This is a genomic window from Streptomyces sp. NPDC006385 (assembly GCF_040612485.1).
GTDB lineage: Bacteria > Actinomycetota > Actinomycetes > Streptomycetales > Streptomycetaceae > Streptomyces.
In genome coordinates this window covers 56,385-171,727 of sequence record NZ_JBEXQG010000012.1, presented here as the reverse complement: position 1 = coordinate 171,727, position 115,343 = coordinate 56,385, and the positions used below count along the sequence as shown (strand labels likewise).

The following is a 115,343-nucleotide window of genomic DNA, read 5'->3' as shown; positions in this document are numbered from 1 at the left end:
GCCATCGACGTCACCCAGCCGCTGCTCGCGCGCGTGGCGGGCGTCGCGAAGCTCAAACTCGACGTCATAGGCACCGACAAGAAGGACGAGCTCGCCTTCCTGGGCGCGGAGGAGGCGCGTGCGCTCCGCGCGGAACTCCTCGCACGCGCCGCCGGTTTCGCGCCCGAGACGGCGCACGAGGTGGGCGAGGCGCCCGCCCAGCAGCTCCTGCGCGTGCCACCGGGTGTCCTGGCCGTCTCGCTCGTCCTGACCGGCGCCACCTGGGGAACGCTGGCCGCCGCCGTCGTCGTCCCGACGATCCTCTGGCTGGTCACCGGGAGCGCGTGGACGGTCCTGGCGGCCGCGGTGCCGCTGATCGGCGCCGCGGGGGCGAGCAGCGTGGGACGGTTCGTCACCGAGTACGACTGGACGGTGGGCGAGTCCCAGGACGGGCTGCGCCTCGACCACGGTCTGCTCGACCGCGCGCACGAGACGGTGCCGCCCGGCCGCGTGCAGACCGTACGGATCGTCGAGCCGCTGCTGTGGCGGCGGCGCGGCTGGGTCCGGGTGGAACTGGACGTGGCCGGCTCCTCGAACTCGCTCCTGCTTCCCGTCGCCCCGCGCGAGGTCGCCGAATCGATCGTCGCGCGCGTGCTGCCCGGAGCGACGGTGCCGGCGCGCGCGTCCCTCTCCCGCCCTCCGCGGCGGGCGGGTCGCTGTGTGCCGCTGTGGTGGCGCGGGTACGGCCTGGCCGTCACGGACGCGGTGTTCGCCGCCCGGACCGGCCTCTTCCGGCGCAGCCTGGCGCTCGTACCGCACGCGAAGGTGCAGAGCGTACGGCTGGTTCAGGGGCCGTGGGAGCGGGTGTGGGGCGTCGCGGACGTGCGCGTGGACACCGGGGCCAACAAGACGGTGACCGCCCGGCTGCGGGACGCCGAGGAGGCGGCGGAGCTGCTGCGGGAGCAGGCGGAGAGGTCGCGTACGGGACGGAGGGGTGCGCGGCCGGACCGGTGGATGGCGTGAGGGCCCGGACCGGTGGATGGCGTGAGGGCGGCTGCGCGGATGCCCGCGGCCGCCAGGGAACCCTCACGCCAACCCCCGTCAGGAAACCGCGCTCCGCAGCCCCTGCACGTCGATCTGTTCCGTCTCGTCGTGCGCCGTCAGGTCGATGACCTGACCGATCCCCCGGGACTCCTCGTCCGCCGGCTTGAACTCGGCCTCGGCCTCGGCCTTGTGCAGGGCGAGGGCCTCCTGGCCGACGACGTCGGCGAGGTCCTCGTTCTGGACGGACTCGAGCGCGGAGGGCTCCGCCCCCGTCTTGGTGCCGAAGAAGTCGAAGCCGCCCTCGATCGCCTGACGCCGTACGGGCGTCGCCGGTACGACGGCCACGGCGGTCGGCGCGATGAAGTGCCCCGCAGGCTGCTGGGCCGCGGGCTGCTGGGCCGCGGGCAGAGCCGGCGTGGCCTTGGCGAGCGCGCCTGCCGTGGTGGTGGCGGCCGCGCGCTCATGCCCGTCGGCCGCCTCGGGCTTCCCCTGGGCCTCGTCCTCCAGCGCGGGTTCCGTCTCGGTTCCGCCGGTGACGCTCGTCTCCGTGACGCCCGTCTCCGTTGCGCCCGTCTCCGTTGCGCCCGTCTCCGGGGCTTCCGAGTCGCCGGCCTTGGCATCGGTGCCGACCGAACCGGCCTTCAGCGACTCGCCGTTGGAGGGGCCGTCACCCTTCGGGGGCACGTTCTTGAGAGGCTCGTCCGTCGGAGACCCGTCCATCGGAGACTCGTCCGTCGGGGAGTCGCTCTCCGGAGAGACGTTCTTGCCGGAATCACCCTTCGGGGACTCGCTGTCCTCCACCGAGTCGTCCCCGGCCTCGACCGAGCCCTCCTCCGCCTTCGCCGAGCCGTCCTCCTCCGACACCCCGGCGTCTTCCGCACCGTCGAACCGCGCCAACGCCGCCTTCGCCCGCAGGAACAGCCCGGATCCCTCCGGCGAGAACACCGCCGGAACCACCGGCGCTTCCTCGACCGACTCCGGCTCGGCACCCTCCGCCTTCGCGCCTTCGGCCTCGGCGGGAGCAGCCACAGCCCCGGCCTCCCCCGCGGCAGCGGAAGCAGACGCAAAGCCCGCGGCGGCAACCGGCACCGGCGGCAGCGCACGCGCGGGTGTGGCCGCCTCTATCTCCAGCACCCGGCGCTCCTCCAGGACGCTGGCCCGGTCGGCCTCGGCGGTGGCGTACCGACGCAGCAGCGCCGCGTGCTCGTTGCGCAGCCCCGCGAGCTCCGCCCGCTTGGCCCGCAGCCGCTGCTCCAGCTTGACGCGCAGCTCGCGCGACTCCTCGAGGTCGGTCTCCAACTCGGCGACCCGCTCCTCGTACCGCCACTCGTCGCTCGCACGCGCGCGCGTGAGGTCGGCGACCCTCTTGCCCGCCTGGGTGTCCCAGCGACGCATGACGACCGCGCCGACCACCGCCGTCGCCGCGGCGGCCGCCGCGAGTCCGCGCAACACCATGGGTTCGGTGAACACCCAGGGGGCAAGGGCCCAGACGACGGAGACGCCTGCGATCGCCGACGGGGGCAGCAGCCTGTGCAAGGGCGGGGAATGACGGTGACGTCCACGTGGCATGGCCAGAAACTTACCGCGCGTAGGCGAATCTTGTTGCCCCGGCCCGTAAAAACACAGCCACCGCGAGTCGTTCATACGGCATCGGGAATCAGATCCGTACCGAATTGGCCAAGAACCAAGATCGCAAACCCCGGACCGGTCACGTCACCTGCCGCTCAACCGCCCGCTCATCCACTCCAGCGTCCCCGGGATCTCCCGCCGCCAGGTGTTGAAGTTGTGCCCTCCGCTTTCGAGGATGATCGACGAGATCCGCGTCAGCTTCGTGGCCTTCACCCGCTCAATGAACTTCAACGTGTCCCTGTAGTTGGATTCTCCAACTTTGCTGCTGCTGACGAGCAGTGAAGTGTCCGGCGCGGGCATGTGCTTGAGGTACCACCACAGGTTCGCGCGATTGCGCAGTTCCTCGTCACCGTGGAAGAGATCGCCCGTCGTGGCGTCGACAGGCGCCTTGTAGTACGCGGAAAGCCCGGCCCCCGCGGCGTACACCTCGGGATGGTGCATGGCGAGCTTCAGCGCGCAGTAGCCGCCCGTGGAGTCACCGATGATGCCCCAACTGCCGGGATTCCCACCGACCCTGTAGTGACCGCCGACGGCATCGGGCAGGTCCTTGCCGAAGAACGTCTCGGTCTGCGGGCCCCCGGGAATGTCCACGCACTCCGTGTCCCGCGGCGGCGCCACCGTCGGCCGCATCATCACCAGGATCATCGGCTCCATACGGCCGTCCGCGACGAGCCTCGCGGCCGTACGGGGATAGTCCAGCTTGTCCACGAGCGCCTGCGCCGTACCCGGATAGCCGGTCAGGACGACGGACGCCGGGAACGTACGCGTGCGGTATTCCGGCTGAAAGTATTCGGGTGGCAGGTAGACGAACGCGGGCGTGGCGATGCGGGTCGTTCGGCCCACGATGTCGACCTTCTGGATCTGACCGCCCAGCCGGGGACTGGCGCTCGCCGCCCCCGGCACGCGCCGGGTGTCGACCACCCGCAGCGGCCCGCGCCCCGGCGTGTGGTCCACGACCACGCCCTGACCCTTCTCCTGACCGAACAGGTCGGCCCAGCCGGCGTAGAACCCGAAGGTCTGGTTGGCGGCGAGGCCGACCGCCGCGAAGATCATCAGTTGGGTCGAGAGCAGCAGGCCGACACGTCCGCTCACGGACCGCCAGCCGCGCCGCGCCAGCCGTGGCCACAGCCACACCGTGCCGACGAACAGCCCTACGGCGGCCAGGACCGCCGACGCCAGCACCTTGTCGCTCGTCAGACCCATCGATGGTTACCTGTCCACGCTTTCCGTCCGGATCGCGCGGACACATCGCCCCCGCACTGCCCCCCTCGCTCCTTCGCAAGGGCTTGCCCCGGACTTTCCTTGGCCTTTGAAACGGTTTTGGGAAGCCGAGTGAACCTCTCCCCTCAAGACACCGTCCTAGAGGGCGCAATGTCGCCGGATGCCCGAATCGGCACCGGATCCAAGGTCTCTCGCAGAACTATGGGATGCGATGTCTGTCAGGACAGATGTGGAAATGTCGGGCGGGGTTCCGCGACGATCGAGCGGGATACGGCATCTGTCGGGCCGGGTACGGCATCTGCTCCGCGGCCCGCGCCCGGAGGCCGTTCCCGTTCTCGTCGGCCGGGCCTGCGCCCTGGTCGGCCTGCTGAACGTCGCCGCGGGCGTCTTCCCGCGCTTCCGGCACAGCCGTATGCACGCCATCGCCGAGGTGCTGCCGGGCGCCTTCGGCCCGTTCGCGGCGGCGCTGTCGCTCAGCGCCGGCGTGCTGTTGCTGCTGCTCGCCCACGGGCTCAAGCGCGGCAAGCGGCGGGCGTGGCGCGCCGCCGTCGTCCTGCTGCCCGCCGGAGCCGTGGCGCAGTTCACATACCGCCACTCCCTGGTGGGCGTCCTCATCTCCGTCGCGCTGCTCGTGGCCCTGCTGCGCCACCGTGACCAGTTCGCGGCGCTGCCCGACCCGCGCAGCAGGTGGCGCGCGCTGGCCAACTTCGTCCTCATGGGCGCCGGCTCCCTCGCCCTCGGGCTGGTCATCGTCAGCGCCCACCCGCACACCCTGGTCGGCGACCCGAGCCTGGCCGACCGCATCACCCACGTCCTGTACGGCCTGTTCGGCTTCGAGGGCCCGGTCGACTACCAGGGCAACACCTCCTGGACGGTCGCCTTCTCCCTGGGCGCCCTCGGCTGGATCACCGCGGTCACCACGATCTACCTCGCCTTCCGCCCCGAACACCCCGCCGCCCGCCTCACCGAGGACGACGAGGCACGCCTGCGCGCCCTGCTGGCCAAGCACGGCGGCCGCGACTCCCTCGGCCACTTCGCGCTGCGCCGCGACAAGGCCGTCGTCTTCTCCCCCAGCGGCAAGGCCGCGGTGACCTACCGCGTCGTCTCCGGCGTGATGCTCGCCAGCGGCGACCCGATCGGCGACGTCGAGGCATGGCCGGGCGCCATCGAGCGCTTCATGGACGAGGCCAGGGCGCACTCCTGGACCCCGGCCGTCATGGGCTGCTCCGAGACCGGCGCCGAGGTGTGGACCCGTGAGACCGGGCTCGACGCCCTCGAACTGGGCGACGAGGCGGTGGTGGACGTCCCGGATTTCTCGCTCGCCGGCCGCGCGATGCGCAATGTGCGCCAGATGGTCAAGCGCATCGAGCGCGCCGGTTACGAGACCCGGGTACGTCGTGTCCGTGACCTCGGCGACGCCGAGCTGGAGCGCATCCGCCGCGCCGCCGACGACTGGCGCGGCACCGACACCGAGCGCGGCTTCTCCATGGCGCTCGGCCGCGTCGGCGACCCGTCCGACGGCGACTGTCTCATCGCCACCGCCCACAAGGCGGACGCCGAGCCGGGCCCGTACGGCGACCTCAAGGCGATCCTCCATTTCGTGCCGTGGGGCACGGACGGGGTCTCGCTGGACCTGATGCGCCGCGACCGCTCGGCCGACCCCGGCATGAACGAGCTGCTGATCGTGGCCGCCCTCCAGGCCGCCCCGAAGTTCGGCATCGCGCGCGTGTCGCTCAACTTCGCCATGTTCCGCTCGGCACTGGCACGCGGCGAGAAGATCGGCGCGGGCCCGGTGCTGCGCGCCTGGCGCGGTCTGCTGGTCTTCCTCTCCCGCTGGTTCCAGATCGAGTCCCTGTACAAGTTCAACGCCAAGTTCCAGCCCCGCTGGGAGCCCCGCTTCGTCGTCTACCGGGCCTCCGGCGACCTGCCCCGCCTCGGTTTCGCCGCCATGCAGGCGGAGGGCTTCGTGAACCTGGCCCTGCCGCTGCCGCGCTTCCTGCGCCGCCGTACGACCACGCGGCGCCCGTGCCCGCACTCGGTGGCCGAGCGGGACGTGCGCGCCGCCTGACCGGGGCTGCCGAGGACCGGCCCGAGCGGGAGCCCCACCCCCCTGCCCCGGAGGCTCCCGCTCGGGCCGCGGCACGTCACGGCACTGCCTTGGGCCTAGGCTGAACGTATGAGCAAGCAGAGCGGACGCGGGCGCGTCGGGGGCCTTCCGGAGTGGGACCGGTGCGCGGTCATGGGAGTCGTCAACGTGACCCCCGATTCCTTCTCCGACGGCGGCCGCTGGTTCGACACCACGTCCGCCGTGAAGCACGGCCTCGCCCTGGTCGAGGAGGGCGCCGACCTGGTCGACGTCGGCGGCGAGTCCACCCGCCCGGGCGCCACCCGGGTCGACGAGGACGAGGAACTGCGCCGCGTCATCCCTGTCGTCCGCGGCCTGGTCTGCGAGGGCGTCGCGGTCTCCGTCGACACCATGCGCGCCTCCGTCGCCGAGCAGGCCCTGGCCGCCGGCGCCGCCCTCGTCAACGACGTCAGCGGCGGCCTCGCCGACCCCGCGATGATCCCGGTCGTCGCCGACGCCGGCGCCCCCTTCGTCGTCATGCACTGGCGCGGCTTCCTCCAGGGCGGCAACGTCAAGGGCGTCTACGACGACGTCGTCACCGAGGTCGTCGACGAGCTCCACGCGCGCGTGGAGGCCGTTCTGGAGGGCGGCATCGCCCCGGACCGCATCGTCGTCGACCCCGGTCTCGGATTCTCCAAGGACGCCGCGCACGACCTCGTCCTGCTCGCCCACCTCGACCGCCTGCTCGCCCTCGGCCACCCCCTCCTCGTCGCCGCCTCCCGCAAGCGGTTCCTCGGCCGCGTCCTCGCCGGGCCTCAGGCCGCGCCGCCGCCCGCCCGCGAGCGCGACGCCGCCACGGCCGCGGTCTCGGCGCTCGCGGCGCACGCCGGCGCGTGGGCCGTCCGCGTGCACGAGGTACGCGCCACGGCGGACGCGGTACGCGTCGCACGCGCCATCGAGGAGGCGCGCACGACCGGAAACGCGCCCGGCGAGATGGCCGAGCGCCCAGGCACGCCCAGCTCCGAAGGAGCCCGGTGAGCGCCCCCCACACCGACGTCGAACAAGTGGAGGCCGCCAACACCGCCTTCTACGAGGCGATGGAGCGCGGCGACTTCGAGGAGCTGTCCTCGCTCTGGCTCACCCCGTCCGACCTGGGCGTCGACGAGACCTACCACGACCCGGCCGACGCCGGCGTGGTCTCCTGCGTGCACCCCGGCTGGCCGGTGCTCACCGGGCGCGGCGAGGTCCTCAGGTCGTACGCGCTGATCATGGCGAACACCGACTACATCCAGTTCTTCCTCACCGACGTGCATGTCTCCGTGACCGGCGACACCGCCCTGGTGACCTGTACCGAGAACATCCTCAGCGGCGGTCCCGCCCCCGAGGGCGACGAGGAGCTCGGCCCGCTCGTGGGCCAGCTCGTGGTCGCCACGAACGTGTTCCGGCGCACACCCGACGGCTGGAAGATCTGGTCGCACCACGCCTCGCCGGTTCTGGCCGAAAACGACGAGGAAGAAGGCGACAGCACCCCCTCGTGACTGGGTAGTCGCCCTACGAGGGCAGCCTCGAGGACGATCGCGAGAACCACCACCAGGACCACCGCAACGACGACCACGGGCGACTCGCGGGGCGACCCGCGACAGCCACCCGCAAGAGGGCCCGCGCGGGCCCGCCGGGACCAGGGAGTGGTTGGAATCACGCCTCCGCGGGTAGGCGCGGCTACCAGCCCGTGAGCCGCCGGGTTCCCCAGGGGAAACACACGATGAATCCTCCCGGGCCCGGCGCGGGCCCAGGCCCCCGTGGCCCGGCCCTGTCAGTGCCCGCAGGTAGATTCGTTCGAGGCCGGTGTGCCGCCCGCACGTGGCACCGACCGGCCGTCACCGACGATTGCAGGAGTGATTCGCGTGGATCGTGTCGCGCTGCGCGGCCTCAAGGCCCGCGGGTACCACGGTGTGTTCCCCAAGGAACGCGAGGAGGGCCAGACCTTCATCGTGGACCTCGTCCTTGGCCTGGACACCCGACCGGCCGCCGCCGACGACGACCTGGCGAAGACCGTGCACTACGGCATCGTGGCGGAGGAGGTCGTGGCCGTCGTCGAGGGCGAGCCGGTCAACCTCATCGAGACGCTCGCCGAGCGCATCGCCCAGGCCTGTCTGAAGCACGAAGGCGTCCAGGAGGTCGAGGCCACCGTCCACAAACCGGACGCGCCGATCACGGTCCCCTTCGACGACGTGACCATCACCATCACCCGGAGCCGAGTATGACCGCACCCTTCACCAAGGGCCCCGGCGACCCGACCGTACAGCCGGTGCCCGCCTCCGTCGTCGAGAAGGTCGACGCCGCCGACACGACCCTCCACAACCCCAAACGGGCCGTGATCTCCCTCGGCTCCAACCTGGGCAACCGCCTGGAGACCCTCCAGGGCGCCATCGACGCGCTGGAGGACACCCCGGGCGTCCGCGTCAAAGGGGTCTCCCCGGTGTACGAGACCGAGCCGTGGGGCGTGGAGCCGGGAAGCCAGCCCTCGTACTTCAACGCGGTCGTGGTCCTCAAGACCACGCTCCCCCCGTCCTCCCTCCTGGAGCGGGCACACGCGGTCGAGGAGGCCTTCCACCGCGTACGGGACGAGCGCTGGGGCGCGCGCACCCTCGACGTCGACATCGTCGCCTACGCCGACCTCGTCTCCGACGACCCGCACCTCACCCTCCCCCACCCGCGCGCCCACGAGCGCGCCTTCGTCCTCGCCCCCTGGCACGATGTGGAGCCCGAGGCCCAGCTGCCGGGCCGCGGCGCGGTGGCCGACCTGCTGGGCACCGTCACCCGCGAGGGCGTCGCGCCGCGCGAGGATCTGGAACTCCGGCTGCCCGAATAGTCGTTAAGGTCAAGACGACACAGTCCGTCGGGACCGGGGGAGCTGAAGGGACACCGTGAGAGAGCTGCGCATCAGGATGCTGGTCGGCGTGTTCGTCGTCGCCGGAGTCCTGTCCTGGGCTGGCGCCCGCCTGTGGAACTCCATCGGGACCCTGCCCAGCGTCCCTCTGGCCGCCCCCATCGTCCTCGCCCTGATCGCCGTGGTCCTGCTCGCCACGGCGATCTCGATCCGCGCCCGCCTCAGGGCGCAACGGGAACGCCGCCCCGAGGCCAAGGGCGTCGACCCCCTGATGGCCGCCCGCGCGGTCGTTTTCGGCCAGGCCAGCGCCCTGGTCGCCGCCCTGGTCGCCGGCATGTACGGCGGCACGGGCGTCTTCCTCCTGGAGTCCCTGGACATCCCCGCCCGCCGCGACCAGGCCATCTACGCCGGCTTCTCGGTCCTGGCCGGAATCGGCGTCATAGCGGCAGCCATCTTCCTGGAGCGCATCTGCAAGCTCCCGGAGGACGACGAACACAACGGCGCGGGCACGGCGCCGACGGTGTGACAGCGCCGGGCCTACCAGGGCTGGTAGGCAGGGCCGGCTGTCGGCCCCGACCAGACGCGAGGCCAGTCCGCTGCTCCGCGGTGTGGACTTCGCACCGACTCCTTGGGCCGACTCGGACAGGATCGCCGTCGGGTCAGCGCGCCAGTATCAGGCTCATCGCCTCGGCCCGGGTCGTAGCGTCCCGAAGCTGACCGCGCACCGCCGACGTCGTGGTCTTGGCACCAGGCTTACGGATCCCGCGCACCGACATGCACATGTGCTCGGCCTCGATGACGACGATCACGCCCCGGGCCTCCAGGATCTTCATGAGGGAGTCGGCGACCTGCGTGGTGAGTCGTTCCTGCACCTGCAGACGACGGGCAAACACCTCAACCAGCCGGGCCAGCTTCGACAGGCCCGTGATCTTTCCGCTTTCTGCCGGGATGTACCCAATGTGAGCTACGCCATGGAACGGCAACATATGATGCTCGCACAAAGATACGATTTCGATGTCCTTGACCAGGACCATCTCGTCATGCCCGATATCGAACGTGGTCGTCAGAACGTCCTCGGGCTGCTGCGTATGCCCAGCCAAAAGCTCCCGATAAGCCCGAGCAACCCGCGCCGGCGTCTCCTTCAGCCCCTCCCGATCGGGATCCTCGCCGACCGCGATCAGCAGTTCGCGTACGGCGTTCTCGGCGCGCTTCTCGTCGAACTCACCGATGCGGCCCTCGCCGTCCAGCGTCACGGGGTCGGTCATGTGGTGCCTCGTTCCTTTGCGGGTGGCGCGTGTGGGTCACGCGTCTGAACTGCGGGCATACGCAAATGCCGCGCCCCCCAGGCTAGAACCAGGGGGACGCGGCATCCATTCCGGGCCCGGTGGCGTCACCGGGTACGGCCCATCAGCTCTCCGGACGCTCCTCGGGAGCCGGCTCGGTCGCCGGGGCGGGCTCCGCCACCGTCGACTTCGCGGTGGTGATCGCCGGCGTCGCGCCGTTGGCCCCGTTCGTCAGTGCGAGCTCCTTCGGGGAGAGCACCGGCGGACGGGTGGACGGCGTGCGGCGGGAGGAGCCGGTCCAGGCGGGCCGCGGCGGACGCTTGACGATCGGGGCGAAGATCTCGGCGATCTCCTCCTTGCCCAGCGTCTCCTTCTCCAGCAGCTGAAGCACCAGGTTGTCGAGGACGTCGCGGTTCTCGACCAGGATCTCCCAGGCTTCGTTGTGCGCGTTCTCGATGAGCTTCTTGACTTCCTCGTCCACCAGCGCGGCGACCTCTTCCGAGTAGTCGCGCTGGTGAGCCATCTCACGTCCGAGGAACGGCTCGGTGTTGTCGCCGCCGAACTTGATGGCGCCGAGACGCTCGGTCATCCCGTACTGGGTGACCATCGCGCGGGCCGTGGCCGTGGCCTTCTCGATGTCGTTCGCCGCGCCCGTGGTCGGGTCGTGGAAGACGAGCTCCTCGGCCGCGCGGCCGCCCAGCATGTAGGCGAGCTGGTCCAGCATCTCGTTGCGGGTCGTGGAGTACTTGTCCTCGTCCGGCAGGACCATCGTGTAGCCGAGGGCGCGGCCTCTCGACAAGATCGTGATCTTGTGGACCGGGTCGGAGTTCGGGGAGGCCGCCGCGACCAGGGCGTGTCCGCCCTCGTGGTACGCGGTGATCTTCTTTTCCTTGTCCGACATGATCCGGGTCCGCTTCTGCGGGCCCGCCACGACGCGGTCGATGGCCTCGTCCAGCATCTGGTTGTCGATCAGCTTCCTGTCCGAGCGGGCCGTGAGCAGCGCCGCCTCGTTCAGGACGTTCGACAGATCCGCGCCCGTGAAGCCGGGGGTGCGGCGGGCGACCGCCGACAGGTCGACGTCCGGGGCGACCGGCTTGCCCTTCTGGTGGACCTTGAGGATCTCCAGACGGCCCTGCATGTCCGGGCGGTCGACCGCGATCTGGCGGTCGAAGCGGCCGGGGCGCAGGAGGGCCGGGTCGAGGATGTCGGGACGGTTCGTCGCGGCGATGAGGATCACGCCGCCCTTGACGTCGAAACCGTCCATCTCGACGAGCAGCTGGTTCAGGGTCTGCTCGCGCTCGTCGTGACCACCGCCGAGGCCGGCGCCGCGGTGACGGCCGACCGCGTCGATCTCGTCGACGAAGACGATCGCCGGGGCGTTCGCCTTGGCCTGCTCGAACAGGTCACGGACTCGGGAGGCACCGACACCGACGAACATCTCGACGAAGTCGGAACCGGAGATCGAGTAGAAGGGGACGCCCGCCTCGCCGGCGACAGCACGCGCGAGGAGCGTCTTACCGGTACCAGGAGGCCCGTAGAGCAGCACGCCCTTGGGGATCTTGGCGCCCACGGCCTGGAACTTCGCCGGTTCCTGGAGGAACTCCTTGATCTCCTGGAGCTCCTCGACGGCCTCGTCCGAGCCGGCGACGTCCGAGAACGTCGTCTTCGGGGTGTCCTTGGTGATGAGCTTCGCCTTGGACTTGCCGAAGTTCATGACTCGGGAGCCGCCACCCTGCATCTGATTCATCAGGAACAGGAAGACGACCACGATGAGGACGAAGGGAAGCAGGGAGAGCAGGATGCCGACGAACGGGTTCTGCTTGGACGGCGAGACCGTGTAGCCGTCCGGGATCTGCTTGTCCTGGTACTTGTTCTGCAGCGTGCCGGCGATGGTCACGCCCTGGTCGCCGATGTAGCTCGCCTGGATCTTGGTGGCGCCCTCGACCTTTTCGCCGTCCTTGAGCTGGACCTTGATGATCGACTCGTCGCCGGTGGTCAGCTTGGCCGACTCGACCTTGTTGTCATTGATCGCCTGGACGACCTGGCCGGTGTCCACCGTCTTGTAGCCGCCGGACGAGCCGACGACTTGCATCAACACGACCACGGCAAGGACGGCCAGCACGATCCACATGACCGGCCCACGGAAGTATCGCTTCACGTCCATCCATACGGAGCGGTGCCGCCCCGTCCCTCCTGCCATAGTGAGTTTGATAAGACAGTTCTTCTGACGGTACCCCAGCTTTGGCGGCCCTAGCCGCACGGGACGGCTGGCAAGCCCGTCTGCATGCTCCAACGCCGCGGAGCCCGCCGGGGTTCCCGATCTTCGTCCGGGGCTTGGGCCCTTCGGGTCGGGTTCCCCGGACCGCCGGACTCAGCCGCCGTAGACGTGGGGCGCGAGCGTACCGACGAACGGGAGATTGCGGTACTTCTCGGCGTAGTCGAGGCCGTAGCCGACGACGAACTCGTTGGGGATGTCGAAGCCGACCCACTCCACGTCGATGGCGACCTTCGCGGCGTCCGGCTTGCGCAGCAGCGTGCACACCTTCAGCGTGGCGGGCTCGCGGGAGCCGAGGTTGTTGATCAGCCAGGACAGGGTCAGACCGGAGTCGATGATGTCCTCGACGATCAGGACGTGCTTGCCCTTGATGTCGGTGTCGAGGTCCTTGAGGATCCGCACGACACCGGAGGACTGGGTGCCGGCGCCGTACGACGACACCGCCATCCAGTCCATGGTGACGGGGGTGGACAGCGCCCGGGCGAGGTCGGCCATGACCATCACCGCGCCCTTGAGGACGCCGACGATGAGCAGGTCCTTGCCCTCGTACTCCGCGTCGATCTTCGCGGCCAGCTCGGCCAGCTTCGCGTCGATCTCTTCCTTGGTGATGAGTACCTGCTTGAGGTCGGCACCCATGTCTTTCGCGTCCACCCGCATCACTTTCGGTCGGTCGTCCCGCACTGATCGGCTCGCCGGCCCCTCCGACAGGCGCGCGGAGGGGTCGGGATTCAGCCTTGCCGAATCACCAGTCTGCCACCCTGGCGCCGGGCGACGACTTTGCCGGGGAGATTGATGGCCCCCTGGCCGCGCCAGCCGGTGATCAGGCGGTCGACTTCCTCGATGTGGCGGGCGAACAGCGCGCCGGCGGGCGACCCGGCCTCGATGGCGGCGCGGCGCAGGACGCGGCGGCGTACGGCGGGCGGCAGCGCGTACAGCTTGGCGCACTCCAGGAGGCCGGACGCGTCGCGTACGGCCTCCGACGCCTGGCCGGCCCAGGCGTCGAGGGCGTCGGCGTCGTCACGGGAGAGCTGGGCGGTGCGGGCCAGGGCCTCCACGACGCCCTTGCCGAGCGCCTTCTCCAGGGCGGGCAGGCCCTCGTGACGCAGACGGGAGCGGGTGTAGGCCGGATCCGCGTTGTGGGGGTCGTCCCAGACCGGGAGGGACTGGACCATGCATGCCTTGCGGGCGGTCTGGCGGTCGAGCCCGAGGAAGGGGCGGCGGTAACGGCCGCCGGCCCCCGAGACCGCGGCCATTCCGGACAGGGAGCGGATGCCGGACCCGCGGGCGAGGCCGAGCAGGACGGTCTCGGCCTGGTCGTCGCGGGTGTGGCCGAGGAGGACGGCGACGGCGCCGTTGCGTACGGCCGCCTCGTCGAGGGCTGCGTAGCGGGCGTCGCGGGCGGCGGCTTCGGGGCCACCCGCGCGGCCGACGGTGACGGCGACGGACTCGACCGGGTCGAGGCCGAGTTCGCGCATGCGCAGGACGACCTCTTCGGCGCGCAGGTCGGAGCCGGGCTGAAGGCCGTGGTCGACGGTGATGCCGCCGGCGCGGATGCCGAGTTTGGGGGCTTCGAAGGCGAGCGCGGAGGCGAGAGCCATGGAGTCGGCGCCGCCGGAGCACGCGACGAGCACGAGCGGGGAGGGGGTTCGCTCGTGCGGGGCGGCGCTCTGAGGCTCCTGGGCGGGGGCAGGGCGCAGGTCGTACGACGGCTCGTGTGCCGTGTTGTCGGGCGCCGTGTTGTCGGGCGGGACCGCGGCGCGCGTGCCGGAGGGCGCGGACGCGTCGGTGATGCGACTGTGTTCGGTGAGGATGTCGTGGAGGACGCGGCGGACCGCCAGGCGTATCGCCGCGACCGCAGGATGGGGACCCATGTCCGGTTCCCTTCATGAAGTTTTCGGGGGGTGAGCCCGAGCTCGGTCACTCAGAGTGTGTAGATGGTGACAGAACCGGGCCGTTCCCCGAGCATTGCACGCCTACCCATGGCTCACGGTCCCTCGGACGGGTGATTGAAGGGGCGTTCGCCTGCCGTCGGCCGGATTCGGTTCACGACCTTCGTATGAGATGCACAACTCTCGACGGAATTCACGACTCCGCCTTGCGGTGCACCCGCGCGATCCAGTCCGCCGGTTTGGAGATCTCCGCCTTGGTCGGGAGGGTGTTCGGTGACGTCCAGACACGGTTGAAGCCGTCCATGCCGACCTGGTCCACGACGGCCCGTACGAAGCGTTCGCCGTCGCGGTACTGCCTGAGCTTGGCGTCCAGGCCCAGCAGTTTGCGCAGGGCCATGTCCAGCCGGGACGCGCCCTTGGCACGCCGCTGCTGGAACTTCTCGCGGATCTCCGCGACGCTCGGCACGACCTGGGGTCCGACGCCGTCCATCACGAAGTCGGCGTGGCCCTCCAGGAGCGACATCACGGCGGTGAGGCGGCCGAGGATCTCGCGCTGGGCCGGGGTCTGCACCAGTTCCACGAAGGACCGCCCGCCGTCGTCCTCCTCGGCCTCGGGCCGGCCGCCGGCGAGGGACTGGGCTGCCTCGCGGATGCGTTCGAGGACGGTCATGGGGTCGACGTCGGTCTCCCCCAAGAAAGACTGGATTTCGCCTTCGAGGTGATCGCGCAGCCAGGGCACCGCGCTGAACTGCGTGCGGTGGGTCTCCTCGTGCAGACACACCCACAGGCGGAAGTCGTGGGGGTGTACGTCGAGTTCGCGCTCCACGTGCACGATGTTCGGGGCGACGAGCAGGAGCCGGCCGCCGCCGTTCTCGCCCGCCGGGAGCTCGCGGGTGGCGGGGGCGAAGGTCTCGTACTGGCCGAGGACACGGGAGGCGAGGAAGGACAGCAGCATCCCGAGTTCGACGCCGGTGACCTTGCCGCCGACGGCACCGAGGACCGCGCCGCCGGGGCCGCCGCCGCGCCGCTCCTGCATCTTGCCGAGCAGGGGCTTGAGGATCTCGCGGAACCCGGCGACGTTCGCCCGCACCCAGCCGGGGCGGTCGACGACGAGGACGGGGGTGTCGTGGATGTCCTCCGTGCCCATACGAGTGAAGCCCCGGACGTGCTCCTCCGAGGCTTTGGCATGTCGGCGCAGTTCGGCGACGACGGCCCGGGCCTCGTCGCGGCTCACCTCGGGGCCCGGCCGTACGAGCCGGGTCGCGGTCGCCACCGCGAGATTCCAGTCGACCATCTCGGCACCACCGATGCTCGTCATGCGTCAACCGTACGTGAGCGTTCCCACTTGGGGCAGGCCGTGGGGTCGGCGCCGCTTTCGCGACAGGCCCTAGCGGCAGCCGCAGGCCGCCAGTGCCGTCACCGCCCGGTCCAGGGCCCGCTGTGCCGCGCCGGGGTCCGTCGTGTTCGTGGCCAGGAAGGCGAAGGACAGCAGGCGGCCGTCCTGGTCGACCACCGTGCCGGCCAGGGAGTTCACGCCTGTCAGGGTGCCCGTCTTGGCTCGTACGACGCCTGCCGGGCCGTCCGTGTAGCGGCTGGTCAGGGTGCCGGTGAAGCCCGCCACGGGGAGGCCCGTGAGGAGGGGGCGGAGTTCGGGGTGGGCCGGGTCGGCGGCCTTGGCGAGGAGGGTCGCGAGGAGGCCCGCCGTGAGCCTGTCGGCGCGGTCGAGGCCACTGCCGTCCTTGACGTCGACGCCGGACATCGGCAGTCCCAGTTTCCTCAGCCGGGCCTCGATCGCCTCGCCGGCGCCGTCGAAGTCGGCGCGCTTCCCGCTCGCCAGGGCCGTCTGGCGGGCCAGAGCCTCGCCGATGTCGTTGTCGCTGTGGGTGAGCATGCGCTCGACCAGGGCGGAGAGCGGGGGCGAGGCGACCTCGGCGAGGGACTCGGCGCGGTCGGTCGCCTTGGACGGGCCGGGGGACGTCGTCCTGATGCCGTGGTCCGCGAGGAAGGACGCGAACCTGGTCGCCGCGTCCTTCGCCGGGTCCGCCACGCGCGGTGCCGGGCCGCTCCCGGAGCCGTCCGTGCGGGCCTCGTCGGCCATCAGGGCGGTGACCGGTGCGAGGTTGCCGTTCACCCCGATGGGGTGCAGTGCGGGGCCCGCGTAGAGCGTGGTGTCGTAGGAGAGGGTGACCTCGCGCAGGTCGCGCTTCTTCAGCGCCTCGGCGGTCTCGGCGGCGAGCTCGCGCAGGCTCGCCCGGCCCTTCGCCTCCTTGCGGGCCGTCAGCGTGGGGTCGCCGCCGCCGACGAGGACCAGTTCGTTCGTGTCGGGTTCCAGGGCGGTGCGGGTGGTGAGGCGGTGGTCGGGGCCCAGCGCGGCCAGGGCCGCCGCCGCGGTGGCGAGCTTCGTGGTCGAGGCGGGCGTGAGGGAGTCGGCGGCTCCCACCCCGTAGAGGTGCTTGCCGGTGGCGACGTCCACGACCGCCGCCGCCCCGCGGGTGCCGAGCTGGGGCACGTCCAGGAGCGGGCCCAGGACGTCGGCGAGGGCCTTGCCGTTCGGGGCCGACTTCACGGTCCCGACGCCGCCGCCCAGGCCGGTGAGGACGGCGGCCGCGCTGGGGGCGGGGCGGGGCGCCTCGGCCGCCGTGCCGGACGGGTCGGAACCACGACCGTGATCTGCGCCACCCGTGTGCTCCCGGGCGGCCGCCCGGTCCCGCTCGGCCGTACGCTGACCGGTGGAGTCCCAGGGGCCGACGGCGGTCACCACTCCGGCGGCCAGCGCCAGTCCGGCGGTGGCGGCGCCCGCGGTGTACTGCCAGGTCTTCGGCTTGCGGGTCCGCGCGCCCTGCGGGACGACGGCTCGCGTGAGCCGTGCGACCCGCGGTTTCGCGGCCGTCGCGGCGCGTGCGAGACGTGGGCGTACGGCCTCCGCGGCCCGTGCCAGACGCGGTCGTACGGCGCTCGCGACCCGCGTCACATGCGGTCTCGCGGCTCGCCAAGGCCCCAGCTCTGGCACTACCACCAGCCCCTTTCGCGATCACACACCTGCGTGAGGGACACTTAACCACCAGAACTATGTGCTGATCATGGAGGAGCCACCGGTGGAGTTCGACGTCACGATCGAGATTCCGAAGGGTTCGCGGAACAAGTACGAGGTGGACCACGAGACCGGTCGGATCCGCCTGGACCGTCGACTCTTCACCTCGACCGCCTACCCGACCGACTACGGCTTCGTCGAGAACACCCTCGGCGAGGACGGCGACCCGCTGGACGCGCTGGTCATCCTGGACGAGCCGACGTTCCCGGGCTGCCTCATCAAGTGCCGCGCGATCGGCATGTTCCGCATGACGGACGAGGCCGGCGGCGACGACAAGCTGCTGTGCGTGCCGGCGACGGACCCGCGTGTGGAGCACCTGCGTGACATCCACCACGTGTCCGAGTTCGACCGTCTGGAGATCCAGCACTTCTTCGAGGTCTACAAGGACCTGGAGCCCGGCAAGTCGGTCGAGGGCGCCGACTGGGTCGGCCGCACCGAGGCCGAGGCCGAGATCGAGCGGTCGTACAAGCGCTTCAAGGACCAGGGCGGCCACTGAGGCGCCAGGTGCTTCCAGCCGTGTGAACGGGCCGCACGCGCACGCGTGCGGCCCGTTCGTGTGTCTGTGCGCATACTGAGTGCGGCAGGAGGTGTCGTACAGGGAGCGCTACGCACGTGACGGACGCGGAAGACCGCAAGCCGCAGTCGGACGAGGCAAGGATGGCCTTCACCGCGCCGGTCGGCGTCGAGGTGGGGGACAGCGAGTCGGAGACGACGTCCGAGTTCGCCCTCCCCAAGGGGCTGGACGTACCGCAGGCGCCGCTCTCGGAGCCCGAGGGATCGGCGTTCAGCACCCCGAGCCAGTACAGCGTCGAGGACGCCCCGGCCGCGTTCACGCCGCCGACGGGCATACCGCTGGTCCGGCTGACCAAGGACCTGCCGTGGCAGGACCGGATGCGCACGATGCTGCGCATGCCGGTGGCCGAGCGGCCGGCGCCGGAGCGGATGCCGAAGGCGGAGGAGGAGGGTCCGGCCGTCCCCCGCGTGCTCGACCTGACCCTGCGTATCGGGGAGCTGCTGCTGGCGGGCGGTGAGGGCGCCGAGGACGTGGAGGCGGCGATGTTCGCGGTCTGCCGGTCCTACGGCCTGGACCGCTGCGAGCCGAACGTCACCTTCACGCTGCTGTCGATCACGTACCAGCCGTCGCTGGTGGACGATCCGGTCTCGGCGGCGCGTACGGTGCGGCGGCGTGGCACCGACTACACGCGTCTGGCCGCCGTGTACCAGCTCGTGGACGACCTCAGCGACCCGGAGAGCACCATCTCCCTGGAGGAGGCCTACGGGCGGCTGGCGGAGATCCGCCGCAACCGGCACCCGTACCCGACCTGGGTGCTGACGTCGGCGAGCGGGCTGCTCGCGGGCGCGGCGTCCGTGCTGGTCGGCGGTGACCTGATCGTGTTCATCGCGGCCATGCTGGGCGCGATGCTCGGCGACCGGCTGGCATGGCTGTGCGCGGGGCGCGGGCTGCCGGAGTTCTACCAGTTCACGGTGGCCGCGATGCCGCCGGCCGCGATCGGGATCGCGCTGACACTGGCGCACGTCGACGTGAAGGCGTCCGCGGTCATCACCGGTGGGCTGTTCGCGCTGCTGCCCGGACGGGCGCTCGTCGCCGGCGTGCAGGACGGGTTGACCGGGTTCTACATCACCGCGTCCGCGCGGCTGCTGGAGGTCATGTACTTCTTCGTCGGCATCGTCGTCGGCGTGCTGGTGATCCTGTACTTCGGCGTGAACCTGGGCGCCAAGCTCAACCCGGACGCGGCGCTGCACATCTCCGAGCGGCCGTACTGGCAGATCGCCGCGTCGATGCTGCTGTCGCTGACCTTCGCGGTACTGCTCCAGCAGGAACGGTCCACCGTGCTCGCCGTGACGCTCAACGGCGGTGTCGCGTGGGTGGTGTACGGCGCGATGCACTATGCCGGTGAGCTGTCGCCGGTTGCGTCCACGGCTGCCGCGGCCGGGTTGGTGGGGCTGTTCGGGCAGCTGATGGCTCGGTATCGGTTCGCGTCGGCGTTGCCGTACACGACCGCCGCGATCGGGCCCCTGCTGCCGGGGTCGGCCACGTATTTCGGGCTGCTGGCGATCGCTCAGAACGATGTCGACGAGGGGCTGGTCTCGTTGGCCACGGCTGCGTCGTTGGCCATGGCCATCGCCATCGGGGTGAACCTCGGGGCGGAGATCTCGCGGATGTTCTTGCGGATCGGGTCGCCGGAGAAGCGGCGGGCGGCCAAGCGGACGCGGGGATTCTGAGCGCCGGGTGCGATACCCGCCGACGCCGGGTTCCAGTAGCTCCCCGCGCCCCTCAGGGCGTTTCAGTACCCCTGGTCGGGCGGGTACTGCTGGTTCTGCCGGCCGTAACCCTGCGGGTACTGCTGGGCGTACGGCTGCTGCTGGGGCTGCTGGTCGTAGTACTGCTGGTCGTAGCCGTACTGCTGCGGGCCCTGGTTGCCGTACTGGTGGCCCGGGTTGCCGTGCTGCTGGGGCTGGTCGTCGGACGGGATGCGGCGGAGCTGGGTCGTCGCGTCGTCCATGCGGGGCGCCTGCTGGGGCTGGGGGGCCGGAGCCTGTGCCGCCGCGCGCTTGTTCTTGGCGCGCTCCCGCAGGTACTCGATGATGATCGGGACCACCGAGACGAAGACGATCAGGACGAGGATCGCCTCGACGTTCTTGTTGATGAACTCGATCTGCCCGAGCCAGTAGCCCGCGAGGGTGACGCCGCAGCCCCAGGCGATGCCGCCGATCACGTTGTACGTGACGAACGTGCGGTACTTCATACGGCCGGCGCCCGCGACGATGGGGGCGAAGGTGCGCACGATCGGCACGAAGCGGGCGAGGACGATCGCCTTGGGGCCGTACTTCTCCATGAACTCGTGGGCCTTCTCCAGGTTCTCCTGTTTGAAGAGCTTGGAGTTGGGGCGGTTGAACAGCTTCGGGCCGAGGAACTTGCCGATCATGTAGCCGACCTGGTCACCGATGACGGCGGCCAGGACGATGAGCGTGCAGACCAGCCACAGGGGCTGGGTGATGTACTGCCCCTGCGCCACGAAGAGGCCCGCCGTGAACAGCAGCGAGTCGCCGGGCAGGAACGCGAAGAGACCGGACTCGGCGAAGACGATCAGCAGGATGCCGGGGAGGCTGAAGGTCTCGATCAGATAGTTCGGGTCGAGCCACTCGGGGCCGAGCGCAAGCGTGGTCACGGGATTGTGGCTCCTGCTGGGTGGGGGCGGCGGGGTGCAACGGGCTGCTCAATTATCAACGCTGGACCGGCCGCCCAGGTTCCATGGACCCCCTCAGGATGCACTGTGCCCCGGCTGCGACAAAGCTGTGGTTCATGGGCCTCGACGAGTACGGCGGCGGGCAGGGACCCCAGCCCGACGTCCTTGAAGGCGCCGAGGTGTGCGCCTACGGGACCGCCGTGGTCCTGGCCCGGGAGTGACCCGTACGGGGTCCCGGGCCAGGGGTCACGAGGTGTGCCGGGCGGCGTTGGCGAGGATCGCGTCCTTCAGGTAGGCCGCGAGACCCGCCTTGGCCTTGTCGATGTTGCGCGTGAACCGCTCGTCGGCGACGTACATCTCACCGAGACAGGTGTGCATCTCGTAGCCGCAGTCGTAGTGGCTGCGGGCGATCCACCGGCGGTGTTCCTCGGCGGCGTCCATCGCCGCCTCGGAGTCCGCCGGCTCGCCGGCCTCCATCAGCGCGACGAACCGCTGGTTGATCTCGTCGTACTCGCGCTGGATCCGCAGCCAGTCCTCCTTGGTGTAGGAGGCCGCGCGCCGCTGTGACTGCCGGTAGGCGTCGGTGTCGCCCCAGCGTCCGCGCACCTCGTCCTCGTACTGGTCCGGGTCGAAGTCCCCGAACACCTCGAACTTCTCGTCCGGCGTGAGGTTGATTCCCATCTTGCGTGCCTCCATGGCGTGCTCCACGGCCTCCGCCATCTTCTGCAGCTTCTCGATCCGGGCGGTCAGCAGTTCGTGCTGCCGGCGCAGGTGTGCGCGCGGGTCCGCGTCCGGGTCGTCGAGCAGGGCGGCGACCTCTTCGAGCGGGAAGCCGAGCTCGCGGTAGAACAGGATCTGCTGCAGCCGGTCGAGGTCGGCGTCGCTGTAGCGCCGGTGACCCGCGTGGCTGCGCTCGCTGGGCGCGAGCAGGCCGATGTCGTCGTAGTGGTGCAGCGTGCGCACCGTCACTCCGGCGAAGCCCGCCACCTGTCCCACGGAGTAGCTCACTTCCGCTCCCTTCTCGGTACGCACTCCACGGTGAGCCCTCACGTGGCGTGAGGTGCAAGCCCGACGGTACGGACCTACCGTCGTATCCATGCCACTGCATCGTGGGGACAGCGAAGCACCGGACGACAGGGGCGGCGCGGGCAGGCTCGCCGTCAACCCCTTCCACGGCGAGGCGAACCCGGCCGCCGGCATGACCGAGGCCCCGCCCAGGCACCGGCTGCCCGACGCTCCCCTGCCGCCGTCGACGGCGTATCAGCTGGTCCACGACGAGCTGATGCTGGACGGCAACTCCCGGCTCAACCTGGCCACGTTCGTCACCACCTGGATGGAGCCGCAGGCCGGGGTGCTGATGGCGGAGTGCCGGGACAAGAACATGATCGACAAGGACGAGTACCCGCGCACCGCCGAGCTGGAGCGGCGCTGTGTGGCGATGCTCGCCGACCTGTGGCACGCGCCCGATCCCGCGGCGGCGGTGGGCTGCTCCACCACCGGGTCCAGCGAGGCGTGCATGCTCGCCGGGATGGCGCTCAAACGGCGCTGGGCGCGGCGCAACGCCGATCGGTATCCCGGCGCGCGCCCCAACCTCGTGATGGGTGTCAACGTCCAGGTCTGCTGGGAGAAGTTCTGCGCCTTCTGGGAGGTGGACGCCCGGCAGGTGCCCATGGAGGGCGAGCGGTTCCATCTCGATCCGCAGGCGGCGGCCGAGCTGTGCGACGAGAACACCATCGGGGCCGTCGGGATCCTCGGCTCCACCTTCGACGGGTCCTACGAGCCCGTCGAGGAACTGTGCGCCGCCCTCGACGCGCTCCAGGAGCGGACCGGCCTCGACGTCCCGGTGCATGTCGACGGGGCGTCCGGCGCCATGGTCGCGCCCTTCCTGGACGAGGACCTGGTGTGGGACTTCCGGCTGCCGAGGGTCGTCTCCATCAACACCTCGGGGCACAAGTACGGGCTCGTGTACCCGGGTGTGGGCTGGGCGCTGTGGCGGGACCAGGAGGCCCTGCCCGAGGAACTGGTGTTCCACGTCGACTACCTGGGCGGTGACATGCCCACCTTCGCCCTCAACTTCTCCCGGCCGGGCGCGCAGGTGGTGGCGCAGTACTACTCGTTCCTGCGGTTGGGCCGGGAGGGGTACCGGGCCGTTCAGCAGGCCGCGCGGGACGTCGCCGGGAAGGTCGCCGGCGCGGTGGCGGAGTTCGGTGACTTCCGGCTGCTGACCAGGGGTGACGAACTGCCCGTCTTCGCCTTCACGACGGCGCCGGACGTGCGGGCGTACGACGTCTTCGACGTCTCGCGGCGGCTGCGCGAGAAGGGTTGGCTGGTGCCGGCGTACACCTTCCCGCCGAACCGTGAGGACCTGTCCGTCCTGAGGGTCGTCTGCCGCAACGGCTTCTCAGCCGATCTCGCCGAGTTGTTCGTGGAGGACCTGGGCCGGCTGCTGCCGGAGCTGCGCCGGCAGCCGCACCCCCTGACGCGGGACAGGGGGGCGGCCACCGGCTTCCACCACTAGAGGGCCGCCGTCAGCGGCTCAGACGCGCGAACCGCCGTACCGCGAGCGGGAAGAACACCGCCAGGAGCACCAGCGGCCACAGGACCGCCGCCCCGACGTGGTCCGTGCCCGTACCGCCGAACAGGTCGCGTACGGCCGTCGCCGTATGGGACATCGGGTTCCACTCGACGACCGTGCCGAGCCAGTCGGGCATGGTCCCCGGCAGGGCGATCGCGTTGGACAGGAAGCCGATCGGCCAGACCAGGATCTGCACCGCCTGCACCATCTCCGGCTTTCCGGCCACCAGGGCCAGGTGGATGCCGATCCACAGCATGGCGAAGCGGAACAGCAGGAGGAGCCCCACGGCGCCCAGGAAGGCCCCCGGTCCGCCGTCCGCTCGCCAGCCGAGGGCGTGTCCGACGCCCATGAGGACGAGCAGGGCGAGCGCCGACTGGAGCATGTCGGCCGCGGAACGGCCCACCAGGACCGCCCCGTCGGCCATCGGCATGGACCGGAAGCGGTCGACCACGCCCTTGTTGAGGTCCTGGGTGACCGCGATCATCGTGCCCTCCAGCCCGAAGGCCATGGTGAGCGCGAGCATGCCCGGGACGAGATAGTCGACGTAGGAGCCCTGGACGCCCCGGCCGCCGCCGATGAGGTAGCCGAACATCAGCAGCAGCATCACGGGGAAGACGAGGTTGACCACGACCTGCACCGGTTGCCGCGCCCAGTGCGCGAGTTCGCGGCGGGTCATGGTCCAGGAGTCGGTCAGCGCGTGGGCGCTCATGCTCATGCGGGCTCCTTCACTCGGTGGTCGTCTCCCGTGAGGTGCAGGAACACCTCGTCCAGCGTCGGCCGGCGCAGGGCGACGTCCTCCGCCTCGATCCCGGCCTCCTCCAGGGCCCGTACGACGCCGGAGAGCGCCGCCATCCGGTCGGCGACCGGGGCGCTGAGCAGGCGGCGGTCGGCGTCGACGCGCACGTCGTCCTTCGGTACGGGCAACAGGGCGACCGCCGCGCCCAGTTGGCCCGCGTCGCGCAGGACGACGTCGATGCGGTCGCCGCCGGTCAGCGCCTTGAGCTGGTCGGCCGTGCCGTCGGCGATGACGCGGCCGGCGTCGACGACCGAGATGCGGTCGGCGAGTTGGTCGGCCTCCTCCAGGTACTGCGTGGTGAGCAGGACCGTCGTGCCGCCGCCGACGAGGGAGCGGACCGCGGACCAGACCTCGGCGCGGCCGCGCGGGTCGAGACCGGTGGTGGGCTCGTCCAGGAAGAGCACCTCCGGGTCGGTGATGAGTGAGGCCGCCAGGTCCAGTCGGCGGCGCATGCCGCCGCTGTACTGCTTGACCGGCTTGCGGCCGGTGTCGGCGAGCCCGAAGCGCTCCAGGAGCTCGCCGGCCCGCACGCGCGCGTGGCGGGCGCCCAGGTGGTGGAGGCGGCCGAACATCTCCAGGTTCTGGTGGCCGCCCAACTCCTCGTCCACCGCCGCGTGCTGGCCGAGGAGGCCGATGCGCAGACGTACCTCGTACGCCTGGCGCAGCACGTCGTGCCCGGCCACCTCGACGCGGCCGCTGTCCGGCCGCAGGAGCGTGGCGAGGACCCGGACCAGGGTCGTCTTGCCCGCGCCGTTCGGGCCGAGCACTCCGTGCACCGTGCCGCGGGCGACGGTGAGGTCGAGCCCGTCCAGTGCGTGTCTGCCGTTCTTGCCGCCGTACTTCTTGCGTGCCCCTTCGACGGTGATCGCCGCGTCGGCCACTGAGACTCCCTCGCTAGTCAAACTTGACTACATGCTCGAAGCTAATGCCCCGCAGCCGGTTAGTCAAACTTGATTAGCGAGGATCCCCGGGGTGCCGCTCCCCCTTCGCGTACGGGTTCTCCTGGCCCTCGGCGAGGATGCCGACGAACGGCTCGCCCTCACCGGCGAAGGTGTAGGCGCCGCCCCGGATGCGGGCGATGAGGCCTCGGGTCCACTCGGCGCCGGTGTCGGCGGAGTGGACCCAGAAGTTCATGATCTCGCCGATGTGGCCGAGCTGACCCGGGCCGTCCTCGGGCGTGTAGTACTCGGTCACGCCCTTGCGCCATTCCTCGATGCGGCGCACCCGCTCCTCCAGGAGGGCGAGGGCCTCTTCCCGGTCCAGGTCGACCATGAAGCCGAGCGCGGCGGTGAGCACGTCCGGCCGCTGGTCGTAGGCCGTGAGGTACTCGCGCACCAGCCCGAGGTACTCCTCGGTGCCCTTCTCGGTGATCTCGTACTCCGTGCGCGGCGGCCCGCCGGCCGTGGACGGCGCGATCTCGTGGGCGAGCAGCAGCCCCTGCTTCGCCATCTGCTTCAGGGCGTGGTAGATCGAGCCGGGCTTGGCGTTGGACCACTCGTGCGCGCCCCAGTACTCCAGGTCGTTGCGCACCTGGTAGCCGTGGGCCCGCCCGTGCTGCCGGACGGCACCGAGCACGAGGAGACGGATCGCTGACATGCGGTCCAGATTAGGACCGGGTCGGCCCGGGGCCGAGGTCAGCCCCGGGAGACGCCCTGCGGTCAGACGCATGTCCGCTGAGCGTTGCTTCACGTACCCCCGCTCAGAACGGGAACCCGCTCCGGCCGTGCTGCACCGAGATCCACTTGATCGTCGTGAACGCGTCCAGCATCGTCTCGCCGTTCAGGCGGCCGAGGCCGGAGTGCTTCTCGCCGCCGAAGGGGACGATCGGCTCGTCGTGGACCGTGCCGTCGTTCACGTGGAACATGCCCGTGTCGATCCGCTTGGCGAAGGCCACGCCCCGCTCGACGTCACCCGTGTGGACGGCACCGCTCAGGCCGTACGGGGTGTCGTTGACGAGGCGTACGGCCTCCTCCTCGCCGTCGAACGGGACGAGGAAGGCGACCGGGCCGAAGACCTCCTGCTGGAGCAGCGCGGAGTCGGCGGGAACGTCCGTGAGGACCGACGGCTCGACCAGGTTGTCCGTCGTCGTGCCGTGCACCAGGGCGGTCGCACCCTCGGCGATCGCCTGCTGGACGGCGGCCGAGATCGCCTCGGCCTGGGAGGAGTTGATGACCGGGCCGATGACCGTCTCCGGGTCGCGCGGGTCGCCGGTCTTCAGCGACTTCACCTTGGCGACGAACTTCTCGGTGAACGCGTCCGCGATCGAGCGGTCCACGAGGATGCGGTTCGCGGCCATGCAGACCTGGCCCTGGTGGACGTACCGGCTGAAGACCGCCGCGTCGACCGCGTAGTCGATGTCGGCGTCGTCGAGGACGACCAGCGCGCTGTTGCCGCCGAGTTCGAGGATCGAACGCTTGAACTGCGAGGCGCAGACGGTGGCGACGTGGCGGCCCACCTTGTCGGAGCCGGTGAAGGAGATGACCTTCGGGACCGGGTGCTCGATGAAGGCGTCGCCGATCTCGGCGATGTCCGTGATGACGACGTTGAGGAGACCGGCGGGCAGGCCGGCGTCCTCGAAGATCTTCGCCACCAGGGAGCCGCCGCAGATCGGGGTGTTCTGGTGGGGCTTGAGGACCACGGCGTTGCCGAGCGCGAGGGCCGGGGCGACCGACTTGAGGGAGAGCAGGAAGGGGAAGTTGAAGGGGCTGATGACGCCCACGACGCCGACCGGCACGCGGTAGACGCGGTTCTCCTTGCCGTCCGTCGGCGACGGGATGATCCTGCCCTCGGGGCGCAGCGCCAGGTGGATCGCCTCGCGCAGGAACTCCTTGGCGAGGTGGAGTTCGAAGGCCGCCTTCAGTCGGGTGCCGCCGAGCTCGGCGGTGATCATCTCGGCGATCTCCTGCTCGCGGTCCTCTATCAGGCGCAGCGCCTTCTCGAAGACGCCGCGACGGGCGTACGGATTGGTCGTGCCCCACTGCTTCTGGGCGCGGGCGGCCGCCTGGTACGCCTGGTCCACCTCGTCGACCGTGGCTATGGTGATCGACGCCAGCTTCTCACCGTCGTACGGGTTGAAGTCGATGATGTCCCAGGAGCCGGTGCCCGGGCGCCACTCACCGTCGATGTACTGCTGAGCCAGGTCGGTGAAGTAGGACGACATGTGATCCCTCAATCCCTAGCAGACACCTGATCGACTTGATCGCCGTCATGATCGTCTTCACGGTCTGATCACACGTCATCGTACTTGTGTTTCAAGAGAGTTGAAGGAGACCGCGGAGAAGATCCCGGCTCTCGTCCGGACCCGGGCTGTCCTGCTGGAGCTCCTTCAGCGCCGTCTCGTACTGGGTGACGTCCTCGTGCTTGTCGAGGTAGAGCGCGCTGGTGAGCTGCTCCAGGTAGACGACGTCCGACAGGTCGGACTCGGGGAAGCTGAGGATCGTGAACGCGCCGGACTCGCCGGAGTGGCCGCCGAAGCTGAACGGCATGACCTGCAACCGCACGTTCGGATGCTCGGAGACCTCGATCAGGTGCTGGAGCTGGCCGCGCATGACCTCGCGGTCGCCGTACGGGCGGCGCAGGGCGGCCTCGTCCAGGACGATGTGGAACTCGGGGGCGTTCTCGGCGACGAGGTACTTCTGCCGCTCCAGCCGCAGGGCCACGCGGCGCTCGACGTCCGCCTCGCTCGCGCCCTTCATGCCGCGCCGGACCACCGCGCGCGCGTACTGCTCGGTCTGCAGCAGGCCGTGCACGAACTGCACCTCGTACGCGCGGATGAGGCTGGCCGCGCCCTCCAGGCCGACATAGGTGGGGAACCAGCTCGGCAGGACGTCGGAGTAACTGTGCCACCAGCCCGCGACGTTGGCCTCGCGGGCGAGGGAGAGCAGGGAGTTGCGCTCCGCCTCGTCCGTGATGCCGTACAGGGTCAACAGGTCTTCGACATCGCGTGTTTTGAAGCTCACCCGGCCCAACTCCATCCGGCTGATCTTCGACTCGGAGGCGCGGATCGAGTAACCCGCCGCCTCGCGCGTGATCCCGCGCGCTTCCCGCAGTCGCCTCAGTTGCGAGCCGAGCAGCATGCGCCGCACCACCGATCCGGGCTCTCCCGCGCTCACGTTCGCCAGCCTCCCCAACCGTCTTCAGGGCCCGCAGTCTGCCACTAAATCACTTCGAGCAGTACTCGTCCGATTACAGAGAAGGAAAGAAGCCAGGGATTCCACCTGGAAAGGAGACAACGTAGGGCAAGGAGAAGGCGTGAAGTTGGCGGAAAAAATGGCCAACAAGCGGTACGGGAGCGTCCAATTCGGTCGCGTGCACGTGCATCTGCCCTTGCATCTGCTCTGCGCATCCGAAACCATGGTCCCGCGCAACCGCTGCATCGCAACGACCGCGAACTCCCGGGAGTGCCTCGCATGGGGACGAATGGATCGACCATGCTCGAGCCGTTACGGCAGGGCCTTCCGCCGCTGGATCCCGCAGCCGTCTCCAACGCCGCCTCCTGTGCGCTGCCCGCCCGCTACGAAGCGGTGCGTGAGGCGCGGAAGTTCACCCGCCGCACCCTTGACCAGTGGGAACTGGGCGACCGGTTCGACGACGTCTGTCTCGTCGTCTCGGAGCTGGTGACCAACGCGCTGCGGCATGCCCTGCCGGCGGGTGCGCAGCGGATGCCGGAGCAGACGCCGCCCGTGCGGTTGCATCTGATGCGGTGGACCGAGCGGCTGGTGTGCGCGGTGCGCGACCCCAGCCATGACAGTCCTGTCGCCCGCGACTCCGACGACTTCTCGGCGGAGTCCGGCCGGGGGCTGTTCCTCGTCGACTCCTTCAGCGACGGCTGGGGATGGCATCCGCTGGCGGGGACGCTCAGCGGCAAGGTGGTGTGGGCGCTGTTCCGCCTCCAGCCTCCGGCGCAGCCCGCCCCGGCCTCGACTCGGGGGGACTGACGAACGACGGCGGTCGCTGGCGCCCGGTTTCTACGCGCGTCATGGCGGGTGGCAACGGTCGCCACCGTCCGGAAGGTGCCGATTGCCCCGACTTGTCAGCCCGCGATCAGGTGGTCGAACTCGCCGTCCTTGACCCCGAGGAGCATCGCCTCGATCTCGGCTCGGGTGTAGACGAGGGCCGGGCCCTCGGGGAAGCGGGAGTTGCGTACGGCCACCTCGCCGCCGGGCAGTCGGGCGAACTCCACGCAGGAACCCTGGGAGTTGCTGTGCCTGCTCTTCTGCCAGGCCACCCCGTTCAGATCCGTGGCTGCCATGCCGTTGTACACGTCGTGGTCCACAGGTCGCTCCCCGGTGGTGCGGTGGCTACGAGGCCATTGATGCGAGAGGTGGTGCGGTGGTGATGCACCGGTCAACTGCCCTCGGATCATAGCCGTGTTTCACGTGCGCCTGCATGAGCAGATGCACGTGCACGCGGGGTGTTGCTGCGGTTACTCCTGTGACGTGCGCGGCGCGGTGCGGGTTCCACCGGGTTGCCGCTGGGACCGCACCGCATGCCCTTGAATTCCCCGCGTCCTAGGGAGAGACGTGTTCCGCGGCCTTCTTGTTCCCCATCGAGTGGTCGGGGTGGGTCGGGGCGGCGCCGCGGGACACGCCGCCTCGACGACCGGTCGGCGTCCTGCGACGCCGGCCCGCATCACTCAGCGAGTCGCGTACGGGAGCAGCGCCATCTCGCGGGCGTTCTTGATGGCCTTCGCCAGCTGGCGTTGCTGTTGGACCGTCACCCGGGTGACCCGGCGGCTGCGGATCTTGCCCCGGTCGGAGATGAACTTCCGGAGCAGGTCGGTGTCCTTGTAGTCGATGTAGGTGATGCCGGCCTGGTCCAGCGGGTTGGGGCGGTTCTTGGCGGGCTTGCGGTCGGGCTTGCGGGGCATGGGGGTCAGACCTCCAGAAGGGTGTCGAAGGCGGGCGGGAGTTGTTGCCAGGCGTCGCGGCCGGCGGCGTACTCGGCGTCGGTGAGGAGGCAGGACTCCAGGAGCTGTTCGAGGCCGTCGCGGTCGAGGGCGGGGGACGTGAAGACCAGGTGCTGGCAGCAGTCGCCGTGCTCGGGGTGCCAGTCCAGCGCGGCGGCGGCCCGGCGGACCGGCGGGACCATGTCCCAGGCCGCGTCGGGCAGGGAGGCGAGCCAGGGGCCCACGCTCTCCACGCACAGCGCGCCGCCCGCCGCGTCCCAGTGGAGCAGGACATCCGGTTTGTCGGCCAGCCAGAAGCGGCCCCGGCTGCGGGCCGCCGCACAGGTCAGGTCCTCCAGGGCCGCGTAGAGCCGCTCCGGGTGGAAGGGGCGGCGGCGGTGCCAGACCAGGGTGGAGACGCCGTGCGCGTCCGCCTCGGCGGGGAGCAGGGCGCACGCCGGATGCTGGGCCGCGTCCGCCGCCTCGACGTCGAAGCCGGCCAGGGCCGCCTGCGCGAGCGGGGAGAGCGGGCCACGGCGCGGGGTCGGCACCGTCAGATCGTCGGGGGCGGGCGTGCCCGGAGTCCCGGTGCCCGCCAGGTCACCGTGGCCGATCGGGACCTGGCGGGCCGTCGGGTGGAGTTGGGCGAGCAGCTCGCGGTCCTCCTCGTCGGCCTCCGGGGAGTCGGCCACGGCGAGGACGGGGGCGTACTCCAACTGGCGCGCGAAGGTGTCGGCCACCGTGCGCTGGTCGGTCGCCGCGGCCGCGAGGCCCCGCTCGGCCAGGTCGTCGCCGTTGCCCAGATACGGCAGCACCAGCGCCGGGTCGACCGCGGTGATCACGCCGGTGACCGTGAGCCCACCGGCCGTGACCACCTCGGCCATGGCCTTCGGCTCGACCGAGTCCCACAGTTCGACGACCGCCATACGCGTGCCGCCGGCGTCCCGGATCCTCAGCAGCTCCGGCACCAGGTCCTCGCGCAGGGCGCAGCAGGCGCAGTCGTTGACGAGGGGCGTCTCGCCGGCGTCGATGACGCCGGTGGCGTCCCTGACCGTCCGTACGACCGTGCCCGCGGTGGCCGTGGCCAGGTCGTGGTGGACGACGACGCTGCCGGGGACGTCGGCGAGCAACTGCGCCACGGCCGCCTTGCGGGCGTCGTCGTGCAGGCCGCCGACGATCACGACGGAGAGCTCGGGCACCTCAGCCCTTCTTTCCGTACCGGCGCTCGAAGCGCTCCACGCGGCCGGCGGTGTCCAGGACGCGGGCCGTGCCGGTGTAGAAGGGGTGGCTGACGTTCGAGATCTCGACGTCGACGACGGGGTAGGTGTTGCCGTCCTCCCACTCGATCGTCTTGCCGGTCGGCACTCCGGCGAGCGTGGAGCGGGTCAGGAAGGCGTGGTTCGCGGCTCGGTCGCGGAAGACGACGGGGCCGTAGTCGGGGTGGATTCCCTTGCGCATGGCGGTGGTTCAGCGCTCCTCTCGGAAGTCGACGTGGCGACCGACGACCGGGTCGTACTTGCGCAGGGTCATGCGGTCCGGGTCGTTGCGGCGGTTCTTTCGGGTCACGTAGGTGTAGCCGGTGCCGGCGGTGGACCGGAGTTTGATGACCGGGCGGAGTTCGTTGCGTGCCATGCTGCTATCTTACTGAAAATGAATTCCATTAACAGTCGCGCATGAGGAGAGGTTCGTCACCGTGTCCGCCCACTGCATGCTGACCGGCGCCCAGCCCGGCTTCGGCAACACCATTTCCCACTCCCATCGGCGGACGTCCCGCCGTTTCGACCCCAACATCCAGACCAAGCGCTACTGGCTGCCGAGCGAGGGCCGGTACGTGCGGCTGAAGCTCAGCGCCAGGGCGATCAAGACCGTTGACGCGATCGGCGTCGAGGCCGCCGTCGCCCGCATCCGCGCCCGGGGAGTGAAGGTCTGATGGCCAAGAAGAGCAAGATCGCGAAGAACGAGAAGCGGCAGGAGATCGTCGCGCGGTACGCCGAGCGGCGGGCGGAGCTGAAGGAGATCATCCGCCGACCGTCGTCCACGGACGCCGAACGGCTCGCCGCCCAGCGCGAGTTGGGGCGGCAGCCGAGGGACGCCAGCGCCACGCGCGTACGCAACCGCGACCAGGTGGACGGGCGGCCGCGGGGCTACTTCCGTACCTTCGGGCTGTCCCGGGTGAGCCTGCGGGAGCAGGCGCACGCCGGGTATCTGCCGGGGGTGCGCAAGTCGTCCTGGTAGGTCCGGGAGGTGTCGAGCGGGTTCCGGGGCCCCGGCTGCGACTCCCTGGTAGCTTGCTGCGGTCGTTCCGGCCCGCTGGGCCGGCTCGGCCGTAAGCCGACCGCTACAGCTTGGGGGCTTCCCGTGACCTCGGCGACTTTCTCACGCAAGCGCACCCCGTCGGGCCGTCGGATGCGGGTCGCGGCGGTGGCCGCGGCCCTGGCGGGCGCGCTCGCGCTGACCGCGTGCAGCGGCGACTCCGGTGCCGAGGACGACTCCTCGGCCGGTCCCAGCGCCTCGGCGACCGGACGTGCCGACACAGGCGGCGATGCGGGCACGGGCGGCGATGCCGAGACGGGCGGCGGGAGCGGAGGGGCGGCGCCGGCGGCCGGTGACCTGGAGGGCAGTTGGCTCGCCACGGCCGACGGCAAGGCCGTGGTGCTCATGGTCGACGGCAAGAAGGCCGGCCTCTTCGCGACCGGCGGGACCGTGTGCGGCGGGACCGCCGCCGAGAAGGACGGGACGCGGACGATCCGTCTGAAGTGCTCCGGCGGCGGCGCGGACCGGACCGTGGGGGTCGTCGACTCCGTCGGGAAGACGCACCTGAAGGTCACCTGGGAGAAGGGCCCCGGCGCGGAGACGTACACCAGGGCGGACGGCGGCAAGCTCCCGACGGGACTGCCCACGGCCGGTCTGGGATCGTGATCTCGGATCGGTGCACCCCGCCCGATCACTGACATCACTCCAGAGGTCCCCATGCGCGCCACTTCCGTCACCGTCGCCGCCCTCGTCGCGGCCCTCCTGCTGACCGCCTGCGACGACGGCGGGGCCGGGGGCGACAGCCAGGACAAGGACAGCAAGGCCGGTTCCGCCTGCGAGGTCGGGGAGGTGGCCGTGCGGGTCGGCCCCGCCAACGCCGCTCCCGCCGCCGGGGACACCGGCAACGTGCCCGTCACCCTCACCAACGGCGGCGACTCCACGTGCGTCTTGGACGGGATGCCCGGCGTCGACCTCCACACCGGCGCCGGCGCGGCCGCCGTCGAACCCGACAAGGGCGCCGTCGCGAGGAAGACGACCCTCGCGAAGGGGGCCTCCACGTCCTTCACGCTCACCTACGTCCGGGGCGAGGAGGGCGGCGGCAGGAGTCTCGCCGTGGAGACGGCGAAGATGCGTCTGCCCGGGTCCACCAAGACGCACAGCTTCACGTGGTCGTACGGCGCTGTCGCGCTGCGGAGCGACGGGAAAACCCCAGACGCCTCGGTGAGCGGCTTCCAGCAGAGCGGCGACTGACGCGGTTCGGGCCACTGACGCGGTTCAGTCGGCTGACGCGGTTCAGTCGCCTGACGCCGTTCAGTCGCCTGATGCCGTTCAGTCGCCTGACGCCGTTCAGCGGAGCGGTCGGCGGGGATCCACCTGCGCCCTGTCGGCCGCCTCCGAGCCCTCCACCCAGCCCGCCTCGTCGCTGACGCCGCGCAGGCGGGTGGTCGTCGTCTCCGGGAACATGCGGTCCAGGCGGTCGGTGACCGCCACCTCGCGGGAGGCGAGGACCGGGAGCAGCTCCCGGGTCACCGGCGTCCGCGCCGCCGCGGCCAGCCGGGAGCCGACACGGTGGGCGTAGGCCGCCAGGAACGACTGCCGGAAGGTCTTGGTCCGCTTGCGGCCGCCCGCGCGCTGGGCCGCCTCCGCCCTGGTCATCGCGGTCTGGGCCTGCACGAGGAGCGAGGTGTAGAGGAGCTCGACCGCCTCCAGGTCGGCTTCGAAGCCGACGACGGTGGAGAAGCCGAACGGTTCGTTCCACACGGCGCGGCAGTGGTTGGCGGTCGCCACCGCGTCCAGCAGGACGGCCTTGGCCTGCTCGTAAGGCGGCTCCACGCCGATCCGGCAGGCGCCGGGGGCGTCCTTCCTGACGTGGTCGCGGGCCGCGAGCAGTGCCTCGTCGATGCTGTGCCGGGCCATCAGTTCCTGCGCCTTGGCGCTGAGCGCCTCCGCCTCCTGGGGGAACCCGGTCGCCTCCGCCTTCGCCAGCAGCGCGCGGATGCGGGTGAGCATGCGGGACTCGGACCCGGAAGTCCCGGTGGGCGGCTCGGCCGGGTCGTCCAAGGGCTCCAGCGCGGGCAGGCGCAGCAGGAGGCGGTACAGCTCCAGGACGGCGGTCGCGTGGGTGAAGCGGTCGGTGCGGGATGGTTCTTCGGTGGGCAGGTCGTCGAGCTGGGCGTTCCAGCGTCGGCCGCGGGGCCGGTCGTGCGGTTGCTGCGCGCGTATCAGCGCCGCGAGCAGTCGTACGTGCGCGTCGTCCAGGTCCCGCCGCACGAGCCGTACGACGTCCGCCGGCTGCCAGCCGCGCCGCCAGGCCGCCGCGAGGAACTCCTGGCCGCGCCGGGTGAGTTCGGCGTCCGCGCCGGGGTCGGCGGCGAGGAGGGACGCGCCGGTGTCGAGGGCGGCGTCGGTGTCGGTGTAGAGGGCGTGCTGGAAGGCGCGGTCGACGGGGCCGGGCGTGCCGCTCGAACTGTTCGTACTGCTCACCCGGCGATGGTGCCATGGGGCGGGCGGCGACCGGCTGTGGCGGCTGGGAAAACCCGTTTGTGGGGCGGGGTGGAGCACGCCTAGCTTCCGCTCCATGGAGTTCCCGGAGGAGATTCGCCCCGTACGTTTCGACCATCCCGACGCCGTGAAGCTCTCCGACCTCGTCCAGGCCGAGTACCTGCGGCGCTACGGCTACGACGACATGACCCCGCTGCACCCGGCCCACTTCGACCCGCCGGACGGCCTCTTCCTCGTCGCGTACCGCGACGACAAGCCCGCGGGCTGCGGCGGCTGGCGTGCGCAGGAGGCCAATGAGGAGGGGTACGCGGACGGCGACGCCGAGATCAAGCGCATGTTCGTGGTGCCCGAGGCGCGGGGGCGCGGGCTCGCCCGGCGCATTCTTCGGGCGCTGGAGGACAGCGCGCGGGCCGCCGGTCGGGTCCGCGTGGTGCTGGAGACGGGCACGCCGCTGCACGAGGCCATGGCGCTGTACACGGCGAGCGGCTACGAACCGACGGCCAACTTCGGGCCGTACCGCGACTATTCCGACAGCCGCTGCTTCGCCAAGCCACTCTGAGACTCTGATGTCAACCGCGGGTTGACACCCCCGGTGCGTCAACCTACGGTTGACACATGTCGACGAACCCGAGCATCACGTCATCCGTACGTCTCGACGAACTCATCGCGGCCATCAAGAAGGTCCACGAGGAACCCCTCGAACAGCTCCAGGACGCGGTGATCGCCGCCGATCACCTCGGCGAGGTCGCCGACCACCTGATCGGCCACTTCGTGGACCAGGCCCGGCGGTCGGGCGCCTCCTGGACCGACATCGGCAAGAGCATGGGGGTCACCCGGCAGGCCGCGCAGAAGCGGTTCGTACCCAAGGAGTCGATCGACCTCGACCCCCAGCAGGGGTTCGGCCGCTACACGCCGCGCGCCCGCAGCGCCGTGATGGCCGCCCACAACGAGGCCATCGCGGCCCGCAACCCCGAGGGCCGCCCCGAGCACCTGGTCCTCGGCCTGCTGGCCGAGCCGGACGGCCTGGCCGCCAAGGCGATCGCGGCCCAGGGCCTCCTCCTGGACTCCGTACGCCAGGCCGCCACCGCGGCGCTGCCCCCGGCCACCGACGAGGTCCCCGAACTCGTCCCCTACGGCTCCGACGCCAAGAAGGCCCTGGAGCTCACCTTCCGCGAGGCCCTGCGCCTCGGCCACAACTACATCGGCACCGAGCACATCCTGCTGGCGCTGCTGGAGTTCGAGAACGGCGAGGGCGTCCTGTCCGGGCTCGGCCTCACCAAGGAGGCGGTGGAGGAGTACGTCGTCGAGGCGCTCGCCCGGTTCCTGCGGAGCGGTGAGCAGACGGCCACGAAGGCGGCCGGCGAACAGGACGAGGCGCGGGACTGAGGGCGTTGTCAGACCCGGGTGCCACACTCGCGGCATGACCGACCGCTGGGCGCTCGCTCCGGCCGAGGACGGTGGCGTGGAGATCGCCCCCCTCGGCCCGGACGGGCTGCTCGCCGGGCCGGTGCGGCGGGAGGCGGACCTGGCGGAGGCCGTGCGCGGACGGCCCGAGGTCGCGCGGTGGGTGTGGCGGTCCACCGCCGAGGTCTATCCGCGGCTGCTCGCCACAGGGGTGCGAGTGGAGCGGTGCTACGACATCGAGGACGCCGAGACGCTCCTGCTCGGCCACGAGGGGCGGTACGGGGAGCCGAGATCGGCCGCCGCCGCCCTCGCCCGGCTGCGTGGCGGCCCCGTGCCGCCGGATCCGCCCCAGCGCGCGGCCGAACCCGGCTCGCAGTCCTTCCTCTTCGAGCCGCAGTCGGTGCACGTCCCGCTGGCCGACCTCGTCGAGGTGTACGCCGACCAGCAGCGCCGGCACGACAAGACCGCGCACCCGGAGCGGATGCGGCTGCTGACCGCGGCCGAGTCGGCGGGGATGCTCGTCGCCGCCGAGATGAACCGCGCCGGGCTGCCCTGGAGCGCCGAGCTGCACCGCCGGACGCTGCGCGAACTGCTCGGCGAGCGGTATGCCGGCGGCGGGGAGCCGCGGCGGCTGGCCGAGCTGGCGGACGAGGTGTCGGCGGCGTTCGGGCGGCGGGTGCGGCCCGATCTGCCGGCCGATGTGATCAAGGCGTTCGCGCAGGCCGGGATCAGGATCAGATCGACCCGTCGCTGGGAGATCGAGTCCCTCGACCATCCGGCGGTGCGGCCACTGATCGAGTACAAGAAGCTGTACCGGATCTGGGTGGCGCACGGCTGGTCCTGGCTCCAGGACTGGGTGCGCGACGGGCGGTTCCGGCCGGAGTTCCTCGCGGGCGGGACGGTCACCGGGCGGTGGGTGACCAATGGCGGGGGCGCGCTCCAGATCCCCAAGGTGATCCGGCGTGCGGTGGTCGCCGACCCCGGCTGGCGGCTCGTCGTCGCCGACGCCGACCAGATGGAGCCCCGGGTGCTCGCCGCGATCTCCCGCGACCCCGGACTGATGGAGGTGGCCGGGCGGGAGAGCGACCTCTACCAGTCCGTCTCCGACCGCGCCTTCTCCGGCGACCGCGCCCAAGCCAAGCTCGCCGTGCTCGGTGCCGTCTACGGCCAGACCTCCGGCGACGGCCTCAAGAACCTCGCCGCGCTCAGACGCCGCTTCCCCAAGGCGGTGGCGTACGTCGACGAGGCGGCGCGGGCCGGCGAGGAGGGGCGGCTCGTGCGGACGTGGCTGGGGCGGACGTGCCCGCCGGCGGCCGGGGCGACGGACGACGCCGCCGAGGAGGCGGGGATCCCGATGGCGGACGCACAGGACGAGCCGGCCGAGGGCTCCGGGCCGCAGGAGTGGGTGCCGGGCCACGCCTCCAGCAACGCCCGCGCCCGGGGCCGCTTCGCCCGCAACTTCGTCGTCCAGGGCAGCGCCGCCGACTGGACCCTGCTGCTGCTCGCCGCACTGCGGCGGACCTGCGCGGACATGGCGGCCGAACTGGTGTTCTTCCAGCACGACGAGGTGATCGTGCACTGTCCCGAGGAGGAGGCCGAGGCGGTCGTGACGGCGATCCGCGAGGCCGCCGACCTGGCCGGGCGGCTGACGTTCGGGGAGACGCCGGTGCGGTTTCCGTTCACGACGGCGGTGGTGGAGTGCTATGCCGATGCGAAGTGACCGAGTGACCGAGTGACCGAGTGACCGAGTGACCAAGTGGTCGAGCGGTCGAGCGGTCGAGCGGTCGAGCGGTCACCGTGCGTCGGCCGCGCCCAGCAGCTCCCTGAGTTCCTGGACGACCGCCTTCTCGTCCGTTCCGTCCAGCGCCTCCAGAGCCGTGCGCCACTCTGCGTACGCCTCCCGGACGCGGCTGTCCTCCCGCAGCAGCAGACCGTGCTGGTGGCGGGCCAGTCCGCCCATGAAGCGGTCGGCCCGGGCATCGGCGCGGGCCAGGAGCTCGGCGCACTCCTCGGTGGCGCGGTCGGTCTCGCCGAGGAGACGCAGGGCGCGGACCAGGCCGAGGCGGGTCTGGGACTCCCCGTGCCAGTCGCCGTGGCCGCCGAGGATGCGCCGGCTCTCCTCGAAGTGCGCGGCGGCCTCCGCCGGTTCACCGAGGGTGAGATGGGCGTAGCCGATGTTGCAGTGGGCGGAGTGCTGCACGATGACGTTGCCGATCTCGTCGCCGATCGCGAGCGAGCGGCGGTGCTGCTCGATGGCGGCCCGCGGGTCGGTGTGCTCGTACAGGTTGCCGAGATGGCTGTAGGTCACGGCCTCGCCGTACGGGTCGTTCAACTGCCGTGAGTACTCAAGGCTCCGGCGCAGCGCCTGACCGGACTCGGCGTGACGGCCGAGCCATTCGAGCAGCAGGCCCCGGTTGTTGAGGCAACGGCGCATCCAGGAGACCACGCCGAGCCGCCGCCAGATCGTCAGGGCACGGTCGTTGAGATGGAGGGCCTCGGTCTGGCGTCCGGTCAGGAAGTGCAGGGCTGCGAGGTCGCCCAGCGCGTACGCCTCGGCCGCCTCGTCCCCGAGCCGCCGCGCGAGTCGGAGCGCGGCGCGGCCCAGCACCTCCATCTCGGCGACTCGGCCGCCACGCTGGAGGTAGGGGAAGAAGAGGCGGATGAGGGTGGCGAGGCGGGCGGCGGTTCGATGGCCGTCGAGGTCGCTTTCGGCATCGGTCTGGCTTTCGCCAGGGGTGTCGCTCTCGGCTTCGGTCTGGCTTTCGCCATGGGTGTCGCTCTCGGCTTCGGCATCGCCTTCGATGTCGCCGTCGACGTCGCTATCGCCTTCGTCTTCGCCTTGGACGTCGACGCCGTCGTCACCGCTGTATTGCTCCACGAGCGCGACGATGTTCTCCAGCTCCACGTCGCCCCAGGCGAAGGCTGATTCCGGGCTCTCGAAGGGGGGCACGGTGGCGACGGCCGTCGCGTGGTCCGACGGTTGTGTGGGGGTCGGGTGGCGGCGGTCGTCCCGGTCGAGTCCGGGTTCGACGATGGCGGTGAGGGCGCGTTCGGCCACGGCGGCGTACCAGCGCAGGGCGGTGTCGGTGAAGTCGCCCTCGGCCTCGGCCAGTTCGCGGGCGAAGTCGCGCACCAGGTCGTGGGGGGCGTAGCGGCCGTATGCCGTCTCCTCCAGGAGGGCCACGTCGACGAGACGGTCCAGGGCGGCCTCGGCGCGGCGCTCGTCGGTGCCGGTGAGGCGGGCCAGCAGCGGCGCACCGTAGGCGGGCAGGTCGAGGGCGCCGATGCGACGCAGGGCGAGGGCCGCGTCCCGGTCGGCCTCGCGGTCGGAGGCGGCGAGGGCGTCGTGGGCGACGGCTAGGGAGCGGCGGACGCTCAGGTCGTCGTACTCCAGGTGGTGCAACCGGCTCTCGGTGGCGGCCAGTTGCCGGGCGAGCGCCTCGGGGGTGAGGGCGCTGCGGGCGGCCAGCCTGGCGGCTACGACGCGGAGCGCGAGCGGGAGCCCGCCGGTGAGCCGGACGAGCGGGTGGACGGCGTCGATGCCGTCGCCGGCGGTTCGGGCTGTGCTGCCGACGGCGTGGGCATCGGCGTCATGGGCCTCGCGTCCGGCTACGCCGTCAAGGGTGGAACGGCTGTCGTCGCGGCCGTCGCGTCCCGATGCCGCGCGCAGCAGTGCCGCGCTGTCCTCGGCGGACAGGGGCGTGAGGGGGAAGCGGTGGACGCCGTCCAGGGCCGTGAGCGGGGAGCGGCTGGTGACGATCACCGCGCAGCCAGGGCCGGCGGGGAGCAGCGGCCGTACCTGGGCGGCGTTCGCGGCGTCGTCCAGGACCATGAGCGTGCGGGTCGGCGCCAGCAGCGAGCGCAGCAAGGCGCCTGCCGCGTCGGGGTGTTCGGGGATGGAGCGGGGGTCGGCACCGAGGTCGCGGAGCAGGGCGGTGAGTGCCTGGCCGGGGGTGAGCGGGGGCATGCCGGGGGTGGCGCCGTGCAGGTTGACGTAGAGCTGACCGTCGGGGAAACGATTCGCCAGGGCATGGGCGGCGTACAGCGCGAGCGCGCTCTTGCCGACGCCCGCCATGCCACTGATCACGGCGACCGTGACGGAGGGCCTCTGGGTGCGGGGAGGGGCGAGGGTGCGGCGCAGGTTGTTCAGTACGGCAGTTCGGGCGGTGAAGTGGGCCGGGGGCGGGGGGAGTTGGGCGGGGCGGGGTGGCCGGGGTGGAGGGGGCTGGGGCGTAGTGGGCTGAGGTGGCGTGGGCGGTGCCTGGTGGCGTGCGGCGGCGGGCGTCTCCGAGTCGGCAAGGGTCGAGGGCTCGGGCTCGGGCTCGGCTTCCTCCCGGAGGGCCGGAACAGCTCGCGCCGCGGCGTCGCGGGGTGCCGGAGCGACCGATGCCCCCGCGCCACGGGCTGCCGAAGCGACCGACGCCCCCGCATCACGGGCCGCCGAAGCGACCGACGCCCCCGCCACATCACGGGCTGCCGAACCAGCCGGCGCCTCCGCACCGCGGGCTACCGCTTCACCCGGCGCACGGTCGGCTGCTTCCTCCGACGCTTCTGTCAGCTCACCATCGGCTGCTTCCGCCGTCACTCCCCTCGCCGCACGACCGACCCCGCCCTCCGAAGCCCCCCTCTGTCCGTTCCCGGCGTCACCGGCACCCCCCGGCCCCCGCAACACCTCCACATGCGCCTCCCGCACCCCTGCCCCCGGCTCCACGCCGAGTTCCTCGATCAGGCGTGTGCGCAGGTCGCGGTGGACGGCCAGGGCCTCCGCGCGGCGGCCGGTTCGGTGCAGGGCGAGCATCAGCTGGCGGTGGAAGGCCTCGCGCAGGGGATACTCGGCGGCCAGCGCCGCCAGTTCCGGCACGAAGGCGTCGAGGCGCGGGCCACCCACGGCCAGCTCGGCGTCGTAGCGCCACTCCAGGATCAGCAGCCGCGCCTCCGCCAGGCGCTGGACGAGCGCGTAACCGCCCACCTCGGCGGGCAGGCCGGACAGGGGCGTACCCCGCCACAGGGCGAGCGCCGCCGTGCACTCGCGCACCGTGCGTTCCCAGTCCCGTGCGGCGTGCGCGGCGCGGGCCGCGGTGACGCGGCTCACGAAGACGTCGACGTCCAGCTCGCCCTCGTCGACGCGCAGCACATAGCCGGGCGGCACCGCTCGCAGCCGCTCGGGGTCGTCGAGCAGCCGCCGCAGCCGGGCCACGTGGTTGTGCAGCGAGGCACGCGCGGACGCGGGCGGCGCCCCGCCCCACAGCGCGTCCGTGAGCGACTCCACGGAGACGACCCGCCCGCCTTCGAGCAGCAGCGCGGCGAGCAGGGCCCGCACCTTGGGGCTGCTGACGGTCCGGACAGCGCACTCGGGCACGCCCGCGGAGTCGGCGTAGGGGTCCCGGCCGTCGGAGGAAACACTCCCGACCGTCCGGCCGGTCTGCGCCGCCCCAACCGCCGGGACCGCCCGGACCGCCCGGACCGCCTGCTCAGTCCGAGCCCCATACAGAACCGGCGGTCCCAGCAGTCCGAACCGCAGCCCGCACCGCTTCACGCCGCCCACTGCCTTTCCACGCCACGGGCCCACGCCCGTTCCTGCGCTCCACGGCGAACCCCGCACAACCTCACACGACCTGACCTCACACGACCTGACCTCGCGCGACGAGAACCACCGCGCTTGGCGGAGATCCGCCCCTCGTCCGGCGGTTTCCCGCCACCTCTAGTTGATGCCTGTGAGGCGGAAACCGTTCCCGTACGGGCCGTCTTCCCGTACCGTCCGTCGACTTCACGCCAACCGAACGCAGCCGAAACGGAGCACCGTTGGCCATATGTTAGCGATCCGTTGGCACCACCTGATGTGATCACTACATCGGATCTGGCCCGACGGCGCGCGCGTAGAACGCGCAACTCGGGGGAGTGTCGCCGCCGCGGTCGGGTCCGGGGACGCATGTGGGTCCCGGTCGACGGAGGTGACCGACCGGGGCCCGCGTCCCCTCCCTTCCCCCTCCCCCCCTTCCCCTCCGCCCTCCCCCACGGCCGGGCTCGGCTCGGTCAGATGACCGGCGGTCGTCCCAGCCGGCACAGCCGCCACACGGTGCGCCACCGCATGGGCCGCCGCTCACCGGCCGGCTCCCGAAGGCCCTCCAGGAAGCCGCCGAACCAGGCGCGCAGCCCGGCCGGCGACGACCGGTTGCGTACGAGGGTGAGAAGCACCCACACCCCGAGATGCACGGGGATGAGCGCGAGCGGCAGTCGGCGGCGGGGCAGCCAGACGCGGTTGCGGGCGTTCACCCGGTAGTAGATGGCGTGCCGCGCGGGCGAGGTCTTCGGGTGCTGGAGGAGGAGTTCGGGCGCGTAGAGGATCCGCCAGCCCGCGTCGGCGGCCCGCCAGGCCAGGTCCGTCTCCTCATGAGCGAAGAAGAACTCGGCGGGCCAGTCCCCGGTCTCGGCCAGCATCGCCATGCGCAGCGCGTGTCCGCCGCCGAGGAAGCCTGTGACGTACCCGCCCCGCAACGGATCCGACCCGCCGATCCTCGGCACGTGCCGCTGCTGGGTCTCGCCGTGCTCGTCGGCGATGCGGAAGCCGACGATGCCGAGCCGGTCGTCGGCGGCGTACAGGTCGCGTACGCGGCGCAGGACGTCGGCGTCGACGAGGAGCCCGTCGTCGTCCAGTTCGACCACGACGTCGACGTCCCCGAACTCCCGGAGGCGGGCGAGGGCGACGTTCCGTCCACCCGGGCAGCCCAGGTTCTCGTCCAGCTCGATCGGGGTGACCTCGCCGGGCAGGCCCAGTCGTTCGGCGAACTCGGGCAGCGGGCAGCCGTTGCCGACGACGACGATCCGGGCGGGGGCGAGATCCTGCTTGGCCACGGACCGGAGCAGCGCGTCGACCTCGTCGGGGCGGTTGCCCATGGTCACCACGGCGACGGCGATCGTCGGTTCCGCCATGCCCTGCCCTCACTTCGTCCCGGCTGCAACTACCGGCGGATGCTAGCCGTTCACGGCGAGGACGTCTCAAGTACGCCGTCTGTAAGGCGAGTCGACGACGCAGAGCGGGAGGAGAGGAGAGGAGAGGAGAGGGTCGCGCAGGGCGTTTCTCGGCGATATCGCCGACATCGCCTTCTCAGATGTTCTCCGACTCCAGCTCGAACGTGAAATAGATGCTCAGTGTGACCGTCCGCCCGGCGCCCACTCGGCGCCGGGCGGCACCTGCGCACCATCCTCATCGCCGCCCACCGCACCGTGACCGAGGCGCGGTGGGCGCAGCGGGCTGACACCCCGCACTCATGCCTGCAACGGGTTGAAACGCGCCCCAGCCATCAAGTACCAGGCCGTCGCCCCCACATGCCGGTACGGGTAGTACCCGAACCCGAACCCGGTGTCGAGCGGGCTGCTCGCCGCCACCACCCCGGACCGCTCGGGAAGCGCCCGCCCACCCACGCTCTGGCCGCCGCCGAGCAGGTCCTGCGCCCGCTCGACGGAGTCGATCAGCCGCCTGGCACGCGCCTCGTCACCCCGCCGGTTCCGCTCCCGCAGGGCGAGCGCGAGATGAGCGGTCCCCTCGAACCACACGCCGTTGCGGTCGGGCTTGGGCTGGCCCTCGGCGATCGGGGCGTCCTCGTTCGCGAGGAGACTGACGGAGCTGAAGGTGACACCGTCGTACGACTGCCCCGCCGGCACCGTGCTGTTGCGCCGACCGGCGTGGTCGAGGACGGCCAGCTCGCGCGCGGCCCAGTCGAGCGAACGGGCGTGCGCGCGGGAGCCGAGGGCGAGGTACGTCCAGGTCTGGGTGTCCTCGGGGATCGGCGACGTGTTGACGCTCACCCCGTCATTGGTCCCGGTGTAGAAGAAGCCCCCGTCCGCGTCCCACATCTTCTCCAGGAACGCCCGGGCGCGAGCCCGCCGCTCCAGCCACACCCGGTCCCCGGTGAGCCGGGCGAGGCGTCCGAAGAGGCAGACGAGGTCGGTGTTGTGCTCGGTGGAGGTGAAGGGCAGCTTCTCACCGGCCCCGTTCACCCCGAACTTGTATCCGCCGAGAGGCTCGTCGGTACGGCCGTTCCGCTCGATCCACTCCCCGATCAGCACCGCACCGGCGAGGAACCGCCGCTCCCCCGTCCGCCGGGCGAGCGCGCTGAGCGCGATCCCGGCCCAGGCCATGTCCCCGACGGCCGTCCCCGTGAACCCGAACTGCGTCCCGACATTGGCGGTGCCGTCCGCCCGGACGAACCCGTCCGGCTGCCGCGAACCGTCGTAGAAGGTGTACGGCCCGACGTTGTAGGCCTGCCGCAGCCGGCCGTCGTCGTGGTCCGGGTCATGCTGCTGGGCGTACAGCAGCGCGTCCCCCAGCGAGACGGCCCTGGCCCGTCCGTCGTCGGTGCCGGTGGCGAGGAGGGCGAGGATCGCGAGGCCGTTGTCGTAGGTGAAGGCGGTACTGAACAGGCCGGCCTGGTCGGCGTAGCTCTGGGCGAGGCGGATGGTGCCGTGGTCGGGGTAGGCGTCCATGGCGGCGGCGAGGAAGGCGTGGCCGCGGCGCCGGGCGGAGGGCACGCCGGAGTACGCGGTACGCGTCCCGGCCTGGGCCGTGCCCGTGCCGGCCGCGGTGAGCAGCGCGGCACCGAGGCCGGCACCGAGGCCGGCACCGATGAGTGTGCGACGGCTGGGCGCCGGCCCTTGTCCACCGATCCTGCGGATCATGCCGTTCATGGGTCTCCCTCGCCGGGTCTTGAGAGCGCTCTCACGCGATGCGCGCTCATTCTGCTGGTGCGGTGGGAGCCGGTCAACGCCCTTGCGGCGGCGAGGCATTGAGGTGACGGCGACCGGGGACCTGTGTGCCGTCCGGCGCAAGCGGAAGCCGAGCGAGCCAGACAAGACAAGGGGGCCGACGAGCTGGACTCCGTCGCGTGTCCTTGCTCAGCTGTCGACGACAGTGAGGTGGTACGTCGTGTCCACCCAGAAACCACCGGTGGTGCGCGCCTTGATCTCGATCACGTAGTGACCGACGGGCAACGGATCGAACGCACACCAGAGCCCCCAGGCGATGCGCCGCCGCAGCGCCGCACGGAAGGGCTTCGACGTGAACTCCTCCATCGGCAGGGGAGCTCCGTTCAGGAACGCCTTGGCCTCGGCGACCTCCATCACCATGGGCTCGCGAGATGTCAGCGTCTGCGGCCGCTGTGTGTTGAACACCGGGAAGAAGACCGGCCGCCCCGAAGGCATCGAACAGCGCCGCACCACGCGACCACCGTAGGTACCGGCCAGGAACCAGACGTCGTCGGGCTGGTTCCACCCCGCGAACTCCCCCGTCCGGTCCCTGACAGGGCTACGGTCGTCGGGCGCGGACAGCGCCCACTGCCACCAGCGGGCAGCCAGCTCACCACCACGTTCGGGCCCCAGCTCGGTGAAACCGCCTCCGACCGACACCGACTCGCTCACGACTCCCCCACCCCTTCATTCGCTCAGACATGCGATCACATCGGCGCGACCCTATCCGGCAGGATCGATGCAGCAGAGGCAGTGCGGTGGCTCGGTGGGTGTCGCGGTACCGGACCGGCATGGACGTCACGCAGGCCCTCGGAGCCGATCTTGCGGAGCGCCGGTACGCCGGCGGCCCCGAAGCTGTTCGTGTCACCGGGACCGGCAGCACTCCTGGGCCACCGAGACGAAGGCCAGCTTCGCCTGTTTCAGTTCGTGCGGCCTCTCATGGCGTCGCAGACAGTCGACGAGGTGCTGTGCCGCCGCGGCGGCCTCGGCCGGGCCTTCCAGAAGCACCCCGCCCAAGGCGCGTTGCAGCAGGACGTCGTCCTCGGCCTGCCCCCGCCCGCCGCGTTCGGCGAGAATCCTGGCCTCTGCGGCTCCGAGGAACTCGGCGTAGGTCTGACGGCGCAGGGCGAACTCGCGGTGGCCGGACTCAGCGCGCAGCGTCATCCGAACCGATTCGAGCAGCGCGTCCGCCTGGCGGTCGCCCGCGTGGCGTGCCGCGGCGGCCTGCCGGATGCCGGCGCTGCGGGCGTACCAGCCGGTCACCACGCTGCCCGCGATCGCCGATCCCGCGGCGATCAGTGCGATTCCCCAGTCACTCATGCCGCCATCCTCGCGATCAGGCACGGCATGCCACACCACCCTTGCCCGATGTGCGGTATGGATCACTCTCAGCGCCTTTCGAACAGCGCGCGATAGGATCGCATCATGTCGCCCGCCGACGCCAACGAACCTGCCCCGACCTGCGAAAACAGCAGTTTCCGCCCGCCGGTTACCGGTAGGATGGACACTTACGGGCGACGGGCGACGGGCGACGGGCGACGGGCGACGGGCGACGGGCGACGGGCGACGGGCGACGGGCGACGGGCGACGGGCGAGCGGTTCTGTTCGCGGCTCGATCGGCGGTAGCCCTGTATCGCCTGCTCGACGTCCTCCCCATCTTCTCCGGTGACGACCGGATCACCCGTCTGTTCACCCTCGTCCCCGGCTCGGACTTCGGAGCCGACGCGATCTCCGCGATCGACGCCGTCGGAGGCCGTACGGTGCCGTGGAGCGAAGCGTGCGACCGCACCCACGACCTGGTCGTCGCCGCGAGCCCCAAGGGCGACCTGAGGCTGCTGCGCGGCCCCCACGTCCTCCTGCCGCACGGCGCGGGCTTCAACAAGGCACTCCCCGGTGAAGGCTCGGCCGACTCGGCGTCCGGGCTGGACCCGGCCTATCTGCACCGAACCGACCAGGACGCTCCGATAGCGCTGCACGCCTTGGCCCACCCCGACCAGGTCGCCCGGCTCGCCGCCACGAATCCGCAGGCGGCCCGGTGCGCGAAGGTGATCGGCGATCTCACTCTGGAACGCGTCCTCGCCTCGGTGCCCCTGCGCGACCGCTACCGGGCGGCTCTGGGCACCGGGGCCCGCAGGCTGCTGGTCCTGGTCTCCACGTGGGGACCCGACTCCCTCATCCGACAGCGCCCGGGTCTGCCCGCCAGGCTCGCGGCCCAACTGCCCCACGACGAATACCAGTTGGCGCTCGTGGTCCACCCCAACGAGCGCAGCCTGCTCGGAAGGTACGAGCTGGCCGAACGCCTGGCGCCGGCCCTGGACGCGGGGATGGTCCTCCCCGATCCCCACGAGGAATGGGCCTCCGTCCTGATCGCCGCCGATGCCTTGGTCACCGACCACGGATCAGCGGCCCTGTACTACTGCGCCGTCCAGGACCGCCCCGTCGTGAGCGTCCACCCAGGCGGCGGCGAGCTGATCCCCGGCAGCCCCATGGACGTACTCCTGGGCCGAATACCGCGGCTGGAACACGGCCAGGACGTCACCGACGCCCTGCGGGCGTACCGGCCGGGCCCCGGGCACGCCGCCGCTCAGGCCGCGTTCGCGACCCCCGGTGACGCCGTGGACCGCCTGCGAACCGAGGTCTACGCCCTGCTCGGTCTCGCGCCGCCCACTCACGGCCTCACCCCCCGGCTGCTGCCCGCGCCCGCACCTGCCACGCGTGTGCCCGCGGCGTTCGACGTCCATGTCGAGACCACCGAGGCCGGTGTCCGGATCGCCCGGCACCCGGCCGGCACCGGACCGCCCGGCCACCATCTGGCTGTGGAGCACGGCGCCGCGGACGAGCGACTCACCCGCTCCGCGGGCCTGTTGTACCGTCGTCCGCTGCCGCCGTCCCAAGCCCCCGTGGACCTCGCCTGGACCTCCGACGGGTGGACTCGGCACGCGCTGTCCGCTTACCCGGGCTGCCGTTCGGCCGCGGCGCTGCTGCCGTCCGGCGGGTGTTTGATCAGAATCAGCGGCCATGAGCACCCGTACGCCGTCCAGATCGAACCTCTCTCCCAGGCAGGCCGGGTAGCGCGCATCGACCCGGCCATCGCACTGTCGGCCGCGTACGCCCGGCTCCTCTCCCCTCAGCCCGCACCGGACAGCCGCACTGTGCTGAACTGCCTCATCGGAGACCGGACCTTCCGCATCACTCTCCGCCCGGCCACGGAGGCCGAAGCAGCGCGGGTGATCTAGACCAGGCCGTTGCGCCGCCGGAGGGTACGGGCCGCCGTACGGTGTTCCTCGGCTTCCACCAAGTGCCCTTCGGCCGTGTCCAGTTCGGCGAGAGCCTCATGGACGCGTGCCCGGTCGAAGCCCGAGCGGCGCCTGTCGGCACGCTCCAGCGACTGCTCGTACAGCTCCCTGGCCTCGACCGTACGACCGAGCTGGTGCAGGACGCCGGCGAGGGCGAACGCCGAGCGTCCGATCAGCCTCTCGCGCCGCTGTGCCACGAAGCCGGTGTGCGCCTCGGACAGCAGACGATGCGCTGTCTCGAGATCACCCAGCTTCGCACTCGCCTCTCCCATCCGATAGGTCTGGAGCAGGACGCCGTAGCGGTTGGGGATCGCCTGATGCATGTCGCGGGATCTGGCGAAATCGGCCAGGGCCGCGCTCCACTCACCCTGTGCGCCCTTGAGCATGCCTCGGTGCTCCAAGGACGACGCGGCGAGCTTGCGGTCGCGTGCGGAGTCTCCCAGCAGTTCACAAGCCGACGTCGCGCTGTCGAGCTGGGTCCCGGCCTCGCCGAACTCTCCCGACTCCCAGAGCGGCCTGGCCAGCTGGCAGCGCGTGCGCACCAACCATCCGGCGTTCCCCCCGTGCCGGACCGCCGAGTCGACGGCGAGCCGGAAGACCTCGATGACCTCGGACTGGTGGGGGTGGTCCAGGGCATGCGTCCACACCGGCTCGGACAGGGCCACGACCTCGGTGTCCATCTCACGGCCGTGGGCCAGTCGCGCGCACGCGAACAGCACGTGGCGTTCCTCGTCCAGCCAGCGGGCCGCGCGTTCGGCACGCTGAGCGCGGGCTTCGTCGCTCGCGGCCGCTTCCGGATCCTCCAGCGGACCATCCGGCACGCCAGGCACGGGTTCGAGAAGATCCACGACGGTCAGCCGACGGCCGGCGGCGAACCGGTCGGCCAGCTGAGCCTGCCGGACGAGCCAGCGCACCACCCTCACCTGCGCCTCGGCCACCTCCCCGTCCGTCCCCTCCCGGCGGGACCGACGCAGGGCGTGTGCGCGCAGCGGTCCCGGCAGCCTCATCTGGCCGGCCTCCGTCAGCGACAGCAGGCGCAGGTCGAGTAATCCGGCCCGGTCCAGCTCCTCCAGGGCGTCCTGGCAGGACTCCGGCCCCAGTCCTGACAGAGCGGTGGCGGAGTGGAGCGTGAACGTCTCGCCGGGGTGGTGCGGCAGCAGCCGGTAGAGCAGGGCCGCCGGGCGGGACAGGTCGGCGTAGGCCGTGTCCCAGATGTGCTCCACACCGGACACCCCCTTCTCGTCCAACTCGGCCTGCAGATCCGCGAGAAGACGGGAGAGCGGACGCAGCCGGTGGGTACGCACCCACCGGGCTGCCACATGCAGCGCCGCGGGAAGGCCGTCGCACAACCGGATCACCGCCCGCGCCGCCTCCGGGTCCGCGGCCAGCCGGTGGTCGCTGACGATCAGCTCCAGCAGTTCCGTCGCGGCCCGTTCCTGCAGGGGCGGCAGGGCCAGATCCACCGCGGCACCGGCCTCGAGTTCGCGGAGGGGACCGTGGCTCGTGACGATCACGACGCTGTCGCCCGACGCCGGAAGCAGGGGAACGACCTCGGAGGCGTAGCGCGCGTTGTCCAGCAGGAGAACCAGTTTCGCCTCGGAGGTCCTGTTCCAGTACTGCCTGCACCGGGCCGCGTACGAGGCGAGCACCTGGTCCGGGTCCACATCGAGCGAACTCAGCAACTGGGTGAGCACATCGCCGGGATCCAGCACGTCGCCGTCCCGGAAGTCGTCGAGGTCGACGGACAGCACACCATCGGTCATGGGGTAGCGGTCGAGCAGAGAACGGGCGATCAGGCCGGCCAGCTCCGTCTTTCCCAGGCCGCCCGGTCCGCTCAGCGCGAGAACCAGCGGACGGGAACGGCTGCGCCATTCCGCCACAGCGCGCAAGGCACGCTCCAGCTCCTCGTCACGGTTGACGAAGTACACCGGCTCCGGCGGAAGTTCAACCCTCACAACAGCCCCTTCGACGACCCGCAGCGCACTGCGCACACTGCCCGACGATCACGCACTCTAGAGACTTTCACCGTCGGGCGTCCGGTGCAGCCGAAGACACTCCCCGGCGACCGGAGGCGGTACGACTCCAAGTCGCCCGGCCTGTGCGTACTCGAAGGGGACGCACGGGATCCTCGCCTCGGCGAGGGAACGCCGCCGTGTGCGGAAGTCCAGGTGCGTCACATACGGCACGGCTTCGTAGGCGTCCAGGGTCAGCCGTTGGGCCTCGATCCGCTGCCGCTGTGTGTCGACGTCGATCCCGCCCAAGCGCTGTTCCTCGTCGCGGAGTCGGGCCGTGAGGAATCGGAGGCACGGGTCGGGGCATGCGGCTGTATTTCTGCGGGGTCCACCGGTCACCACTCGACCAGCGCCAGCCCCGCAGCCATGCCGCCGCCGAAGCCGGCCAGAAGGACCAGGTCACCAGGGCGGAAGGCGTCGGCACGGGCTGCGCTGTCGAGGGTGATCGGGAGGGACGCTGCGCCGGTGTTGCCATAGCGGGTGAGCGTCCGGTGGGTGACGGCGTGTGGCAGGCCGAGATGCGGGAGCAACTCGTCCAGCAGGACGCCGTTGGCCTGGTGCGGGACGACATGGCTGATGTCACCCTGTGTGACGGCGGCATCGTGGAGGAACTGCTTGACCAACCCGGGCAGTCGGTCAGCCACGAACTCACGCACCCCCCGTCCGTCCATCGCGAAGTGATGCAGTCCCGCGCCGAACGTCTGTGTGTCGGCGGGCAGTCGACTGCCGCCCGCGGGCACTCGGATCAGTTCCGCGTACTCGCCGAACGTGTGCAGCGAGCAGTGCCGTATCCCGCTGCCGCGCGGTGACCGTCCGAGCACCATCGCCCCGGCGCCGTCACCGAACAGGACGACCGTCCGGCGGTCGGCCGGGGCAAGGATCCGCGAGTAGACGTCCGCGCCGATGACCAGCCCGTATCCGCCGGACCGCGCGAGCATGGCCTCGGCCGTGGCAAGGGCGAACACCGAACCGGAGCACACGGCGTTGACGTCGAACGCCGCCGCGTCGCACGCGCCGAGCGCGTGCTGGACGTGGACGGCGGTGGGCGGCTGCGGCCGGTCCGGTGTGGACGTCGCCACCACGATCACGGACAGCCGGTCGGCGTTGACGCCGGCCGAGTCCAGGGCCGCGCGGGCCGCCGCGGTGGCCAGGTCCGAGGTCGCCTGGTCCGGGGCGGCCCACCGCCGTTCGAGGATCGCCGTCTTACGGGTGATCCAGGCGTCGTCGACACCCGCCGCCCAGCCCACCTCGTCGTTGGAGACGACGCGCTCCGGAAGGTACGCGCCGGTGCCGAGGATCGCCACGGCGGTCATGGAGGCTCCTTCCGGGGGCTGGGCGGTGACCGTGCGAGTCGAGGTCAGGGGCGTGCCTGGACGGCCCCCGGCTCCGCCGTCTTCCCGGTGGCCGGCGGCGGCGCCTCGTCCTCCGTGAGGCCGATGCGGGCGTGCAGGCGCCTCAAGAGGGCCGGGGCCCACCAGTTGAAGCGGCCCATGAGACGCATCATGGCCGGGGCGAGCAGGCACCGTACGATCACGGCGTCCACCAGGACGGTCAGCGCCAGTCCCAGGCCGAAAAGCTGCATGAAGGACACCTTGGACACGCCCATGCCGGTCAGCACGATGGCCATGAGGACGGCGGCGGCGGTGAAGACACGGCCGGTGCGGGCGACGCCCATCGCCACGGCGTGTGTGTTGTCCTCCGTGGTGGTGCGGCCCGAGGCAAGCCACTCCTCGCGGATGCGGGAGAGCAGGAACACCTCGTAGTCCATGGAGAGACCGAAGGCGAGGCAGAACATCAGGACGGGAACGTTGGCGACGAGGTAGCCGGTCGCCGTGAAGCCCAGGACGCCGGAGAGATGGCCCTCCTGGAACACCCACACCATCGCGCCGAACGCGGCGGCGAGCGACAGCGTGTTCATCACCAGCGCCTTCACAGGCAGCACCAGGCTGCCCGTGAAGAGGAACAGCAGCACGAACATGGTGAGCGCGATCAACCCGGCCGCGTACGGCAGCGGCTCGGCCAGGGCATCGATGACATCCTGGTTCTCCGCGGCCGCGCCCGCGAACAGGGTCTCGCCCGGTGCGTCCACAGCGCGCAGCCGATCCAGCAACTGCTTGCCCTCCTCGGCATACGGGTCGACGCCGGTACCGACGCTCAGGACCGCGCCCGCCTTGTCGGTCAGCCCGGCGTTCGCCGGGCCGACCTGTGTGCCGTCGGCGAAGACACCGGTCCCGCCGGCCACCTCCTGAACACCGTCGATGCGGGACAACTCGGTGGCGTATGCGGTGAGTTCGCCGTCGCCGCCGTCGTAGTCGGGCAGCACGATCGTCGTCGAGGCGGCGGCGTCCTCCGCGAAGTCCTTGCGCAGGAGGTCGCCGACCTGGCGGCTCTCGGAGGCACTGGCGGTGATGACCCGGTCGTCGGGGTATCCCCACTTCGAGTTGAGGAAGGGGGCGCCGAGGAGAAGCAGTACGGCGGTGGTGAGCACCGCAATCGGCACGGCACGCCGGGTGACGGCGACCACCATGCGGTACCAGCGGCTGTCCTGCGGCTCGATCTGGCGGGGCGGCTTCAGCCGGAACCAGCGGCGCAGCGGGACACGGATGTCGTACTTGTCGACCCGGTCGCCCAGCAGGATGAGGGCCGCCGGCAGGACGAGTACGGCGGTCAGGACGCCGACCAGGACGACGGCGACCCCCACGTAGGCGAAGGACTTGAGGAAGAACACCGGGAAGACGAACAGGGCCGCAAGCGCGAGCGCGACGGTCACTCCGGAGAACACGACGGTGCGGCCGGCGGTCTGCACGGTGCGCAGCACGGCGTCCCTCGCGTCGAGGCCGGCGCGAAGCTCCTCGCGGTACCGGCTGACCATCAGCAGGCTGTAGTCGATGCCGAGGGCGAGACCGAGCACGGTCGTCATGTTCAGCGCGTAGATGTTGACATCGGCGAACATGGTGACCAGCCGCAGGACCGCGAGCGTCGTCACGATGGAGATGGCACCGATCAGCAGGGGCAGTCCGGCCGCGATGAGACTACCGAAGACGATCATCAGCACGATGAGCGTGATCGGGAAGGCGACGGCCTCGCCGATCGTGGCGTCCTTGGCGACCACCGAGTTCATCTCCGCCGTCAGCGGGCCGTAGCCGCCGACCCGGACCTGTACGCCGTCCGGCCGGGGCGCCTTCGCCAGCAACTCGTCGGAAACCTTGGGGAGTTCGGTCTCGCTGGCGTCGATGTGGGCGGTGATGAGCCCGGTGTCGCCGTCCTTGCTGCGCAGTGCGGCTCCGGCCTTTTCGCCGAGGCTCCAGTACGACTGGATGCCGTCGATGTCGTCGCGCTTGCCGAGCCACTCCGCGACGGCGCCGGCCGCGTCAGTCGCCCGCGTGCTGTCCACACCCTCGCCGGACGTCACCGCGATGATCAGATTCGGCTGTACGCCGTTGAAGTGCTCATTGACGATGGTGGTGGCACGCGCCGACTCGGAGTCCGGCGAGGTGTATCCGCCAGCTTTCAGATGGTTCATGACAGATGCGCCGAAAATCCCGCACACTATCACCACCAATAGCGCGCCGATGAGCACCGGCTTGGGTCGGTTGATTGCAAGTCGAACTACTCGGGTCAGCATTCCTGCACCCCTGCCACGGGCCACCTCTGGTCTGTTGCCAGTGTTTTCGCGTCGAGCGTAGGCAGCCGCCGGGCTGATCTCTACGGCTGGGTTGCCGCACACAAAATGCGCGTGCGAATTCAGCCAGAACCACGAAATCGTGGGCTGCGGGGTCCGGGTTGTCGATCTGGGCCGTCCCGCATTCGACGAATGGAGCGAGCGGCCTCACGGGGAGGCCGACGACCATGGGGGAACTGCGATGGAAACGGCCGGTGCCGGGGTGCGGCTCGATACATGGATCGACACCAGGAGGACGCTCGAACCCGAACGCACGGTGGCCAGGACGCTCGCCGAGCGCAAGGCGCTGACCAATGCCGTGGCCACCCGTTACGCGCAGGCGGGCAAGCAGGAGAAGTCGGAGATCCTCGACCGGGTCTGCGCCGTGACCGGCTGGCACCGCAGCCACGCCCGCAAGGCGCTGCTCAGGGCGGCGCGGCCACAGCCGACCAGGACGCCGCGCAGTGGCCACACCAAGTACGACGCCGGGGTCGTCGCCGCGCTGACGTTCTGCTGGACGGTGCTGGACCGGCCCGCCGGCAAGCGGCTGGCGCCGGTGCTGCCCGAACTGGTGCCGGTGCTGCGCCGCCACGGCGAGCTGGACATCAGCGAGGAGACCGCCGAGTTGCTGATGGGCATGTCGGCGGCGACGATCGACCGCCGGCTGGCGGCGCAACGGCGGACCACCGCCGCACCCCGGCACATCAGGGCCGGTTCGCTGCTGCGGGGCGAACTGCCCGTGCTCAGCTGGGCGGAGTGGGACCACACCAAGCCGGGGTTCATGGAGATCACGGTGGTCCGGCACGACGGAGGCGGACCGAACCACGACTGTCTGCTCACGGTGACGGCCACCGACATCGCGACCGGCTGGACGGAGAACCGCACGGTGCGCACCGTGAACTGGGTGCCTTTCGCGCTGGACGAGATCGCCCGGCTGCTGCCCTTCCCCATTCTCGGACTCGACTCGGGCAACTCCGGCTCGGAAGCCGAGGAGATCCTGCTGCGCTGGTGCCGGCAGCGCCGGGTGACCTTCACTCACGCCCGGCCCACGAGTGGTGGCAACTACCATGTCGGCCAGAAGAACTGGAGCCTGCTGCACACCATCACCGACGGCCGCCGCTACGACACCACCACCGAGCTCGTCCAGCTCAACCGGATCTGGGCTGCCCTGTCCAGGCTCACCAACTACTTCTACCCGCAACAGCACTCGGTGCCCGCCGGCCCGCGCCGCAAGGAGTACGACACGGCCACGCCCTACCGCCGCACCGTGCGCCACCCTCGGGTCACCGCCCATGACAAGGCGATCCTCGCCGACACCTACGTATGTCTCAATCCGGCCGATCTGCACCGCCGGATCACCGCCATGACCGACCGGTTGCACCTGTTGGCGTCGAGCGCGGCCCCGTCACCGCACCACGCCCGTCACCGGACGCAGGGCGCCACGGCCTGACATACGAGTCCGCCCTTACGACCGGGAGTGCCGTAAGGGCGGAGTCTTCCGTGCAAGTGCCGATGCCGGCCCTAGCAGGGCGCGTACAGGCGCTTGTGGCCGCTGATGCCTGCCAGCCGGTACGGTCCCTCCGTCTGAGCCGGGAGCATGTGGTCGCCGCCGTCGGTGGGGAGGGAGTTGTCGCGCAGTTCGCGGTAGGCGGGGTAGTCGACGGTCTGTCGGCGGTCCACGGCCTCGCGGTGCGCGGCGGTGCGCAGATGCGCGCGGTAGCCGGGTACGACCGTCCCTGCGAAGAACTCCGCGACGCTGCCGGAGCCGTAGCTGAGGAACCCGATCGGCCGACCGGTCAGGTCTTCGTCGGTCTGGTCGAGCAGCGCAGCGAGGCCGAGGTACACGGAAGCGGTGTAGCTGTTGCCGACGACGGCGTTGTACGCCGTCGTCGGCCCCAGCACCCGCTCCACCACCGCTTCGTCGGTGTCCTCGCCGCAGCAGTGCAGCAGGTGCCGGTGCGCCTTGTGGGCCATCTTCGTGAACGGCTGGTGATAGCAGATGGCGTGGAACTCACCGAGCGCCCGGCCACCCTGCTCACCGTAGTCCTTCCACGCCCCCTCGACCGCCTGGAGGTAGGCGGAGATGGACTCCTGTCCGTCGACCAGTGCGGTTTCCCGGTAATTGGGCCGCCAGAAGTCCATGACATCGGCGGTGAACAGCCCCGACGGCTCCTCGATACGAAGGAGGGCCGGGTCCGCCGAGACCAGCATGGCGACCGCGGCGGCCCCCTGGGTGGCCTCGCCGGGGCTGTCCGCGTCGTACTTCGACACGTCACTGGCGATGACGAGGACCCGCTGGCCGGGGTCGCGGTGGACGAGGCCGACGGCGAACTGGAGTGCTGCCGTTCCGGCATAGCAGGCCTGCTTGAGTTCCACGACCCTGGTGGACGACGGCAGTGCCAGCAACGAGTGGAGGTAAACGCCTGCCGCCTTCGCCTGGTCGATGGAGGACTCGGTGGCGAACACGACCGTGCGGATACCGTCGGTGCCGTGCCGGGCGATGACGGGCGCTGCGGCCGCCGCGGCCATGGTCACGATGTCCTCGTCGACGGCGGGCACGCTCATCGCCCGCTGGCCGATGCCGATGTGGTACTTGCCTATGTCGGTGCCGTTGTGGCGGGCCAGTTCCGTGTGCGGCAGGACGAACTGTGTCGTCGCGAACGACAGGTCGTCAATGCCGATGGGCCCGGCGGCCGCGTCGATGCCGTCGTGGGTCATGTCCTACACCCCGATTCGGGTTGTCTCGTTGTTGCGTTCCAGGTGCACGTGCGCGCGCATGAGTTCGCCCGGGTTCGTCTGGGCCGCGAGGAGCGAGAGTTCGCCGCACAGGACCGTCGCGGCCGCGATGACGGCGAGCCGGCGCGCGTTCTCGCCGGCGGCGCGCCCGGCCCGGCAGCCGAGGCGGGTGAGGTTGGTTTCCACGAAACCGAGCCCCTTGCCGTTGCCCACCGTGCCGACGATCAGATTCGGCAGGGTGCAGGAGAAGTACAGGTCGCCGTCCCGGTCCTCGGCGACGGTCACGCCCTGTGAACCCTCGACGATATTGGCCGCGTCCTGGCCGGTGGCCAGGTAGAACGCCAGCAGCATGTTGGCGTAATGGGCGTTCGCTGAGCGGATGCCGCCGGCGAGCAAGGTGCCGATGAGGTTTTTGCGTACGTTCAGCTGGGCTATTTTCGCGGCTGTCGTGTGCAGTTTCTCGGTGACCACGGAGCGTGGCACCAGGAGTTCCGTGACGACGTTCTTGCCGCGTCCCAGAATTCCGTTGATCGCGGTCGCTTTCTTGTCCGTGCAGTAGTTCCCGGATATGGACCCGTACGCGATGTCCGGAATGGTCCGCAGCATGTGCGTCAGCAGTGCGTCGGACGCCAGCGTGACCATGTTGTGCCCGGACGCGTCGCCGGTGCTGAACTCGAAGCGGACGAACAGCAGGTCGGCGGTGATCTCGGTGCGGACGGCGAGCAGTTCGGCGTATCGGCTGCAACCGCGCACGACCTCGCGCAGTTCGTCGATCCGCGCGTCGAGGAGGCGGGCGGCGGCGTACGCGCTCTGCGCGTCCTTCGCCTCGACGAGCACCGAGCGCGTCATCCGCTCGTCGACCAGGGTGGCCACGATGCCCCGCTCGGTCAGCCGGGAGATCCTCGCGCCACGTCGCACCGAGGGCCACAGCGGCGACTCGTAGGTGGCCAGCGGGACTTCGGTCTCGGTGGTCGCGATGTTGCCGGAGATCCGCAGGGGGCCGACCCACTGCATGGGGACCCCTGCGACAGTGTGCGGATCGTTCGTCGTGTGTGTGTCGCTCATCGCGTGTTTCCCGTCGTCCATCACAAGCTCGCGGTCGTCCGGTGGGTGGTGCGGGGGGAGCCGGACCGGGTGGCGGTCCGGCGGGTATCGATACCGCGGTCGGCGCAGAAGTCCCGCAGGCCGCCGTGGACCAGCACGTCGCAGCGGGCCAGTTCGGCCGGTGTGCGCGCGCCGAGGGCGGTCATCAGTGCCGTCACCTGGTCGAGCCAGGTGGTGATCCGGGCGACCAGCGCGGGCACGCCGCCGTCCAGCAGGGTCCGCAGGAACTCTCCCGAACCGCCGACGGCGACGGCGCCGAGGGCCAGCGAGCGTGCCACGTCGAGCGGATGGCGGACGCCGCCGGAGGCGAGTAGCGGGATGCCTGAGTCCTGCGCGTCCAGCAGACAGGCCGGGGTGCTCTGCCCCCAGTCGTCGAGGTAGGCGTAGTCGGCGACAGCGCGCCTGCCGTTCTCGATGCGGGCGAAGTTGGTGCCGCCGCGGCCGCCCACGTCGGCCACCGCCACACCCAGCTTCTGGAGGGTGGCCACAGTCTCGCGGCTCAGCCCGAACCCGACCTCCTTCACGATCACCGGGACGTCCACGCCGGCCGCGATGTCCTCGATCCGCGGACCCCACGACGCGAACGACCGGTCGCCCTCCGGCATCACCGTCTCCTGGACGGTGTTGAGGTGGATCTGCAGCGCGTCAGCACGGAGCAGCCCGACGGCCCGCCGTGCCTGCTCGACGGTGGCATTGGCATTGACGTTGGCCATGATGAACCCGTCCGGGTTCTCCCGGCGCATCACGTCGAACGTGTCTGCCGAGGACGGGTCCTTGAAGTAGGCGCTCATGGAGCCCGTCGCGATCGGTACGCCGGTCTCGCGGGCGGCGATCGCCAGGTCCCGGTTGATGACGCCGGTCCTGGCGCTGCCACCGGTCATCGCGTTGATGTACAGCGGTACCGGCCATTCGATGCCCGCGAACCGGGTTCGCAGGGACACGTCGGCGCGGTCGATGCCGGCCAGCGCGTGGTGCACGAAGGACACCTCGTCGAACTGACTGGGTCCGCTGTGCCCACGCTGCTGCTCGACGGCGAGCCGTACATGGTCGTCCTTGCGTTCAGCGATCACTGCGCACGTCCTTCGGTCGGCGGTCGGCGATGGTGAGGGGCAGCGGCGTGATTCCGGCGGTCTGCCAGCGGGCCCGCAGCCGGTCGAGTGCGGCCGGTTCGCCGTCGGGCAGCAGGGCGATGCCGCAGTCGCCGCCGCCGGCCCCCGAGGGCTTGGCCGCGCCGCCGGCGGCCTCGGCGGTGTCGCACAGCGTGTGCAGGGCCGGGGTGAACACACCGAGGCCGGTCTCCTCGTCCAGCCGGGCCAGGATCTGCCGGGCGGCGCCGATCTGCCGCAACAGCCCGTCGCGGTCGCTGTGTTCGAGCGCCCGGGCGGCGGCTTCCACGCATGCGGTGCTACGGGCCAGGAAGTCCCGGTGCGCCGGGCCGCCCCGCCAGTCCCGGCGTGCGCCCAGATCGGCCACGAGAGTCGCGGTGGAGGCCGGTCGCCCGGTCCAGCCGACCAGCAGTGCGAGCCCCCGTGGCGGCGGCAGCGGCCGCGCCTCGAAGCCCGGCCAGGAGACGCGCAACGCCTCTTCGACGCCCCGCTGCCGGGCCATGTCCCGTACGGCGGCCCGGTCGGGTGCCCGGTAGAGGATCCAGCCGCCCCAGCTGCTGGCGGCGAGGTCACCACCGGAGGGGCCGGCGTCGACCCGGGCTCCGGCCAGCAACGCCAGCCGAAACCGCTCCTCGGACGACAGCTCCGTCCCGTGGTACGCCGCCATGGCATCGACGGTCGCCACGGACACCGCGCCGCTGGAACCCAGTCCGAACTTCGTGCCGTTGTCGTGCAGCCGGCTGCGGATCGAGACATGCAGCGGCACCCCCGGTGCCGGCAGCCCACGCCCGATCCGGAGCCGGTCCACCACCTCGACGGCCGACACCACATGTGCCAGGTGCTCCCGGACCCGCCGCTCGTCGTCGGAGCCGATCCCGGCCAGCCGTCCCCGCCGCCACCGCAGCCGTACTTCCCGGGAGAGCAGATCGGAGGCGACCACGACCTCGGCGGCACAGGAGGCGGATGGCACGGCCGGTGCGGCGCGGGCCGCAGGCGACACGTCTGCGGTGGCGCCAGGGACCGCCGGGGCGGCATCGCCGTCACCGGGGGCGGCCGTCACCGTGACGGAGACCTGGCGATCGACCGCCGCCAGGACGGCCGGGGTGCCGGGCTCCACCACGGCGTACTCGCCTGCGACGAACAGCTTGCCCGGGGCGTGTCGGGTGACCGTGTGGTGGGGCATGGTCACCGGTCCCCGGTCTGCAGACGGGCGCCGGGGCCGCAGTGGGCGACGGCCACCGGGCAGGACGCGGCGGCGCGGACGGCCGCTGACACCTGGTCCGCGTCCGAACTGCGGCACAGGACCTTGACGTTGGGGCCCGCGTCGATCGTGGCGTAGGCGGGCACGCCGTCCCGCCGCAACCGCAGGACCGTGTCGAGCACGGTGACGGAGGTCGGTGACAGGTATCGCACGGCCGGGCGTGCGGCCAGCATCGTGGCGTGCATACCGAGGGCGTTCCGCTCAGCGACCTCACCGACCGCGGCCAGGTCCCCGTGCCGCAGTGCCTCCCGCATCTCGACGAGGTCGGCCCGGCTCGACGCGGCCCACGCCCGGTAGAGCGGGGAGGTCTCGACGGTCCGCCGCATGGCCTCCCGGCTGGACACGGCCTTGGGACCGGTGTCGAGGAGGGCGATCACGAGGGCGGGGGCGAGGTCACCGACGGGCACGGGCTCGGCATGGGAGGCCAGGTCCATGACCGTCTCCGCATCCCGGTCCGTGTCCGTTCCCGCGTCCGTTCCCGCCCGCCACACCGCGAACCCGCCGAAGATCGACCGCGAGGCCGAGCCCGAGCCCCGCCGGGCCAGGCGGGACAGGCCGGTGGCGTCCAGTCGGAGGCCGTACGCGGCGGCCGAGGCGACGGCCAGTGCGGCGAACCCGCTCGCCGAAGAGGCCAGACCCGCCCCGGTGGGCACGGTGTTGGAGGTGCACACGACGGCCCGTTCGGCTCGTCCGGCCCGCTCCCGGACCAGGTCGAGGAAGGCGGTGATCCGCCGGCCGGCCTCCCCCTCGGCGAGGACGCCGTTGAGTGTCACCTCGTCCGTTGTCGCCCCCGGGCTCAGCCGTACGGAGGTGGTCGTGGGGAAGACGTCCAGAGTCATCGACAGGCTGTCGGTGTACGGCAGTACGAGCCGCTCGTCGCGCTTGCCCCAGTACTTGACCAGGGCGATGTTCGGGTGGGCGACCGCGGTGGCGCCGCCGTCCCGGGACCGTCCGTCCAACAGCTGTGCATCGGGGAGCTTTCCTGCGTCAACGGGCATGGCCGGAGGACCTCTCCATCGGCACGATCCAGGTCCGGGCGGCCCCGGCTTCACACAGCCGCCGCTCGACCCGCCGGGCCTGCTCCGGCCCTTGGGCCAGGGCGATCACGCAACCGCCCAGCCCACCACCGCTGATCTTGGCGCCGAGCGCGCCCGCCGCGAGGGCCGCGTCGACGAGGGCGTCGATACGGTCCATGCTGATTCCCACCTCGCCGAGCAGTTCATGACAGGCGGTCAGCCGACTGCCGAAGGCGGCGGCCCGGCCGTCGGCGAGGTCGCGCACGGCGGCGCGGGTCAGCTCGGCTGCCCGAGCCACGAAGTCGGCCCGTGCCCGTGGGTCGCGTTCGAACCCGCGGCGCAGCAGCTCGACGGCGTCCTTGGTCCGGCCGGCGACACCACTGTCCGCGACGACGATCCGGCCGTCGAACCCGATCCGCGGTTCGCGGGCGACACCGCCGGAGAGCAGCACGGGATACGGCGAGCCGGTGGCGAGGGTGTCGATGCCGCTCGCCCTGCCGTGCGCCACGTTCTCGGCGATCTGTACGAGGTCGAACACGGTCCCGGTGTCGAGTGTGACGCCGAAGAGGTCGGCCAGGGCGAGGGCCACGGCCCGTGCGCAGGCCGCGCTGGAGCCGAGCCCCCGGCCGGTCGGGATCGCACAGTCGATGAGGACGTCCACATGAGGGGCGCGGTCGACGCCTGCCACCCGCTTGAACTCGGCCACCAGCCCCCGCAGTCCGTCGGACGCCTCCATGCTCACCGGCGCGGACGCCCCCGTGAGGGTGAAGGTGACGTCACCCTCGGCCGCGGGCGTGTGCGGGGACTGCGCGGCGTTCGCCGTGACCATCAGCTCCGCGACCGGAAGAGCGAGCGCCGGGGCCCCGTAGACGACAGCGTGCTCGCCCAGCAGAATCACTTTCCCGTGGGCGCATCCGATACCGAGTTCACGGATCTTCGAGTTTCCTGGCGCTCCCTGTGCCGAGGTCGGCAGAGTCAACGCGCTCAACTCCCCTTGTCATTTACCTTGTCCGATTGCTTTGACCATCGGATCACTAGAACGAGAATTACCTACGGAATTACTCCGGACAACAGCTCGATGGAATCGCCGAAAATGCACGCGCCTTTCGGTGGGATCAGCGGATCCGTTGCGTCGCACTGACCGCCATCGCCGCGAGTCGCTCCCTCGCGTGCTCGTCGGCCCCGCTTGTCCGCAGTGCAGCAAGGGCCCGTTCCGTACGCCGGGCGATGTCCTGCTCGACGAGGTCGACCGCACCCGTGTCGACGAGCACACGGCGGATGGTGACGAGTTCGGCCTCGTCGATGTCGGTGCCGATCTTCGCCCTGAGGAATCCGGCTCCGGCCGGGTCGCACTCGTCCGCGCGACGCAGTGCCGTGGCGAGCAGTACCGTCCGCTTGCCCTCGCGGAGGTCGTCGCCGGAGGGTTTGCCCGTGACGACCGGGTCGCCGAAGACGCCCAGCAGGTCGTCGCGGAGCTGGAAGGCGATGCCGATGTCCGCGCCGAACGCGCGGTAGGCGGCGATCAGTCGCTCGTCCGCGCCGGCGATCGCGGCGCCGAGGTGCAACGGACGTTCCACGGTGTACGAGGCCGTCTTGTACTGGTCGACCCGCAGCGCCGACGCGATGTCCTCGGCGCCGCTCGCCTCGGCGGTGAGGTCGAGCAGTTGACCGCACAGCACCTCTGTGCGCATCGCGGACCACACCGGACCGAGCCGCGCCTGCGCCCGCTCCGGCAGTCCGGAGGTACGGATCAGGTCGTCGGCCCAGGCCTGGGCCAGGTCGCCGACGAGGATCGCGGTGCCGGTGCCGTAGTCGACCGGGTCGCCCGACCAGCCGTGTTCACGGTGCTGTTCGGCGAACGTCACATGTGCGGCGGGGAAGCCGCGGCGGGTCGAGGAGGCATCGATGATGTCGTCGTGGATCAGGGCGGAGGCGTGCAGCAGCTCCAGTGCCGCGCAGGCGCGGGCGACCGCCGGGGCGGTCGGTCCCGCGGGATCGCCGCCTGCACCGAGCCAGCCCAGCCAGGCGAACGTCGGCCGTACCCGCTTGCCGCCCCGCAGCACATAGCTCTCCAGCTCCTCGACCGCGCGGACCACGCCGGCCCCGATCGCGTCGGCCTCGCCGCGGCGGGCGGTGAAGAACTCCCGCAGTGCGGTGGTGAAGAGTTCCGTGGCCGCGACCGTCTCGGGATGTCCCACGGCCATGGTGTCAGCGTCCCCCGAGGACGAAGAGTGCCAGCGCCACGTTGGTGAAGCCCAGCGCGACCCCGTGGTACGGCAGGGACAGCGCGTGCTTGCGCACCGTGGCGAGCGCGGTGTCGAAGGAGTCGCGGGTACCGCTGGTGACCATCCAGATGAAGCGCTGGCTCACCAGCCAGACCACCGCGTACAGCGCCAGCCCCCAGGTGAACCCGAAGCCGAGCAGGACCGCGCCCAGGACCAGCAGTGCGCCGAGGGCCAGCATCAGGGACTGCACCTGCATCGCCCTGCGAATTCCGAGCGCGATGACATAGGTACGGATGCCGAACTGCTGGTCCTCCAGGTAGTCCTCGGCGTGGTTGGTGACGAATGTGCCTGTCAGCGTCAGCGACAGACCGACGACGACCACGACACTGGCCCACTCCAGCGGGTGCTCGTAGGCCCGCAGGGCGAACATCCCGGGGATGAACACACAACCGAACTGCAGGGTCGGAAGCTGCCAGAGACCGGCGCTCTTGAGGTGCAGCGGCGGCAGCGAGTACTGCACGCCCATCAGCCAGCCGGCCAACGCGATCGGCACCAGGTCCCAGTGCCCGGTGCGCACGGCGAGGAAGACCGACGCGCCGAAGTACAGGGCGGACGTGACGGCGAAGTGGGCGACCACCTTGCGCACCCCGAGGCCGTAGACGGCTTTCGGCTGGCGGGACTTGTACGTGGCGTCCAGCTCACGGTCGGCCAACGCGTTCAGCATGTCGGCCATCTGCATGTGGGTGACGCAGAACAGGAACGCCACGATCGCGTTCACGGAGGCGAGTTCGCTCCAGGAGCGCGCGCCCAGCACCGTCGGTACGAGGCCGATGACCATGTGGATGGGCAGGAACTCGATACGGCGGATGACCAGGGCGTACTTGAGGCGTGTGCCGAGCGGGGCACGTTCGGTCGGCACGCCGCGCGAGTCGGAGAATACCTGGGCGATGGTCATGCCGGATGTGGTGGCGCTCGTGCTGGGCACGGGAGCGGACCCTTCTCTCGTGGGAACTTCGGGAAAACGGTGGGCGGAACAGGCGCCTGTGCGCGGGCCGCGCGACGCCGACCGCGGCGGTCGTTCGGCTACGACCGTTCGACGGCAGCCCGGTAGTCGCGGGTGATGGTTCGCAGTTCGCCGGAGACGTCACCGTCCAGGCGGTCGGCAAGGGCGCGTTCGGAGCGGTCCATCTTCCGGTTGGCGTGCACGATCGTGGTGGTGGCCGGCCGACGGACCGCCTCGTACCGGCGCAGCGCGGCGGCGGTCTCGTCGCCTCCGGAGAGCCCCGACGGACCCGAGGCTGCGGCCAGTTCGGTGGCCAGGACGACCGAGTCGAGGATCGCCTGGCTCGCACCGTTCGCGCCGATCGGGTACATCGGGTGCGCCGCGTCACCGAGGAGGGTGACCAGGTGCTCGCCCCAGGAGGCGAGCGGATCGCGGTCCACCATCGGGTAGTGCAGGATCCGGGGGCTCGCTGCGAGCGCTGCGCGGATGTCGAGCCAGTCGAACTCCCAGTCCGCGAAGTGCGGGAGCAGATCGGCCGTCCGGCCCGGTCCGACGTCGAAGGAGCCGGCGTCGTCGCCCGGCACAGCGGCCAGGCACACCCAGTTGAGCAGGACCGTGCCGCGTTCGGCGTGCCGTCGGGAGCAGGGGTAGGCGACGATCCGGTTGGCCCGGTCGTCGGCCGCGATGATCATCGTCCGCCCGTCGAGGAACTCGGGCAGTTCGGTCAGTCCCCGCCACATTCGTACGGCCGTCGTCCGCAACGGCGGCTCGTCGGGGTGCAGTCGGGCTCGTACCGCCGAGTGCAGCCCGTCCGCGCCGATCAGCGCGTCGGCCACGACGGCCGTCGCCCCGCCCGTCGGCGTGTGTATGTGTACGGCCACCCGTTCGCCGTCCTGGTCGAACCCGCGCACCTCGGCCCCGGTGCGGATCGCGTCCGCGCCGAGCCGTTCGCGTACGGCGTCGAGGAGCAGGGTCTGCAGCTCGCCGCGGTGGATGGAGTACTGCGGAGCCGGGTGGCCCGCCGCCGCGCCCCGTGGTTCGCTCCACAGGGTGGCACCCTTGTGGTTGAGGTATCGGTGTTCGCGGGTGGCGATGCCGGTGGCGGCGAGCGCGTCGCCGAGGCCGAGGCCGATGAGTTCGGCGACCGCGACGGGCTGGATGTTGATGCCGACGCCGAGCGGCCGGATCTCGGGTGCGCTCTCCAGGACCGTGGCGGCCAATCCGCGGGCGTGCAGTGCCAGCGCGGCCGTGAGGCCCCCTATGCCTGCGCCGGTGATCACGATGCCGGATCGGGCCGGATTGGTCATGGCGGCTGTCACCCTTCTGCGGAGCGGAGTGTGGAAGAGACCGGAGGCGCGCTAGGAAGCGGTGGTCGCTGAGACCACCGAGTACAGGGCGGGGGCGGGTTTGCCGAGCTCGGCCGTGCGGCGCGCGTACTCCTGGGCGGCGGGATCGGCGAGGGTGGCCTGGATGTCCTGCGGACTGCGCCACTGGGCGTAGTTCACGACCCGGCCGCCGTCCTTGCTGACGAGGATGTGCGCCGAGACGAAACCGGGGCGGTGCCGGAAGACCTTGTCGAGTCCTTCGTTCAGCAGTGCGACGAGTTCCTGCTGTTTCGCCGGGTCCACTTCGAAGACATTGATCAAGGTGACGAGATTACCGTCCGGTCGAATTGTCATCTCACTCATGGAGTCGAAGCTATCGACGTCCAAATCGCCCTGACAATACGTGCGTTGACTCACAGGGAATGCGCGCCGAATGCATGCCGAATGTATTTGAATTACGTGGGCGACGGCCGGGAAAGCAGAGCTTCCGCCGGCCGTCGCCCGGTGCCCCCGAAGGGGAGTGACGGGATCCGGCGGGTCAGGCCGAGGCGAGGGACGGCCGGCCGTCCAGGGTGAAGCCCTCGTAGTCGGCGGCGACGATCTCGCGCAGTCGCTGCCGGTAGGCACCGATCCCGCCGAAGTAGAACAGCGTGCGCCGCTTGCGGCCGGGGATGTTCGTGCCGAAGATCCACGACTCGGTCTGGGCGAACAGGCTGTGCTCGGCCATCTCCCGGCAGAGCGTGGTCCAGCCCTCCTCCGCGGCGGCGGTCGCCTCGACCGTGGCGATACCGCGCCGCTCCGCCGCGCCGACCGCCTCGGCGATCCACTCGACCTGGGTCTCCAGGCCCGGCGGCAGGTTGCAGAACACGCTGTTGGGGCCGAAGACCATGAACAGGTTGGGGAACCCGTTCATGGCCATGCCGAGGTAGCTGCTCGGGGCGTCACCCCAGTGCTCCCCCAGCTCGACGCCCCCGCGCCCGCGGATGTCGATGTGGCGGTAGCCGCCCTCCATGGCGTCGAAGCCGGTCGCGAAGACGAGCACATCGAGTTCGTGCGCCGTGCCGTCCTCGGTGACCACGCCGGTCGGGGTGATCCGCGCGATCGGGTTCTCCTTGGTGGACACCAGGGTGACATTGTCGCGGTTGTACGTCTCGTAATAACCGGAGTTGCAGATGGGCCGCTTGGCGTAGAAGTCGCTCGGCATGAGTGTGCGGGCGGTCTCGGGGTCCTGCACGATCTGCGCGATCTTCGTCCGTATGAACGATGCGGCGGCCTCGTTCGCTGCCGGGTCGAAGGCCAGGTCGGCGAAGGTGCCGAACATGAAACGGAAGCCGTTGCCCGCCTGCCACGCCTCCTCGAAGACGCGCTCGCGCTCGGCCTCGGAGACACTCATCGCGGGCGTCTCGCTCTCCTTGAAGCCGCAGCCGACCCGGGAGTTGAAGACCTGCTCCCAGATCTCGTCGTACTTCTCCCGGACCTCGGCCAGGTACTCGTCGCTGAGCGGCCCGTCGCCGGAGGGCACGACGTACTGCGCGGAGCGCTGGAACACCGTGAGGTGCCCGGCCGTCTTCGCGGCGGCGCAGATGAACTGGGTTCCAGTGGACCCGGTGCCGACGACCCCGACGCGCTTGCCCGCGATGTCGAGGTCCGCGGGCCAGGACCCGGTGTGCACGATCGGCCCAGCGAAGCTGTCCCGGCCCTCGATGTCGGGGAGGTTCGCGGACGACAGCGGTCCGAGCGCGCTGACCACGTACCGGGCGGTGAACTCCGCGCCGCCGTCGGTCCGCGCGGTCCACAGGTTGCTTGCCTCGTCGTATGCCAGCGACGTGATCGCGGTGTCGAACTGGATGTCCTTGCGCAGGTCGTGCCGGTCGACGACCGCCTCCAGGTACGCAAGGATCTCCGGCTGGGTGGCGTAGCGGGTCTTCCACTGCCACTCGCGCAGCATCTCCTTGTCGAAGGAGTAGCGGTACACGATGCTGTCGACGTCCGCGGCGGCGCCCGGGTACCGGTTCCAGTACCAGGTGCCGCCGACACCGCCGGCCTTGTCGAAGGCCCGGACGCTGAGGCCGGCCTCGTCGCGCAGCTTGTGCAGCATGTAGATGCCGGCGATTCCGGCGCCGATGACGAGGGCGTCGAAGTGGGTCGGCCGGTCCTTCGTGACAACGGCGTCGGCTGCGTCGGTGACTGCGTTCATGACTGCCTTTCGAAGCTTCGATGGGTGCGGGTGGGCGCCGGCGGTCACGGCTGGAGCCTGGCGACGTGCCATCCGGTGGCCGTCCGCTCGTAGCGCAGCCGCCGGTGCAGCCGGCTCCGCGCGGCGGACCAGAACTCCACGGAGTGCGGCTGCAGCCGGTAGCCGACGAAGCGCTCCGGGCGCGGCAGCGAGGTGCCCTCGGCTGCGTGGCGCTCGGCCTCGTCGTGCAGCCGGTGCGGATCGTCGAGCGGCTCGCTCTGCCGGGAGGCGGTGGTCATCGGGTGCAGACCTGGCGCGCGGCTGTGCCAGAGCCGGTCGTTCTCGTGGTCGTCCAGTCGTACGACGGGGCCCGAGACGCACAGCTGCCGTGCGGTCTCCCGCCAGTAGAAGAGGCCCGACGCCCAGCCGGTCTCGGCGATCTCGCGGCCCTTGCGGCTGCTGCTGTGCGTGGTGAACAGCAGCCCCTCGCCGGACACGTCGATGACGGCGACGATCCGGTTGGAGGGACGGCCGCTTGCGTCGGCGGTGGCCAGGGCCAGGGCGTACGGTTCTCGCACTCCGCTCTCGACGGCCGCCTTCAGCCAGGCGACGGCCGGTTTCATGGGTTCGGGCGGCGGGGCGTCGTACTCGGGAAAGTCGAGGTCGACGACGCCGGTGAGACTCTCCAGTTCGCTGCTCAATGCTCCCCCGTCAGACGTGGATGGTGCCCTCGGCGGCGACGGCGCCGTGGCCGCTGACCCGTACCCGGACGATCTCGCCGCCGGAGTCGAGGTCCGCCTCGGCGAACATGACCGAGCGCCTGCCGAGTCGGACGCCCTGGTGGATCTCGACGGTCTTGCCGTACTCGGCGAGACCGTGCCGGGCCAGATGGATGGCGAGCGGACCGGCCGCGGAGCCGGTGGCCGCGTCCTCGACCACGCCGTAGGCGGGCGAGAACATCCGGGTCTGCCAGCGCAGGCCGTCCGGCGCGAAGCAGTTGGCCGCCATGTCCTCGAAAGCGGCCAGCGCCCGGTGGTCGGGGTGCAGCGCGTTCAGCGCGGCCACGTCCGGGAGCCCGACGAACACATGCCGGGGCCCGTTGCGGTAGATCTCCACCGGCAGGGTCGAGGAGTCGACGCCGAGAGCGGTGAGCAGCGCCTCGGCGTGCTCGTAGGGCTGCCAGTCGGGGATCGGCTGCTCCATGGTGGCGTGTGCCACCTGGCCGCCCGGTGCGCGTACGACGGCGAACGGCACGACGCCCATCGCGGTCTCGAATCGCAGTCGGTCGGCCCCGGCGTCCAGCGCGACCGCGACGGCCGTGCCGAGCAACGGGTGCCCGGCGAACGGCAGTTCGTTGACCGGCGTGAAGATCCTGACCCTCAGGTCCGCGTCACCGGCCGTGGGCGGCAGCAGGAACGTCACCTCGGAGAGGTTCATCTCGCGTGCGATGCGCTGCATCTGATTGCCGGTCAGGTCATCGGCGTCGAAGAACACCGCGACCGGGTTGCCCAGGAGTGGTTCGTTCGCGAAGGCGTCCACGACGACGTAGCGGTGTCGGGCGCCCCGGCCGGAACCGGGGCCCCGGACGGCTGCCTGCACCTCGAACCGCTCCCGGTGCGTCACCGATCCGCCGATCAGCCCGGCGGCCCGGTTCTCCGGCAATACGGCGGGACGCCCGCCCTCCCAGACCATGACCGCGCCCCAGCGGTTGCCGGCCCGGTCGGCGATCCAGAACTTCTCGTGCAGGCCGGTGACGTACCGCCAGTCATCGACGACACCGTCGTGGTCCAGGTGCCGTTCGAGGTCGTCCACCGTGACGGCGCTGTCGCCGTCGAGATTCCACCAGGCGATCTCCAGGGTCGTCGGCCCTGTCCGCTTGCTCTCGCTCATTCGCACAGCACCCATTCGGTCATGTCGGTGAGGATTCGTGGTCCGTCGACGGTGAGCAGCGACTCCGGATGGAACTGCAGCGACGCGAACCGGTGTCCACGCAGCGCGTGCACCTCCCCGGTGTCCGGGTCGCGGCTGATCTCCACCGGTCCGCCGAGGCCGGTGTCCCGGCGGTCGGCGGTGGCGCGGGCCTCGAAAGTGTTGTAGAAGCCCACGCGTTCGGGCGAGCCGAAGAGGTCGATGCGCCGCTGTACGCCCTGGTTGGGGCTGGTCCGCCGCACCACGGGCAGACCGAGCCGTCGGGCCAGCACCTGATGGCTCAGGCACACGGCCAGCATCGGGCGCCGCTCGGCCAGCAGCTTGTCGGTGATCCGTTCCAGGGCGACGATCTTCGGATCGCCGGTGTCGCAGGGGTCGCCGGGCCCGGGGCCGATGACGACCATGTCGTGGTCGTGGGTCTCGTACGGCTCGTCGAAGCGCCGTACGGTGACCGCGAGCCCGAGGGCACGCAACTGGTGTTCGAGCATCGAGGTGAAGGTGTCCTCGGCGTCGATCACGAGCACCTTGTGCCCGTCCAGCCGCTTGGAGCGCGCATAGCGGACCGCGCCGGTCGTGGTCCAGAAGCCGGCGATGCCCTCGTTGCGCCGGCTCAGCGAGGACAGCACCTCGGGGTGGCCGGCGAACTGCCGGCGGGACTCCGTCTCCCCGAACGCCGCCAGGAGCGCGGCGGCCTTCGCACGGGTCTCGGCGACCTCGGCCATCGGGTCGGAGTGCCGCACCAGGGTGGAACCGACCGAGAGGGACAGGCGCCCGGCGGGGTCGATCGCGGCGCTGCGGATGAGGATCGCGGAATCGAGCGTTCGCTCGCCCGTCTCGTCGCTGCCGACCAGCCCCATGATGCCGCTGTAGTAGCCGCGGCCGCCCGGTTCGTAGCGTTCGATCACTCGCGCCGCGCTCTCGACCGGGCTTCCGGTGACGGTGGGCGCGAACATGGTCTCGCGCAGCACCTCGGTCACACCCCGGTCCGTGCGCCCCTGGATGTGGTACTCGGTGTGGGCGACCCGGGCCATCTCCTTCAGGTGCGGGCCGCTCACCGTCACCGTGCCCGGCAGACAGAGCCGGCACATCATCTTCAGTTCCTCGTCGACCACCATGTACAGCTCCTCGGCCTCCTTGCGGTCGGCGAGGAACTCGGTGACGCCGCTCAGCGTGGGGCCGCCGACGGGGTACCGGTAGGTACCGCTGATCGGGTTCATCCGGACGATGTCCCCGGTCAGGCCGACATGACGTTCCGGCGAGGCGCCGACGAGGGTCACCGACCCGGTGCGCACCAGGAACGTCCAGTACGCCCCGCGTTCGGCCGCAAGCAGCTCCCGGAACGCCGCCAGGGCGGCATCCGGACCGTGGTCGATGATGTCCGCCACGTAGGTTCGCTTGATGACGAAGTTGGCGCCCTGGCCGGTGCCGATCTCGTTCGCGAGAACCGCCTCGACGGTCCTGGCGTACTCGGTGTCGTCGGCGTCGAAGTGCCCGTCGGCCAGCCGCACCTGACGGCGCGGCAGCCTGGACAGCACCGAGGGGACGGAGTGGTACTCCGCGCCGGTCACCGTCATCGCGATCAGTGGTGTGCCGTCCTCGGGCGCGGGGTGGCCGCGCTCGACGAGTTGGCGGTACGGCACCACGATCAGCGTGTCACTGCTCGCACTGCCGGAGGCCGGGCGCCGGGCGAGGTCGATCGCGTCGAGCGAGACGGGGTGGCTGGTCTCACCGGTGATGACCTGTACCCGGCAGCCGTGTTCGTCCGTCCGGCAGATCAGCGCGTAGTCGCCGGCGTCGCCCTTCAGTACGGCGTCGAGAAGGTCCCGCGTCATGGCACGAGCTCCTCTGCCGTGGCGACCCGGGCACAGCAACTCGCCGTGTACTGAAGGGTCTGACGGTGCTTGTCGGCGGAGAAGTCTCCGATGGCGTCCCCGGCCAGGAAGACCTGTATGTCGTTGCTGTAGGCCTCCAACGCGGTGGCGAGGATGCCGACGTGGCCGTAGACCCCGCACACCACGAGCTGGTCGCGGCTCTCGGCGCGCATCCGGGCCAGCAGGTCGGTACGGAAGAACGCGCTGTAGCGCCACTTCGTGAACGTCCAGTCGGCGGCGTCCGGGGCCAGTGCGGCGGCGATCGCCCGGTCCGCGTCGGAGCTGGTCATGCCCGCTCCCCAGAAGTCCCGGAGCAGCCCGCGGTCCTGCGCCGTCATCCGGCCCGGCTGGGCCGTGTAGGCGACCCGGACACCACGGTCCGCGCACCGCTTGCGCAGTGCCGCCGCGTTGTCGACCAGCCGGGCTCGCATCTGCGGCTCGAACGCCGCGAGGAAGTAGTTCTGCATGTCGTGGACGAGCAGTACGGCCCGCTCCGGCCGGACGGTCCAGTCGACGACGCCGACCGGCATGTCCCGCCGCGTGGGCAGCTCGTACGGCACGACCGTGACTTTCAGGCTCATGACAACCCCCGTTGTGTCAGGACAGACTGGCCGCGTGGCTCACCGAGCGGTTCACCGGCACCCGGCCACGCCGAGACGACCTCCGCCGCCTGGGCCGGATCGAGCCTCGGATCGCACAGGCTCGGCGTGCCCACGGCGGGCTGGACCCCACCGGGCGCGAGTGCGCCCGGGGAGCCCCCGGCGCACTCGCCGACCGCATACGGGCTGGCCTCCAGATGGAGCCCGTGGCCACGCACGCCTGCCTCGTCCAGGGCCGCCGCGAACCGGCGGACCTCGTCGACGGCCGTACCGACGTACCGCGTCTTCGTCCCGTCCGGCCGTTTGACGGTGTTGGCGTGGAGCGGATCGCACAACCAGAGCACCGGATGGCCCGCGTCCCGGACCGCGCGGGCGAGGCCGGGCAACCGTTCTGCGACGGCGTCCGGACCCATCCGCACGATCAGTGCAAGACGGCCGGGATCGCGGTACGGGTCCAGACGGGCGCACAGTTCGAGCAGCTCGCCGGCCGTGATGTCCGGTCCGACCTTGCAGGCGACCGGGTTGACGACTCCGGCCAGCAGGTCGACATGGGCGCCGTCCAGCTGCCGGGTGCGCTCGCCGATCCACGGCCAGTGGGTCGAGCCGAGCAGCGTCCGGTCCTCGTCGAGCGGGCGCAGCTGCGGCCGCTCGTAGTCCAGCAACAGCGCCTCGTGGCTGGTCCACAGCGCACGGTCGGCGTCCCGCGCCGCCCAGTCGCTGTCGGCCCGCCACCCGAGGTGCCTCATCGCCTCGCGAGCCGTCATGAAGCACATCAGCAGCCGCAGCGGATCGGCCCGTCTGCTGTGCGCGTCGGGTTCGGGCAGGTTGACCATGTGGCCCCGGTAAACCGGCAGCGGAGCCGGGCCGTCGACGTCCTCGTAGGGACTGGAGCGGGGCTTGGCGAACTGCCCCGCGATCCGGCCGACCCGCACGACCGGCAGCCCGGAGCGGGCACTCAGCAGGTCGGCGAGCCTGTTCACCAGATCGGACTTGGTTTCGATGTGCGCTCTACTGCTTTCATCCGGATGTTCGGCGCAGTCACCGGCCTGCAGAATCAGGGCCTTGCCGCGCGCCACCGCCGCGAGTCTCTCGCGGAGTGCGAGGACCTGCTCGGCGTCGACAAGGGAATCGGTGGCCGCCAGCACATTGCGCACCTGGGCGGCTTGATGCGGATCGCTCCATTCTGGCTGTTGTGCGGCCGGCAATACGTGCTTGACGGAGCCTTGGCCCTTCACGTTCGAACCCACCCCCGCGGGGTTACTTGAGAACGAGATGCAGACAGCGCTTACCGTTCAGGTGGGGATTCCCTCCCGCACGATGAGCGGAACCTCGATGCCGAGTGAACGGAACTGCTGGACCGGGTTCATGAATTCCCGCTGCTGCTTGATCTTCCCGTTCTCGAAGCGGAAGTAGTGCAGGAAGTGGTTCTCGTAGTGCCCCTCCGGATAGCCGGGGAACAGAATCTTCCCGGTACCGTTGCACTCGACCCAGAACTGGTCCGGATCCTGCGTATCGAAGATCTCGATGTCGGTCCACTGCCAGTCCGGGAAGCACTTGAGTGACCACACCGCGTGCTCAGCCAGCCGGTCACGGCCTCGAATGATGATGGGCTCACCCGTGTCCGTGGTCCACAGACCACCCTGTCCGTCCTCGGTGAAAAGCTCATGACGCCGCAGCCGGTCCTGTCCGCGCGTATTCATGTACTGCGCAACGACCCGGCGATTCTGCTCGCGGTCACCGGCGTTTTCTTCGGATATTACAGGAGTGCTCGTTTCAGGCATTCTTCCCCCGGTCCGATGCGATGTTCTGCGGCGCATTTCGCGAGCGCTCGATGATGCGTCCGAGATGGATGCGCCTTCGATGTTGACGGACGGTACCAACGCCCACTCCGCGCCTGCAATTTTCGGCTGCCTCACGAGAATGCGCGCCTTCCGCTTGCGCCTGTCGCACCCGATCGGAATGACAGATACCGCCTAAACGGCGGCACTGACAGCACTGGTTGAAACCGAACCGATCGATGCCTCAGGGTTCTTTACACAAAATCCCCGAGCTCTTCGAGACGTGACCGGAGGAACTCCCGCTCCACGGCGTTCTCAGTCCTCGCGAGCGCTTCCCGATAGGCGGCCCGGGCCTCGTCCATACGGTCCAGCCGGCGTAGGAAGTCGGCCCGGGCAGCCGCGAAGTACTGGTAGCCGGTCAGCTGCGGTTCGGCGGACAGTTCCCCGAGTGCCTCAAGACCGGCGGCCGGCCCGTAGGCCTGTCCGACCGCGATGGCCCGGTTCAGTGCCACCACCGGTGACGGCCAGACCTCCAGCATGGTGTCGTACAGACCGATGATGCCGGGCCAGTCGGTGGCCTCCCAGCTCGGCGCCCGGGCGTGCTCGGCCGCGATCGCCGCCATCAACGCATACCGGGTCGGCGGACGGTGCCGCAGGGCAGACCTGACCAGCCGCAGCCCTTCCTGGATCTCCTGGGCGTGCCACAGCGTCCGGTCCTGCTCGGACAGCAACGCCAGCGAACCATCGGGCCGCGTACGGGCACGGCGCCGCGCGTCGGTGAGCACGATGAGCGCGAGCAGCCCCGTGGTCCCGGACTGCGCGGGCAGCAACTCATGGAGAACCCGTGCCAGATGTGACGCCCGCTCGATCAGATCACGCCGCTGCAACCGCTCACCCGACGGCGCGGTGTGTCCCGTACTGAACACCAGATGCACGACATCCAGGACGGCGTCCAGCCGGGCCGGCAGTTCCTCGGGCGACGGCTCCCGGTACGGAATCCCGGCGACCTTGATCTTCTTCTTGCCCCGGGTGATCCGGGCCGCCATCGTCGACTCCGAGACGAGCAACGCCCGGGCGACCTCGGCGGTGGACAGACCGCACACCAGGCGCAGCGTGAGCCCCACCCGGGTGTCGACGTGCAACGAAGGATGACAGCACGTGAAGATCAACCGCAGCCGGTCATCCGGAATGTCCTGGTCGGCGATGTCCCGGTCGGCGGGCGGCGCGACGTCCTCACCTACAAGCAACGGCAGCTTCCCCCGGAAGGTGTCGTGCCGACGCAACGCGTCCAGCGCCCGCCGCCGCGCGACCGTGGTCAGCCACGCTCCCGGCCGGCTCGGCACTCCGTCCTCAGCCCACTGCTGCAACGCCTGGGCGTAGGCATCCTGGACGCACTCCTCAGCGAGGTCGAGGTCCCGGGTGACCCGCGCCGTCGCCGCGAGCACGAAGCCCCACTGCAGGCGGTGCGCCTCGGCGACGGCGGCGGCGACAGTCGTGTTCATCGCGGTACGCGTGTCCCGGGTCGAGTGGTCGGTCGACGGGGCTCAGCAGCCCGGCACGGACCGGATCGGCCGTACCTCGACCCCGCCGTTGGGCACCGGAACCTGCTGGGCCACAGCGAGCGCCTCATCCAGGTCTTCGGCCTCGATCAGGAAGTACCCGGCGACGACCTCCTTCGACTCCACGAAGGCCCCGTCGCTGATCCGCACCCCGCCGTCGACGTCCCGCCGTACCGAGGTGGCCGTCGACGTCGGATGCAGCCGCTGCCCGCGCCGCACGTTCCCCTCGTTGCGCCGCATGAAGTCCTGGAACCGCCCCACCAGAGCCGCGTCCTCGGCCGGCTCCAGCTCGCGGGTCTCGTCCTCGCTCTCATAGACCAACAACAAGTAGTCAGCCACGATTCGCGCCTCCCCGTTGATGCGACATCGGCCCGCTCACGCTACCCCATCGATCTTTCCCGACACGGTGAGTCGCCGTGACGCCGCCCCGAAGACAGGACACGAGGGGCACATCCGTGCGCACCCCGTGAAGGCTTGGGGAAGATCGGGAGACGCCTTGGCCGGGCCGGGCTCCGAGGGGCCCAGCCACTCATCGCCAGGCCCGCTGTGGGCCCTTGGTGATCGCACAGCGTGGCCCTCTTCATTCCCGGCAGGGTGAATCCCTTCCGGCGCCGTGGCTGCGGAGATTCCGCCAAGCCTCGCGGACAGCCGCTTCTGACGCCCGTCCGCCTCCCCTCCCCTCGCATTCGCGCTCCGCGCCCTTCCCCAGGGACCGGACGCATTGCCGACATCCGCGCGACCCAAGCGCGGGGCAGAAGCTCTGACAACCATGCGGGTCCGCTCCGACCTGTCCTCCACGGTGAACGAGTCTGGAACCGCTGGAAGTCCTTATGAACGGTGTAACCAGGGTGGTTGGGTTACTGGCGGGCGGCTGAGAGTCGGCCGTCGAAGGTGATGTCGAAGGCGTTCAGCGCGGTCTTCCAGCGCATGGTCCAGCGGGCCTGGCCCTTGCCGGTGGGATCGGGAGACATGATCGCCATGTAGACGCACTTCAGCGCGGCCTGCTCGTTGGGGAAGTGGCCGCGGGCCTTGACCGCCCGCCGGATGCGGGCGTTGACCGACTCGATCGCGTGGGTGGTGCAGACGATGCGGCGGATCTCGGTGTCGAAACGCACGAACGGAGTGAACTCCTCCCAGGCGTTCTCCCACAGCTTCACGATCGCCGGATACTTCCTGCCCCACGCGTCGACGAACTCGGCGAACCGCTCCAGGGCGGCCTCCTCGGCCGGTGCGGTGCAGACGGGCTTGAGAAGCTTGGCGATCTTGTCCCCGGCTGCGCCATTCGGCCATGCCCTCAAGGACTTTGTCGGTCATGGTGGAGACGGTCTGCCGGGAGACCTCGGCGCCATAGACCTCCGCCGGTGGGCCTGGACCTCTCCGGTGGTCAAGCCCTTGGCGGCCAGCGAGATGACCATCTCGTCGACGCCGGTCAGGCGCTTCTGCCGCTTCTTGACGATCTCCGGTTCGAAGGAGCCGTCCCGGTCACGGGGCACGGCTGTCTCCACCGGCCCCACGTCGGTCAGCACGGTCTTGGAGCGTTTGCCGTTGCGGGAGTTGCCACCGTCCTTGCCCGCCGGATCGTGCTTGTCATAGCCGAGGTGATCGGTGATCTCGCCATCGAGGGCGGACTCCAGCAGCCGCTTCATCGACGCATCTTCCATGATCAGGAGCTACACCGAACGATTTACAGTCCCCGTGGAGGTGCTCGTCGGCTAAGGATGGTGCCCTACGTGCGGTTTACCGGCTTGGTTATCGTGACTGCTCATACGAGTGGTGGCGCCGCAATGCGGATTACAAGGAGGCAGGGTGAGCGAGGGGCGGACCGGATGGCTCCGCGTGCCAGTAGGACATGGATCGACCGGCTGGGCAACTCGCGGGCATTGCCGGAAAGTGCTGCTGATCGTCCACAACGTCACCTCGGCTACCCGCTTGCTGGACGTGCTGCCGTTGTTCCGTGACGACCTGCGAGTGCAACTCCTCGCGACCTGCACTGGCTCATCGCCGTTCCAGGCAGGGGTGAGCGAGTTGCTGGCGCGTGTGGGTGTGCCAGTGCTGCCCTGGGATCAGGCATTGCGAACCCCGGTGGATCTGGCTTTGGCAGCCAGTTTCGGCGGCGAAATCCACGCCATTCAGGGTGATTTGATCATAATTTCCCATGGCGTGGGCTACAATAAGAGACTCCGGAGACCGGAGACCGGAGACCGGAGACCGGAGACCGGAGACCGGAGACCGGAGACCGGACCCGTCTTCGGCCTTTCCTCGGAGTGGCTGTTGGCGGATGGCACCCCGGTCGCGGACGTGCTGGTGCTGTCGCACCCCGAACAGGTCGAGCGACTGCGTAACGCCTGCCCGGAAGCGGCCCCGACAGCGGTACTCGCGGGAGATCCCTGCTTCGACCGCATGCTCGCAGCGCGCCCGTATCGGGAGCGCTTCCGTAGGGCGTTGGGGGTGAAACGCGGGCAGCGGCTCGTGTTGCTGAATTCGACGTGGAACCCGGAGTCACTGTTCGGGGACGGCGGCGACGAGGACGTACTGCCGCTTCTGCTGCCGAAGCTGAGCGCCGAACTCGCTGCGGACGAGCACCGGATCGCAGCCGTACTCCACCCCAATATTTGGCATGGCCATGGCCCTGGACAAATCCGAACATGGCTGGACAGGGCACAACGCAGCGGCCTTGCGCTGGTGGATCCGCTGGAGGGGTGGCAGCAGGCATTGCTGGCAGCGGACGTCGTTGTGGGGGACTTCGGATCGGTCTCGTACTATGCCGCCGCCCTCGGCACCCCCACAGTGCTCGGGGCCTCACCACTGGCAGGTCTGGCCGCCGATTCGCCGGTAGCCGACTTCGTACGAAGGGCACCACGACTGGACCCGCACGCGCCGTTGCGACCACAGTTGGAAGCGGTGCTGGCCACGCACCGACCCATGAGCGGCCCTGCCGAGTTCACGACCTCCGCTCCGGGTGAGGCGGCCGCCCGTTTGCGCCGCGTCTTCTACGACGTCATGGGGATACCCGAGCCCACGGCGCCGGCGCTGCTCGACCCACTGCCGCTGCCCTCGTACGACCCGCCGGTGCGCACTTCTCCGCTGCGGGTGCTGACGAACGTGCTGGGTGCAACCGAGGTATCGGTCACCCGCTACGCCGATCCGCGCTATGAACCGCAGGGCCCGGGCGAAGCTCACACGGCGGTGCACGAAGACACCCTGGACCCCGGTCTCCTTGCCATCGCCGATGTGATCTTCAGGTACGGCTCACCCGACGACCCGAGGCTCGGCCCGCCCGAGTACTGGACCGCCGAGGTGCTGGAACGCCATCCGGGCTGCGCACTCGCCGTATACGTCACGGCCGCCGGCTGTTGTGTGGTGCGGACCAGGGACGGAGCGCTCCTGCGCCTCGACGCCGACCCGCAGGCAGCCGACCCGGCCGCATACGCCTCGGCGTTGCATGCCTGGCTGGCTCTCGGCAAGGACCCCGCAGACCTGAAGGGCGGTCTGACCGTATGGACCGGGCAGACCGCACATCAGGTGTCGGTCACTCAGGCAGGGCCCGGCCCTCTGACGCACAGCGATCACGCAAGGCCCGAAGGTGGTTGACGTGGTAGTGGGCGTTCTCGCCCGCGAGCGCGTCGATCGCCTCGTCGATCAGCGGCAGCGCCTCTGACTGCCGTCCGGCACGCATGTACGTGTCGGCCAGATCGGTGAGCGTACGGGCGGTGTTGTAGGGCTCCTTCTCGCGGAAGAACCCGAGAGCTTCCACCAGCAACTCCTCGGCCTCGTCCAGGAGATGGAGACCGTTCAGCGCGCGCCCCCGGTGACGCTTCAGAAGGGCACGGGCACGGGGCTTGTCACCGTAGCCGTCGTCTCCGGGACCGATACGCTCCCAGATGTCGTCCGCTTCGACGAACAGGTCTTGGGCATCGGGGAAGTTCCACTGCCCCAGCCGTACAAGGCCCAGCGTCTCGATGGCGGTGGCCAGACCACGCAGGTGCCCCGCCTGCCGCTCGGCCGCCGCAGCCGCCTCCGCCTGGATCATCGCCTCGTCGAACTGCCGCGCCTCGATCAGGGCCATCGCCTGCAGGGTGTGCATGCGCCCCGCCATCCGGGTGCCAGGACAGATGTCGTCAGCGACCTTCGTGCCCACCCGAAGCGCCGGCAGGATCTCTTCATGGCGTCCGTCCTTGAGCTGCAAGGCCCACAGAGCCTCACACAGCTGACACGCGGTGTCGCCGAGACGGTACTCCTCAGCAGCGAACACCGCCTGAACGAGATTGCCCAGCTCGGCGCCGAGGGCGGCGATGGCCTCGCCCTTGGACGCGTAGGCGCCAGGAGGCAGCACGGTGAACAGAGGGCCCACGTGCCAGCGTTCCGGCAGGGCGGCGCGGTCGGCCTGCACCGCGAACGACAACAGCGACTCCACCGCGCGCGCCACGGCCCGGGAGGAGGCGGGGATGCCGTCCTCCCGTACTGCGGCCTGCTCGGCGTGACGACGTACTGCGGGACGGAAGCGGTAGCGGCCGGTGCCCGTTTCCTCCAGCAGCCCCTTTTCCGCAAGTTCGGCGAGCAGACGGGCCGCCTCGGCCTCCTCGACCTCGGCCATGATCCCTGCCACGGCCGGGCTGAGCGCCGGCCACGGCCACAGTGCCGAAAGCCGGTACAGCCGGGCAGCAGCCGGCCCGAGCGTGCGGTACTGCTCCTGCGCGGCGGCGTAGGCGGGTTCGTTCCCGGGCATGGTGGGGATCCCTTCCTCTCCCAGGCGCGCCTCCAGCAGCGACGCGAACGTCCTCAACGCGTACGGAGATCCGCCGCATTGGTCGAGCACCTGCGGCAATATGGCGCGGGCGCGGGCTTCCTGGACGGTCCGCTTGCCCGCGACTTCGGTGAGCAATTCGACGGCGTACCTCTCGGGCAGCGGCACCACCTCGATCGGTTCGGCGTCCGCCTGGGGAAGACGGCGGTGGGCGACGATGATGGTGAAGACTTCTGGCGCCGAGGTGAGCAGAGGCGTCGCCTGCGCGGCTGTCTGGACGTGGTCGAGAACAATGAGCAGCCGCCGGTCCGCGACAAGCCGACGGAACAGATCCATCCGCTCCTCCAGACCCGGCGGGATGTCCTCCGAGTCCAGTCCGAGGCTGCGAAGGGCTTGTCGGAGAGCCATGGCGGGGTCCGGCACCCGGGCCAGGTCTACGTACAGTTGCCCGTCCGGATACCGCTGCAGCTCGCGCCAACCCCACCGCAGAGCGAGGGATGTGCCGCCCATCCCCTCAGGCCCGTACAGATGAACCCGTCGAGCACGTCCGTCGAACTTGCGGGACGCCTCTCGCGTAAGCTGCCGCATCTGCTTGTCGCGATCAACGAAGCCCCTGAGGCCGTCGGGCAGTTGCGGAGAAGTACGGATGCGCACCTGGACCAACGCCCTGCTGATCACCGCTTCCACCTCGGCCAGCCCCCGGGCGTGCTCCGGATTGCGCAACGCTCCTTCGTACAACAGCCGGGCCAGTCCCTCCCATTCGGCGGGCCGCTCGGGGGCCGGAACCTCCCGCCCCGCGATCCGACGTGCCAACCCGCCGATCATCAGGTACGCGTTCTTTCCCGCCTCGTTACCCATCCCCGCACCCACGGTCCCCAGCATTGCCGTGACCGTCGCCAGCGATATGAGCTCCAGCATCCTGCGCTTCCCCGTTCCCACGCGTCACCCACCGGGCGACCGCACGCCCCGGCCTGGAAACCAACCGTAGCGGGGGGACCATGCTCGGCGCGCGCATCGCCTCGATCAAGGCCGTGTCCTATGAGGTGAGTTGGACAAGGGAGCAAATGTGAGTAGACACCGCAGTTGGATCCTTCAGGACGGATCACGGGAGCCCGTGCGGCCTCTCCTTCGGCCGACACGAGTGAGTTCGCAGGGCAGCGGGACACAGGACACAGGACCCCGTCTCAGCGAGGGCCGCCCCTGTGTGCGAGACGGCCTTGCTCATCCAACCCACCGATTGGTACGGGTCGTGTCATCCAGCCCCCGGACGACGCGGCAGCCTCCGGGCTTGGGCTCCTCCGCAACCGCAGGTGGCTGACGCCTCGACGTCGCGCCGGCCGAGCGGGCCCGCACCCGCCGCACCGTCGCCGGTGGGCACGCCCGCCAGACCGCATGGTCTCGCGCAGGTGTCGACCCTGACCGCCGCCTACCGGCCGCGCAAGGCGGAGTACGTCACGGCCGCCGCGCGGATCGCCGCGTTCGCCTCCGCCGCGTAGCCCCGTAAACCGCCGTCCGGGCGCGGGTGGGGAGACCCGCCTCGGACGGCACCCCGCCAGACGAAAAGGCGCATTCTACGCGCCGCCCGCCAGGCAGTAACCGGCATCCGGGGTGACACCGCCCTAACGGGGACGGCCCGCCTCGACGACTCCCACCAGCGCGACTACTTCGAAGCGACAACGAAGCGAACTACCCAAAGGAGTACGCACCATGTCCATCGAAAACATCGAGCCCATCAACGACACCACCAGCACCCCGGGAACCGCCCGGCTCCGCGTCGCCCCGGTCACTGAGACCCGCGAGCGCGAGACCGGGCACGGCTCCCAGCTCGCCGCCCTGTCCGTCGTGACCGCCCTCGTCAACGGGGTCCAGGTCCCCATCGCCTGCCCGACATCGTGGTGCGTCGAGGACCACGCCGGCGAGAACACGACGCACCTTGAGGACGTCGTCCACTCGGGCGAACACGTCGACCTGTACGCGCACCCCTTCAACAGCGGCGACGACGTGCTCTTCGCCTACGCGCGCCTCGGCCAGGACCTGTTCTCCGTGGACCCGAAGGAACGCGCCCCGTACGTATGCGTCGAGGACGGCAGTGGCGAGGAAAGGTTCTTCACGCCCGACCAGGCCGACGTCTTCGCCGAGAACCTCGACGTGTTCGGACGACGAATCCGCGACTTGGCCCAGGTCGCCCGCAGCTCGCGCGGCGGCACCCCGGCCCAGCGGCCCACCGCCGAACCTGACATGCCCAGCTTCGCCAAGGTCATCGGCGCCCTGCCCGCCGCCGTCGCGGAGTCCATGGAGAAGACCCTGCCCGAGCAGTACACGCCCGAATACGCCGCCACCTTAGCCACAACGATGATCGCCGAACTCATCCAGGGCCGTCGGGTCGCCGCCGCGAAGCGGTCACTCACCCCGGCCCAGCAGACTCTCACCCCTGATGACGGGCTCGGCGGATGGATGACCGCTCCCGTCGAGACCGCACACCGCGACATCGACGACAACGCCCTCCCCGCGGAGAACGAGCAGATTCCCTTCCTCGCCGCCAAGGCCGTGGTGCTCGGCTACCGGTCGCAGGCGTACGGCCGTCGTACCCAGGTCTGTTTGGACTACGGCGGTTCGTGCGGCTCGCTCACTCCCCCGCAGGCCCGCGAGGTGCTGGCAGCGATGCGCGCCTTCACCGATCAGTTCGAGGCCGTGATCGAGATCGCTGCGGAGTCGGCGGCCGGCGACTTCGAGGGTGACCCGGAGATCGCGGCGGCCGACGAGGAGGCGGAGAAGCGCCGCACGCGCCGGATCTCCGAGGGTCACGGCAAGGGAGTCACCCCGCCCAAGGTCGCCTGAGCGACACCTCATAGACGGCCCCGGGCCAGGCGACCTCACCGCCGGCCCGGGGCCTGGGACCAACCCCTGATCAGAAATGATCATCTGGCTGGTTCGCGGAGCCAGAGGATGAGGGACGCCAGGACGATTCCGGCTCGGTAGCGCTTGGCGACGCCCGGATGTAGTGGCGATCGCGGTGGGTGCCGGTGGCCCGAACCGGATCGGCACCGGGGCGCAAGCGTGGCAGGGAGGCCAACGGCGCAGCACCGACTCCGCCACAGGATCTCCGCAGAGCAGATCGCGGCTTCGGCGGGGCCTTTGACCGGGCCACTATTGCCTACTCACTGCCATGGCCCGCAGACGGTCCACCCCGAGATGCCAGGCAGTGGCGCATGTGGAGACAGGTACGCGGTGGTGGCTGAGGACCGGGCCGCCGACTTCAGCCCAACGGCCGACAGCACGTCAGCCTCGACGCCCAGGCCGCAGAGCAGGTCCGCCAGAACCAGTGCCTACTGGCCGAGGCGCACACGGGCTCGGAAGCCCATCCATCCGATCCAAGTCGACCACCCTCGACTCCGGAGGGGGTTGCCCTGAAGGCGATCCCGGCCCGCGAGGCACACGACGCCCACTGTCGGGATGCCACAACCAGCGCTCCCTCGTGAACCACCAATTTCGCGGTGAACCGGAAGCCGGTTTGCACGCTCGGCCACCACACGGCCACCACGCCAATCCGAACGGCCCGAAGAAGAGTGACCACAGGCGTCCGCGCTCCCCTGGCGCTCCCCACCCCTCGGCGAAGCGCTGAACCGGCCTGCACAGCTCGGGGGGGGCGACACCATGGTCGCATGTCTTGTCGGGGTCGCACATTCGAGACGACACCATCGCCTGACGCGCCGGGGGCGATTGCGCATCAGTGGGCCCGCAGTCACGGTCGTCACACTGCGGGGGAGAGGCAATCCGCTCACCACCCACCGCCCGAGGGGCTGTGTTGTCGAGCAGCCACAAGAGCGAGGAGACCCTGTCAGCACCCGCCGACCTCCCGTCAGCCCACTCCATACGCCAACGCAGCACCGACGGCCACCCCATGACCACCCCGCATCTCGCCCGTACTGACTCCCCCATCAGTAAGTTCCAAGAATCGCAGGTCAGCGCCAGTAAATGACGCGAGATGCGCACTCCTGAATCCAAAGAGTGAACCTCTGACCTACGCATTCCATGCACAGGTGATCAACACGTATCGTGCGCACATTCCAAGGCCAGCACAAGAAAGAAACCGCAGGTCAGAGGTCTGACCTGCGGTTCACCTTGGAGCCGCCTTCGGGATTCGAACCCGAGACCTACGCATTACGAGTGCGTTGCTCTGGCCATCTGAGCTAAGGCGGCACGCCGTCCGCACTATGGTGCGATCGGCAACGTCGGTAAGTCTACACAGTTTCCGAGGTGCTCCGTACCAGCCCCTGCCACAGCCGTGATCAAGTCGATGAGCAGCGCTTTCCGTCCCTCGGCGGCGTCCCCCGGAGGAGATATGCGTTGATCGTGTCGTCGATGCACGCGCTGCCCCGCCCGTACGCCGTGTGGCCGTCACCGTCGTAGGTGAGGAGGCGGGCCGAGGAGAGTTGGCGGGTCAGGGCCTGGGCCCAGCGGTAGGGGGTCGCCGGGTCGCGGGTGGTCCCGACCACGACGATCGGGGACGCGCCCTCCGCCACGATGCGGCGCGGCTCGCCGGTCGGGGCCACCGGCCAGTAGGCGCAGTTCAGGGTGGCCCAGGCGAGGCCCTCGCCGAAGACGGGGGACGCCTTTTCGAAGGCGGGGAGGGACTTGCGGACGTCGTCGGGGGTGGCGAAGGCGGCCGGGAGGTCGAGGCAGTTCACGGCCGCGTTGGCGAACATCAGGTTCGTGTAACGGCCGTCGGCGTCGCGCTCGAAGTAGCTGTCGGAGAGGCCGAGCAGGCCCGCGCCGTCGTTCTCCCGCATCGCCGCGGACAGGGCGTCGCGCAGTTGGGACCAGGCCCCCTCGTCGTACATCGCCGCGATCACGCCGGTGGTGGCGAGGGACTCGCCGAGCTTGCGGCCGTCCGCGTCGCCGGTCGGGATCGGTCGCGCGTCGAGCTTGCGGAAGAAGGCCTTGAGTTTCTTGCCGACGTCCGCGGCCTTCGTGCCCAGCGGACAGTCCGGCTGCCGAACGCAGTCCCGCGCGAACGCCTGGAACGCCGTCTCGAAGCCGGCCGTCTGGTCGAGGTTCATCCTGAGGGCGGGCAGGGAGGGGTCCATCGCACCGTCCAGGACCAGCCGGCCCACCCGGTCCGGGAACAGCCCTGCGTACGTCGCCCCGAGGAAGGTGCCGTACGACGCCCCCACGAACGTCAGTCTCTCGTCCCCCAGCGCCGCCCGCACGACGTCCATGTCCCGGGCCGCCTCGGTCGTGGAGACATGGCGGAGCAGGCCGGGCGCGTCCGCTCCGCAGCCTTCCGCGAACCTCTTGTACGCGGCGACGAGCTCGCCGGTCTCCTTCTCGTCGTCAGGCGTGAAGTCGGTCTGCGTGTACCTGTCCATCTCGCGTCCGTCGAGGCATTCGACGGGCTGGCTGCGGGCGACTCCACGCGGGTCCACGGCGACCATGTCGTAGCGGGCGCGCACGTCGGCCGGATAGCCGATGCCCGCGTACTGCTGGAGGTAGCCGATCGCCGAGCCGCCGGGGCCGCCCGGGTTCACGAGCAGCGACCCGAGCCGCCGGCCCGGGCCCGTCGCCTTCTTGCGGGCCACGGCGAGCCGGATGCTCCCGGCGTCCGGCTTCGCGTAGTCCAGCGGCGCGCGCATCGTGGCGCACTGGAAGCCGGGCGCGCCGCAGTTGCGCCAGGTCAGCTTCTGCCCGTAGTACGGCGCGAGCGGGGCCGGCGTCGACCGCGGCAGCGCGGCCAGCGCCGCCGCCCCGGCCGCCGGGCTCCTCGGCTTTGTCGCCTTCGTCGGCTCGCCGGAAGTGCAGGCGGACACGAGCAACGCGGCGACGGTGAGGAGAGCACCGACCGCGCCCGCTCGCCGAGGGGTGGAGCGGTGGCTGCGCGGGTCCTGCCCGCGTGGGCTCGGGTCGGGGCTGAGTGCGGGGCTGCGCCTGGTGTACATCAGGCGAGAGTAACTCTGTGCAGCGGGTTGGGTGCTGTGTGTGCACAGCACGGCTCGTACGAGTTACATGGTCAACCTCGTGTTGATCACCTGCGGGAGAGGAGAGGAGAGGAGAGGATAAGAGGGATGGGACGGTCCATGGATCCGGCCAGGTCCGTGGACTCGGCCGCAACCATGCATTCAGGCTGGCCCGTGGACTCGGCCGGCACCCATGGACTCGGCCTGGTCAGCCCGCTCTGAGCGCCATGGTCATCGCCTCCACCGCCAGCAGCGGCGCCACATTGCGGTCGAGGGCGTCGCGGCAGGCGGCGATCGCCTCGATGCGGCGCAGCGTGGACTCCGGGGCGCTGTCGCGGGCGAGGCGCTGCAGGGCGTCCTCGGCGTCGGTGTTGGCGAGGGCGACGCGGGAGCCGAGCTGGAGGGCGAGGACGTCGCGGTAGAAGGCGGTGAGGTCGGTCAGGGCGAGGTCGAGGCTGTCGCGCTGCGTCCGCGTCCGGCGCCGCTTCTGCTTGTCCTCCAGCTCCTTCATCACGCCCGCCGTGCCGCGCGGCATCCGGCCGCCCTGGACCGCGCCCAGCGCCGCCTTCAGCTCCTCGGTCTCCTTGACATCGGTCTCCTCCGCGAGCTGCTTGGCGTCCTCGGCGGCGGCGTCGACGAGTTCCTGGGCGGCCTTGAGGCAGGCACCGACCTCACCCAGCCGCAGGGGCAGCTTGAGGACGGCGGCCCGGCGTTCACGGGCGGCCGGGTCGGTGGCCAGGCGGCGGGCCCGGTCGACGTGCCCCTGCGTGGCGCGGGCCACCGCTGCGGCGACGTCGGGCTCGATGCCTTCCCGCCGTACGAGCATGTCGGCGACCGCGTCGACCGAGGGCGTGCTCAGGTTCAGGTGGCGGCAGCGGGAGCGGATCGTGGGCAGGACGTCCTCGACCGAGGGGGCGCAGAGCAGCCAGACCGTACGGGGGGCGGGCTCCTCCACGGCTTTCAGGACGGCGTTGGCCGACTTCTCGTTCAGCCGCTCGGCGTCCTCGACGAGGATGATCTGCCAGCGGCCGTTCGCCGGTGAGGTGAACGACTTGCGGACGGTGTCCCGCATGTCGTCGGCGAGGATCTGGGTGCCGACGGCGGCGACGGTGGTGACGTCGGCGTGCGTGCCGACGAGCGCCGTATGACACCCGTCGCAGAAACCGCAGCCGGGGGATCCCCCGAGCGCCCGGTCGGGGCTGACGCACTGCAGCGCGGCGGCGAAGGCCCGCGCCGCCTGGTTCCGGCCCGCCCCGGGCGGACCCGTGAACAACCAGGCGTGCGTCATCTTGGACGCCTCGGGGAGCGGCGTGTCGGCGGCGACGGCGGTGACGAGCGCGTCGGCGTCCCGAGCGGCAGCGTCCAGCTGTTCGCTCACCCTCTCCTGCCCCACCAGGTCGTCCCACACGCTCATGGGTCACGCCCGCCTTTCGTCACACTTCGCACTTCGCGTCGCCAGATCCATTGTGCGGGGCGGCACTGACAACGGGGGCCGGGGCGGGCGGCACGTACATCGTGCGACTGCGGCCCGAATCGTGCACCTGCGGTGCCGCAGAGCGCGACACCTCCCAAACCTCCCAAGCGGGCGGGCCGGCGGCCACAGCCCGGCGTCGGCCACAGCCCGGCGTCGGCCGCCGCGCAGCTCAGCCGAGCAGCCGAGCAACCGACCCCAGAGCCAGCCGACCTCAGCGTCGCCGACCGCGCCCCCGGCCCCCGTCCTCGTCGTACTCGTCCTCATGCGGCCCCAGCAGCTCGTCCGCGAGCGTCGGCAGATCGTCCAGCGGTGTCTCCTCGGCCCAGTCGGACCGAGCCCTGTGCCGAGGTACCCCCGACTCGTCGACCTGGGGCATCTCCCGCGTGCGGTCCTCGGACCCGTCCGGCTGTCCCGTCCGCTCGTCGCGGAAGTAGTCCGGCGGAACGCGGTCCGCGGGCCCCTGCCCCGACACCGGCGGCAGCACCGCCGTCTCATCGGCCGCGCCGGGCACCACGGGAGGCAGCACCGCCGTCTCGTCCGCCGCGCCGGGCACCACGGGAGGCAGCACCGCCGTCTCGTCCGCAGCCCCCGGAGGAACCGGCGGCTGCGGCAGCTTCGTCGTCACCTCCGAGTCGGACTCACCGGCGGCGCGGTCTTCGGAGGGCGGCTCCGCGTCCGGCTTGCGCCGCTGCTCGTCGCGCACGGGCCGCAGCACAGTCGTCTCGTCCGACGCCCCGCCCGGTGCCTGTTCCCGTGCCTGCCCCGGCGTCACCACCGGCGTGGGCACGGTTGCCGCGTCCGCCGGGGCGACACCGGCTCCAGGACCCGTCGGCCTCGGCCCCGCCTGTGCCTGGGCCGCCGCCTGCTCCGCCTGCCGCCGTGCCTCCTCGGCCCGCAGCAGAGCCTCCTCGGCCTTGCGCTGCTTCTCCAGGCGCAGTGCCTCGGCCTCGGCACGAATGCGCGCCTCTTCCTCGGCCTGCTTGCGGCGCCGCTCCTCCTCGGCCTTGCGACGCGCTTCCTCCTCGGCGCGCGCCTTCTCCTCCGCGAGGAGCCGCTGCCGCTCCTCCTCGGCCTTGCGGCGCGCTTCCTCGGCCCGCTGCCGGGCCTCCTCCGCCTGCCGTTCGGCCTCGCGCCGCTGCGCCTCCTCCAGCTCGCGCCGCTTGCGCTCCTCCTCCTCGGCACGCAGCCGGGCGAGCTGCTCCTGGCGCTCACGCTCCAGGCGCTCCTCCTCGGCCTTGCGGGCGGCCTCTTCCTCGGCCTTGCGGCGGGCCTCCTCCTCGGCCTTGCGCCGCGCTTCCTCCTGCGCCTGGATCTCCGCCTCGGACAGCGGCAGCATCTGGTCGAGCCGGTGCCGGATGACGGTCGTCACCGCCTCGGGCTCCTGGCCCGCGTCCACGACCAGGTACCGCCCGGGGTCGGCCGCGGCCAGCGTCAGGAACCCGGACCGCACGCGCGCGTGGAACTCGGCCGGCTCCGACTCCAGCCGGTCCGGCGCCTCGGTGAACCGCTCGCGGGCGACCTCCGGCGAGATGTCCAGCAGGACCGTCAGATGCGGCGCGAGGCCGTGGGTCGCCCAGCGGTTGATACGGGCGACCTCCGTCGGGGACAGGTCACGGCCGGCCCCCTGGTAGGCCACCGAGGAGTCGACGTAGCGGTCCGAGATCACGACCGCGCCGCGCTCCAGCGCGGGCCGGACCACCGTGTCGACGTGTTCCGCGCGGTCCGCCGCGTACAGCAGCGCCTCCGCGCGGTGCGACAGTCCGGCGCTCGACACGTCCAGCAGGATCGACCGCAGCCGCTTGCCGACCGGCGTCGCCCCCGGCTCGCGGGTGACGACGACCTCGTGGCCCTTGGCCCGGATCCACTCGGCGAGCGCCTCGGCCTGGGTGGACTTCCCGGCGCCGTCGCCGCCCTCCAGGGCGATGAAGAAACCGGACGTCGCGGGCACCTGCTCCGGATCGTCACCGCCGAGCAGCGCGTCCCGCAGGTCCTGCCGCAGCGGCACACCGGAGCGGTCGTCGACCTTGGCCAGCACCAGCGCGGCCACCGGCAGCAGCAGCGCGCCGACCAGCATCAGCGTGAACGCCGCGCCGCCGTGCGCGAAGACGAACTTGCCGCTCTCCAGGCGGTGCGGCCCGATCAGCGCGGCCACCAGCGGCGCGATCACCGCGCCGAGCGCGACACTGACCCGCGCGACCGCGTGCAGATGCTCCGTCGTCCGGGGCCGCCGGAACTCCTCGGCCTCCTGGTCGAGCAGGGTGTGCCCGGTGTTGGCGGCCATGCCCGCGCCGACGCCGGCCAGCGCGAGGATCAGCAGCACGGTGGTGACGTCCGGGACGAGTCCCGCGGCCAGCAGCGCGACGCCGGTGAAGGCGATCGCCAGCGCCAGCAGCCGGCGCCGCGACAGGGCGGGCAGCACGGAGGGCGCCGTACGGATGCCGACGACCACTCCGCCGGTCAGCGCGAGCACCAGCAGGCCGTACAGCACCGGCCCGCCGCCCAGGTCCTTGGCGTGCAGCACGGTCACGGCGACCGCGGCGGACACCGCCCCGGCGACGGCCGCGCAGGCGGTCACCAGCAGGGCGATCGCGCCGGTACGGCCCTTGTCGACGCCCGAGCCGGTCTTGGGCCGGCGCAGCCCCTCCAGCGGCGACCGCGCGCGCGGGGTGCGTGTGTCGGGCAGGTCGAGGAAGGTCAGCACGGACAGGGACGCGGCGAACAGGCCGGCCGCGACATACGACCCGAGGGCCGCCTGATGCTGGGCGAACCAGTCGACTCCGGCGCCGAGCAGGTTGTTGAGCAGTGCCGCGACGACGAGCGCGGCGGCGGCCAGGGGGACCGCCACGAAGCCCGTACGCAGTGACAGGCGGCGCAGGGCGTCCATGTGGTCCGGCAGCGGTCGTACCGTCGCGCCCTCCGGCGGCGGGGGTGGCAGCAGGGCGGGCGCCGCGCTCTCCCGGCACACCGTCCAGAAGCGCTCGGCGACGCCGGTCACGAAGACGGTGACCAACAGGACGGCGAGCGCGTTGTCCGGCGTCCAGTCGATCCACAGGGGCGCGACGATCAGCAGCGCCGCCCGCAGGCCGTCCGCGCCGACCATCGTCCAGCGCCGGTCGAGCGGGCCGTCGTGGGAGGTGAGCGAGGTCAGGGGACCGAGGAGTACGGCCCCGAACAGCAGCGTCGCCAGGATGCGCACCCCGAAGACGGTCGCCACTGCGAACGCCACGCCCCGGTACCCACCGCCGAACGTCCCCTCGGCGATCGACGCCTGAAGGGCCAGCAGGACCAGCACCAGGAGCGCGAGCATGTCGCCGACTCCGCCTACCAACTGTGCGCTCCACAACCGCTTGAGCTGCGGTCGGCGCAGCAGGGCGCGGACGGCACGCTCGCGGGAGTCCGCCGCGAGGGCGTCGTCGGGGGCGGTGTTGGGGGCCGTTGTCTGCTCGGCTCGCGTCATGCTTTCAGCCTATCGGGACGGACTGACAGCCCGGCGCACGCGCCCGAACGTACGCGCGCCCCGACACCAAACTGATGCCGAGGCGTTCGTTTTGCGAACCGGAAGTGAAGAACCGGACCGTCAAGCGACCCTCGAACGGGCCGGGTTGGCCCTCACGAGGACCGGTCGACGCCGACCGGGACGGCGGCTCAGTCCTCCGCCGCCGACTTGGCGGCCGTCGCCTTCTTGGCCGCGGTCTTCTTCGCCGTCGTCTTCTTCGCGGCCGTGGTCGTCTTGGCCGCGGTCTTCTTGGCGGCCGTCTTCTTGGCCGGGGCGGCCTTCTTCACGGTCGTCTTCTTCGCGGCGGTCTTCTTCGCCGTCTTCTTCGCGGGCCCCTTCGCGCGCTTCTCCGCGAGCAGTTCGAAGCCGCGCTCCGGGGTGATCGTCTCGACGCTGTCGCCGGAGCGCAGGGTCGCGTTGGTCTCCCCGTCGGTGACGTACGGCCCGAAGCGACCGTCCTTGACGACGACCGGCTTCCCGCTGACCGGGTCCGCGCCCAGCTCCTTCAGCGGCGGCTTGGCGGCGGCACGCCCCCGCTGCTTGGGCTGGGAGTAGATCTCCAGCGCCTCTTCGAGGGTGATCGTGAAGAGCTGCTCCTCGGACTGGAGCGAACGCGAGTCCGTGCCCTTCTTCAGGTACGGGCCGTAGCGGCCGTTCTGCGCGGTGATCTCCTGGCCTTCGGCGTCGGTGCCGACGACACGCGGCAGCGACATCAGCTTGAGCGCGTCGTCCAGCGTCACCGTGTCCAGCGACATCGACTTGAACAGCGAGGCCGTACGCGGCTTGACGGCGTTCTTGCCGGTCTTCGGGGTGCCCTCGGGGAGCACCTCGGTGACGTACGGGCCGTAGCGGCCGTCCTTGGCGACGATCGCGTGGCCCGTGGCCGGGTCGGTGCCGAGCTCGAAGTCGCCGCTGGGCTTGGCCAGCAGTTCCTCGGCCAGCTCGACGGACAGCTCGTCGGGCGCGAGGTCGTCCGGGATGTCGGCGCGCTGGTGCTGCTCGGTGTCCTTCTCGCCGCGCTCGATGTACGGGCCGTAGCGCCCGACCCGCAGCACGATGTCGTTGCCCACGGGGAACGACGAGACCTCGCGGGCGTCGATCGCGCCCAGGTCGGTCACCAGCTCCTTGAGGCCACCGAGGTGGTCCCCGTCGCCGTTGCCCGCGTCGGCCGCGGTGCCGCTGCTGCCCGCGGCGAATCCGCTGTCGGATGCTGTCTCGCCGAAGTAGAACCGCTTCAGCCACGGCACGGCCTGCGCCTCGCCGCGGGCGATGCGGTCGAGGTCGTCCTCCATCTTGGCGGTGAAGTCGTAGTCGACGAGTCGCCCGAAGTGCTTCTCCAGGAGGTTGACCACGGCGAAGGACAGGAAGGACGGGACGAGCGCCGTGCCCTTCTTGAACACATAGCCGCGGTCGAGGATCGTGCCGATGATCGACGCGTACGTCGACGGGCGGCCGATCTCGCGCTCCTCCAGCTCCTTGACCAGCGACGCCTCGGTGTAGCGGGCCGGGGGCTTGGTGGCGTGCCCGTCGACCGTGATCTCCTCGGCGCTCAGGGCGTCGCCCTCGGTGACCTGCGGCAGCCGGCGCTCACGGTCGTCCAGCTCGGCGTTCGGGTCGTCGGCGCCCTCGACGTAGGCCTTCAGGAAGCCGTGGAAGGTGATCGTCTTGCCGGACGCGCTGAATTCGACGTCCCGGCCGTCGGCCGCCGCGCCACCGATCTTGACCGTGACCGAGTTGCCGGTCGCGTCCTTCATCTGGGAGGCGACGGTCCGCTTCCAGATCAGCTCGTAGAGCTTGAACTGGTCGCCGGTCAGCCCGGTCTCGGCAGGCGTGCGGAAGCGGTCGCCGGAGGGGCGGATCGCCTCGTGCGCCTCCTGGGCGTTCTTGACCTTCCCGGCGTACGTCCGCGGGGAGGACGGCAGATAGTCGGCGCCGTAAAGCTGCGTGACCTGGGCACGGGCGGCCGCGACGGCGGTGTCGCTCAGCGTCGTGGAGTCCGTACGCATGTACGTGATGTAGCCGTTCTCGTACAGCTTCTGCGCGACCTGCATGGTCGCCTTCGCGCCGAAGCCCAGCTTGCGGCTGGCTTCCTGCTGCAGTGTCGTCGTACGGAACGGGGCGTACGGCGAGCGGCGGTACGGCTTGGACTCGACGGACCGCACCGAGAACCGGGTGTTCTCCAGGGCGGCGGCCAGGGCGCGGGCGTTCGCCTCGTCGAGGTGGAGGGTGTTCGCGCTCTTGAGTTGTCCGAGGGAGTCGAAGTCGCGGCCCTGCGCGACCCGCCTGCCGTCGACGGTCTGCAGGCGGGCGACCAGCGACGACGGGTCCGACGGATCCCCCGCGCGGCCGGTCGCGAAGGTGCCCGTCAGGTCCCAGTACTCAGCAGAACGAAACGCGATGCGCTCGCGTTCCCGCTCCACGACGAGTCGGGTGGCGACCGACTGGACACGGCCCGCCGACAGGCGCGGCATGACCTTCTTCCACAGGACCGGCGAGACCTCGTAGCCGTAGAGGCGGTCGAGGATGCGGCGGGTCTCCTGGGCGTCGACGAGCTTCTGGTTGAGCTGGCGCGGGTTGGCGACGGCTGCCTGGATCGCGGCCTTGGTGATCTCGTGGAAGACCATCCGCTTGACCGGGACCTTCGGCTTGAGCACTTCCTGGAGGTGCCAGGCGATGGCCTCGCCCTCGCGGTCCTCATCGGTGGCGAGGTAGAGCTCGTCGGAGTCCTTCAGCAGGTCCTTGAGCTTCTTGACTTGGGCCTTCTTGTCGGCGTTGACGACATAGATCGGCTCGAAGTCGTGCTCGACGTCCACGCCGAGGCGGCGGACCTCGCCGGTGTACTTCTCCGGCACCTCCGCGGCACCGTTGGGAAGGTCGCGGATGTGCCCGACGCTCGCTTCGACTACGTAGCCGGGGCCCAGGTAGCCCTTGATCGTCTTCGCCTTGGCAGGCGACTCGACGATGACGAGTCGGCGGCCGCCCTGTGCGGTCTCGCTGGTCGGGGACAACTTCGCTCTTCTCTCCGGTCGACGCTGGGGCCTCCCCAGGCCTACATCCCGGGGTCGGGTGGTGGTGGTGACGCTGCGGAGTGTGACGGTACATCCCGCCCCGTTGTCAAACGGGAAAAGCCCGCAACGGCCACTCGAACGGTAACCCGACTTCCGTCATTCCTGCCGCCCGGAGTGCCCACAGTCCTATTCGAGCCTTTCCGGAAGGCACCCTCCTAATTATCGGCCGCACAGCTCGAAGGGCTTCTCACAGACGGGTCAAGCACCATACGCCGAAGATCAACGCGACCACCGAGACAAGGCCGGCGAGCGTCGCCGATGCGACGCGGCTCACACCTTGAGCGACGGGCCGGTGCTGTCGTACCCGGACCGCCGTCCACATCAGCAACCCGCCTCCGAACAGGGCGAAGACCGCCCCAGCGAAGATCGCCGGCCCCCTCTCCATGGCGGGGCTCGCCCCTTTTCTCCCGTCCGAGAGTTCTCAGCCCGGCGAGGCTGACACGCGCGTGCGGCGCTCAGGCGAACCTCAGGTGAACGGCGGGCCGCCGCGGCTGCGGACTCCTGGAGGCCCTCCCCGCGGCGGCGACCACACAAGCCCCATGAGACCCATCACTCTCGCCGACCTCTGCACCCTTGGTCGCTCTCATCGGCCTCCTGAGCCCCACCAGCGACCAGACCTGGCCGAGGGCGGGCGGCGCCGAGATCGACTCGAATTTGTCGGCTCGCCGGGTTGGTGGCGTTGCCCGAGCCTCTATCTGCTGCCTCCTCCGAGAAAACACCTCACGCGGCTGGCCGCAAAGGCGAGCGCCGGATCGAGGCAGCGCGATGGATAGCGGTCACGGCGCCCGTCGTGGTCACGGCGACGGTTCGTGGTCACCGCGGCGGTTCGAGGTCACCGCGCCGGTTCGAGGAACCCCTGCTCCACCAGCAGCCGGATCTGCGCGGGCGTACGGTCGCGCAGCAACACGGGGTCCTCGCCCATCAGTTGGGCGATCGCGTCCAGAATGCGCCCCGCGCTGAGCAAGCCGTCGCACACGCCTGCGAAGCCCGCGCCGACCGTGTCCACCTGGGTGGCCCGTCGCATACCGCGGTTCTGGCGCAGCACCACGTGTTCCGGGTCCTCGGCACCGGGCAGCCCCACCTGCTCCTGCACGACCTCGGCGACGAGCCTGAAGTGGTCCTCCAGCAGGTCCGCGTCGTCGTGCGCGCGCAGGTAGTCGAGGCGGTCGAAGTGCGCGCGGACCGTGTCGCCGAGCGGCTGTTCGACCGGATGCGGCCACTCCTCCACCGTGATCGAGGGCACGGCGGCCGACGTCTTCCTCAGGGTGATCCACCCGAACCCCACGGCCTTCACCTTGCGCGCCTCGAACTCGTCCAGCCACGCGTCGTACCGCGCCTGGTACTCGGCCGCATTCCCCCGGTGGTCACCGGCGTCCCTCAGCCACAGCTCGGCGTACTGCGTGACGTCCTGGACCTCGCGCTGCACGATCCAGGCGTCGCACCCGCGCGGCACCCACGACCGCAGCCGGTCCTGCCAGTCCTCCCCTTCCACGTGCTGCCAGTTGGCGAGGAACTGCGCGAACCCGCCCTCGTTGAGCCGCTCCCCCGCTCCCTGAACGATCGACCGGCACAGATCGTCCCCGCCCATCCCGCCGTCGCGGTACGTGAGTCGCGCGCCGGGCGAGATCACGAAGGGCGGGTTCGACACGATCAGGTCGTACGTCTCGCCGCTCTTGAGCGGCTCGAACAGCGAGCCCTGCCGCAGATCCGCGGCCGGGGCACCGGACAGCGCGAGCGTCAGCGCGGTGATGTGCAGCGCGCGCGCGTTGAGGTCGGTCGCCGTCACGCGCGTGGCGTGCTGTGCGGCGTGCAGCGCCTGGATGCCGGAACCGGTGCCGAGGTCGAGCGCGGAGGCGACGGGCGTACGGACCGTGATGCCGGCGAGCGTCGTGGAGGCGCCGCCGACACCCAGGACGACACCTGCGTCTGCCTGGCGGCCGTTGCCGCCGATGCCGCCCGCCCCGCCGACGGCACACCCCAGGTCGGACACGATGAACCAGTCCTCGCCACCGGGTCCGCCGTAGGGCCGTACGTCCACGGTCGCGGCGAGGTCGTCGCCGGAGTCCCCACCGACCCGAATCAGCCACCCGCTGTCCAGGCACGCCTCGACAGGCAGAACGTCCGCCACGCGCGCGTGCGGCACCGGCCGCTGCAACAGGAACAGGCGTACGAGCGCCTCCAGCGGTGTGTCTCCGCGGGTCGCCCGGAGCGCGGGCACGATCTCGCTTCGCGCGAGCGCCGCGTACGCGGGCGCACCGAGCAGTTCGAGCAGCCCGTCGGCGGTGAAGGACGCCGCGAGCAGGGCATCCCTCAGCCGGGCGGCGACGTCGGGACGATCGGAGGCGGGCAGGGCAGACAGGCTGGAGTCACTCACGCCCTCATTGTGACCCGCGTCCGCCTCCGCCCGCCGTGCGGGCGGCTCAGCTGCCGGTGGCGGGTGCCGGCGCCGAAGCGGTCGCCTGCTTGCAGCCTTCCTGCTTGAGCAGCGCCTGCTTGGTGTCGCCGTTCACTTCCAGCTTCTTCAGCGCGTCGAGCGCGCTCTTGCGCTGGCTCACGACGTCCTTCATGTCTTCCCCGACCTTGCGCAGCCCGGAAGCGAACTTCGCCTGGTCCTTGGTGTTCAGCGCGTCCGTCTGCTTCTTCAGCTCGGCGTAACTCACGGAGACGGCGGTGAGCTTCTTGATGGCGTCCTGCTGCTTCTGCTTGCCGTCCCCGACGCCCGGAGGCGGTCCGGCCTGCTGAAGCAGGGTCGCGCGTGCCTTGAAGCCGTCGGAGAGATCCTGGAATGCCTGGGCGTCGACCTTCTGGAGCTCCTTGGGCGGGCTGTCCTTGGCCGCCTTCGTGATCGCGGCGTCGGCGGCCGCGATCTTCGCGTTCTGCGCCGGCGCCGTGTCGCAGACCTTCTTGGCCCAGGCGTCCAGCTCCGGGTTGCCCTCGTCGCTCGTGCATCCCGTCAAAGCCAGTGCCAGTGCCGCACCGCCGGACAGTGCGGCCGTGAGCTTCTTGTTCACCGGTTCGGTCCCTTCCGTGGCTCTCGGCCACCGGACCCTACACGGCGAACAGGAGACAGCCGTGAGCCAAACATCACCTCTGTAATGTTTTCCAACTTTTTGCACCATGTGAGAGAAGGGTCACGGCAAGGGCGTGTACAAGCAGAAGACGGGCGGGCGGCACGTCAACGCGCGCCACCCGCCCGCCTCTTGAGCTGGGCCGTCGTAAGACCGCCTACGAAACCACCGCCGGATCGACCGGCTTGGCCACCCTGTCGGCGTTGCCTTCGTCACCCATGGCGATGCCACGTCGCTTGGAGACGTACACCGCGCCGACGATCACGAGGAGCGACAGTACGGCGATCAGCACCCGTACGCCGACGTTCTTGTCCTCGCCGTAGCTGAACTGGATGACCGCGGGCGCGATGAGCAGCGACACCAGGTTCATCACCTTCAGCAGCGGGTTGATCGCGGGACCGGCGGTGTCCTTGAAGGGGTCGCCGACCGTGTCGCCGATCACCGTGGCGGCGTGGGCCTCGCTGCCCTTGCCGCCGTGGTGGCCGTCCTCGACGAGCTTCTTGGCGTTGTCCCAGGCGCCACCGGAGTTGGCGAGGAACACCGCCATCAGCGTGCCCGCGCCGATCGCACCGGCGAGGAACGCGCCCAGCGCGCCGACGCCGAGCGTGAAGCCGATGAAGATCGGCGCCATCACGGCGAGCAGACCGGGCGTCGCGAGCTCCCGGAGCGCGTCCTTGGTGCAGATGTCGACGACCTTGCCGTACTCCGGCTTCTCGCTGTAGTCCATGATCCCGGGCTTCTCCCGGAACTGCCGCCGCACCTCGTACACCACGGCACCCGCCGACCGCGACACGGCGTTGATGGCGAGTCCGGAGAAGAGGAAGACGACCGCCGCGCCCGCGATGAGGCCGACGAGGTTATTGGGCTGCGAGATGTCCATCATCAGGCTCATCGGCGCGCCCTCGCCGGTCAGCTTCTCGCCCACGTCCCGCGCGCCGGTGGTGATGGCGTCGCGGTACGACCCGAAAAGCGCCGCGGCCGCGAGGACGGCGGTGGCGATGGCGATGCCCTTGGTGATGGCCTTGGTGGTGTTGCCGACCGCGTCCAGGTCGGTGAGCACCTGCGCGCCCGAGCCCGTGACGTCGCCGGACATCTCGGCGATGCCCTGCGCGTTGTCGGAGACCGGACCGAAGGTGTCCATGGCGACGATCACGCCGACCGTGGTGAGCAGGCCGGTGCCGGCCAGTGCCACCGCGAACAGCGCCAGCATGATCGACGTGCCGCCGAGCAGGAACGCCCCGTACACGCCCAGACCGATCAGCAGGGCGGTGTAGACCGCCGACTCCAGACCGACGGAGATACCGGCGAGGACGACGGTGGCGGGCCCCGTGAGCGAGGTCTTGCCGATGTCCCTGACCGGCCGGCGGTTGGTCTCGGTGAAGTAGCCGGTCAGCTGCTGGATGACGGCGGCCAGCACGATGCCAATCGCCACCGCGACGAGCGCGAGGACCCGCGGGTCGCCGTCCTTGCCCGCGATCGCCGCGTCGGTGACGCCGTCGAGGTCGGCGTACGACGACGGCAGGTAGCTGAACACGGCGATCGCGACCAGCACGATCGAGATCACCGCGGAGATGAAGAACCCACGGTTGATCGCGGTCATGCCACTGCGGTCGCTGCGGCGCGGTGCCACCGCGAAGATGCCGATCATCGCGGTGATCACGCCGATCGCGGGCACGATCAGCGGGAAGGCGAGCCCCAGGTCGCCGAACGCCGCCGACCCGAGGATCAGCGCGGCGACCAGGGTCACGGCGTACGACTCGAAGAGGTCGGCCGCCATACCGGCGCAGTCGCCGACGTTGTCGCCCACGTTGTCGGCGATGGTCGCGGCATTGCGCGGGTCGTCCTCCGGAATGCCCTGCTCGACCTTGCCGACCAGGTCGGCGCCGACGTCGGCGGCCTTGGTGAAGATGCCGCCGCCGACACGCATGAACATCGCGATCAGCGCGGCGCCGAGGCCGAAGCCCTCGAGCACCTTCGGCGCGTCGGCCGCGTACACCAGCACCACACAGGAGGCGCCGAGCAGACCGAGCCCCACCGTGAACATGCCGACGACGCCGCCCGTACGGAAAGCGATCTTCATTGCTTTGTGTGAGACGGCGGTGAGGTCCTTTTCCGGCTCTCCCGGCGCCGGGGTCGCTTCCCGTGCGGCCGCGGCGACGCGCACATTGCTGCGCACGGCGAGCCACATGCCGATATAACCGGTGGCCGCCGAGAACGCGGCGCCGATCAAGAAGAACACCGATCGGCCGATGCGCTGATTCCAGTCGTCCGCGGGTAGCAGCATGAGCAGGAAGAACACGACGACGGCGAATACGCCGAGCGTGCGCAACTGCCGGGCCAGATAGGCGTTGGCGCCTTCCTGGACCGCTGCCGCGATCTTCTTCATGCTGTCGGTGCCCTCGCCCGCCGCGAGCACCTGGCGCACCAGGACGCCGGCGACCACGAGCGCGGCCAGCGCGACGACCCCGATGACCGTGATGATGATCCGGTTGTCGTCGGTCAGTACCGCGGCTGCGAAGGTTGTGGGGTGGTCAAGCTGATGAGGGGTAGAAAGCCCCGCCATTCGTCCTCCTTGACGCTTGGGCTGAGCTCAAGATGTGGACGGATTCTAGGTACCGGAACCTGATCAAAACAGAGCGCGGTAAGCGGAATTGGCCTTCACATGCCGTTCAGCAAATGATCGACGTCACGCCACTGAACCCGAAAGTGCTAATGCCCTGAAACCATTGACGCCCGTATTGCGCTTGATCAAATGATCGGCTGCTGATCGTGAATTCCTTCACGAATTCCCGCGCGCTGGTCGAATAAAACCCGAAGGGGCCCTGCTGAGCAGGGCCCCTTCGGTATGCGATGGGTCGAGCGATGAGCTTGATCAGGCGAGCACCGCGGTCGGCGGTGTGGTCGGCCAGGTCATGCGGATCAACCCGCCGTGCTCGTCGGCGGAGACCTCCACGTCGTCGACGAGACCGCTGATGACCGCGAGGCCCATCTCGTCCTCTTCGGCCTCCACGTCCGCGTCGCCGCCCGAGCGCTCGCCCGGGGCGGAGTGCGGCGCCTCGTCGCCGACCTCGATGGAGAACTGTTTCTCCTCCTCGATCAGCGCCACCTTCACCGGCGCCGTGATGCCCACGCTCTGGTGCAGTCCGACGGCACGGCTGCACGCCTCACCGACGGCGAGTCGCACCTCGTCCAGTACGGCCTCGTCCACTCCGGCCCTGCGCGCCACCGCTGCCGCCACCAGCCGGGCGGTCCTGACGTGCTCGGGCAGCGCGCTGAAGCGGAGTTCAACGGTGGCCATGCATCCCCCTCCGAACTACGGGCGTGCTGTCCGGGGGGCCGGGCCGCCGAAAGCCCGGTCCCCCGTCACTTTCCACTTCTGCCGTGCCGGGCACGCCCTGCGGCGGGCCCGGTGCGGTGATCAGTCGGTTGCCGCCACCGCTTCCTCGACCGAGGTGTGGATCGGGAACACCTTGGTGAGGCCGGTGATGCGGAAGATCTTGAGAATGCGCTCCTGGTTGCAGACCAGGCGCAGAGAGCCCTCATGGGCACGCACACGCTTCAGGCCGCCGACCAGTACGCCGAGCCCGGTGGAGTCGAGGAAGTCCACGCCCTCCATGTCGACGACGAGGTGGAAACTCCCGTCGTTCACCAGCTCGACCAGCTGCTCGCGCAGCTTGGGCGCGGTATATACGTCGATTTCGCCACCGACCTCGACGACCGTACGATCGCCGACGGTACGGGTCGACAGGGACAGGTCCACGGATCCTCCAGCACCTTGCTATCGAGCGGTCGCCCCTCGGGACACCTCGGCTTGCAACCCCAAGGACGGTTCGCCAGCCGCGATGGCATTCAATCACTTACCGGCAGGCGTGCACGACGCCTTGGTCCCATTGTCCGTCACGCCAGTGACACACTCGGTGCCGATGGCCAAGAATCACCGATCCGATCGATCCCCGACGGGCCCCGTTTCCCGGGTGGACCCGGGCACGGTGCTGGGCCGGCTCGCCTCGGGGCCGAGCCGGGCTTCGCGCATCACTCATACGGAGCATGTGCCCCCGCGGGCGGGTCGGCATGCCGTCTGGCCCGACCGGATCCGCGCGGAGGTCATCGCCGCCGTGCAGGACGCGGGAATCGAACACCCCTGGGCCCACCAGGCACGGGCCGCCGAGCACGCCCTGGACGGCGACTCGGTGGTGGTCGCCACGGGCACCGCGTCCGGCAAGTCCCTGGCCTACCTCGTGCCGGTCCTGTCCACCCTTCTGGACGGCTCCGAGGCCCCGAGCGGCCGCGGCGCCACCGCGCTCTACCTGGCCCCGACCAAGGCCCTTGCGGCGGATCAGTGCCGTTCCGTGAAGGAACTTTCACATCCGCTGGGCAATTCCGTACGGCCGGCCGTGTACGACGGCGATACTCCATTCGAGGAACGCGAGTGGATCCGCCAGTACGCCAACTACGTGCTGACCAACCCCGACATGCTGCATCGCGGCATACTCCCGTCACACCCCCGCTGGTCCTCCTTCCTGAAGGCGCTGAAGTACGTCGTCATCGACGAGTGCCACACCTACCGCGGTGTCTTCGGCTCCCACGTCGCCCAGGTCCTGCGCCGACTGCGCCGCCTGTGCGCCCGCTACGGCTCCTCTCCCGTCTTCCTGCTGGCCTCCGCGACCGCCGCCGAGCCCGCGGTCGCCGCCCGCCGCCTCACCGGCCTCCCGGTGGTCGAGGTCGCCGACGACGCCTCTCCCCGCGGCGAACTGGTCTTCGCCCTCTGGGAGCCCCCGCTGACCGAACTCCAGGGCGAGAAGGGCGCACCCGTCCGCCGCACCGCCACCGCCGAGACGGCCGACCTGCTGACTGACCTCGCCGTCCAGGGCACCCGTACCGTCGCCTTCGTACGCTCCCGGCGCGGCGCCGAGCTGATCGCGGTCATCGCCCAGGAACGCCTCGCCGAGGTCGACCGCTCCCTCGCCCGGCGTGTCGCGGCCTACCGCGGCGGCTACCTCCCCGAGGAGCGCCGCGCCCTGGAGCAGGCCTTCCACTCCGGCGAACTCCTCGGCCTCGCCGCCACCACCGCCCTCGAACTCGGCATCGACGTCTCCGGCCTGGACGCCGTACTGATCGCCGGCTATCCGGGCACCCGCGCGTCCCTGTGGCAGCAGGCGGGCCGCGCCGGCCGCTCGGGGCAGGGGGCGCTGGCGGTTCTGGTCGCCCGAGACGACCCGTTGGACACCTACCTCGTCCACCATCCCGAAGCCCTGTTCGAACGGCCCGTGGAGTCGACGGTCCTCGACCCCGACAACCCGTACGTCCTGGCACCGCACTTGTGCGCGGCGGCTGCGGAAATCCCGCTGACCGAGGAGGACTTGACGCTGTTCGGCCCGGAGACCGAGGGGCTGCTGCCGCAACTGGAGGCCGCGAAGCTGCTGCGCCGCCGTACGAGGGCCTGGCACTGGACACGCCGGGAACGGGCCGCCGACCTCACCGACATCCGCGGTGAGGGCGGCCGCCCCGTGCAGGTGGTCGAGGCCGGGACGGGCCGGCTGCTCGGCACGGTCGACGCGGGCGCCGCGCACAGCACGGTGCACGAGGGCGCGGTCCACCTGCACCAGGGCCGCACGTATCTCGTCCGCTCCCTCGACCTGGAGGACTCGGTCGCCCTGGTCGAGGAGGCGGCCCCGCCGTATTCGACGGTGGCCCGGGACACGACGTCCATCTCCGTCCTGGAGACGGACGTCGAGATCCCGTGGGGCGACGGCCGCCTGTGCTACGGCTCCGTCGAGGTGACCAACCAGGTCGTCTCCTTCCTGCGTCGTCGGCTCATGACCGGTGAAGTACTGGGCGAGACGAAACTCGACCTCCCTCCTCGTACGCTGCGCACGCGCGCGGTGTGGTGGACGGTCACCGAGGACCAGCTGGACGAGGCCCGGATCAACCCGGAGATCCTCGGCGGCGCCCTGCACGCCGCCGAGCACGCGTCCATCGGCCTGCTGCCCCTCTTCGCCACCTGTGACCGCTGGGACATCGGCGGCGTCTCGATCCCGCTGCACCCCGACACGCTGCTGCCCACGGTCTTCGTCTACGACGGCCACCCCGGCGGCGCGGGCTTCGCGGAGCGCGCCTTCCACACCGCCCGCGCCTGGCTCACCGCCACCCGCCAGGCCATCGCCTCCTGCGAGTGCGACGCCGGCTGCCCGTCGTGCATCCAGTCCCCCAAGTGCGGCAACGGCAACGACCCGCTGCACAAGAGGGGGGCGGTGCGGCTGCTGACGGTGCTGTTGCGAGGGGCGCCGGAGGGGGAGCTCGGGTCGGGCGGGGAGGGGGTGGCCGCCCCGGCGGGGGGCGAGGAGACCGGCCCGGCGGAGGACGGGGAACCTGGCCCGGCGGGAAGCGGGGAGTCTGGCCCAGCGGGAGGCGGAGCGCATGTTCCGACCGAGCCTGCGCCTGTCCCCACCAAGGGCGGGACACAGGAGTCGGCGTCGGCCGCGGAATCGGTCAGGGAGCCGACGTCCGGTCCGTCCCCGCAGGGCCGATCCGCGGAAACCCAGTCGCCCGGTCCGCCCCCGCATCGCCGGCCTGCGAACGCCCCGTCGGCAGGACCGGCCCCGCAGGGCCCGCCCGCGCCCTGACCTCCGCCGCGAACGGCCCCCGGCCCGACGCCGCCGTCACATCCGAGACCTCGCCCACCACCACGCACCGCACGAGCCGCACCCCCTGTGCCCGGGCCACCCGCTCCGCCCGGGCGCAGGCCGCCTCATTGCCCTCCGCCCAGTGGTCGGCCGCCGCGAGCGCGGCGAGATCCGCACCGCCGGCCGCGTGATGCCGGGTCACAACGGCTTGCCCCAAGGCGAGCACTACGCCGAAGACGACGCAGAGCACGGCGATGGCACCGACGCTCCAGACGGTGGCCGAACCTTGGTCGGAGCGCAGAGAGGCGGAGGGGCCCTGTGGCACGTTCCGGCCAGAGTTCCGGCGTGCGATGGGCCTGCGACCGGTATGCCGCCCCGCGATGTCCCCTCTCATGGGCCCGCCCCCACCCTCTCCTCCGCCGACGCCACGGCCTCCTCCCGCACCTCGAAGGGAAGCCCTCGCAGCAAGGGCGGCTTCGCCACGACGGTGACGTGGACCTCGTCCCCCTCCCGGCCGACGGTGACCGTCGCACCGCGCGGTGCCGCCTCGCGGGTCACCTCGATGACCGCGTCTTGCGGATCCTGCCGGGCTGCCGCGCGGGCGCCGGTCCGGGCCGCGTCCACGCACTGGATCTGCGCGGCCACCACGAGCAGTCCCCACACCAGCGCCATCGCGAACATCACCAGCACGGGCAGCACGACAGCCGACTCAGCGGTCACGAACCCCTCGTCGGACGCCCGGCCCCGCGCCCGTACGGACCCGCGATCCTCTCCCTCCCACTCACATCCGCGCATCGAGCGCCTGCTTCACGATGGCCTGCAGCTCCGCGCTGACCTGCCCGCTGGTCACGACCTTGTAGAGCACCACGGCGAACGCCACCGCCGCCACGATCCCCATCGCGTACTCGGAGGTGACCATCCCCTCATCCCTCCGCGTCGCCCGCGTCCTGCACATCAGAGCGCGCACCCGTGCCCGTACCGCCTTGCACATCTCAACCCCCGTAAGGTCCAGTCCCACTTGGAAGCAGCTGTCTTGAAATCAGCTGCTCAGCTTCTGCTTTTCACCTTCTACCGACGAACGCCTGCCTGCTCCACACCTGGTGACGAACGCCTGCTCGCTCCAGGCCCGCGGACCACCGCCTGCCTGCTGTACGCCCCGCGACGATCTCCCGCTACCGATCCCGCGACCGTCGCCGACCCTTCGACCTCCCCTCGTCATCCAGCACCCCCTCCCAGCACCCCGCCCGCCAGCCCGATCACCACCGGCGCCACACCGACCGCGATGAACGCGGGAAGGAAGCACATCCCGACCGGCGCTGTGACCATGACCGCCGCCCGCCTGACCCGTTCGGTCGCGTTGCGCGCCCAGTCGGCGCGAGCCTCCGCGGCGAGTCGTGCGACCGGTCCGGCGGCCGGAAGGCCCGACACATCGGCCCGCTCCAACAACCGCGCCAGCGCCCCAGCCCTCGGCAAGGCAGCCAGCCGCTGCCACGCCTCACCCGGCGCACCGCCGAGCCGCACCTCCGCAGCGCCTCTCGCCAACCCGTCCCCGACAGGGCCACCCAGGGCATCGCCCACCGCCTGCGCCGCGATCACCGGACCGGCTCCCGCCGCGATGCAGGCCGCCAACAGGTCGGCGGCGAGCGGAAATTGCCGGGCCACCTCACCGGCGTCGAGCCTCTCCGCTCCGTGAACGGCTTCCTGACGACGTCCCCACAGCCACAGCCCACCCGCGATGAGCAGCCCCACCGCGACCCCGGCGACACCACCGATCAGCACCCCACCGGCGCTCACGCCGGCCACCATGGGCAGCCCCTGCCGCGCGCACCGCCGTACGTCGATCCGTCGCTGTTTGGACGTCACGTCCGCGGTCGTCACCAACTCGGCGATCCGGCGCCGGACCCTCCTCTCGTGCCGCACGGTCAAGAGCCACCGCAAGAGCCACACGGCGACCATCGCCATACCCACGGCCACCCCCAGCCTGTGGACAACTTCCGCACTCACCACCGCCTCCAGCCTGTGGACAGCTTCCGCACCCATACCGTCGATTCCCTCTCACGACTCCGCCCGACTCCGCCCGACTCCACTCCTCACACCGCCTCCGCTCCCCGCACGATCCGCAGCGCCCACCACATCCCCAGCCCCTCCAGCACCCCGCCGACCACCAGGCACCCGAGCCCCGCCCCGGTATGCAGCAGCACCCGCAGCGGATCGGCCCCCATGAAGGCACCGAGCAGCAGCCCCAGGACCGGCAACCCGGCGAGCATCACGACCGTCGACCGAGCCCCGGCCAACTGAGCACGGAGATCGGCGCGTTGGTCACGTTCGGCACGCAACACCCCTTCGAGGCGTTCAAGGCCGGCCGCGAGCCCCGCACCCTGGTCCACGGCCACCCGCCAGCACGCCGCCAGGCCCGACAGCCCCTCGGCGCCCGGCTGCCGTGCCGCGGAGGCGAGCGCGTCCGGCACATCTCCACCGAACCGCGCCGCCGCCAACACCGCGGCCTGCGCTTCCCCGAGCCCGCCGGAGTCCCGCGCCGCCCGCAGCAACGCCTCCCCCGGCTGTCTCCCGGCCCGGACCTCCCCGGCGAGCGCGCCGCACAGCGCGATCACGGCCTCCCCACGGCGCTCCCGTGCCCGCCTCGCCTCCCGGGCCAGCCGCGCTCTCCGCAGCAACGGCACCCCGGCCGCCCCCGCGACGACCGGCAGCACCGACGACCCCAGCACGCCCAGCACCAGCCCGACGACCGACGCCCACCACTCGGGCCGAAGCCGTCCCCGCAGCCGCCGCAGCTCCCCGGCCAGCCGCCGCCAGTCGGGCGGCCCGCTTCCCACCACCCCACCGCCCGCGAGCAGCAACTGCGCCCGCCGGGCCCCGGAGTCCCGTCCACCCAGCAAGCAGGCGACCGCCCCGAGACACACCACCGCCGCGCCCAAAGACATCTCACCCATTCAGCCCACCGAACCCCTCACGATCGCCGAACCCTCACGTCACCGAACCCCTCGCAGCACCGGCCACATCACGACCCTCACCCCGAAGCAACCCCCGTAGCCGTTCCCACCCCCGCTCGTACGCGAAGGCGTCCGCGCCCCACCGCAGCGCCGGCACTGTTCGCACCAGCCCCGACGGGTCTCGCTCCAGCACATGCACCTCGGCGATCCGCCGCCTCCCGGCCCGGTCGCGTACGAGATGGAGTACGACCGACAGCGCGGCCGCCAACTGGCTGTGCAGGGCGGCCCGGTCCAGCCCGGCCGCGGTGCCGAGCGCCTCCAGCCGGGCCGGTACGTCGGCCGCCGCGTTCGCGTGGACGGTCCCGCAGCCTCCTTCATGGCCCGTGTTCAAGGCGGCCAGCAGATGGATCACTTCGGGTCCGCGCACCTCTCCCACGACCAGCCGGTCCGGCCGCATCCGCAGCGCCTGCCGCACCAGGTCCTCGAGCGTGACGAGCCCGGCGCCCTCCTGGTTGGCGGGTCTGCTCTCCAGCCGTACGACATGCGGATGGTCCGGCCTGAGTTCTGCCGAGTCCTCCGCGAGCACGATCCGCTCACCGGGCCCGACCAGCCCGAGCAACGCGCTCAACAGCGTCGTCTTGCCGCTGCCCGTACCGCCGCTGACCAGGAAGGACAGCCGCGCGTCCACCAGCGCCCGCAGTACCCGGTCGCCGCCCGGTGGCACCGTGCCCGCGGTGACCAGCTCGTCGAGCGTGAACGCCCGCGGCCGTACGACCCGCAGCGACAGGCAGGCACAGCCGACGGCGACCGGTGGCAGTACCGCGTGCAGTCGAGTCCCGTCAGGCAGCCGGGCGTCCACCCAGGGCCGCGCGTCGTCCAGCCGCCGCCCGGCGACCGCGGCAAGACGTTGCGCGAGGCGCCGCACGGCCGCCGCGTCCGGGAAGGACACGGACGTCAGTTCCAGACCGCCGCCCCTGTCGACCCAGACCCGGTCCGGCGCCGACACCAGCACGTCCGTCACCGACGGATCGGCGAGCAGGGGCTCCAGCGGGCCGCTCCCGACCAGCTCGGACCGCAACCGCTCAGCCGCCCCCAGGACTTCGGCGTCGCCCAGCACCCTGCCCTGCTCCCGCAGGGCCTGCGCCACGCGCGCGGGCGTCGGCTCGCCCCCACTCTCCGCCAGCCACTGCCGCACCCCGTCGAGCAGCCCCGCCGACATACCTGCCCCTGCCGTCCCGGCCGCCCCGGCCACCCCTCCGTCCGAGGCCCACCGCGCAGCCGACGCGTCCGCCCGAAGCGCCGACGGTCCCGCCCGATCGGTCGACGCCCACCGCACAACCGACGAACCGACCCCATCGACCACCCCCCACTGCCCACCCGACGGCCGGGCCCGATCGTCGACCACCTGCCCCGCAGGAGCCGTACCGGCGGCCACAGGGTCCGACGCCCGACCCGCAGTCCCCGGCGCCACCCCCTCGCCCACAGCCCCGTCCGCAGCCCCGTCCGCAGCCCCGCCAGACGCCCACCGCGGCGTGCCCCTGCGTGCCCTGCCGATCGCCGTCCCGCCCGTCCTCCACCGCTCGGGAGCTGCCCGCACCGAGCCCGCCGCGCTCGCGCTCTCCCGGTCGAGCCCCGAAGCCGTGCTCATGCCGTCCTCGCTTCCAGCAAGGCGCGCTCCCAGAACTCCCGGCAGAACCGCGCCAGCGGACCCCGCCCCACGGCCCCCGGCGGAGCCTTGCTCTCGTGCGGCCGCAGCAGCCCCGACTCGATCGGCACCTCGCCCACGAGCGGCAGCTCGAGCAGCCGGGCCACCTCCCGGTCGTCGAGTCCCGGCGCGTACGGCCCGCGTACGGCCACCCGTAGGTCCCGCAGGACCATCCGTACCGCGGAGGCCACCTGCCGGGCCGCGGCGACGGCGCGCAGTTCGGCGGGGACCACGAGGATCCCGACGTCGAGCTGGGCCAGGGCCTCCGCCACACCGTCGTCGATACGGCGGGGCAGGTCGACGACGACCGTGCCACCCCGGCGCCGGGCGGCGGCGAGCACCGCTCGCATCGCCTGCGGCGGCACGGCGAGGCAGTCGCCGCGGTCCCAGCTCAGCACCCGGAGGGAGTGCAGCTTCGGCAGCGACTCCTCCAAGGCCCCACTGCCGAGCCGCCCGCGCGAGCCGGCGAACGAAGGCCAGCGCAGGCCCTCGGTCGTCTCGCCGCCGAGGAGGACGTCGAGTCCGCCACCCAGCGAATCGGCGTCCACGAGCAGCGTGCGCAGCCCCTCACGCGCGGCGGTGACGGCGAGGGCGCACGCGAGCGTGGAGGCTCCCGCACCGCCACGGCCGCCGATGACCCCGACGGTCAGGGCGGGCCGGCCGACGCCCTCGGCGACATCGGCGATGCGGTCGACCAGCCACTGCTCGCCGTCGGGCAGCATCAGGACGTGATCGGCGCCGATCTCGACGGCCCGGCGCCATACTCCCGAGTCGTCCTGGTCCCTGCCGACGAGCACCACTCCGCCTCTGCGTCCGGCGCCGCGCACGCGCCGTGCGGCGTCGTCACCGACCAGGACGAGCGGCGCGGCTTCCCACGTGCCCGTGGGCTCGGGCACCCCGTGGTGGACCTCGGGTGTGGCGCCGGCCGCCGCGCACAGGCGCAGCAGGTCGTCGAGCAGTTCGGCGTCTTCCGTGACGATCAACGGCTTGCCCGGCCGCCCGGAGGCGGTGGGCGGCGGATCGTGTGTGACGGCTGCGGCCACGGTTTCCATCCCCCTTCGCTGCATCACTCGCGCAGCCCTGCGGCCCCGCGATTCCCCAACATGTGAAGAACCGGCAACCGGCCTCCATATGAACGGCCGATACGAACCGGCCAAACACGCCCGACTAACCGGAACCGGCCATGAAGTCGGTCCGAGCGGGGCGCGCTGGAATCACGGTGCAGCGATCCCGCAAATCGTGTGGATCTTGGTCGATAACTGTGGACAACTCGGCGCTTGTGAATATCGCCGTCACCCATACCGGTGACCCCCGCACCAACCCCTGTGCGACTTCCGCAGAGCAGCACGACGATTACACACAGTCATGGATCATGGACGCGCCGAGGAGGTGACCGAAGTCGCCCGGTTCCGGCCCTGCGGCCGCGCTGGAAAGCGGAAAACCCACCCGGACATGCGACGACCCCCGCCGGGGGGGAGAGCGGGGGTCGTCTCCACGGCCGACTCGGGGGGGGAGGAGTCGGACCGGGTTAGCACGGTCGCGAACGATCCGTGACTTCCATGGTGTACCCGAGAGCCCTCTCAGGCAAACCCACGCGCCCACCTTACGCCGAATGGGCTGCGCCTATGCTCAGGGACGTGGAAAACCGCTCCTTGCCCCGCACAGCCGCCTTCTTTGACCTGGACAAGACGGTCATTGCGAAGTCGAGCACGCTCACGTTCAGCAAGTCGTTCTACCAAGGCGGTCTGATCAACCGCAGGGCCGTCTTGCGTACCGCATATGCCCAGTTCGTCTTCCTGGCCGGCGGCGCCGACCACGACCAGATGGAGCGCATGCGCGAGTACCTGTCCGCGCTGTGCCGCGGCTGGAACGTCCGGCAGGTCAAGGAGATCGTCGCCGAGACGCTGCACGACCTGATCGACCCGATCATCTACGACGAGGCCGCCTCCCTCATCGAGGAGCACCACGCCGCCGGCCGCGATGTCGTGATCGTGTCCACGTCGGGCGCCGAGGTGGTCGAGCCGATCGGCGAGTTGCTGGGCGCCGACCGCGTGGTGGCCACGCGCATGGTCGTGGGCGACGACGGCTGCTTCACCGGGGAGGTGGAGTACTACGCCTACGGCCCGACCAAGGCCGAGGCGATCAAGGAGCTGGCCGAGTCCGAGGGCTACGACCTCTCCCGCTGCTACGCCTACAGCGACTCCGCCACCGACCTGCCGATGCTGCAGTCCGTCGGCCATCCGCACGCCGTGAACCCCGACCGTCCGCTGCGCCGTGAGGCGCTCGCGCGCGGGTGGCCGATTCTCGACTTCCACCGCCCGGTCCGGCTCAAGCAGCGGATTCCCTCCTTCTCGGTGCCGCCGCGTCCCGCCCTGGTCGCGGCGGCGGCCATAGGAGCGGCCGCGGCCACCGCGGGCCTCGTCTGGTACGCGAACCGCCGCCGTACGGCACTCGCCTGACTTGCGCCTGCCGTTCACGCGTGCCCTGCGACACATCGCTGCCCGTTTGGCGGGTCTTTGAGAGTAAAAGTAAAGAACTGCAGCCAGACCTTCCGCTTGGTTGCGTTCTGGAGTACAAAGGACTCAACGGCCCGCGAGACCAAGGACATCCGAGAGGATCACCTTTAAAACGCATTTGGCCCCACGGACCGAGCATGGACACCGGGCACCCACGCGACGTCGACCCGTCGATTACGGGCCAGCCGCACCAGGTGACGGGCAAAGTTCCCGACCTGATGGGCAACATATCGAGGACGCCTGGTAACCCGGTGGACATGCCAGCGGCGGTACGAGTCCTCGTACCGCCGCAACTTGTTCAAGCCCCCCGCTCGGGGGCTTTTTTTCGTGCCGTACGACGCTTCACGCGCGCGTGCGTCACGCCGCCCCGCGCTGCAGCGCCTCGCACACCGCCGTCGACTCGCGCGCCCCGAGTCCGATGGCCTTGCCGCAGTGGGCGATCCAGGCGGCCATGCCCTCGGGGGTGCCGGAGACATAGCCGTCGAGCGCCGCCAGATAGGCGGCGCGGCCCAGTTCGGCGTGGCCGACCTCCGCCGGGCAGACGGACTTGGGATCGAGGCCGCTGCCGACCAGGACGATGCGCTCGGCCGCGCGCGCGACCAGGCCGTTGTGGGAGGTGAAGGGGCGCAGCGCGAGCAGCTCGCCGTGGACGACGGCGGCCGTCACCAGAGCGGGCGCCGAGCTGCCGGCGATGATCAGCTCGGACAGCCCCTCCAGGCGCCCGTGCACCTCCGTCGCGCTCGGCGGCGCCAGCTCGACCAGAGGCTCGTCGACCGGCTCGCCCTCCTGGCGCGGGCGCCCGACCCGGTCGTCGTCGCCGGCCGCTGCCACCAGATGCAGCCGGGCCAGCACCCGCAGCGGTGACTGCCGCCAGATGGAGAGCAGTTGACCCGCCTCGGCGGTCAGCCGCAGGGAGGCGCCCATGACGCGCGACTCGTCGTCGCCGCTGAAGTCGGTACGCCGACGGACCTCTTCGAGCGCCCAGTCGGCACCCGACAGCGCCGCGGAACCGCGGGCACCGCGCAGGGCCGCCTCGGAAGTGATCTCATTACTGCGGCGCCGCATGATCCGGTGCCCGTAGACCCGGTCCACAGCCTTGCGCACGGACTCCACGGACTGGGGCACACCGGGCAGGGAACCGAGGGCCGCGAGCGGATCGGCGGTCGCGCCTGTCGTACTCATGGGTACGACCCTACGCACCCTGGGCCAGCGCCCCACGATCGAGTGGCCTTATTCACCCACACCTGTCACGGACCACTATCACCTCATTACGCTCCGTGAACCTGAGGTTTGCTTTACGGTCTGGCGGCGCAGGTCGACCCCGGGTTCGTACTCGGTGAGAGCGTCAGCGCCGCGTCCCGGGGCAATCCCCGCCTGACGCCTACTGCTTGACCGCCGGCGCCCCGGGCACTCCCCTCGGGGCCGGGGCCGGGTTCCCCGACAGGTAGGACGCCCAGCCCTGCTTCGGGGCCTCTCCGACGCCCAGCATGCGCAGCTTCCTCAAGGTCGCCGGGTCCTGGGCGTCCAGCCAGTCGGCGAGTTGCCGGAAGGAGACGCAGCGCACGTCGGGCTTGTTGCAGACCGCCTCGACGACCTCCTCGACGGCGCGCATGTAGGTGCCGCCGTTCCAGGACTCGAAGTGGTTGCCGATGATCAGCGGCGCGCGGTTGCCGTGATAGGCCCGGTGGAAGCCCATGAGCAGGCCGTCGCGCATCTGGTCGCCCCAGAAGTCGTGCTTGGCGGGGTTGCCCTGGCTCGTGGTGCCCGACTGGTTGACCATGAAGTTGTAGTCCATGGTGAGCTGCTCGTAGGAGTGCCCGGGGAACGGCACGAGTTGCATCGACAAGTCCCACAGTCCTCCCTTCTTCGAGGGCCAGACCTGGTTGTTGACACCGCTCGAGTCATAGCGGAAGCCCATCTCGCGGGCGGCCTTGACGAAGTTCTTCTGGCCTTCCAGACAGGGCGTGCGGCCGCCGATGAGCTCCTTGTCGTAGTCGAAGGGCAGCGGAGCCGCCTCGGTCATGCCGGTGTTGGTCTTCCAGGACTTCACGAACCGCTTCGCCTGGACGATCTCGTCCTTCCACTCCTTCACCGACCATTCGCCGACTCCGCCGCCACGGCCGCAGAAGTGGCCGTTGAAATGCGTGCCGATCTCGTTCCCCTCCAGCCAGGCCAGGCGCAACTGCTCCACGGTGGCGGCGATGCCCTCCTTGTCGTTGAAGCCGATGTCGGAGCGGCCAGGGGAGTGCTGCGGCGGGCGATACAGATCGCGCTTGTGCTCCGGCAGCATGTACACGCCGCTGAGGAAGTACGTCATCGTCGCGTTGTTGGCCTTGGCGACCTCGCGGAAGTGGGAGAAAAGCTTCTGCCCGTCCTCGCCGGCGCCGTCCCAGGAGAACACCACGAACTGCGGGGGCTTCTCGCCGGGCTTCAACCGCTCGGGCCTGGGCAGGTGCGGCTGCGCTCCGGTGTACGCGGTGGACCCGTCGCCGATCAGGCGGAAGGCACTCCTGGGCGCGGGCGCCGCCGGCTTCGACTTCTGCGGTCCTGACGCTCCCTGCCCCGACGGATCGGTGTCGGTCGCGCAACCGGCGATCGACGCGGCACAGACCGCGGCGATCGCGGTGCCCGCCGCGATCCTGTGCGTCGCGGTGGCCTTGCTGGGGGCGGCGATCCTGCGAGTGGCGGCCATGTTCCGTCCACCTTCCTTCTCTCGGGTGGCGACAGCGCCGCCAAGGTCGCACGGGACAGAGAAGGAATTAGTACGACAAGCCGACTAATCAGCTACTTCACTCTTTGGGAGGATTTATTAGTCCATTTGCTCGGAAAACCTATTCCAGCCCTTTACTCTGCATTACGATCCGTTTACTGACTGTTGATGCATCCCGCCACTGCACGCCGTGACCACACGGCCGCGACCCGACCCCTCGCCCACAAGCGGGGGACCACCAGATCCGCGACCGCGCTGCCCCGGAGGAGACGGGAAACATGTCCGCCTGCGTCCCCACCCGCGCCGACGACCCGAGTCGAGCGGAACGCACCCACGAACCCCACAGTCCGCCGCCACCCCGGCACCGCCGTCACCGCATCGCGGGCGCCGATGTGTCGGCCTCGATCGCGGTCTTCCTGATCGCACTCCCCCTGTCGCTGGGCATCGCCCTCGCCACCGGCGCCCCTCTGCAGGCCGGCCTCGTCGCCGCCGCCGTCGGAGGGATCGTCGTCGGCTGGCTCGGCGGCGCCCCGCTCCAGGTCAGCGGCCCCGCCGCCGGCCTCACCGTCGTCACGGCCGACCTCATCCATCAGTACGGCTGGCGGACGACCTGCGCCATCACCGTCCTCGCCGGACTCGCCCAACTCGGCCTGGGTTCCCTGCGTGTGGCGCGTGGCGCGCTCGCCGTGAGCCCCGCCATCGTGCACGGCATGCTCGCCGGCATCGGCGTCACCATCGCCGTCGCCCAACTGCACATCGTCCTCGGCGGCACCCCGCAGAGCGCTGTCATCGACAACCTCCGCGCGCTGCCCGCCCAGTTGGCCGAGCTACAGCCCGCCGCCATGTCGGTGAGCGCGCTCACCCTGGCCCTGCTGCTGCTCTGGCCGCGGATTCCCGGCCGGGTCGGACGACTTCTGCGCAACGTCCCGGCCGCCCTCGTCGCCGTAGCCGGAGCCTCATCGGCCGCCTCACTCGCCGGTCTGACCCTGCCCAAGGTGGACCTGCCGTCCTGGCAGAGCCACGCCCTGGCAGGTCTGCCGGAAGGCCCGGTGCTCGGCCTGATCGCCGCGGTGCTGACCACCACCCTGGTGTGCAGTGTGCAGTCGCTGCTCGGCGCGGTCGCCGTGGACAAGATGGTCGCCGCGCGCCCCGGGCTGCCCGCCCGCGTCGGCCGCTCCGACCTGGACCGCGAACTGCTCGGGCAGGGCGCCGCCAACATCGTCTCCGGCACGCTCGGCGGACTGCCGGTCGCCGGCGTGGCCGTGCGCAGTTCGGCGAATGTGCAATCCGGTGCCGTCAGCCGGAACTCCACGATGCTGCACGGCGTTCTCGTAGTAGTCGCCGCGCTGCTGATGGTTCCGATCCTGGAGCTCATCCCGCTCGCCTCGCTCGCCGCCCTGGTGATGGCCGTCGGCATCCAGATGGTGTCCCTGCACCACATCCGCACGGTGACCCGCCACCGAGAGGTGCTGGTGTACGCCGTCACCACCCTCGGCGTGGTGTGCTTCGGCGTCCTGGAGGGCGTGGCGCTCGGTATCGCCATGGCCGTGGCCGTCGCCCTGCACCGCCTCACCCGCACCCGGATCACGCACGACGAGAAGGAAGGAGTCCATCACGTACACGTACGAGGACAGTTGACGTTC

At 70.8% G+C, this 115,343-nt stretch carries 93 protein-coding genes, 1 tRNA gene and 2 pseudogenes (2 of these 96 cut by a window edge); 25 read left to right on the top strand and 71 right to left on the bottom strand.

Annotated elements, in window-relative coordinates; all coding sequences use genetic code 11:
* Window positions 1-1,002, top strand: the 3' portion of a protein-coding gene (locus tag ABZ078_RS12840) for a PH domain-containing protein (RefSeq protein WP_356574497.1). Its footprint begins 333 nt before the window's first position; only the last 1,002 of its 1,335 coding nucleotides appear in the window; its start codon lies beyond the left edge, outside the window; its stop codon occupies window positions 1,000-1,002.
* A gap of 78 nt (window positions 1,003-1,080) precedes the next feature.
* Here ABZ078_RS12840 and ABZ078_RS12835 read toward each other — a convergent pair whose 3' ends face one another.
* Window positions 1,081-2,592, bottom strand: a complete 1,512-nt coding sequence (locus ABZ078_RS12835; protein WP_356574495.1) for a hypothetical protein — start codon at window positions 2,590-2,592, stop codon at window positions 1,081-1,083.
* Between the two features lie 144 nt (window positions 2,593-2,736).
* Complete coding sequence (locus ABZ078_RS12830; RefSeq protein WP_356574493.1) at window positions 2,737-3,855, bottom strand: alpha/beta hydrolase-fold protein; 1,119 nt, start codon at window positions 3,853-3,855, stop codon at window positions 2,737-2,739.
* Window positions 3,856-4,108: 253 nt separating this feature from the next.
* Here ABZ078_RS12830 and ABZ078_RS12825 point away from each other — a divergent pair, with 253 nt between their 5' ends.
* From ABZ078_RS12825 to ABZ078_RS12800, 6 genes are all read left to right on the top strand, one after another.
* A complete protein-coding gene (locus ABZ078_RS12825; protein ID WP_356574492.1) occupies window positions 4,109-5,941 on the top strand; it encodes a phosphatidylglycerol lysyltransferase domain-containing protein in 1,833 nt (610 codons plus the stop codon).
* A gap of 108 nt (window positions 5,942-6,049) precedes the next feature.
* Window positions 6,050-6,976 (top strand): dihydropteroate synthase, encoded by a 927-nt coding sequence (folP, locus tag ABZ078_RS12820; protein ID WP_356574490.1) that lies wholly within the window; start codon window positions 6,050-6,052, stop codon window positions 6,974-6,976.
* A complete protein-coding gene (locus tag ABZ078_RS12815; RefSeq protein WP_356574488.1) occupies window positions 6,973-7,476 on the top strand; it encodes a nuclear transport factor 2 family protein in 504 nt (167 codons plus the stop codon). The genes folP and ABZ078_RS12815 overlap by 4 nt, the downstream gene beginning before the upstream one ends.
* A 366-nt stretch (window positions 7,477-7,842) precedes the next feature.
* Window positions 7,843-8,202 carry a dihydroneopterin aldolase gene (folB, locus tag ABZ078_RS12810; protein WP_356574487.1) on the top strand — a complete coding sequence of 120 codons (360 nt, stop codon included), beginning with the start codon at window positions 7,843-7,845 and terminating at the stop codon, window positions 8,200-8,202.
* Window positions 8,199-8,810 (top strand): 2-amino-4-hydroxy-6-hydroxymethyldihydropteridine diphosphokinase, encoded by a 612-nt coding sequence (gene folK / locus ABZ078_RS12805; RefSeq protein ID WP_356574485.1) that lies wholly within the window; start codon window positions 8,199-8,201, stop codon window positions 8,808-8,810. Before folB ends, folK begins: the two co-directional genes overlap by 4 nt.
* A gap of 55 nt (window positions 8,811-8,865) precedes the next feature.
* On the top strand, window positions 8,866-9,354 hold the full coding sequence (locus ABZ078_RS12800) for a DUF3180 domain-containing protein (protein WP_356574483.1): 489 nt from the start codon (window positions 8,866-8,868) through the stop codon (window positions 9,352-9,354).
* Window positions 9,355-9,487: 133 nt separating this feature from the next.
* On the opposite strand, the gene folE is transcribed toward ABZ078_RS12800, so the two are convergent.
* The 6 genes from folE to dacB all read right to left on the bottom strand — a co-directional run bounded on the left by folE (window position 9,488) and on the right by dacB (window position 17,246).
* Window positions 9,488-10,093, bottom strand: coding sequence for a GTP cyclohydrolase I FolE (gene folE / locus ABZ078_RS12795; RefSeq protein ID WP_356574481.1), 606 nt, complete (start codon window positions 10,091-10,093; stop codon window positions 9,488-9,490).
* A gap of 142 nt (window positions 10,094-10,235) precedes the next feature.
* Complete coding sequence (ftsH, locus tag ABZ078_RS12790; RefSeq protein WP_356574479.1) at window positions 10,236-12,275, bottom strand: ATP-dependent zinc metalloprotease FtsH; 2,040 nt, start codon at window positions 12,273-12,275, stop codon at window positions 10,236-10,238.
* 207 nt (window positions 12,276-12,482) lie between these two features.
* Window positions 12,483-13,043 carry a hypoxanthine phosphoribosyltransferase gene (hpt, locus tag ABZ078_RS12785; RefSeq protein WP_356574531.1) on the bottom strand — a complete coding sequence of 187 codons (561 nt, stop codon included), beginning with the start codon at window positions 13,041-13,043 and terminating at the stop codon, window positions 12,483-12,485.
* Between the two features lie 71 nt (window positions 13,044-13,114).
* Window positions 13,115-14,257, bottom strand: a complete 1,143-nt coding sequence (gene tilS, locus ABZ078_RS12780) for a tRNA lysidine(34) synthetase TilS (RefSeq protein ID WP_356574477.1) — start codon at window positions 14,255-14,257, stop codon at window positions 13,115-13,117.
* 211 nt (window positions 14,258-14,468) lie between these two features.
* Window positions 14,469-15,593, bottom strand: coding sequence for a zinc-dependent metalloprotease (locus ABZ078_RS12775; protein ID WP_356574475.1), 1,125 nt, complete (start codon window positions 15,591-15,593; stop codon window positions 14,469-14,471).
* Between the two features lie 69 nt (window positions 15,594-15,662).
* Window positions 15,663-17,246, bottom strand: coding sequence for a D-alanyl-D-alanine carboxypeptidase/D-alanyl-D-alanine-endopeptidase (gene dacB, locus ABZ078_RS12770; RefSeq protein ID WP_356574473.1), 1,584 nt, complete (start codon window positions 17,244-17,246; stop codon window positions 15,663-15,665).
* A gap of 124 nt (window positions 17,247-17,370) precedes the next feature.
* On the opposite strand from dacB, the gene ABZ078_RS12765 reads away from it, so the two are divergent.
* Both ABZ078_RS12765 and ABZ078_RS12760 read left to right on the top strand, forming a co-directional pair.
* The gene (locus ABZ078_RS12765) at window positions 17,371-17,862 is read left to right on the top strand and encodes an inorganic diphosphatase (protein ID WP_031487466.1); all 492 of its coding nucleotides are present in this window, start codon (window positions 17,371-17,373) and stop codon (window positions 17,860-17,862) included.
* A gap of 116 nt (window positions 17,863-17,978) precedes the next feature.
* Window positions 17,979-19,610, top strand: a complete 1,632-nt coding sequence (locus tag ABZ078_RS12760; protein WP_356574471.1) for a threonine/serine exporter family protein — start codon at window positions 17,979-17,981, stop codon at window positions 19,608-19,610.
* 62 nt (window positions 19,611-19,672) lie between these two features.
* Here ABZ078_RS12760 and ABZ078_RS12755 read toward each other — a convergent pair whose 3' ends face one another.
* Window positions 19,673-20,557 carry a VTT domain-containing protein gene (locus ABZ078_RS12755; RefSeq protein ID WP_356574469.1) on the bottom strand — a complete coding sequence of 295 codons (885 nt, stop codon included), beginning with the start codon at window positions 20,555-20,557 and terminating at the stop codon, window positions 19,673-19,675.
* A 264-nt stretch (window positions 20,558-20,821) separates the two neighbouring features.
* Window positions 20,822-21,583: a MerR family transcriptional regulator gene (locus ABZ078_RS12750; RefSeq protein ID WP_356574467.1), complete on the bottom strand. Its 762-nt coding sequence runs from the start codon at window positions 21,581-21,583 to the stop codon at window positions 20,822-20,824.
* 88 nt (window positions 21,584-21,671) lie between these two features.
* Between ABZ078_RS12750 and ABZ078_RS12745 the strand changes: the two genes are divergently transcribed.
* Window positions 21,672-23,093 (top strand): glutamate decarboxylase, encoded by a 1,422-nt coding sequence (locus ABZ078_RS12745; RefSeq protein ID WP_356574465.1) that lies wholly within the window; start codon window positions 21,672-21,674, stop codon window positions 23,091-23,093.
* Window positions 23,094-23,103: 10 nt separating this feature from the next.
* On the opposite strand, the gene ABZ078_RS12740 is transcribed toward ABZ078_RS12745, so the two are convergent.
* The 5 genes from ABZ078_RS12740 to ABZ078_RS12720 all read right to left on the bottom strand — a co-directional run bounded on the left by ABZ078_RS12740 (window position 23,104) and on the right by ABZ078_RS12720 (window position 28,022).
* Window positions 23,104-23,859 (bottom strand): ABC transporter permease, encoded by a 756-nt coding sequence (locus ABZ078_RS12740; protein WP_356574529.1) that lies wholly within the window; start codon window positions 23,857-23,859, stop codon window positions 23,104-23,106.
* Between the two features lie 2 nt (window positions 23,860-23,861).
* Window positions 23,862-24,827 carry an ATP-binding cassette domain-containing protein gene (locus tag ABZ078_RS12735; RefSeq protein WP_356574463.1) on the bottom strand — a complete coding sequence of 322 codons (966 nt, stop codon included), beginning with the start codon at window positions 24,825-24,827 and terminating at the stop codon, window positions 23,862-23,864.
* 73 nt (window positions 24,828-24,900) lie between these two features.
* Entirely contained in the window at window positions 24,901-25,542 is a 642-nt protein-coding gene (locus ABZ078_RS12730) for a PadR family transcriptional regulator (RefSeq protein ID WP_356574461.1), read from the bottom strand.
* A 103-nt stretch (window positions 25,543-25,645) separates the two neighbouring features.
* Window positions 25,646-27,106, bottom strand: coding sequence for an aldehyde dehydrogenase family protein (locus ABZ078_RS12725; RefSeq protein WP_356574459.1), 1,461 nt, complete (start codon window positions 27,104-27,106; stop codon window positions 25,646-25,648).
* 91 nt (window positions 27,107-27,197) lie between these two features.
* Entirely contained in the window at window positions 27,198-28,022 is an 825-nt protein-coding gene (locus ABZ078_RS12720; protein ID WP_356574527.1) for a helix-turn-helix transcriptional regulator, read from the bottom strand.
* 354 nt (window positions 28,023-28,376) lie between these two features.
* On the opposite strand from ABZ078_RS12720, the gene ABZ078_RS12715 reads away from it, so the two are divergent.
* Window positions 28,377-28,883, top strand: coding sequence for an ATP-binding protein (locus ABZ078_RS12715; RefSeq protein WP_356574458.1), 507 nt, complete (start codon window positions 28,377-28,379; stop codon window positions 28,881-28,883).
* 95 nt (window positions 28,884-28,978) lie between these two features.
* Here ABZ078_RS12715 and ABZ078_RS12710 read toward each other — a convergent pair whose 3' ends face one another.
* The 5 genes from ABZ078_RS12710 to rpmG all read right to left on the bottom strand — a co-directional run bounded on the left by ABZ078_RS12710 (window position 28,979) and on the right by rpmG (window position 31,465).
* Window positions 28,979-29,197 carry a DUF397 domain-containing protein gene (locus ABZ078_RS12710; RefSeq protein ID WP_356574525.1) on the bottom strand — a complete coding sequence of 73 codons (219 nt, stop codon included), beginning with the start codon at window positions 29,195-29,197 and terminating at the stop codon, window positions 28,979-28,981.
* Window positions 29,198-29,581: 384 nt separating this feature from the next.
* A complete protein-coding gene (rpsR, locus tag ABZ078_RS12705; RefSeq protein ID WP_356574456.1) occupies window positions 29,582-29,815 on the bottom strand; it encodes a 30S ribosomal protein S18 in 234 nt (77 codons plus the stop codon).
* A gap of 5 nt (window positions 29,816-29,820) precedes the next feature.
* Entirely contained in the window at window positions 29,821-31,032 is a 1,212-nt protein-coding gene (locus ABZ078_RS12700; protein ID WP_356574454.1) for a GTP-binding protein, read from the bottom strand.
* Between the two features lies 1 nt (window position 31,033).
* Window positions 31,034-31,291, bottom strand: a complete 258-nt coding sequence (locus ABZ078_RS12695; protein WP_356574452.1) for a type B 50S ribosomal protein L31 — start codon at window positions 31,289-31,291, stop codon at window positions 31,034-31,036.
* Between the two features lie 9 nt (window positions 31,292-31,300).
* Entirely contained in the window at window positions 31,301-31,465 is a 165-nt protein-coding gene (rpmG, locus tag ABZ078_RS12690; protein WP_003999141.1) for a 50S ribosomal protein L33, read from the bottom strand.
* Between the two features lie 61 nt (window positions 31,466-31,526).
* Here rpmG and rpmB point away from each other — a divergent pair, with 61 nt between their 5' ends.
* From rpmB to ABZ078_RS12670, 4 genes are all read left to right on the top strand, one after another.
* Window positions 31,527-31,763 (top strand): 50S ribosomal protein L28, encoded by a 237-nt coding sequence (rpmB, locus tag ABZ078_RS12685; RefSeq protein WP_356574450.1) that lies wholly within the window; start codon window positions 31,527-31,529, stop codon window positions 31,761-31,763.
* The gene (gene rpsN / locus ABZ078_RS12680) at window positions 31,763-32,068 is read left to right on the top strand and encodes a 30S ribosomal protein S14 (RefSeq protein WP_356574448.1); all 306 of its coding nucleotides are present in this window, start codon (window positions 31,763-31,765) and stop codon (window positions 32,066-32,068) included. The genes rpmB and rpsN overlap by 1 nt, the downstream gene beginning before the upstream one ends.
* A 171-nt stretch (window positions 32,069-32,239) precedes the next feature.
* Window positions 32,240-32,752 (top strand): hypothetical protein, encoded by a 513-nt coding sequence (locus ABZ078_RS12675; RefSeq protein ID WP_356574523.1) that lies wholly within the window; start codon window positions 32,240-32,242, stop codon window positions 32,750-32,752.
* A 51-nt stretch (window positions 32,753-32,803) separates the two neighbouring features.
* Window positions 32,804-33,337, top strand: a complete 534-nt coding sequence (locus ABZ078_RS12670) for a DUF4232 domain-containing protein (protein ID WP_356574446.1) — start codon at window positions 32,804-32,806, stop codon at window positions 33,335-33,337.
* Window positions 33,338-33,433: 96 nt separating this feature from the next.
* On the opposite strand, the gene ABZ078_RS12665 is transcribed toward ABZ078_RS12670, so the two are convergent.
* The gene (locus ABZ078_RS12665; protein WP_356574444.1) at window positions 33,434-34,570 is read right to left on the bottom strand and encodes a DUF2786 domain-containing protein; all 1,137 of its coding nucleotides are present in this window, start codon (window positions 34,568-34,570) and stop codon (window positions 33,434-33,436) included.
* 94 nt (window positions 34,571-34,664) lie between these two features.
* Here ABZ078_RS12665 and ABZ078_RS12660 point away from each other — a divergent pair, with 94 nt between their 5' ends.
* The 3 genes from ABZ078_RS12660 to ABZ078_RS12650 are packed head-to-tail and all read left to right on the top strand — an operon-like array spanning window position 34,665 to window position 37,712.
* On the top strand, window positions 34,665-35,147 hold the full coding sequence (locus ABZ078_RS12660; RefSeq protein WP_356574442.1) for a GNAT family N-acetyltransferase: 483 nt from the start codon (window positions 34,665-34,667) through the stop codon (window positions 35,145-35,147).
* A 56-nt stretch (window positions 35,148-35,203) separates the two neighbouring features.
* Window positions 35,204-35,974, top strand: a complete 771-nt coding sequence (locus ABZ078_RS12655; protein ID WP_356574440.1) for a Clp protease N-terminal domain-containing protein — start codon at window positions 35,204-35,206, stop codon at window positions 35,972-35,974.
* Between the two features lie 34 nt (window positions 35,975-36,008).
* The gene (locus ABZ078_RS12650; protein ID WP_356574438.1) at window positions 36,009-37,712 is read left to right on the top strand and encodes a bifunctional 3'-5' exonuclease/DNA polymerase; all 1,704 of its coding nucleotides are present in this window, start codon (window positions 36,009-36,011) and stop codon (window positions 37,710-37,712) included.
* A gap of 72 nt (window positions 37,713-37,784) precedes the next feature.
* On the opposite strand, the gene ABZ078_RS12645 is transcribed toward ABZ078_RS12650, so the two are convergent.
* From ABZ078_RS12645 to ABZ078_RS12625, 5 genes are all read right to left on the bottom strand, one after another.
* The gene (locus ABZ078_RS12645) at window positions 37,785-41,351 is read right to left on the bottom strand and encodes a BTAD domain-containing putative transcriptional regulator (RefSeq protein WP_356574436.1); all 3,567 of its coding nucleotides are present in this window, start codon (window positions 41,349-41,351) and stop codon (window positions 37,785-37,787) included.
* Between the two features lie 674 nt (window positions 41,352-42,025).
* Window positions 42,026-42,922 (bottom strand): glycosyltransferase, encoded by an 897-nt coding sequence (locus ABZ078_RS12640; RefSeq protein WP_356574434.1) that lies wholly within the window; start codon window positions 42,920-42,922, stop codon window positions 42,026-42,028.
* Window positions 42,923-43,258: 336 nt separating this feature from the next.
* Window positions 43,259-44,677: a Tat pathway signal sequence domain protein gene (locus tag ABZ078_RS12635; protein ID WP_356574432.1), complete on the bottom strand. Its 1,419-nt coding sequence runs from the start codon at window positions 44,675-44,677 to the stop codon at window positions 43,259-43,261.
* 207 nt (window positions 44,678-44,884) lie between these two features.
* Window positions 44,885-45,406, bottom strand: coding sequence for a hypothetical protein (locus ABZ078_RS12630; RefSeq protein ID WP_356574430.1), 522 nt, complete (start codon window positions 45,404-45,406; stop codon window positions 44,885-44,887).
* 192 nt (window positions 45,407-45,598) lie between these two features.
* Window positions 45,599-46,054: a hypothetical protein gene (locus ABZ078_RS12625; protein WP_356574428.1), complete on the bottom strand. Its 456-nt coding sequence runs from the start codon at window positions 46,052-46,054 to the stop codon at window positions 45,599-45,601.
* Window positions 46,055-46,494: 440 nt separating this feature from the next.
* Between ABZ078_RS12625 and ABZ078_RS12620 the strand changes: the two genes are divergently transcribed.
* Complete coding sequence (locus ABZ078_RS12620; protein ID WP_356574426.1) at window positions 46,495-47,970, top strand: translation initiation factor 2; 1,476 nt, start codon at window positions 46,495-46,497, stop codon at window positions 47,968-47,970.
* On the opposite strand, the gene ABZ078_RS12615 is transcribed toward ABZ078_RS12620, so the two are convergent.
* The 4 genes from ABZ078_RS12615 to ABZ078_RS12600 all read right to left on the bottom strand — a co-directional run bounded on the left by ABZ078_RS12615 (window position 47,967) and on the right by ABZ078_RS12600 (window position 53,565).
* Window positions 47,967-49,985 (bottom strand): hypothetical protein, encoded by a 2,019-nt coding sequence (locus ABZ078_RS12615; RefSeq protein WP_356574424.1) that lies wholly within the window; start codon window positions 49,983-49,985, stop codon window positions 47,967-47,969. The genes ABZ078_RS12620 and ABZ078_RS12615 overlap by 4 nt on opposite strands.
* Window positions 49,986-50,042: 57 nt before the next feature.
* The gene (locus tag ABZ078_RS12610) at window positions 50,043-50,291 is read right to left on the bottom strand and encodes a hypothetical protein (protein ID WP_356574422.1); all 249 of its coding nucleotides are present in this window, start codon (window positions 50,289-50,291) and stop codon (window positions 50,043-50,045) included.
* An 86-nt stretch (window positions 50,292-50,377) separates the two neighbouring features.
* On the bottom strand, window positions 50,378-51,355 hold the full coding sequence (locus ABZ078_RS12605) for a ketoacyl-ACP synthase III (protein ID WP_356574420.1): 978 nt from the start codon (window positions 51,353-51,355) through the stop codon (window positions 50,378-50,380).
* Window positions 51,356-51,399: 44 nt separating this feature from the next.
* Window positions 51,400-53,565, bottom strand: coding sequence for an MMPL family transporter (locus tag ABZ078_RS12600; protein WP_356574418.1), 2,166 nt, complete (start codon window positions 53,563-53,565; stop codon window positions 51,400-51,402).
* A gap of 340 nt (window positions 53,566-53,905) precedes the next feature.
* Between ABZ078_RS12600 and ABZ078_RS12595 the strand changes: the two genes are divergently transcribed.
* Window positions 53,906-55,153, top strand: a complete 1,248-nt coding sequence (locus ABZ078_RS12595) for a hypothetical protein (RefSeq protein WP_356574416.1) — start codon at window positions 53,906-53,908, stop codon at window positions 55,151-55,153.
* A gap of 71 nt (window positions 55,154-55,224) precedes the next feature.
* On the opposite strand, the gene ABZ078_RS12590 is transcribed toward ABZ078_RS12595, so the two are convergent.
* From ABZ078_RS12590 to ABZ078_RS12495, 20 genes and pseudogenes are all read right to left on the bottom strand, one after another.
* Entirely contained in the window at window positions 55,225-56,421 is a 1,197-nt protein-coding gene (locus ABZ078_RS12590; RefSeq protein ID WP_356574414.1) for a hydroxymethylglutaryl-CoA synthase, read from the bottom strand.
* A gap of 3 nt (window positions 56,422-56,424) precedes the next feature.
* On the bottom strand, window positions 56,425-57,504 hold the full coding sequence (locus tag ABZ078_RS12585) for a hydroxymethylglutaryl-CoA reductase (protein WP_356574412.1): 1,080 nt from the start codon (window positions 57,502-57,504) through the stop codon (window positions 56,425-56,427).
* Window positions 57,505-57,524: 20 nt separating this feature from the next.
* Window positions 57,525-58,613, bottom strand: coding sequence for a type 2 isopentenyl-diphosphate Delta-isomerase (fni, locus tag ABZ078_RS12580; protein WP_356574410.1), 1,089 nt, complete (start codon window positions 58,611-58,613; stop codon window positions 57,525-57,527).
* Window positions 58,603-59,832, bottom strand: coding sequence for a phosphomevalonate kinase (locus tag ABZ078_RS12575; protein ID WP_356574408.1), 1,230 nt, complete (start codon window positions 59,830-59,832; stop codon window positions 58,603-58,605). The genes fni and ABZ078_RS12575 overlap by 11 nt, the downstream gene beginning before the upstream one ends.
* Before the next feature lie 2 nt (window positions 59,833-59,834).
* Window positions 59,835-60,908: a diphosphomevalonate decarboxylase gene (gene mvaD / locus ABZ078_RS12570; protein ID WP_356574407.1), complete on the bottom strand. Its 1,074-nt coding sequence runs from the start codon at window positions 60,906-60,908 to the stop codon at window positions 59,835-59,837.
* Window positions 60,898-61,905: a mevalonate kinase gene (gene mvk, locus ABZ078_RS12565; RefSeq protein ID WP_356574405.1), complete on the bottom strand. Its 1,008-nt coding sequence runs from the start codon at window positions 61,903-61,905 to the stop codon at window positions 60,898-60,900. The genes mvaD and mvk overlap by 11 nt, the downstream gene beginning before the upstream one ends.
* Before the next feature lie 136 nt (window positions 61,906-62,041).
* A complete protein-coding gene (locus ABZ078_RS12560) occupies window positions 62,042-63,130 on the bottom strand; it encodes a polyprenyl synthetase family protein (RefSeq protein WP_356574403.1) in 1,089 nt (362 codons plus the stop codon).
* Window positions 63,131-63,134: 4 nt separating this feature from the next.
* Entirely contained in the window at window positions 63,135-64,136 is a 1,002-nt protein-coding gene (locus tag ABZ078_RS12555) for a UbiA family prenyltransferase (protein ID WP_356574401.1), read from the bottom strand.
* 98 nt (window positions 64,137-64,234) lie between these two features.
* Window positions 64,235-65,461 carry an FAD-dependent monooxygenase gene (locus ABZ078_RS12550; RefSeq protein ID WP_356574399.1) on the bottom strand — a complete coding sequence of 409 codons (1,227 nt, stop codon included), beginning with the start codon at window positions 65,459-65,461 and terminating at the stop codon, window positions 64,235-64,237.
* Between the two features lie 51 nt (window positions 65,462-65,512).
* Window positions 65,513-65,842 carry an antibiotic biosynthesis monooxygenase gene (locus tag ABZ078_RS12545; protein ID WP_356574397.1) on the bottom strand — a complete coding sequence of 110 codons (330 nt, stop codon included), beginning with the start codon at window positions 65,840-65,842 and terminating at the stop codon, window positions 65,513-65,515.
* A 175-nt stretch (window positions 65,843-66,017) separates the two neighbouring features.
* Window positions 66,018-67,676: an NAD(P)/FAD-dependent oxidoreductase gene (locus tag ABZ078_RS12540; RefSeq protein WP_356574395.1), complete on the bottom strand. Its 1,659-nt coding sequence runs from the start codon at window positions 67,674-67,676 to the stop codon at window positions 66,018-66,020.
* A gap of 44 nt (window positions 67,677-67,720) precedes the next feature.
* Window positions 67,721-68,356, bottom strand: coding sequence for a phenazine biosynthesis FMN-dependent oxidase PhzG (gene phzG, locus ABZ078_RS12535; protein ID WP_356574393.1), 636 nt, complete (start codon window positions 68,354-68,356; stop codon window positions 67,721-67,723).
* 10 nt (window positions 68,357-68,366) lie between these two features.
* A complete protein-coding gene (locus ABZ078_RS12530; protein WP_356574391.1) occupies window positions 68,367-69,545 on the bottom strand; it encodes a PhzF family phenazine biosynthesis isomerase in 1,179 nt (392 codons plus the stop codon).
* Window positions 69,542-71,416, bottom strand: coding sequence for an anthranilate synthase family protein (locus ABZ078_RS12525; RefSeq protein ID WP_356574389.1), 1,875 nt, complete (start codon window positions 71,414-71,416; stop codon window positions 69,542-69,544). The genes ABZ078_RS12530 and ABZ078_RS12525 overlap by 4 nt, the downstream gene beginning before the upstream one ends.
* Window positions 71,413-72,036: an isochorismatase family protein gene (locus ABZ078_RS12520; protein ID WP_356574387.1), complete on the bottom strand. Its 624-nt coding sequence runs from the start codon at window positions 72,034-72,036 to the stop codon at window positions 71,413-71,415. Before ABZ078_RS12520 ends, ABZ078_RS12525 begins: the two co-directional genes overlap by 4 nt.
* Window positions 72,033-73,301: a 3-deoxy-7-phosphoheptulonate synthase gene (locus ABZ078_RS12515; protein WP_356574385.1), complete on the bottom strand. Its 1,269-nt coding sequence runs from the start codon at window positions 73,299-73,301 to the stop codon at window positions 72,033-72,035. Before ABZ078_RS12515 ends, ABZ078_RS12520 begins: the two co-directional genes overlap by 4 nt.
* A gap of 45 nt (window positions 73,302-73,346) precedes the next feature.
* Window positions 73,347-73,970 carry a PhzA/PhzB family protein gene (locus ABZ078_RS12510; protein ID WP_356574383.1) on the bottom strand — a complete coding sequence of 208 codons (624 nt, stop codon included), beginning with the start codon at window positions 73,968-73,970 and terminating at the stop codon, window positions 73,347-73,349.
* Between the two features lie 116 nt (window positions 73,971-74,086).
* A complete protein-coding gene (locus tag ABZ078_RS12505) occupies window positions 74,087-75,334 on the bottom strand; it encodes a sigma-70 family RNA polymerase sigma factor (RefSeq protein ID WP_356574381.1) in 1,248 nt (415 codons plus the stop codon).
* A gap of 42 nt (window positions 75,335-75,376) precedes the next feature.
* Entirely contained in the window at window positions 75,377-75,730 is a 354-nt protein-coding gene (locus ABZ078_RS12500; protein WP_356574379.1) for a YciI family protein, read from the bottom strand.
* Window positions 75,731-76,248: 518 nt separating this feature from the next.
* Window positions 76,249-77,037 (bottom strand): annotated as a pseudogene (locus ABZ078_RS12495) (transposase); the annotation flags it as partial.
* 160 nt (window positions 77,038-77,197) lie between these two features.
* Between ABZ078_RS12495 and ABZ078_RS12490 the strand changes: the two are divergent.
* Window positions 77,198-78,982, top strand: coding sequence for a hypothetical protein (locus tag ABZ078_RS12490; RefSeq protein WP_356574378.1), 1,785 nt, complete (start codon window positions 77,198-77,200; stop codon window positions 78,980-78,982).
* On the opposite strand, the gene ABZ078_RS12485 is transcribed toward ABZ078_RS12490, so the two are convergent.
* On the bottom strand, window positions 78,921-81,053 hold the full coding sequence (locus ABZ078_RS12485) for a tetratricopeptide repeat protein (protein WP_356574377.1): 2,133 nt from the start codon (window positions 81,051-81,053) through the stop codon (window positions 78,921-78,923). The genes ABZ078_RS12490 and ABZ078_RS12485 overlap by 62 nt on opposite strands.
* A gap of 789 nt (window positions 81,054-81,842) precedes the next feature.
* On the opposite strand from ABZ078_RS12485, the gene ABZ078_RS12480 reads away from it, so the two are divergent.
* Window positions 81,843-82,973 carry a hypothetical protein gene (locus tag ABZ078_RS12480; protein ID WP_356574375.1) on the top strand — a complete coding sequence of 377 codons (1,131 nt, stop codon included), beginning with the start codon at window positions 81,843-81,845 and terminating at the stop codon, window positions 82,971-82,973.
* A gap of 1,285 nt (window positions 82,974-84,258) precedes the next feature.
* Here the strand turns inward: ABZ078_RS12480 and ABZ078_RS12475 are convergent.
* From ABZ078_RS12475 to bldG, 11 genes are all read right to left on the bottom strand, one after another.
* Window positions 84,259-84,335 (bottom strand) — tRNA-Thr (locus tag ABZ078_RS12475).
* 89 nt (window positions 84,336-84,424) lie between these two features.
* On the bottom strand, window positions 84,425-86,071 hold the full coding sequence (locus ABZ078_RS12470; RefSeq protein WP_356574373.1) for an alpha/beta hydrolase: 1,647 nt from the start codon (window positions 86,069-86,071) through the stop codon (window positions 84,425-84,427).
* Between the two features lie 226 nt (window positions 86,072-86,297).
* Window positions 86,298-87,503 (bottom strand): DNA polymerase III subunit delta', encoded by a 1,206-nt coding sequence (locus tag ABZ078_RS12465; RefSeq protein WP_356574371.1) that lies wholly within the window; start codon window positions 87,501-87,503, stop codon window positions 86,298-86,300.
* Between the two features lie 271 nt (window positions 87,504-87,774).
* A complete protein-coding gene (gene tmk / locus ABZ078_RS12460) occupies window positions 87,775-91,020 on the bottom strand; it encodes a dTMP kinase (protein WP_356574370.1) in 3,246 nt (1,081 codons plus the stop codon).
* A gap of 188 nt (window positions 91,021-91,208) precedes the next feature.
* Window positions 91,209-94,067 carry a type I DNA topoisomerase gene (gene topA / locus ABZ078_RS12455; protein ID WP_356574368.1) on the bottom strand — a complete coding sequence of 953 codons (2,859 nt, stop codon included), beginning with the start codon at window positions 94,065-94,067 and terminating at the stop codon, window positions 91,209-91,211.
* A gap of 247 nt (window positions 94,068-94,314) precedes the next feature.
* Window positions 94,315-94,512 carry a hypothetical protein gene (locus tag ABZ078_RS12450; protein ID WP_356574366.1) on the bottom strand — a complete coding sequence of 66 codons (198 nt, stop codon included), beginning with the start codon at window positions 94,510-94,512 and terminating at the stop codon, window positions 94,315-94,317.
* A 447-nt stretch (window positions 94,513-94,959) separates the two neighbouring features.
* Window positions 94,960-96,501: a class I SAM-dependent methyltransferase gene (locus tag ABZ078_RS12445; protein WP_356574364.1), complete on the bottom strand. Its 1,542-nt coding sequence runs from the start codon at window positions 96,499-96,501 to the stop codon at window positions 94,960-94,962.
* Window positions 96,502-96,547: 46 nt separating this feature from the next.
* Window positions 96,548-97,138: a small secreted protein gene (locus ABZ078_RS12440; protein ID WP_356574362.1), complete on the bottom strand. Its 591-nt coding sequence runs from the start codon at window positions 97,136-97,138 to the stop codon at window positions 96,548-96,550.
* Window positions 97,139-97,352: 214 nt separating this feature from the next.
* Window positions 97,353-99,758, bottom strand: coding sequence for a sodium-translocating pyrophosphatase (locus ABZ078_RS12435; RefSeq protein ID WP_356574361.1), 2,406 nt, complete (start codon window positions 99,756-99,758; stop codon window positions 97,353-97,355).
* Window positions 99,759-100,067: 309 nt separating this feature from the next.
* The gene (locus ABZ078_RS12430) at window positions 100,068-100,493 is read right to left on the bottom strand and encodes an ATP-binding protein (protein ID WP_356574359.1); all 426 of its coding nucleotides are present in this window, start codon (window positions 100,491-100,493) and stop codon (window positions 100,068-100,070) included.
* Window positions 100,494-100,613: 120 nt separating this feature from the next.
* On the bottom strand, window positions 100,614-100,955 hold the full coding sequence (gene bldG / locus ABZ078_RS12425) for an anti-sigma factor antagonist BldG (RefSeq protein WP_003975386.1): 342 nt from the start codon (window positions 100,953-100,955) through the stop codon (window positions 100,614-100,616).
* 82 nt (window positions 100,956-101,037) lie between these two features.
* On the opposite strand from bldG, the gene ABZ078_RS12420 reads away from it, so the two are divergent.
* Window positions 101,038-103,818 carry a DEAD/DEAH box helicase gene (locus tag ABZ078_RS12420; RefSeq protein ID WP_356574357.1) on the top strand — a complete coding sequence of 927 codons (2,781 nt, stop codon included), beginning with the start codon at window positions 101,038-101,040 and terminating at the stop codon, window positions 103,816-103,818.
* Here ABZ078_RS12420 and ABZ078_RS12415 read toward each other — a convergent pair.
* The 7 genes and pseudogenes from ABZ078_RS12415 to ssd form a co-directional block, all read right to left on the bottom strand.
* Window positions 103,793-104,143: pseudogene (locus ABZ078_RS12415) on the bottom strand (Rv3654c family TadE-like protein); the annotation flags it as partial. The gene ABZ078_RS12420 and the pseudogene ABZ078_RS12415 sit on opposite strands and share 26 nt — an antisense overlap.
* Before the next feature lie 65 nt (window positions 104,144-104,208).
* Window positions 104,209-104,538 (bottom strand): TadE family type IV pilus minor pilin, encoded by a 330-nt coding sequence (locus ABZ078_RS12410; RefSeq protein ID WP_356574355.1) that lies wholly within the window; start codon window positions 104,536-104,538, stop codon window positions 104,209-104,211.
* Between the two features lie 61 nt (window positions 104,539-104,599).
* Window positions 104,600-104,809, bottom strand: a complete 210-nt coding sequence (locus ABZ078_RS12405; protein WP_356574353.1) for a DUF4244 domain-containing protein — start codon at window positions 104,807-104,809, stop codon at window positions 104,600-104,602.
* A gap of 224 nt (window positions 104,810-105,033) precedes the next feature.
* Complete coding sequence (locus ABZ078_RS12400; protein WP_356574352.1) at window positions 105,034-105,822, bottom strand: type II secretion system F family protein; 789 nt, start codon at window positions 105,820-105,822, stop codon at window positions 105,034-105,036.
* An 86-nt stretch (window positions 105,823-105,908) separates the two neighbouring features.
* Window positions 105,909-106,769 carry a type II secretion system F family protein gene (locus ABZ078_RS12395; protein ID WP_356574350.1) on the bottom strand — a complete coding sequence of 287 codons (861 nt, stop codon included), beginning with the start codon at window positions 106,767-106,769 and terminating at the stop codon, window positions 105,909-105,911.
* A gap of 34 nt (window positions 106,770-106,803) precedes the next feature.
* Window positions 106,804-107,988: a TadA family conjugal transfer-associated ATPase gene (locus tag ABZ078_RS12390; protein ID WP_356574348.1), complete on the bottom strand. Its 1,185-nt coding sequence runs from the start codon at window positions 107,986-107,988 to the stop codon at window positions 106,804-106,806.
* 425 nt (window positions 107,989-108,413) lie between these two features.
* Window positions 108,414-109,526 (bottom strand): septum site-determining protein Ssd, encoded by a 1,113-nt coding sequence (ssd, locus tag ABZ078_RS12385; protein WP_356574346.1) that lies wholly within the window; start codon window positions 109,524-109,526, stop codon window positions 108,414-108,416.
* A 573-nt stretch (window positions 109,527-110,099) separates the two neighbouring features.
* On the opposite strand from ssd, the gene ABZ078_RS12380 reads away from it, so the two are divergent.
* A complete protein-coding gene (locus ABZ078_RS12380; RefSeq protein ID WP_356574344.1) occupies window positions 110,100-110,933 on the top strand; it encodes an HAD-IB family hydrolase in 834 nt (277 codons plus the stop codon).
* Between the two features lie 414 nt (window positions 110,934-111,347).
* Here the strand turns inward: ABZ078_RS12380 and ABZ078_RS12375 are convergent, their stop codons facing one another.
* The gene (locus ABZ078_RS12375) at window positions 111,348-112,172 is read right to left on the bottom strand and encodes an oxidoreductase (protein WP_356574343.1); all 825 of its coding nucleotides are present in this window, start codon (window positions 112,170-112,172) and stop codon (window positions 111,348-111,350) included.
* 199 nt (window positions 112,173-112,371) lie between these two features.
* Entirely contained in the window at window positions 112,372-113,682 is a 1,311-nt protein-coding gene (locus tag ABZ078_RS12370; protein WP_356574341.1) for a hypothetical protein, read from the bottom strand.
* A 296-nt stretch (window positions 113,683-113,978) separates the two neighbouring features.
* Between ABZ078_RS12370 and ABZ078_RS12365 the strand changes: the two genes are divergently transcribed.
* Window positions 113,979-115,343, top strand: partial view of a SulP family inorganic anion transporter gene (locus tag ABZ078_RS12365; protein WP_356574339.1) — the 5' portion only. The gene runs 1,233 nt beyond the window's last position; only the first 1,365 of its 2,598 coding nucleotides appear in the window; its start codon is at window positions 113,979-113,981; its stop codon lies off the right edge, out of view.

Excerpts from the sequence above, each read along its gene's own strand:
- ABZ078_RS12435 (WP_356574361.1), bottom strand. The coding sequence starts at position 99,758 with ATGGCGGGGCTTTCTACCCCTCATCAGCTTGACCACCCCACAACCTTC.
- ABZ078_RS12430 (WP_356574359.1), bottom strand. The coding sequence starts at position 100,493 with ATGGCCACCGTTGAACTCCGCTTCAGCGCGCTGCCCGAGCACGTCAGG.
- ABZ078_RS12525 (WP_356574389.1), bottom strand. The coding sequence starts at position 71,416 with ATGACGCGGGACCTTCTCGACGCCGTACTGAAGGGCGACGCCGGCGAC.
- ABZ078_RS12720 (WP_356574527.1), bottom strand. The coding sequence starts at position 28,022 with ATGCTGCTCGGCTCGCAACTGAGGCGACTGCGGGAAGCGCGCGGGATC.
- ABZ078_RS12450 (WP_356574366.1), bottom strand. The coding sequence starts at position 94,512 with ATGGAGAGGGGGCCGGCGATCTTCGCTGGGGCGGTCTTCGCCCTGTTC.
- ABZ078_RS12670 (WP_356574446.1), top strand. The coding sequence starts at position 32,804 with ATGCGCGCCACTTCCGTCACCGTCGCCGCCCTCGTCGCGGCCCTCCTG.
- ABZ078_RS12740 (WP_356574529.1), bottom strand. The coding sequence starts at position 23,859 with ATGAGCGCCCACGCGCTGACCGACTCCTGGACCATGACCCGCCGCGAA.
- ABZ078_RS12710 (WP_356574525.1), bottom strand. The coding sequence starts at position 29,197 with ATGGCAGCCACGGATCTGAACGGGGTGGCCTGGCAGAAGAGCAGGCAC.
- ABZ078_RS12380 (WP_356574344.1), top strand. The coding sequence starts at position 110,100 with ATGCTCAGGGACGTGGAAAACCGCTCCTTGCCCCGCACAGCCGCCTTC.
- ABZ078_RS12465 (WP_356574371.1), bottom strand. The coding sequence starts at position 87,503 with ATGAGCGTGTGGGACGACCTGGTGGGGCAGGAGAGGGTGAGCGAACAG.
- ABZ078_RS12745 (WP_356574465.1), top strand. The coding sequence starts at position 21,672 with ATGCCACTGCATCGTGGGGACAGCGAAGCACCGGACGACAGGGGCGGC.
- folE (WP_356574481.1), bottom strand. The coding sequence starts at position 10,093 with ATGACCGACCCCGTGACGCTGGACGGCGAGGGCCGCATCGGTGAGTTC.
- ABZ078_RS12485 (WP_356574377.1), bottom strand. The coding sequence starts at position 81,053 with ATGCTGGAGCTCATATCGCTGGCGACGGTCACGGCAATGCTGGGGACC.
- ftsH (WP_356574479.1), bottom strand. The coding sequence starts at position 12,275 with ATGGACGTGAAGCGATACTTCCGTGGGCCGGTCATGTGGATCGTGCTG.
- tilS (WP_356574477.1), bottom strand. The coding sequence starts at position 14,257 with ATGGGTCCCCATCCTGCGGTCGCGGCGATACGCCTGGCGGTCCGCCGC.
- ABZ078_RS12470 (WP_356574373.1), bottom strand. The coding sequence starts at position 86,071 with ATGTACACCAGGCGCAGCCCCGCACTCAGCCCCGACCCGAGCCCACGC.
- ABZ078_RS12540 (WP_356574395.1), bottom strand. The coding sequence starts at position 67,676 with ATGAACGCAGTCACCGACGCAGCCGACGCCGTTGTCACGAAGGACCGG.
- ABZ078_RS12405 (WP_356574353.1), bottom strand. The coding sequence starts at position 104,809 with ATGTGCAAGGCGGTACGGGCACGGGTGCGCGCTCTGATGTGCAGGACG.
- rpmG (WP_003999141.1), bottom strand. The coding sequence starts at position 31,465 with ATGGCACGCAACGAACTCCGCCCGGTCATCAAACTCCGGTCCACCGCC.
- ABZ078_RS12605 (WP_356574420.1), bottom strand. The coding sequence starts at position 51,355 with ATGACCGCCGTGGCGATCCTCGGCACCGGCGCGTACCTTCCGGAGCGC.
- ABZ078_RS12775 (WP_356574475.1), bottom strand. The coding sequence starts at position 15,593 with ATGACGAGCATCGGTGGTGCCGAGATGGTCGACTGGAATCTCGCGGTG.
- ABZ078_RS12545 (WP_356574397.1), bottom strand. The coding sequence starts at position 65,842 with ATGAGTGAGATGACAATTCGACCGGACGGTAATCTCGTCACCTTGATC.
- ssd (WP_356574346.1), bottom strand. The coding sequence starts at position 109,526 with ATGGAAACCGTGGCCGCAGCCGTCACACACGATCCGCCGCCCACCGCC.
- folK (WP_356574485.1), top strand. The coding sequence starts at position 8,199 with ATGACCGCACCCTTCACCAAGGGCCCCGGCGACCCGACCGTACAGCCG.
- ABZ078_RS12370 (WP_356574341.1), bottom strand. The coding sequence starts at position 113,682 with ATGGCCGCCACTCGCAGGATCGCCGCCCCCAGCAAGGCCACCGCGACG.
- ABZ078_RS12560 (WP_356574403.1), bottom strand. The coding sequence starts at position 63,130 with ATGGCCGTGGGACATCCCGAGACGGTCGCGGCCACGGAACTCTTCACC.
- ABZ078_RS12650 (WP_356574438.1), top strand. The coding sequence starts at position 36,009 with ATGACCGACCGCTGGGCGCTCGCTCCGGCCGAGGACGGTGGCGTGGAG.
- ABZ078_RS12635 (WP_356574432.1), bottom strand. The coding sequence starts at position 44,677 with ATGAACGGCATGATCCGCAGGATCGGTGGACAAGGGCCGGCGCCCAGC.
- ABZ078_RS12480 (WP_356574375.1), top strand. The coding sequence starts at position 81,843 with ATGTCCATCGAAAACATCGAGCCCATCAACGACACCACCAGCACCCCG.
- ABZ078_RS12395 (WP_356574350.1), bottom strand. The coding sequence starts at position 106,769 with ATGGGTGAGATGTCTTTGGGCGCGGCGGTGGTGTGTCTCGGGGCGGTC.
- folP (WP_356574490.1), top strand. The coding sequence starts at position 6,050 with ATGAGCAAGCAGAGCGGACGCGGGCGCGTCGGGGGCCTTCCGGAGTGG.
- ABZ078_RS12390 (WP_356574348.1), bottom strand. The coding sequence starts at position 107,988 with ATGTCGGCGGGGCTGCTCGACGGGGTGCGGCAGTGGCTGGCGGAGAGT.
- hpt (WP_356574531.1), bottom strand. The coding sequence starts at position 13,043 with ATGCGGGTGGACGCGAAAGACATGGGTGCCGACCTCAAGCAGGTACTC.
- ABZ078_RS12830 (WP_356574493.1), bottom strand. The coding sequence starts at position 3,855 with ATGGGTCTGACGAGCGACAAGGTGCTGGCGTCGGCGGTCCTGGCCGCC.
- ABZ078_RS12825 (WP_356574492.1), top strand. The coding sequence starts at position 4,109 with ATGTCGGGCGGGGTTCCGCGACGATCGAGCGGGATACGGCATCTGTCG.
- mvaD (WP_356574407.1), bottom strand. The coding sequence starts at position 60,908 with ATGCCCGTTGACGCAGGAAAGCTCCCCGATGCACAGCTGTTGGACGGA.
- ABZ078_RS12595 (WP_356574416.1), top strand. The coding sequence starts at position 53,906 with ATGGAAACGGCCGGTGCCGGGGTGCGGCTCGATACATGGATCGACACC.
- ABZ078_RS12585 (WP_356574412.1), bottom strand. The coding sequence starts at position 57,504 with ATGAGCGACACACACACGACGAACGATCCGCACACTGTCGCAGGGGTC.
- ABZ078_RS12695 (WP_356574452.1), bottom strand. The coding sequence starts at position 31,291 with ATGCGCAAGGGAATCCACCCCGACTACGGCCCCGTCGTCTTCCGCGAC.
- ABZ078_RS12530 (WP_356574391.1), bottom strand. The coding sequence starts at position 69,545 with ATGAGCGAGAGCAAGCGGACAGGGCCGACGACCCTGGAGATCGCCTGG.
- rpsR (WP_356574456.1), bottom strand. The coding sequence starts at position 29,815 with ATGCCCCGCAAGCCCGACCGCAAGCCCGCCAAGAACCGCCCCAACCCG.
- ABZ078_RS12550 (WP_356574399.1), bottom strand. The coding sequence starts at position 65,461 with ATGACCAATCCGGCCCGATCCGGCATCGTGATCACCGGCGCAGGCATA.
- ABZ078_RS12625 (WP_356574428.1), bottom strand. The coding sequence starts at position 46,054 with ATGAGTGACTGGGGAATCGCACTGATCGCCGCGGGATCGGCGATCGCG.
- ABZ078_RS12730 (WP_356574461.1), bottom strand. The coding sequence starts at position 25,542 with ATGTCAGCGATCCGTCTCCTCGTGCTCGGTGCCGTCCGGCAGCACGGG.
- ABZ078_RS12655 (WP_356574440.1), top strand. The coding sequence starts at position 35,204 with ATGTCGACGAACCCGAGCATCACGTCATCCGTACGTCTCGACGAACTC.
- ABZ078_RS12420 (WP_356574357.1), top strand. The coding sequence starts at position 101,038 with ATGGCATTCAATCACTTACCGGCAGGCGTGCACGACGCCTTGGTCCCA.
- tmk (WP_356574370.1), bottom strand. The coding sequence starts at position 91,020 with ATGACGCGAGCCGAGCAGACAACGGCCCCCAACACCGCCCCCGACGAC.
- ABZ078_RS12590 (WP_356574414.1), bottom strand. The coding sequence starts at position 56,421 with ATGACCCACGACGGCATCGACGCGGCCGCCGGGCCCATCGGCATTGAC.
- ABZ078_RS12725 (WP_356574459.1), bottom strand. The coding sequence starts at position 27,106 with ATGTCGTCCTACTTCACCGACCTGGCTCAGCAGTACATCGACGGTGAG.
- ABZ078_RS12375 (WP_356574343.1), bottom strand. The coding sequence starts at position 112,172 with ATGAGTACGACAGGCGCGACCGCCGATCCGCTCGCGGCCCTCGGTTCC.
- ABZ078_RS12575 (WP_356574408.1), bottom strand. The coding sequence starts at position 59,832 with ATGCCCCACCACACGGTCACCCGACACGCCCCGGGCAAGCTGTTCGTC.
- ABZ078_RS12640 (WP_356574434.1), bottom strand. The coding sequence starts at position 42,922 with ATGGCGGAACCGACGATCGCCGTCGCCGTGGTGACCATGGGCAACCGC.
- ABZ078_RS12600 (WP_356574418.1), bottom strand. The coding sequence starts at position 53,565 with ATGAACCATCTGAAAGCTGGCGGATACACCTCGCCGGACTCCGAGTCG.
- ABZ078_RS12835 (WP_356574495.1), bottom strand. The coding sequence starts at position 2,592 with ATGCCACGTGGACGTCACCGTCATTCCCCGCCCTTGCACAGGCTGCTG.
- ABZ078_RS12660 (WP_356574442.1), top strand. The coding sequence starts at position 34,665 with ATGGAGTTCCCGGAGGAGATTCGCCCCGTACGTTTCGACCATCCCGAC.
- rpsN (WP_356574448.1), top strand. The coding sequence starts at position 31,763 with ATGGCCAAGAAGAGCAAGATCGCGAAGAACGAGAAGCGGCAGGAGATC.
- ABZ078_RS12520 (WP_356574387.1), bottom strand. The coding sequence starts at position 72,036 with ATGAGCCTGAAAGTCACGGTCGTGCCGTACGAGCTGCCCACGCGGCGG.
- ABZ078_RS12675 (WP_356574523.1), top strand. The coding sequence starts at position 32,240 with ATGCGGGTCGCGGCGGTGGCCGCGGCCCTGGCGGGCGCGCTCGCGCTG.
- ABZ078_RS12715 (WP_356574458.1), top strand. The coding sequence starts at position 28,377 with ATGCTCGAGCCGTTACGGCAGGGCCTTCCGCCGCTGGATCCCGCAGCC.
- ABZ078_RS12505 (WP_356574381.1), bottom strand. The coding sequence starts at position 75,334 with ATGAACACGACTGTCGCCGCCGCCGTCGCCGAGGCGCACCGCCTGCAG.